Below are 99,803 nucleotides of genomic sequence, written 5' to 3'. Positions count from 1 at the left end.
CGCTCGAGTACCCCGAAGGGCCTTTCCGCTCGACTTGCATGTGTTAAGCACGCCGCCAGCGTTCGTCCTGAGCCAGGATCAAACTCTCCAAAAAAGGTTTGATACCAGGCAACATATCCGTCAAATACTTGACGAGGTGTTGCATGAAAAACTTCATGCACTGGCTTTTGACACACTGTTGAGTTCTCAAGAAACGGACGCGTACTTCCTTGACCGAGACCGTGGGTCTCAGCGCCGGAGGCGCTCGTTTCAGCTCCGCTAGCTTATCAGATCCGGACGATCCTTGTCAAACCGCCCGATCCGGTAGCTTCCGGACGCCCCTTCCGAGGCAACCCTCGTAACTTACCCGAACTTTCGCGCCGTGTCCAATCACGCTCTGACACGGCCGGTTGCCCGGAGATCCGTTGCAAGGGGTTTGGGGGCTGAACCGCCCCGCGTGGAAAACTGTAGCAGCCTCTGGACCGTGGAAGGTCCATTCTCGGTAACGAATGAACCTTCCCCTCGTCCGGCTAGCTCAAACCCAGCGCGGCGAGCTGGGACTCGAGGCGCTCGATGTCGGCGGCGGCCTGGTCGGCCCGCCCCCGCACCTTGGCCACCACGTCGGCCGGCGCCTTGGCCATGAACTGCTCGTTGCCGAGCTTGCCGGCGACCTGGGCGGCCTCCTTGCGCGCGGCGGCCAGGTCCTTCTCCAGTCGCTTGCGCTCGGCGACCACGTCGATCGCGCCCGCCGTGTCGATCTCGACGCCCACCCCGCCCACGGCGAACCTGGCCGTCGGGTTGAAGGTCTCCGACGGCTCGGTGAGCCGAAGCAGCGAACGGGCGGCCGACTCCTGCCCCTCGAGCGGGGTGCCGGCCAGCGCCAGCCGCGCGGCCACCTTCTGGCCGGGCTTGAGGCCCTGGTCGGAGCGGAACCGGCGCACCTCGGTCACCAGCTCCTGCAGCGCGACGATCTCCGCCTCCGCCTCGGGATCGGCGTAGCGCTGATCGGCCTGCGGCCAGGAGGACACCACGACGGACTCCCCGCCGGTGACCGCCCGCCACAGCTCCTCGGTGACGAACGGGACGAGCGGGTGCATGAGCCGCAGCAGCGCGTCGAGCACGTGCCCGAGCACCAGCCGGGTGTGCTCCAGCCCCTCGCCGAGCTGGATCTTGGCCAGCTCCAGGTACCAGTCGCAGACCTCGTCCCAGGCGAAGTGGTAGAGCAGGTCGGATGCCTTGGCGAACTCGAACTCCTCGAACGCCTCGTCAGCCGCCTTGATCACACTCTGCAGCCGCGACAGGATCCACCGGTCGGCCGCCGTCAGCGTGAGCCCTTCGAGGGGGCCGACGGTGGCGCCGTTCATCAGCGCGAACCGGGTGGCGTTCCAGATCTTGTTGCAGAAGTTGCGCGAGCCCGCCGCCCACTCCTCGCTGACCGCCACGTCCGCGCCGGGGTTGGCCCCGCGCAGCAGCGTGAAGCGGGTGGCGTCGGCGCCGAAGCGCTCCACCCAGTCGAGCGGGTCGACGACGTTGCCGAACGACTTCGACATCTTCTTGCCGTACTGGTCGCGGACCATGCCGTGCAGGGCCACCACGCGGAACGGCGGCTCGCCGTCCATCGCGTACAGGCCGAACATCATCATCCGCGCGACCCAGAAGAACAGGATGTCGTAGCCGGTGACGAGCACCGAGGTCGGGTAGAAGCGGGCCAGCTCGGGCGTGGCGTCGGGCCAGCCGAGCGTCGAGAACGGCCACAGGCCGGAGGAGAACCAGGTGTCGAGCACGTCCGGGTCCTGGACGTAGCCCTCCGGCGGGGTCTCGTCGGGGCCCACGCAGACGACCTCGCCGCCCGGGCCGTACCAGACCGGGATGCGGTGACCCCACCACAGCTGCCGGGAGATGCACCAGTCGTGCATGTCGTCGACCCAGTCGAAGTAGCGCTTGGCCAGCTCCGGCGGGTGGATGCGGGTGCGCCCGTCGCGCACCGCGTCGCCGGCCTCCTTGGCGAGCGGCGCCACGTTGACGAACCACTGCAGCGACAGCCGCGGCTCGACCACGGTCTTGCAGCGCGAGCAGTGGCCGACGGAGTGGACGTACGGGCGCTTCTCGGCGACGATGCGCCCCTCGGCGCGCAGGGCCGCGACGACGGCGGGCCGTGCCTCGAACCGGTCGAGCCCCTCGAACGGGCCGTGCGCGGTGATGACGCCGCGCTCGTCCATGACGGTCAGCGACGGCAGCGAGTGGCGGCGGCCGATCTCGAAGTCGTTGGGGTCGTGCGCGGGCGTCACCTTGACGGCGCCGGTGCCGAAGGCCGGGTCGACGTGCTCGTCGGCGACCACCGGGATCATGCGGCCGGTCAGCGGCACCTCGACCAGGGTGCCGACCAGGTGCGCGTAGCGTTCGTCGGACGGGTGGACGGCCACGGCGGTGTCGCCGAGCATGGTCTCGGCCCGGGTGGTGGCGACCACGATCTCGTCGGAGTAGCGGATCGAGACGAGCTCGCCCTCGTCCTCGCTGTGCTCCACCTCGATGTCGGACAGCGCGGTCAGGCAGCGCGGGCACCAGTTGATGATGCGCTCGGCGCGGTAGATCAGCCCGTCGTCGAAGAGCTTCTTGAAGATGGTCTGGACGGCCCGGGACAGGCCCTCGTCCATGGTGAAGCGCTCGCGCGACCAGTCGACGCCGTCGCCGAGCTTGCGCATCTGGCCGAGGATCTGGCCGCCGGACTCCTCCTTCCACTCCCAGACCCGCTGGACGAACGCCTCGCGGCCCAGGTCGTGGCGGGACAGGCCCTCGGCGGCGAGCTTGCGCTCGACGACGTTCTGCGTGGCGATGCCGGCGTGGTCCATGCCGGGCAGCCACAGCGTCTCGTGCCCGCGCATGCGGGCGCGGCGGCTCAGGGCGTCCTGGATGGAGTGGTCGAGCGCGTGACCGATGTGCAGCACGCCGGTGACGTTGGGCGGGGGCAGGACGATGCTGTACGGCTCCCGCGAGCTGCCCGGGTCGGCGTGGAAGTAGCCTTCGGACACCCATCGCTCGTAGCTTCGGGTCTCGACGTCGGCCGGGGTGTACTGGGTAGGCAGCTCTGGCGTTGTCACAGTGACCAATTCTAGGGAGACGGGAAAGGGAAACGCCCCATGGACCGGGTCCACGGGGCGTTGCCGCTGTCGCGGCGGCTCAGCGGCGGCTCAGGCCGACTTCTCGCGCGGAGTCCGCTGCTGCTTGGCGGCGAGCTGGTCGCGCGGGACGAGCGTCGGGATGGCGTGCTCCAGGACCGATTCGCGGGTGATGACCACGCGGGCCACATCCTGCCGGGACGGTACCTCGTACATGACCGACAGGAGCACCTCCTCCAGGATGGCGCGCAGGCCGCGGGCGCCGGTGCCGCGCAGGATCGCCTGGTCGGCGATGGCCTCGAGCGCGTCGTCGGTGAACTCCAGCTCGACCCCGTCGAGCTCGAAGAGCTTGCGGTATTGCTTGACGAGGGCGTTGCGCGGCTCGGTGAGGATCTGGATGAGCGCCTCGCGGTCGAGGTTGTGCACCGAGGTGATGACCGGCAGGCGGCCGACGAACTCGGGGATCATGCCGAACTTCAGCAGGTCCTCGGGCATCACGTCGGCGAAGATGTCGACCGAGTCGATCTCTTCCTTGGAGCGGATGACGGCGTTGAAGCCAATGCCCTTCTTGCCGATGCGCGACTCGATGATCTTCTCGAGGCCGGCGAAGGCGCCACCGCAGATGAACAGCACGTTGGTGGTGTCGATCTGGATGAACTCCTGGTGCGGGTGCTTGCGGCCGCCCTGCGGGGGCACCGAGGCGGTGGTGCCTTCGAGGATCTTCAGCAGGGCCTGCTGCACGCCTTCACCGGAGACGTCGCGGGTGATCGACGGGTTCTCGCTCTTGCGGGCGATCTTGTCGACCTCGTCGATGTAGATGATGCCCGTCTCGGCCTTCTTGACGTCGTAGTCAGCGGCCTGGATGAGCTTGAGCAGGATGTTCTCGACGTCCTCGCCCACGTAACCGGCCTCGGTGAGGGCGGTGGCGTCGGCGATGGCGAAGGGCACGTTGAGCATCTTCGCCAGCGTCTGGGCGAGCAGCGTCTTGCCCGAGCCCGTGGGGCCCAGCAGCAGGATGTTGCTCTTGGACAGCTCCAGGCCGTCGTCTCTGCCCCGGTCGCCGGACTGCACCCGCTTGTAGTGGTTGTAGACCGCCACCGAGAGCGCCTTCTTCGCCTTGTCCTGACCGATGACGTAGGCGTCGAGGAACTCGAAGATCTCCCTCGGCTTGGGCAGGTTGTCCCACTTGAGCTCGGAGGACTCGGAGAGCTCCTCCTCGATGATCTCGTTGCAGAGATCGATGCACTCATCGCAGATGTAGACGCCTGGACCGGCAATGAGCTTTTTGACTTGCTTCTGGCTCTTTCCACAGAACGAGCACTTCAGCAGGTCTCCCCCGTCGCCGATGCGTGCCACCCCAGATACTCCTTTGCGTGGGACCGCCCTGCTCATCGAGCAGTGTCGCCGGACATCCTCCGGACTAGGCCGAACCGCTCAGGTTTCGACGTTACCGTCTTCTGGGCCCTCAGTGAGCCCCCTAGCGGCGAGTCGCACCGGAACGTGCCCTATTGGGCACCGCTCCGGTGCGGGTCGTCTCGTCTAGGAAGCCACAGCCTGAGCTCGCTTCTTCCTGGACGGGATGATGTCGTCGATCAGACCATACGCCTTTGCCTCATCCGCGTTGAGAATTTTGTCGCGTTCGATGTCCTTGCGGACTTCGGCAGAGGTCTTTCCCGAGTGCTTCGCCACGATGTCCTCAAGGAGGGTCCGCATGCGAAGGATCTCGCGGGCCTGGATCTCGATGTCGCTGCCCTGGCCGCCGCCCTCGGTGGACGGCTGGTGGATCAGCACCCGGGCGTTGGGCAGCGCGAAGCGCTTGCCCGGGGTGCCGCCGGCCAGCAGCACGGCCGCCGCGGAGGCGGCCTGGCCGAGGCAGACGGTCTGGATCTCCGGCCGGACGAACTGCATCGTGTCGTAGATCGCCGTCATGGCGGTGAAGGAGCCGCCCGGCGAGTTGATGTAGATGCTGATGTCACGGTCGGGGTCGAGGGACTCCAGCGTCAGCAGCTGCGACATGACGTCGTTGGCCGACGCGTCGTCGATCTGCACGCCGAGGAAGATGATGCGGTCCTCGAACAGCTTGGTGTACGGGTCCATGGTCTTGGTCCCGTAGGACGTGCGCTCGGTGAACTGCGGGAGCACGTAGCGGCTTTCGATGTTCACAGTAGATACCCCTAGGAAACCGGGCCCTGCGAGGGCACCTGCCGAGCACTGCGCACGACATGGTCGATGAAGCCGTAGTCCTTGGCCTCGTCGGCCGTGAACCAGCGGTCGCGGTCGGAGTCGGCCTCGATCTGCTCCAGCGGCTGGCCGGTGTGGAAGGCGATCCGCTCGGCCAGCGTCTTCTTCACGTAGAGCATCTGCTCGGCCTGGATGGCGATGTCGGCCGCGGTGCCGCCGATGCCGCCCGAGGGCTGGTGCATCATGACGCGGGCGTGCGGCAGCGCGTAGCGCTTGCCCGGCGCCCCCGCCGAGAGCAGGAACTGCCCCATCGAGGCCGCCATGCCCATCACCACGGTGGAGACGTCGTTGGGCACGTACTCCATCATGTCGTAAATCGCCATGCCGGCACTCACGGAGCCGCCGGGCGAGTTGATGTAAAGACTGATGTCGCGATCCGGGTCGTCGGCGGCCAGCAGGAGCAGCTCGGCGCAGATCCGGTTGGCGATCTCGTCGTTGACCTCCTGGCCGAGCACGATGATGCGCTCGCGCAGCAGGCGCTGGTAAAGCTGGTCCTCAAGCCGGAAGGACGTGCCGTTCTCACGGCCTCGCGACTCAGGCTGATAGAAGGTCGGCGGGCTGGTCACAGCGTCACCTTCCGATGCGTCGTAATCGATGGGCTTTGCTTGTGACCCTAACGCGCGCCGCCCCCCGGTCATGCCCGGTCCACGTACTGTTCGCTGACGGCGCAGGTCGGGTCTCCGGCACGCGCGAAGCCCCCAGGCCAGGGGCGTGGGGGCTTCGCGCGCGCTGGGGCGGGGATCAGGCCTCGGCCTTCTCCTCGGACTCGTCCTCTTCCTCGACGACCTCTTCACCGTTGATCTCGGTGTAGATGGCCTTGAGGTCGACCTCGTTGCCCTCGGTGTCGACGACCTTGGCGGCGTCACCGATGACGGACTTGGCCTTGTCACGGACGATCTCGACCATGGCCAGCGTGAGCTGGTCGTTGTCGGCCAGGTGCTGGGCCAGCTGGTTGGGCTGGACGCCCATCTCCATGGCGCGGCGCACCACGAAGTTGGTCAGCTCCTGCTCGGTCACGCCGAGCTCCTCGGCCTTGACGATCTTGTCGAGCACGAAGCCGACCTTGATCGCCTTGGCGGAGCTGGTCTCGAACTCGGCGAAGCGCTCCTCCTCCGTCGTCTGGTAGAGACGGAAGAAGGCGTCACGGCTCAGACCGCTCTCGGCGATCTGATGGTCGAGGTTGTGCTTGCGGGCGTCGATCTCGGCCTTGAGCGCGCTGTCGGGGATCGGGATGTCGATCTTCTCGAGCAGCGTGTCGAGGGCCTTCTCGCGGGTCTGGACGACCTGCTCGATGAGCTTGTTGCGGCGGGCCTGCTCGCGGATGCTCGCCTTGAGCTCGTCGAGCGTGTCGAACTCGCTGGCCAGCTGGGCGAACTCGTCGTCGAGCTCGGGCAGGACCTTCTCCTTGACCGACTTGACGTTGATGATCACGTCAGCCTCCTCGCCGGCGTTGGCGCCGCCGACGAGCTCGGTCCTGAAGGTCTTCTCCTCGCCCGCGGACATGCCCTCGAGGGCGGCGTCGAGGCCCTGGAGCACCGAGCCGGCGCCGACCTCGTACGAGACCTCGCTGGCCTGCTGCTCCTCGATGTTCTGGCCGTCGATCTCGGCACGCAGGTCCATGACGACGAAGTCGCCGGTGGCAGCGGGCCGCTCGACGCCGGTCAGCGTGGCGAAACGCTGGCGCAGCGAGTCGAGCTGGGCGTCGATGTCGGCGTCGGAGACCTCGGCGGCGTCGACGGTGACCTCGGCGCCCTTGTAGTCGGGGACGTCGAAGTTGGGCCGGATGTCGACCTCGGCGGTGAACTCGATCTGCTCACCGTCCTCGATCTTCGTGACCTCGATGTCGGGCTGGCTGACCGGGAACACGTCTACCTCGTCCACGGCCTGGCCGTAGAGCTTGGGCACCGCGTCGTTGAGGGTCTCCTCCAGCACTACCGCCCGGCCGAAGCGCTGCTCGATGATGCGGGCCGGGACCTTGCCAGGACGGAACCCGGGGACGCGCACCTGCTGCGCGACCTTCTTGTACGCCGCATCCATGCTCGGGCGCAGCTCGTCGAACGGCACCTCGACAGTGAGCTTCACCCGGGTCGGGCTGAGCTCCTCGACAGCGGTCTTCACGGGGTGGTCTCCTTGATCAAGCTTCTGGTGATCGCGGGCGCGTCCATTCGGTACGGCTCGCGCGCCGCGCCCACGTATTGGCGCTGGGCATGCTCCGCCACGGCGGATCCAAACGCCGTCCGTCAGTCTAGGGCAGAGCAGGTAGCTCTCAGAACTCTTCGGCGATGACGCGCAGCAGCTCGATGGTCTCGTCAGGGGTCGTGCTGACGGCGCACAACCTCTCCATGACCTCGGTGTAGCGGTCCACGTCCTCGCGCTTGTCCAGGTAGAGGGCGCTGGCGAGCTGCTCGACGTAGATCACGTCGGGCAGGTCGCTGTCGGGGAAGCGCAGGATGCTGAACGCGCCGCCCTCCGCGCTGTGGCCGCCGAAGCTGAACGGCATGATCTGGATGGTGATGTTCGGCTGGCGCATGAGGTCGATGAGGTGCTGCAGCTGCGCCTTCATGACCTCGGCGCCGCCGATGGGCCGGCGCAGCGCCGCCTCGTCGATCACCGCCCAGAAGACCGGGCCGTCGGGCCTGTCGATCACGCGCTGGCGTTCGAGCCGCAGGTCGACCCGCCGCGCGATCTCCTCCGCGCCGACCCCGGCGGATCCCGCCGTGACGACCGCGCGCGCGTACTCCTTGGTCTGCAGCAGTCCCGGCACGAACTGGACCTCGTACGTCCTGATCCGGGCGGCGGCCTCCTCGAGGCCGACGTACGCCTGGAACCAGGTGGGGAGGATGTCGTTGAAGCGGTGCCACCAGCCGGGTTCGTTGGCGGTCGCGACCAGGTCCAGCACGGCTGCGCGGGCCCCGTCGTCGACCACTCCGTACAGGGTGAGCAGGTCGGCCACGTCACGCTCCTTGAACCCGACCCGGCCCAGCTCCATACGGCTGATCTTGGACTCGGACCCCCGGATGAGGTGGCCCGCCTCCTCGCGCGTGACGCCCCTGCTTTCCCTGAGCCTGCGCAGCTGGGAACCCAGGAGGATGCGCAGCGCCGTAGGCCCGGAACCCGGCTGGTTCTGCGTCACTTTGCCTCCTATCAAGGTCCGCACACACAGTGACATCTGTTTGCCGGGTATGACAAGGTCTCAACCTGGTGTCCGATTCGGATACGTATGCGGAAATCGCTCATGCTGCTGCACATTGCACATGCACGTGCATTTGGGTCTTGCAGCGACACGGGATCGTGACCCATGATGGCCTAGTGCATATTGGGCCAAACATGCACTAAACCGAAGGCGACTGGGAGGTATCGGCGGGATGGTGGAGGATCCTCTGGCCACTGCCGACTGCCTGCAGATCACCCGTGAGGTGGGCTTCGACCAGCTCCTCACCTCGGGCAAGCCGTACACCACCGCGTGCCCGCTGCCCTTCCAGGCCGACTCGGTCAAGACCGCCAGGGACGTCACCCGCACCACGCTGAGCGGCTGGGGCCTGTCCGAGCTGAGCGACGACGCGGCGCTCGTGGTCTCCGAGCTGGTGACGAACGCGGTCCGTTACGCCATGTACGCCCGGGGCGGGCGCGAGATCACGCTGCTGCTCATGCGCGTGGCGCCGCACGTCCTGCTGGCCGTGGCCGACCCGAGCGACGACGTGCCCACGCCCAAGGAGCCCGACTTCATCTCCGAGAACGGGCGCGGCCTCTACATCGTCGAGACGTACAGCCAGTGCTGGGGCTGGGACCCGCTGGCGCGCGGCGGCAAGGCCGTGTGGGCCCTGTTCCGCACCGACGAGTCCTGACCTTCAGCGCGTCCGCCGCTGGTAGGCCAGCGTGACGGCGGCCAGCAGCGGCGCCCACGTGACCAGCGGCAGATAGACGAACCCCACCAGCAGGTGCCCGGTGGCCGTCATGTCGCCGTGCGGCACCGCCCACCAGAACAGGAACGGCGTCCACAGCACCGCCAGCACCGCGACGCCCGTCCACGCCGCCGCGAGCACCGCACGGCGCGGGATCACCCTGCCTCCCGCATACGGGACCCAGCGCGGCACCACCTCGCCCCACGGCCGCACCAGGCCGAGCGTCAGCAGCCCCGCCCCCTCGGTCAGCACGCTCAGCGCCACCAGGTACGCCGGCCCTGCCGCTCCCGTCCCCAGCAACGCGCGCAGGCCCTCCTCCGTGTAGCCGAGCGGGAAGCCGAGCACCAGGCCGATCCGCCACAGCCCGGACGGGAGCGCCACGAGGGCGGCGGCGTGCGCGGCCACCACCGGCCAGCGGGGGACGACGACGGGGTTCGTACGCATGGGTCCATCGTCGTGATCACGCGCTGGCGCCGCCTCCCGCCCGCGGGCCACCGCGCTCCCCCGCCCGGGGGACGCCCGTGCCAGGATGGGCGGCATGTCCGACAGCACGGTTCACGGCACGGTCAAGGTCTGGCACGCCGAGGAAGGGTGGGGCGTCCTCTCCTCGCCGTCCCTTCCGGACGGGCACGACGCCTGGGCGCACTTCAGCGACATCATCGCCGACGGGTACCGGAGCCTGCGGGCGGGCGAACGCGTCACGTTCGACATCGTCCGGCGCGAGCAGGACGGCTTCCAGTACGTCGCCGAAAACGTACGGAGCCTCTGACCGCCGCCGCCCGGTCCGGCGTCCTGGAACTCGACCCGCGACCTCCCAAAAGCCACCCACTCAGTCACGCAGAAGGCCCCACCCGGGATCGGGTGGGGCCTTTGAGCTGGGTCGGGGCGACAGGATTTGAACCTGCGACTTCTTGCTCCCAAAGCAAGCGCGCTGCCAAGCTGCGCCACGCCCCGTCGGCGCCGGGTACGCACACGCTCCGGGACTCCGGTACGCTTACGCCCTGACGACCGGATGAAGTCTAGACCAGAGTTCGACCGGTTCGCGCGGACGTAGCTCAATGGTAGAGCCCTAGTCTTCCAAACTAGCTACGCGGGTTCGATTCCCGTCGTCCGCTCCACAGCCGTAAGGCCAGCTCGGCCCCCTGCCGTGTCAGGCGGGGGTGCACAGTCTGTTGAGTTCCGCGATGTCGGTCCGGATGTCTGTGAGCACCTCGTTCGGGTCGTCCATGACCATGCCGGTCAGGCGGAAGTTCAGTTCCTGGAACTCTCTGGCCAGCCTGGTGACCTTCTGCCCGACCGCTCCCTGGGCGTTCAGGGCCACGCCCATCAGCTCCGAGTACGCCTGCTGGGCCGCGCCTGCATGGCTGCTGCGGGTGTCGCCGGCGTTCCGGCTGTAGGCGTTGAGTGCGGCCGTCGCCTCGGCGCAGCCGATGGGGGGAACCGGGGGCAGCACCACGGACGTGACGGGGTCAGCACGGGTGGTTTCCGGGTCGGGGGGCGGCGGGTCCGAAGGCGGGCGGCTGGTCTCCCGGTCGGGCGACGGGGAGTACTGGGACTCGGACGGGGACGGGGACGGAGTCTTTGTCCCGGTGGATTGCCCGGGCGGGGCCAGGTACGCGATCAGCGCGACCACGGCAGCCACCGAGGTGGCGAGGGCGCTCACGGTCGCCGGCCAGTTCAGCTGACGGCCCTTGTCCCCGTCCGTCGCGGGCCGCTGCGCCGATCCGTTCTGCGTCATGGCCTCATCGTGGCCGAGTGATCGGGCCGGGTCCAGGAACGCGGGAGCACGCGCATCGGAGCCCGTAGGCTCGGACGTGATGCGTGCACGACCGATCTCGATGGAGGCGCTCGTCGAGGAGCTGGCCGAGGCGATCGCGGCGGGGCCGGGCGACGGCTGGGCGCGGGTGGTCGTCGACGGGGCTCCGGCGGCGGCGCCCGGGGAGCTGGCCGACCGGCTGGCGGCGCCGCTGCGGGTGCGCGGGCGGCAGGTGCTGCGGGTGTCGGCGGGTGACTTCCTGCGCCCGGCGTCGCTGCGGCTGGAGCACGGGCGGACCGATCCTGACGTGTTCTACGACGACTGGCTCGACGTGAAGGGGCTGCTGCGGGAGGTGCTGGAGCCGTTGGGCCCGGGCGGCTCGGGGCGGGTGCTGCCCGCGCTGTGGGACAGCCGCATCGACCGGGCCTTCCGGCTGCCGTACGAGACGCTGGCGCCGGGCGGGGTGCTGCTGCTGGACGGGACGCTGCTGCTGGGGCGGGGGCTGCCGGTCGAGCTGAGCGTGCACCTGTGGCTGTCGGCGGGTGCGCTGGAACGGCGCACGCCCGAGTCCGAACGGTGGCGGTTGCCGGCATATGACCGCTACGAGCGGGACGTGCGGCCCGCCGAGACGGCGGACGTGCTCGTACGGGCCGATCATCCGGGGCGGCTGGCCATGCGGGAAGGCGACTGGAACGGCGGCGCGCGGCGGCGCAGACTGGGTGGATGATCCCCAGCCACTGGTACAACATCGTTCCCGACCTGCCCGCTCCGCCTCCTCCGCCGCTGCATCCGGCCACCCGGGAGCCGGTGGGGCCGGACGATCTGGCGCCGCTGTTCCCGATGGAGCTGATCGGGCAGGAGGTGAGCCAGGAGCGGTTCGTGCCGGTGCCGCAGGAGGTGCTCGACGTCTACCGGCTGTGGCGGCCGACGCCGCTGGTGCGGGCGCGCCGGCTGGAGCGGGCGCTGGGCACCCCGGCCAGGATCTACTACAAGTACGAGGGTGTCTCGCCCGCCGGGTCGCACAAGCCCAACACGGCGGTCCCGCAGGCGTACTACAACGCGCGTGAGGGCGTGCGCCGGCTCACCACCGAGACCGGCGCGGGGCAGTGGGGCAGCGCGCTGGCGTTCGCGTGCGCCCAGTTCGGGGTGGAGTGCGAGGTCTGGATGGTACGGGCCTCCTACGACCAGAAGCCCTACCGGCGCTCCCTCATGGGGGTGTACGGCGCGACGGTGCACGCGAGCCCGTCACCGGTGACGATGTCCGGCAGCAAGGTGCTGGCCGGCCACCCGGACTCGCCGGGGAGCCTGGGCATCGCGATCAGCGAGGCGGTCGAGGCGGCGGCCGGGGCGGCCGACACCCGGTACGCGCTCGGGTCGGTGCTCAACCACGTGCTGATGCACCAGACGGTGATCGGAGAGGAGGCGCTGGCGCAGCTCGACGAGCGGCCCGACCTGGTCATCGGCTGCACCGGCGGCGGGTCGAACTTCGCCGGGCTGGCCTTCCCGTTCCTGCGCGGCAAGCTCGCCGGGGAGGGCGGGCCGGTGCTGCGGGCCGTCGAGCCGGCCGCCTGCCCGTCGTTCACGCGCGGCCGTTACGCCTACGACTTCGGCGACACGGCCGGGCTGACGCCGCTGCTCAAGATGCACACGCTCGGCCACGGGTTCGTGCCCGACCCGATCCACGCCGGCGGGCTGCGCTATCACGGCATGTCGCCGCTGCTGTCGCACCTGTACGAGCTCGGGCTGTTCGAGGCGGTGACCCGGTCGCAGACCGAGTGCTTCGAGGCCGGGGTGACGTTCGCCAGGACGGAGGGCATCGTGCCCGCGCCGGAGCCGACGCACGCGCTGGCCGAGACCATCGCCGAGGCGCGGCGGTGCGCGGAGAGCGGCGAGGCGAAGGTCATCCTGACGGCGCTGTGCGGGCACGGGCACTTCGACCTCGCCGCCTACGACCGCTACCTGTCGGGCGAGATGACGGACTTCACGCTGCCGCAGGAGCGGATCGACGAGGCGCTGAGCGAGCTGCCCGGGTGAGTCAGCGCGCCGTGGGGCGCTTGCCGTGGTTGGCCTTCTTCTTCTTGCGTGCCTTGCCCTTGCGTGCGCGCTTGGCCATGTCGCATCCCTCCTGGTGATGGGGCTCTCTCAATGTCTCCCGCATCGGGGCGCTGGACAAGCGTCCCGGTGACCTAACATTCCCCAACATATTCGTGTCATAATTTGGTGGAATCTGTTGGAAGGAGCGGGGGCGTGCTCGCACAGCAGCGTCAGCAGGCGATTCTCGAACGCGTCCGCAGCGCAGGCGGGGTCCGGGTGGCCGATCTCGTGCGCGAGCTCGGCGTCTCCGACATGACGATCCGCCGCGACCTGGAGGTGCTCGCCGAGCGCGGGCTGCTGGAGAAGGTCCACGGCGGCGCCACGACGCTCGGCCCCGGCTCGACCGAGGAGCCGGGTTTCACCGCCAAGTCGGCCCGCCAGCAGCAGGAGAAGGAGTCCATCGCGCGGCGCGCCGCCCAGCTCGTCCGGCCCGGCACCGCGGTCGCCCTGTCGGCCGGCACCACGACGTGGGCGCTGGCCCGTCACCTGATCGGGGTGCCGGAGCTGACCGTCATCACCAACTCGATCCCCGTGGCCGAGGTCTTCCACCGCAATCCGCGCGCCGATCGCACGGTCGTGCTCACCGGCGGCGTCCGCACCCCCTCCGACGCGCTCGTCGGCCCGGTGGCCGTGGCCGCGATCCGGCGCCTGCACGTGGACACCCTGTTCCTGGGGGTGCACGGGATGAGCGTGCGGGCCGGGTTCACCACGCCCAACCTGCTGGAGTCCGAGACCGACCGGGAGCTGGTCAGCGCCGCGCACCGGCTGGTCGTGCCCGCCGACCACACCAAGTGGAACACGGTCGGCATCAGCACGATCGCGGAGCTGCGCGAGGCCGACGTGGTCATCAGCGACCCCGGGCTGCCCCAGGAGGCACGTACGGAGCTGGCCGAACGCGCCGGCGAACTGATCATCGCGGAGGGCTCGCAGTGAAGCGCACCATCACCCATCTGGCCGACGGCCGGGAGCTGATCTACTTCGACCGGCGTGACGACGCCGACCGGAGCGCGATCGACCGGCGGCCGCTCGATCCCCGGCCGGTGGCGTCGGAGCTGCGCTACGACCCGCTGACCGAGGAGTGGATCGCGGTCGCCGGGCACCGGCAGACGCGCACGTTCCTGCCTCCGGCCGACGAGTGCCCGCTGTGCCCGTCGTCCGCAGAGCGGGCGTCGGAGATCCCGGCGGACGACTACGACGTGGTGGTGTTCGAGAACCGGTTCCCGTCGTTCTCCCGCAATCTCGGCAGTTACGCGGACGTGGGCGGGCTGAGCGAGGTCCGGCCGGGGGTGGGGCGGTGCGAGGTGATGTGCTTCACCTCCGAGCACTCCTCGTCGTTCTCGCAGCTCTCCGACGACCGGGTGGAGCTGGTCATGGAGGCGTGGGCCGACCGCACGGCCGAGCTGTCCTCGATCGAGGGCGTGGAGCAGGTGTTCTGCTTCGAGAACCGGGGCGAGGAGATCGGCATCACGCTCTTCCACCCGCACGGCCAGATTTACGCCTATCCGTACGTCACGCCGCGCACCAAGCTGCAGCTCGGCGCCGCCAGGCGCTATGCGGCGCGGCGGCCGGGGCGCAACCTGTTCGCCGACGTGCTGGCGGCCGAGCGGGAGGCGGGCACCCGGGTGGTGGCCGCCAACGAGCTGTGGACGGCGTTCGTGCCCGCCGCCGCGCGGTGGCCGTTCGAGGTGCATCTTTACCCGCATCGCCGGGTGCCGGACCTGGCGGCGCTGTCGGAGGCCGAGCGGGCGGCGTTCGCCCCGCTCTACACCTCGGTGCTGCGCGCGCTGGACGGGCTGTTCGGCGTCGCGATGCCGTACATCTCGGCCTGGCACCAGGCGCCGGTCCGGCAGGACCGTGAGCTGGGCTATCTTCATCTGGAGCTGTTCAGCATCCGGCGGGCGCCGGGCAAGCTGAAGTACCTGGCGGGATCGGAGTCGGCCATGGGAGCCTTCGTCAACGACGTGCTCCCGGAAGAGGCGGCACGCATGCTTCGATCACAGGTAGATCACTAATTGATTTCCGATTGATGTCGCATTACTCGTGATCTACCACTAATATCCCTTCAAGCACGGTCATAGCACCGTGTACGCCTAATCCCGGGCGAGTTGCCCGGGAGCCGGGGACCCATCCGCACCTGGGGTGAATCCACTTCGGTGGTAGGGAAGCGACTCCCATGCCCGAACCCGTCAGCTAACCCGGCCGGCAGAGGGAGAGGAAACCCCGCACGTGGCGTCAGCGTCCCCCACGCGACTTGCCATCGGCGTCGTCACCGCGGCAGCGATGACGTTCGCCACCTGGTCAGCACCGGCCGCGGCCGAGCCCAAGCCGTCCGAGAGCCAGCTCCGCGGCGACCTGAAGCAGCTCAACAAGAAGGTCGACCAGCTCATCGAGCGCTACAACGCCAAACGCGTCGAGCTCGCCAAGGCCCGCGAGGCCGCCGAGGCGGCCAAGAAGCGGCTCGCCGCCGCCGACCAGGCGCTCGCCGCCGCCCAGCTGAAGGTGGGCGAGCTCGCCAGACTTCGTTACCAGAGCGGCACGCTGGGCCTGCCCTACTACATGGTGCCGCCCGACGGGGCCGGCGCGGCCGTGGTCGAACAGCTCACCGCCGAGCAGCAGGCCATCGTGGCCGGCGTGGCCGCCGCCCGCGACGAGCAGAAGAAGGCCGCCGACGCGGCCGCCGCCCTGGCCCGCCGGCTCAGCGCCGACACGACCGAGGTGGCCAAGCAGCGCGACGAGGCCGAGGACGTCATCGGCGACATCGAGAAGAAGCTGGAGGACCTGATCCCGTTCAGCACCGGGCGGCGCTCCGACGGCACCTGGGCCCCGCAGCTGCCGAGCGGCACCGACAACATCACCGCCCGCACCCGGGCGATGAAGGCGCAGATCGAGAAGAGCTTCAAGCTGCCGTTCAGCGTCGGCTGCTTCCGCTCGGGGTCCAGCGGCGAGCACCCGCTGGGGCGGGCCTGCGACTTCATGATGAGCGCCGGCGGCTCCATGCCCACCGCGGCCAACAACGCCCTCGGCGACCGCATCGCCGAATGGACCGTGAAGAACCGGGACAAGCTCGGGGTCAAGTACGTGATCTGGAAGCAGCGGATCAATCACGGCTCCGGCTGGAACGCCATGTCCAACCGCGGCAGCATCACCGAGAACCACTACGACCACGTCCACATCTCGATGCACTGACGTGGCCGACCGGCTCGGCGTTGACAGAATATGTAGATCGGTCTAGTTTTTCGGCATGGGCAAGAAGGGGGCCGAGACCCGGCTGCGGATCCTGGAGGCGACCCAGGAGCTGGTCGAGGCGGGCGGCTATGCCAATGCCGGGCTCAACCAGGTGATCGCCGCCAGCGGGGCGCCGCGCGGGTCGCTGTACTTCCACTTCCCCGAGGGCAAGGACCAGCTGGTCGGCGAGTCGATCCGGCGCGCCGGGGCGGCGATCGGGTCGGCCTTCGACGACCTGGCCGTGGACGAGGTGCTGCGGCTGCTGGGCGACCGGCTGGAGGAGTCGGGCTGGCGCAAGGGCTGCCCGGTGGCCACCGTGGCGCTCGAGATGGCCGCCGCCAGCGACCCGCTCCAGCAGGCGTGTTCGGAGGTCTACACGTCGTGGGAGGCCGCCCTGCGGGCGCGGCTCGCGGGGCGGCCGGACGCCGACGATCTCGCCGTCACCGTCCTGGCGCTGATCGAGGGGGCGCTGCTGCTGGCCAAGGCGCACCGCAGCCGGGAGCCGCTGGACCGCGTCGCCGCCGTGCTCGCCGGGCTGCTGCGCTGACCCCTGGGGCCGCCTCCCCGCCACGGAGGCGGCTCTTTTTATGCCCAGAAAATATGTAGACCGATCTATTAGGGAGCTCCCTTGGATGCGATCGTCTTCGGCGCGACCGGCTTCGTCGGCCGGGCACTCGTCGCCGAGCTGCTGGGCCGCGGGCAGCGGGTGGCGGCGGCCGTGCGGACCGACACCCTCACCCCGTGGCTGGCCGAGCGGGGCGTCGCCACCGGCGGGCTGAACGTCGTCACCGCCGACCTCACCCGCCCGCTCACCGGACTCCCCCAGGCACGCGACGTCTACAACGCCGCGGCGCGCTTCGCGTTCGGCCTCGGCGTCGAGGAGGCTCGCGCCGTGAACGTGACCGGGGCGCTCCACGTGCTCGAATGGGCCGCCACGCTCCCCCGCCTGCGACGGCTCGTGCACATCAGCGGCTACCGGGTGAGCGGCGTCCGCCCCGACTACGCCCGGCTGGGCGCGTACGAGGCGTCCAAGGCCGAGGCCGACCTCGCCGTTCATGCCAGGGCGCGCGAGCTGGGCGTCCCGCTGACCGTCGCCAACCCCAGCACGGTGATCGGCCCCGGCCAGCACCTCGGCCTGGCCTCCCTCGTCGGCGACCTGTGGAACGGGCGGCTCCCGGCGCTGCCCGGCGGCCCGGACGTCTTCCTGCCGGTCGTCACGATGGACTACTTCACGCGCTTCCTGGCGGAGATCCCCGCCGCCCCGGCGGGCGAGGACCACTGGGTGCTCGACGACGACACGCCGCCGCTGCCCGAGCTGATCGGCCTGGTCGCCCGGCACCTCGGCGTGCGCGCGCCGCGCCGGACGATCCCCGTCGGCCTGGTGCGGCGGCTGCCGCGGGCGCTCACCGGCGCCGATCCGGAGACGCTGTCGTTCCTGTCGTCGGACCGCTATCCGACGGCCTCGGCCCGCGCCCTCGCCGCCCGGGCCGGCCTGGAGATGCCGCCGGTGGCCGACGCCCTGCGCGCGTGGGCGGACGACCTGGTGGCGGCCCGCTTCGGCGCGGCGACGCCGTGCCTGCGCCCGTACGGGTTCCGGGACCGTACGTGGGTGATGGGGGACGCCCGCGACCCCGGGCACGTGCTGCTGCACGGGCTGCCGGTGAACGCCGACGTGTGGGCGCGGGTGGCCGCCCTGCTGCCGGAGCCGGTTCTCGCGCCCGATCTGCCCGGGCTGGGGCGGTCCGCGCCTTCTGACCGGCCGGTGGAGGCGTGGCTGGCCGCGCTGATGGGCAGCGTGCGGACGCGGCCGACGCTGGTGGCGCACTCGCTGGCCTGCGGGCCCGCGCTGCGGTTCGCGGTCGAGCATCCCGAGCGGGTGGGCGGGCTCGTGCTCGTGGCGCCGGCGTTCCTCCAGGCTCCGGCGTCGTGGGCGGCGCGTTCGGCCGTGGCCGCGCCCCTGCTGCGCCGCATGTCCGCCGCCCGGCTGGCGGCCACGCTGGGCGTGCCGGAAGGGCCGGAGGTGGCGAGCGCCGCGCTGGACCTGCGCCGCCCGGGGGTGGCGCGGCGCGTGGTCGCGGCGCTGCGGGCGGCGTCGGCCGCGCGGGACGCCACGCGGGCGCTGCTGACACGGGTGCGGGTGCCCGTCGAGATCGTGACGGGCTCGGCCGACCCGCTGACGGCCGACCCGGGGCATCCGATGACCGAGATCGCCGGAGCCGGGCACTATCCGCAGCTCACCCACCCCGACCAGGTCGCCCGGGTGCTCAGCCGGCCGGTGGCATCCGCTCGATGAGGGACTTGGGCGCGACCTGCCGGTAGGCGTCGGCGACGATCTCGCCGATCTCCGCCCAGTCGACGTCCACGTCCAGGAAGACGCCCAGCCAGCCGCGATGGCCCACGTACGGGGGCCGGAAGAAGCGGGCCGGGTCCTCGGCCACCAGCTCCTGCTGGACGCCGGGCGGGGCCGCGCACCAGAACGCGAGGCGGTCGTCGTGGTGGTGGTCGGCGAACATGACGAACGTCTTCTTGCCCCGCACGAACCAGGTGGGCTCGCCGTGGCTGAGCCGCTCGGTCGTCTCCGGCAGCGCGAGGCACAGCCGCCGGAGCTCGTCGAGCGGGCCCGCGGTCATCCGGTGAGCCTCAGCGGGTTGATCAGGTCGGCGTAGACCAGCAGCCCGGCCATGATGATCATGACGAAGGCGAGCGCGTAGGTGAGCGGCAGCACCTTGGCGATGTCCACGTACGCGGGCTCGGGGCGGCGGCGGACCCGGGCGTAGGCCCGCTTGAGGCCCTCCCACAGGCCGCCCGCGATGTGGCCGCCGTCGAGCGGCAGCAGCGGGATCAGGTTGAACATGCCGATCGCCAGGTTGAAGCCGGCCAGCAGGTTGACGAAGATGTGGAACTTCTGGATGCCGGTCAGGTCGGAGGCGAGGATCTCGCCGCCCATCCGCCCGGCGCCGACGACGCCGACCGGGCCCTCGGGGTCGCGTTCCTCGCCGGAGAAGGCGGCGTGCCACACGCCGACCATCTTCTCCGGCAGGTTGACCAGCGACTGCGCCACCCTGCCCGTGAGCTCGGCCATGTGACCGGCGACCGCGCCGATGCTCTGCTGCTGCATGACCTCGGTGGGCATGACGCCGAGGAAGCCGACGTTCTTCTCGATCACCTTGGGGTCGTCGGGCTTGGGCCGGTCCTGGGCGATGAGCGTGACGTCGAGCGTCATCGGCTTCCCGTCGCGCACGATGCCGAGCGCCACCTCGCCCGCGCCGTGGGAGCGGATCAGCCGGGTCGCGTCGGCCCACGAGCCGATCTTCTGGCCGTCGAAGGAGACGAGCTGGTCACCGACCTTGAGCTTGGCCTTCGCCGCGGGCGTCGCCTGGTCGCCGGGCCGGCACTCGGTGCGCTGCTCGCTGACCGGGATCACGCACGTGGTGGTGTCGGGCGAGACCACCGGCACCAGCGTGGGCATGCCGATGCCGACGAACAGCAGCGTGTAGAGGACGAAGGCGAGCACGAAGTTCATCGCCGGGCCGCCGGACATGATGATGACCTTCTGCCACCACTTCTTCCGGTAGAAGACCCGCTCCTCGTCGCCCGGGCGCACCTCTTCCTGGGCGGCCTCCCTGGCGGTCTCGATGAGGCTCTGGAACGGGCCCGTCGAGCTGCCGCGCAGCTTGGTCGGGTCGTCGCCGGGCCGGGGCGGCAGCATGCCGATCATGCGGATGTAGCCGCCGAGCGGCAGCCACTTGATGCCGTACTCGGTCTCGCCACGACGCCAGGACCAGGCGGTGGAGCCGAAGCCGACCATGTACTGCGTCACGCGGACGCCGAAGAGCTTGGCGGGCACGAGATGGCCGACCTCGTGCAGCGCGATGGACGCCATCAGTCCGATGAAGAAGATGACGATGCCCGCGACGAAGAGCCAATCCATGTACGCGCGCTCCAGGGAAGACGGAAATCCCGACCTACCCAAGGGTAGTCGAACTCCGCACACCTGGACGGGGGCTGCGCATGAACCGCCGTTGACAGTCCGCAGTCGGACGATCACCCTGGGACGTGACGGAGGGAGCGATTTGATCCGGATCCTGGTCGCCGAGCATCTGGCGCTGGTGCGGCGTGGTCTGGTGGCCTCGCTGGAGGCCGAGCCGGACCTGCGGGTGGTCGCGGAGGTGGCGAGCGCCGAGGACGTGCTGCCTCGCGCGCTGGAGTGCGAGCCGGATGCGGCGGTGGTCGACGCCGACCTGCCGGGCGTGGGCGGGCTGGGCGCTGCGGAGGCGCTGCGGGAGAAGGCGCCCGGGTGCGCGGTGCTGATCCTGTCGGCCCAGCCGCATCCGGGGCAGGTGCGCGGGGCGCTGGCGGCGCACGCCCGCGGGTTCATGACGCTCGACGTGGCGCCGGAGCAGCTCGCCGAGGGGTTGCGGCGGATCGCGGCGGGCGGCCGGGCGATCGACGCCGAGCTGGCCGTGGCCGCCCTGCAGTCGCCGGTCAATCCGTTGACCAGGCGGGAGATCGACGTGCTGCGGATCGCGGCGGGCGGCGCCCGGTCGGCGGAGATCGCCGACGAGCTCTTCCTGTCGGTGGGAACCGTGCGCAACCACCTGTCGCGGATCATGTGCAAGACCGGCGCGCGCAACCGGGTCGACGCGGTGCGCATCGCCAGCGACTCGGGCTGGCTGTGAGCGGGCTGGTGGTGTGCGGGCGGGCCCCGGAGGAGCCGCGCCGTTCCCCCGGAGCCCGCGACTCTATGACGATCTCAGGATGCCGGGCCGGCGGCCAGTGACCGCGATCACGACCGCACCCGTGTGATTCGTCACTACGGGCGCCAGATGAGCACCAGCGCGCAGTCGTCGTTGTGGCCCGAGGCCATGGCGTTGACCAGAGCCCTGGCGCCGTCGCGGAACCCGGAGGGCAGCAGCCGCTCGGCCTCGCCCAGCAGCCGGTCGAGCCCGGCGTCGATGTCGCGGCCCGGCTGCTCGATGAGCCCGTCGGTGTAGAGCAGCAGCGCGTCGCCCTTGCGCAGGGTGCCGCTGTCGGGCTCGCAGTGCAGGTCGGGCACCACGCCGAGCACCACGCCCTTGGCGGAGGCGACCTGCCAGTTGCCGGTCCCGGCGTCGAACTTGACGACCGGCGGATGCCCGGCCGAGGTGATCGTGTAGTCGCCGGTGGCCAGGTCGAGCCGGACGTGCACGGCGGTGACGAAGCCCTCGTCGCCGCGCTGGCGGTGCAGGTAGGCGTTGCACGCGGGCAGGAAGTCGTCGACGGAGCCGAGCAGCCCGCCGAACGTGCCCGACAGCAGCAGTGCCCTGGTGCCGGCGTCGACGCCCTTGCCGGACACGTCGACGAGCGCGATGTCGACCCGGTCGCCGTCGCGCAGCGACACCAGGAAGTCGCCGCCGAACGAGGAGCCGCCCGCCTGCTTGAGCACCACCTTGCCGCCCCAGTCCTTGGGCAGCGGCGGCAGCTCGCCCTGGCTCCTGAGCCGGTCGCGCAGCTCCAGCAGCATCGCGTCGCCGCGCAGTCCCTGCACGCCGAGCTTGCCCCGGGTGCGGGCCATGAGCACGGCCAGCACCGTGGTGAAGCCGATCGTCACGAGCAGGCCGAGCCCGACGCTGCCCGGGCCGAGCTGCGTGGCCACGTAGCCGAGCGCGACGGCCACGGCGACGAGCAGCTTGACCAGGCTGCGCAGCCGCAGTTGCAGCCCGCCCACGAGGGTGACGAGGATGAGCAGCGACGGCGAGAACCACTCCGTGGACACCTCGGCGGCCAGCAGCCCGATCACCAGCGACACCACGGTCAGCGTGAGGAGCAGGTTGCGGTCGCGGGCCAGCGGGCGCCGCACCAGCCGTACGGCCTGCACCAGCAGCGGCACCCGCACGAGCAGGGCGCGGAGCCGTGGCGGGATCAGCGGCGCCGGACGGGAACTCATGATGCGCCTGACTGTATCGGTCTGGACCATGTTTGGGCAGCCCACTTGACCAGAGCCTTGATCATCGGGACCGGATACCCGGTGGCCGAGGCGCGGCGGCGCCTCGTACGGTGGACGGATGACGTTTCAGATCCGCCCGATAGCCGAGGCCGAGTGGCCGGCGTTCTCCGACGTGCTGGGCGAGGGGTTCGGCTGGACCCCGCATCCCCGCCAGCTGGACCGCTGGAAGAAGCAGACCGAGTTCGACCGCACGCTCGCGGCGTTCGACGGCGACACCATCGTGGGCTGCACGGGGGTGTACAGCCTGCGGATGACGGTTCCCGGCAGGGTGCTCCCGGTCGCGGGGGTGACCGCGGTCAGCGTGCTCCCCTCGCACCGCCGCCGTGGCGTGCTGTCGTCGCTGATGCGCAGGCAGCTCGCCGACGTGCGCGAGCGTGGCGAGTCGGTGGCCGCGCTCTACGCCTCCGAGGCGCCCATCTACGGCCGGTTCGGCTACGGCAGGGCGGCGGAGCTGATGTCGTTCACCATCGACAGGGCCGGCTCGGCGTTCGTGCGCGACGCGCCGCAGGACCCGTCGCTGCGGCTGCGGGTGGTCAGGCCCGCCGAGGCGCGCGGCGACTTCGAGGCGCTGTTCGCCGCCGTGTCGCCCCGGCGTCCGGGGATGTACGAGCGCCGGGCGGAGTTCTGGGACGCGGCGCTGGCCGACGAGGAGTTCGACCAGCAGGGCGCGGGCGCGCTCCGCTCGGTGATCGCCGAGGACGACCAGGGGGTGCGCGGCTACGCGACGTTCCGGATCAGGCCCGGCATGGACTCCAGCGGCGTGCCCGACGGGGAGCTGAAGCTGCACGAGCTGTTCGCCGCCGATCCGGCCGCCTGCGCGCTGCTGTGGCGCAGCGTCCTCGACCGTGACCTGGTCGCGAGGGTGGTCGTCGAGAGCCGGCCGGTGGACGACCCGCTGTTCGCGCTGATGGCCGACTCGCGCCGGCTGCGCGCCCGCTGGACGGATGAGCTGTGGGTGCGCCTGGTCGACGTGGCCGAGGCGCTGGCCTCGCGCTCCTACGCGGCGCCGGTCGACGTGGTGATCGAGGTCGAGGACGACGTGTGCCCGTGGAACGCCCGCCGCTGGCGGCTGACCGCCGACACCTCGGGGGCCGCGTGCAAGCCGGTGGACGACGAGCCGGACCTGGTGCTCAAGGTCGCGTCGCTGGGCTCCGCCTACCTGGGCGACGGCGCGCTGGCCGAGCAGCACGCGGCGGGGCTGCTGGAGGAGCGCACCCCGGGCGCGGTGCGGGCACTGACGACGGCGATGTCGTGGAGCCCGAAGCCGTGGGCGGGGCTGACGTTCTGACGTAGGGTCGGGGGCATGGCCCTGCAGAGCTTGCAGATCACCGCGATCACCGCGATGCGGGCGCGCGACGTGTCGCGCCCGTCGAAGGAGCAGCAGGAGGCCGCCGACCGGCGGCCCCTGCGTGACGAGACGCCCAGACGCGAGGCCCGGCGCCGCTCCTAGCCGCCCTCGGTGCTACTCCTGGGGCAGCGACGGGAGCTGGCCGATGGTCTCGTACGTCTCCAGCTGGGCGATGCGGCGGCTGTGGCGCTCGCTGCCGGAGAACGAGGTGGCCAGGAACGTCTCGACGAAACTGGTGGCCTCGTCGGCCGAGTGCATGCGCGCGCCCACGGCGATCACGTTGGCGTTGTTGTGCTCGCGGGCCAGGCGGGCCGTGTCGTCGCTCCAGGCGAGCGCGGCCCGGATGCCGCGCACCTTGTTGGCGGCGATCTGCTCGCCGTTGCCCGAGCCGCCGATGACCACGCCGAGGCTGCCCGGGTCGCCGGCCACGCCCTCCGCGGCCCGAAGGCAGAACGCCGGGTAGTCGTCCTCGGCGTCGTAGACGAAGGGACCGCAGTCGGTCACCTCGTGCCCGTGGTCCTTCAACCAGGACACGAGATGGTTCTTGAGCTCATAGCCGGCATGGTCGGCACCGATGTAGACACGCACGCCACCAGTCTTCCACAGCCCGGCCGACGCGGCTCCTGGCCCGCGCCCGCTCGCTAGAGTAAGGGTCAGCACCGCCCAGTAGTCCTTACGAGAGGAGCCGCCATGCGCGAGATCCGTTCGATCGGCGACCCGGTCCTGCGCACGCCCGCCGAGCCCGTCGAGGCGTTCGACCGCGAGCTGCGCAAGCTGATCGACGACATGTTCCAGGCCATGTACGCGGTCGACGGGGTGGGCCTGGCCGGTCCGCAGATCGGCGTCTCGCGGCGGCTGTTCGTCTATGACATCAGCGGGCGCAAGGGTCATCTCATCAACCCGGTGCTGACCGTGGACGACCCGGCGGAGGTCCTCGACGAGGAGGGCTGCCTGTCGGTGCCCGACCGGCGGACCGGCAGCCCGATCTACGCGCCGGTGGCCAGGGCGTCCGGGGTGACGGTCGAGGGGGTCGACCGGCTGGAGCGGCCGGTGCGGATCACCGCCAGGGGCTCGCTGGCGCGCTGCTTCCAGCACGAGACCGACCACCTCGGCGGCAAGCTGTACGTCGACCGGCTGCCGAAGAACGAGGCTCGCAAGATCATGCAAAAGGCGTAAGTTGGCCGTATGACTGTGCTTTCCGGCAAGGGCGCACTGGTGACGGGCGGCTCACGCGGCATCGGCAGAGCGGTCGTGGAGCGGCTGACGTCCGACGGGGCGAGCGTGGTGTTCAGCTATCGCCATGACAGGGAGGCGGCCGAGCGGGTCGCCAAGGAGACGGGCGCGCACGCGGTCCAGGCCGACCAGGCGGACAGGGACGACCTGCGGCGGCTGTTCGCCGAGGCGGAGGCCCGGCTGCCGGGCCTGGACATCCTGGTCAACAACGCGGCGGAGACCGGCCAGGCGCTGATCTCCGAGGTGACGGACGAGGTCTACGAGCGGGTGTTCGCGGTCAACGCCCGCGCGACGTTCCTGGCCATCCAGTGGGCGGGCCGGGTGATGCGCGACGGCGGGCGCATCGTCAACGTCTCGACGCTCAACACCGAGCTGGCCGCCCCCGGCGTGGCCGTCTACGCCGCCAGCAAGGCCGCGGTCGAGCAGTTCGCCAAGGTGGCGGCGCGCGAGCTCGGCGGGCGCGGCATCACCGCCAACACGGTGCTGCCCGGCGCGACCGACACCGACATGCTGCGCTCGTCCAACCCGCCGGAGGCCCTGGTCCAGACGGTCGCGCTGACCTCGCTGGGCCGGCTCGGCCGGCCCGAGGACGTGGCGTCGGTGATCGCGTTCCTGGCCGGGCCGGACGGCGGCTGGGTGACCGGGCAGAGCATCCGCGCCACCGGCGGGCTCTACTAGCCCTACAGCTGCATCGACTTGACCTCGAAGAACTCCTCCAAGCCGTGCTCGCCGAGCTCGCGGCCGATCCCGGAGCGCTTGTAGCCGCCGAAGGGGGCCATCGGGTTGAACCGGCCCCCGTTGACGGCCACCTGCCCGGTGCGCAGCCTGCGCGCCACGGCGACCGCGCGCTCCTCGGTGCCCGCCCACACCGCGCCGGCGAGCCCGTACGGGGTGCCGTTGGCGATCTCGACGGCCTGGTCCTCGGCGGTGTAGGGGATGATCGTCAGAACCGGGCCGAAGATCTCCTCCTGCTCGATCGTCATGCCGGGCTCGACTGCGGCGAAGACGGTCGGCTCGACGTAGAAGCCGCGGGGCAGCGGGCGCTCGGTGCCGCCGGCCACCAGCCGGGCGCCCTCCTCGTGGCCCCGGTTGATGTAGCGGACGACGCGGTCGCGCTGGGCGGCGGAGACGAGCGGGCCGATCCTGGTGGCCTCGTCGAACGGGTCGCCGACGGTGTACTTGGCGGTGGCCTCGACGGCCAGGCGGACGGCCTGGTCGTACTGGTCACGGTGGACGATCATGCGTGACCAGGCGGAGCAGGTCTGGCCGGCGTTGACGAAGCAGTTGGCGACGCCCGCCTTGACGGCGGCGGTGAGGTCGGCGTCGGGCAGGATGAGGTTGGCGGACTTGCCGCCGAGCTCCAGCGCGACGCGCTTGACGCCGTCGGCGGCCAGCGTGGCGACCCGGCGGCCGGCCGCCGTGGAGCCGGTGAAGGAGACCAGGTCGACGGCCGGGTGGGCGGCCAGGGCCTCGCCGACGACCGGGCCGCGCCCGCTGACCAGGTTGAACACGCCGGGCGGCAGGCCGACCTCGTGCAGGATGTCGGCCAGCGCGTAGGCGGCCAGCGGGGCGACCTCGCTGGGCTTGAGCACGACCGTGCAGCCGGCCGCGAGCGCCGGGGCGACCTTGGCGACGATCTGGTGCAGCGGGTAGTTCCACGGCGTGATGGCGGCGACGACGCCGACCGGCTCCTTGACGACGAGCGAGTTGCCGACGCGGGTCTCGCGCGGGTGGGTCTCGGCGAGCTGGGCGTAGGAGGCGAGGACGCCGGCGGGCATGAGCGTCTGCACCTTGAGCGCGAAGCCGAGCGGCGAGCCCATGTCGGCGGCGATGGTCCTGGCGATGTCGTCGGCGCGCTGCACGAGCAGCTCGGCCGCGGCGGCCAGCGGTTTGGCCCGGTCGGCGGGCGGCAGCGACGACCAGGCGGGGAAGGCCCGCGCGGCCGCGCGCACGGCGGCGTCGACGTCTCCGGACGCGCCCGCGGGCACCCGGTCGATGATCTCCTCGGTGGCCGGGTTGACGACCTCGACGGCTTCTCCCGAGACGGAGGCGGTCCAGGCACCGCCGATGTAAAGCTGACGCATGACGCCATCCTGGCGTGCTCCGCGTCACAATGCGAGGCGGGCACTCATCCGGGGATGAGCACTGCCACCCCCGGACGCAGCTTCTTCTACCGGCGCGGGGTGTTCAGTCGAAGCGCGGCGAGCCGTCGCGGGTGCGCTTGAGCTCGAAGAAGTTCTCGAAGCCGGTCACGAGCAGGACTCCGTCCCAGAGCCGGCCGGCGTCCTCGCCCCTGGGGATGGAGTTGATCACCGGGCCGAAGAACGCGTTGCTGCCGACGCGGATGACGGGCGTGCCGACGTCCTGGCCGACCAGGCCGATGCCCTCGTTGTGCGAGCGCCGTACGGCCTCGTCGTGGGCGTCGGAGTCCATCGCGGCGGCGAGCTCGCGGTCGAGGCCGGCGCCGGCGAGGGCGTCCTCGACGGTGGCGCGCAGGTCGTCGAGCCGGTCGATGGCGCGCTGGTTGTGCAGGCGGGTGCCGAGCTCGGTGTAGAGGGGGCCGACGACGTGGTCGCCGTACTTGGCGGCCGCCGCGGCGACGACGCGCACCGGGCCGATGGCCTTGGCGATCTGCTCCCGATAGGCCTCCGGGACGTCCTTGTCCTCGTTGAGCACGTTGAGGCTCATGATGTGCCAGCGCGCCTCGACGGGACGGACCTTCTCGACCTCTACCAGCCACCGCGACGTCGCCCAGGCGAACGGGCAGAAAGGATCGAACCAGAGATCCACAGGAGTCTTCTCAGTCATGTGTGGTCATAACCTGGGGAGGTCGGCGTCCTATTCCTGGCGTGGCAGGATACCGACAAACCCCAACGAAGTGGTGAAAAGGAGCGCAACTTGGCAGGCAACCTCACCCGGGACGAAGCGCGCGAGCGGGCCCGGCTGTTGAAGGTCGAGTCGTACGAGGTCGCACTCGACCTCACGACGGGGGACGAGCGCTTCGACAGCGTGACGACGGTCCGTTTCGGCAGCACCAGCCCCGGCGCTTCCACCTTCGTCGACCTGCACGGCGCGCGCGTGCGCAAGGTCACGCTGAACGGCGAGGAGCTCGACCCCGGCAGCTACGACGCCGACCAGGGCCGCTTCCCGCTGCCCTCGCTCGCCGCCGCCAACGAGCTGCGCGTCGAGGCCGAGTGCGCCTACATGCGCACCGGCGAGGGCCTGCACCGCTTCGTCGACCCCGTCGACCAGAACGTCTACCTGCACAGCCAGTTCGAGACGGCCGACGCGCACCGCATGTACGCCTGCTTCGACCAGCCCGACCTCAAGGCCACCTTCCAGCTCGCCGTGCGCGCTCCCGAGAGCTGGGAGGTCGTCTCCAACGCCGCCGCGGGCAGCGTCGAGCCCGCCGGCGACGGGGCCAAGCAGTGGACGTTCCCCGCCACGCCGGTCATGTCCACCTACATCACGGCGCTCGTCGCGGGCCCGTACCACAAGGTGACCTCCGAGCACGACGGCATCCCGCTGGGCGTCTACTGCCGCGCCTCGCTGGCCGAGCACCTCGACGCCGACAACATCCTGGAGGTCACCCGGCAGGGGTTCGACTTCTTCCACAAGGTGTTCGGCGTGCGCTACCCGTTCGGCAAGTACGACCAGCTCTTCGTGCCGGAGTTCAACGCCGGAGCCATGGAGAACGCCGGCTGCGTGACGTTCCTGGAGGACTACGTCTTCCGCTCCCGCGTCACCGACGCCGTCGTCGAGCGGCGCGCCGAGACCATCCTGCACGAGATGGCCCACATGTGGTTCGGCGACCTGGTCACCATGCGCTGGTGGGACGACCTGTGGCTGAACGAGTCGTTCGCCACCTACATGTCCGTGCTCGCGCAGGCCGAGGCCACCCGGTGGGGCGGCGGCGCGTGGACCACGTTCGCCAACGTGGAGAAGGCCTGGGCCTACCGCCAGGACCAGCTTCCCTCCACCCACCCGATCGCCGCCGACATCCCCGACATGCAGGCCGTCGAGGTCAACTTCGACGGCATCACCTACGCCAAGGGCGCCTCGGTGCTCAAGCAGCTCGTCGCCTACGTCGGGCTGGACAACTTCCTGGCCGGGGTGCGCGACTACTTCGCCGAGCACGCCTGGGGCAACACCGAGCTGAAGGACCTGCTCGGCGCGCTGGAGCGGACCTCCGGGCGTGACCTGCCGTCGTGGTCGAAGGAGTGGCTGGAGACCTCCTGGGTCAACACGCTGCGCCCGTCGTTCGAGGTCGCCGACGGCCGCTTCACCTCCTTCGAGGTGCTGCAGGAGGCCCCGGCCGACTACCCGACGCTGCGCTCGCACCGCGTCGCGATCGGCCTGTACGCGCTGCGCGACGGCGCGCTCACCCGCACCAAGCGGGTCGAGCTGGACGTCGTCGGCGCCCGCACCACCGTGGCCGAGCTGATCGGCGAGGAGCAGCCCGACCTGGTCCTCGTCAACGACGACGACCTCACCTACGCCAAGATCCGGCTCGACGAGCGGTCGCTGCGCACGCTCGTCGACGGCGGCATCGCGGCGTTCACCGAGTCGCTGCCGCGCGCGCTGTGCTGGTCGGCGGCCTGGGACATGACCCGCGACGGCGAGATGTCCACCCGCGACTACGTCAAGCTGGTCATCTCGGGCATCGCCACCGTCAAGGACCTCACGGTCCTCCAGGCGGTGCTGCGGCAGGCCCGGCAGGCCGTCCAGCAGTACGCCGAGCCCGCCTGGCGCGGCGAGGGCCTGGCCCTGCTGGCCGACGCGCTGCGCTCGCTCATCGGCTCCGCCGAGCCCGGCTCCGACCACCAGCTCGCCTACCTCCAGGCGTTCGCGCCGGTGGCCACCTCCGAGGCCGACCTGGCCATGCTGGCGGCCATCCTCGACGGCTCCGAGGTGCCCGACGGGCTGACCGTCGACGCCGACCTGCGCTGGACCCTGGTCAACGCGCTCGTCGTGGGCGGCAAGCTCGGCGAGGCCGACATCGAGGCCGAGCTCAAGCGCGACCCGACGGCCACCGGCGAGCGGTCGGCGGCGCAGTGCCGGGCCGCCGTGCCCACCGCCGAGGCCAAGGCCGCCGCCTGGGAGCGGATCATCGGCGGCAAGCTGGCCAACCACATCGCCCGTACGACGATCGGCGGCTTCCAGGACCCGCACCACCCCGAGCTGCTGGAGCCGTACCGGGAGAAGTACTTCGCCGAAGTGGGGCGGATCTACCGGGAGTGGACGTTCGACCAGGCGTCGACGTTCGCGGTCGGCTGCTTCCCGACGCTGATCATCGAGGAGGCGACCGTCCAGGCCGCCCGCGACTACCTGGCCGCCGAGCAGCCGCCGCAGGCGCTGCGCCGGCTCATCCTGGAGGGCGCCGACGGCGTCAGCCGCGCGCTGCGCAACCAGGCGCGGGACGCCTCCTAGTCCCCCGCACACAGACCCCGGAAGGCCGTGCGCCTTCCGGGGTTTTCTGTTGTCCCTTGACAGGCGGGCGGCCCCGGGCTCATATTCTTCACCACTAACTTTATGTCTAAAGAAAGTGGTGGCATGGCCGGAAGCGACCGCGGCGACCTCACCAGGACCGCGATCCTCGCCCTGCTCGGCACCGTCGGGCCGCTCAGCCGCAGCGAGATCGCGCGGGAGCTGGACGTCAGCCCCGCGACCGTCACGCAGCTGACCCGCGAGCTGATGGGACACGGCATGGTCGAGGAGCTCGACCTCAAGCCGTCCCGGGGCGGGCGGCCCGCCCAGCGGCTCGGCCTCGTCGGCGGCGCCGGGCGCGCCCTCGGCGTCAAGGTCACCGCCGACCACCTCGTCCTCGTCGACGTGCGGCTGGACGGCGAGGTGCTCGGGTCCTGGGTGCGGCCCTTCGATCCCGCGGCCGCCGACGCGCCCGGCGACCTCGCCGACGCCGTCTCCTCCGTCCTCACCGCCATCACCGGGGGGCCGCCGCTGCTCGGCGTCGGCGTCGGCGTGCCAGGCTCCGTCGACGACCAGGGCGTCGGCACCGTCAACGCGCCCACACTGGGGTGGCAGGCCATGCCCGTCGGCGAACGGCTGCGGCGGCGGCTCGACCTGCCCGTGCTCGTCGAGAACGACGTCAACGCGCTCGCGGCGGCCGAACGGCTGTACGGCAGGGGGCGGACGCACCGGGACTTCCTCGTGCTGACCATCGGGCGCGGCGTCGGCGCGGCCATCGTCGCCGACGGGCGCGTGTACCGGGGGGCGCGCGGTGGCGCCGGCGAGTTCGGCCACCTGTGCGTGGACCCCGCCGGGCCGCCGTGCGGGTGCGGCGCCCGGGGCTGCCTGGAGGCCTTCGTCGGCTCCACCGGCCTCCTCGCCGCCGCCCGGGCCAAGACCACCACCCCCTCGGAGGGCGCACCCCACGGTGAGGGCGCCCCCTTCGCGGAAAGCGGGCCTTTCAAGGGAGGCGACCTCCTCGGAGAGGGGGCCGGGGGGGCGTTGGGAGCGGTGGCGGCGTTGGGGCGGGCGGCCGTGCGGGGGGACGCGGTGGCGCGGGAGGTGTTCGCCGAGGCCGGGGAGATCCTGGGGCGGGCCACGGCCGGGCTGGTGAACGTGGTGGACCCGGAGGTCGTGGTGGTGCTCGGCGAGGGCACCGCCGACTGGCCGTTCTGGCAGGTGGGGTTCGATCGGGCGCTTCGGGCGCAGCTCTACCCGGGGCGGCGGGACATCGCGGTCGAGGTGGAGAGCTGGGACGAGACGAGCTGGGCGCAGGGAGCGGCGGCGCTGGTGCTGGCGACGCCGTTCGACGCGGCCGGGGCCGCCGGGGAGCAGGGCCGCCTGGTGCGCGCCCGCCTCATCGGGACCACGCCGTGAGCGCCGTCCGTGACCGCGCGGGCGTTCTCGCGCGCGGCACGCGTACCGGAGAGGGAGCGAGCTGATGACACTCACCGCGGCCCCGCCCGAGGCGGGGGCCACGCACGGGCGGAGGGCGCCGCGACGGCGGTGGCGTCACGCGGGGACCGTCGCGGTGTTCCTGCTGCCGAGCCTGGTGCCGCTGACCCTGTACACGCTGGTCCCGATGGTGGCGTCGCTGTGGACGAGCCTGCACGAGTGGGATCTGATCACGGAGATGCGCTGGGTGGGCCTGGGCAACTACGTGGAGCTGATCGGCGAGCCGGGGACGCGGGCGGCGTTCGGGCACACGCTGTACTTCATCGCCGGTTACCTGCCGCTGGTCTACCTGGGCGGGCTGGGCCTGGCGCTGCTGCTGAACCGGGCGATGGCGGGCCGGAGCCTGCTGCGCGGGATCTACTTCCTGCCGGTCATCACGAGCTGGGTCGTGGTGGCGCTGATGTGGAAGTGGCTGCTGAACCCGGCGAGCGGGATCGTGAACTGGGCGCTGGGGCTGGTCGGGGTGAGCGGGCCGGGCTGGTGGACGGATCCGGCCTGGGCGATGCCGTCGGTGATCCTCGCCTCGGCGTGGAAGGACCTGGGCTTCGTGATGATCATCCTGCTGGCGGGGCTGCAGGCGATCCCGAAGGAGTACCAGGAGGCGGCCATGGTCGACGGGGCGTCGGCGGTGCGCCGGTTCCGGCACATCACGCTGCCGCTGCTGTCGCCGTCGTCGTTCTTCGTCGTGGTGATCTCGCTGATCAACGGGTTCCAGGTGTTCGACCAGGTCAAGATCATGACCGGGGGCGGGCCGGGCGGGGCGACGCAGGTGGTGGTGTCGCAGATCTACGACCTGACGTTCCGTTACGGCCGGGCGGGGGCGGCCTCGGCGCTGTCGTGGCTGCTGTTCGCGCTCGTGCTGCTGGTGACGATCGTGCAGATCCGCGGGCAGAAGCGGTGGGTGACCTATGGGTAGGGCGCTGCGCTACCTCGCGGTGGGGCTGGGCGCGGTGGTGATGCTGTTCCCGTTCGCGTGGGCGCTCATCACCTCGATCACGCCGAGCGACGCGGTGCTGGCGGTGCCGCCGGACTTCACGCCGGAGGGCGCGAGCCTGGACGCCTACGGCAAGCTGCTGGAGACGCTGCCGTTCTGGCGGATCGTGGCCAACAGCGCGTGGATCGGCGCGGCGTCCACGCTGCTGCAGCTCGTGACCAGCGCGATGGCCGCGTACGCGTTCGCCCGGCTGCCGTTCCCGGGGCGGGGGGCGCTGTTCGCGGTCTACCTGGCGACGCTGATGATGCCGCTGCCGGTGCTGGTGGTGCCGCTGTTCATCGAGATGCGGATGTTCAACCTGGTCGACACCTATTTCGCGCTGCTGGCTCCGACGATCGCCTCGGCGTTCGGGGTGTTCCTGCTGCGGCAGGCGATCCGGCAGGTGCCCCGGGAGTTCGACGAGGCGGCCGTGCTCGACGGCGCCGGACATTTCAGGATCTTTCTGTACGTGGTCCTGCCGCTCATCCGCCCGGCCCTGGCCACCTTCGCCATCTTCGGCTTCATGGCCAGTTGGAACAGCTACCTGTGGCCGCTGATCATCATCAAGTCGCCCGAGTTCATGACGCTGCCGCTGGGCCTGGCCACGCTGCACGGCCAGTTCACCACCGAGTGGGACGTGGTCATGGCCGGCTCGGTGATCAGCGTCGTGCCGATCCTCGTTCTCTACGTCTTCGCCCAGAAACACGTCATCGCCAGCGTCGCGCAGAGCGGGCTCAAGTAAAGGAAACCCCCCATGAAGACACGTACCAAGGTGGCCGCCGCGCTCGCGGCCGCGCTGCTCGCCTCCGCCTGCTCCCAGGGTTCGGCCACGAAGGCGCCGAGCGGCGAGGGCGGCAGGACGACGCTGCGCTACTTCACGTTCTCGGCGGCGCCGGACCACGTGAAGGACCTCGACGCGATCGTGGCCGCGTTCGAGAAGCAGAACCCGTCGATCGACGTCGTGGTGGAGACCGCGCCGTTCGACGAGTACTTCACCAAGCTCCAGACCAGCATCGCGGGCGGCACCGCGCCCGACACCTTCGAGCTGAACTACGAGAACTTCGTCACCTACGCCGGCGCCGGTTCGCTGCTCGACCTGGGCGCCGTGGGCGGAGACGGCGACCTGTCGGCGTACGCGGCCGAGTCGCTGAACGCCTTCAAGCGCGACGGCAAGCAGTACGCGCTGCCCGCGTCGTTCTCGACCGTGGTGCTCTTCTACAACAAGGACCTGTTCGAGGAGGCCGGCGTCGACCTGCCCACCGCCGACTGGACGTGGGCGGACGAGCAGGCGGCGGCAGAGAAGCTGACGGACAGGAAGAAGGGCGTCTACGGCGACTTCCAGCCGGTTCAGTTCTTCGAGTTCTACAAGACGCTCAAGCAGGCAGGCGGCGAGTTCCTGTCGGCCGACGGCAAGAAGTCCGCCTTCGACAGCCCGCAGGGCGTCAAGGCGGCCGAGTGGCTGGTGTCGAAGGTCGGCAGGACGATGCCCACCGAGGCGGAGATCGGCGGCACCGCCGACTACGACACGAACCTGTTCAAGTCCGGCAAGCTCGCGATGTGGCACAACGGCATCTGGCAGTTCGCCGGGCTGAAGGACGTGCCGTTCGAGTGGGACGTCGTCGTCGAGCCCGGTGACGCGGGCAAGGCCAGCGCGGTCTTCCACAACGCGGTCGCCGTCTCGTCCACGACCAAGCTGGGCAAGGAGGCGTACGCCTGGGCCCGCTTCCTGTCGTCGTCCGACGTCGCCGCGAGCACCCGCATCGCCTCGTCGTGGGAGCTGCCGCCGGTCGCCGACCAGCAGGTGCTGGCCGGCTACCTCAAGGATCCGAAGCCCGCCAACCGGCAGGCGGTCTTCGACGCGCTGGAGTCGATCGCGCTGCCGCCGGTCATCAAGCGCCAGCAGGAGATGCAGGACGCCGTGACCAAGGAGCTGAGCGAGGCCGCCTCCGGCCGCAAGCCGGTGCCGGACGCGCTCAAGGCGGCCGCCGCCGAGGTCGACGCACTGCTCGGCTAGATCCCCGACCCTTTCAGGAGACCAGTTCCCGTGACCCTCGTGTCGCACAGCCTCGACGTGATCCAGAGGCTCCAGTCGTCCACCGGCGCCTATCCGGCCTCGCCGACCTTCTCCGCCTACCGCGGCTACTCGTGGCTGCGGGACGGCTCGTTCATCGCCGAGGGGGTGAGCAGGCACGGCGACGTGGCCGGGGCCGACGCCTTCCACGCCTGGAGCGCCCGGGTGGTCGGCGACCGCGCCGGGCAGGTGGACGCGCTCGTCGCCCGCGCCGCGCGCGGGGAGCCGGTCGCGCAGGCCGAGATGCTGCCCACCCGGTTCACGCTGGACGGCGTGGACGGCACGGACGAGTGGTGGGACTTCCAGCTCGACGGCTACGGCACCTGGCTGTGGGCGCTGCGCGAGCACACCGCCCGGCACGGGCGCGCCGTTCCGGGCGTGGAGAAGGGGGTACGGGCCACCGCCCGCTACCTGTCGGCCTTCTGGGACCGGCCCTGCTACGACTGGTGGGAGGAGCACGTCGAGCAGCGGCACGTGGCGACGCTCGGCGCGGTCCACGCCGGGCTGCGCGCGGCCCTGGAGCTGGACGTGCTGAGCGCCGCCGAGGCCGAGGCCGCCTCGGCGGCGGTGGCGGGCGTCGCGGCGCTGGTGGCCGCCGAGGGCGTCGCCCCGGGCGGGCACCTGCGCAAGTGGCTGGGCAGCGACGCCGTGGACGGCAGCCTGCTGGCGTGCGTGGAGCCGTTCGGGCTGTACGCGGCCACGCACCCGGTGGGGGCGGCGACCGTGGCGGAGGTGGAGCGGCAGCTCGCCCGCGACGGCGGCGTCTACCGCTACCTGGACGACACCTTCTACGGCGGCGGCCGGTGGGTGCTGCTGGCCGGGTTCCTCGGCTGGAACCACGCGCGGGCCGGGCGGCCCGGCCGGGCGCGGCATCACCTGGACTGGATGGCCGCGCAGGCGACGCCCGCGGGCGACCTGCCCGAGCAGGTGCCCGGCCTGCTGCTCTGGCCGGAACGCCGCCAGGAGTGGCTGGACCGGTGGGGCCCGGTGGCCACGCCGCTGCTGTGGTCGCACGGCATGTACCTGATCCTCGCCGACGAGCTGGGGGTGCGGGCATGATCCGGCATCGTCCCTTCGGGTCCGGGCACCCGTACGCGGTCACCGAGGACCAGCGCGTCCCGGCGCGCCCGCTCGCCGGTGAGGCCGTGGAGCTGCGCGTGCGCGCGTCGCCCGCGGTGGCGTCGGTGGTGTGCGAGTGGGTGACGGACGGCGGGGCTCCGCTGGAGCTCGCGCTCGCGCCGCAGGGCGGCCCCGGCGCGCGGGAGGCGGGCGCCGACGGCGGGCACCTGGCCGCCGCGCAGGCGCGGGCCGCGCGGGCCGCCGCCGGGTCGTGGGCGGTGCGGACGCCGCCGCTGGAGGCCGGGCGGCGCTACGCCTACCGGTTCCGGGCCGCCGACGGGGAGGGGCGGACCCGTGCCTCCCGGTGGTTCGAGGTGACGGCGGCGGTGTGGGGCGCGGCCGGCGGCAAGCTGGACGTGCGCGGCGGCGACCGGGTGGTGCCGGGGAGCGTGCGGTGGCTGGCCGACGGTGACGGGCCGCTGCGCGTCCGGTTCGAGCTGGAGCTGCGCGACGGCGAGCACGTGGTCGGGTTCGGCGAGCGGTTCGACGCGGTGGACCAGCGCGGCCGGGAGCTGGACGCGGTGGTGTTCGAGCAGTACAAGGCGCAGGGCGCGCACGGCAGGACGTACCTGCCGATGCCGTTCGCCCTGGTCGTCGGCGCGCGGGCGACGTGGGGCCTCCACGTGGTCACGAGCCGCCGGACCTGGTACGACGTGGGCGCGAGCGTGCCCGGCCGGCTGCGCGTCGAGGCGGAGCTCGGCCCGGACGGCGAGCTGGCCGTCGAGCTGTACGAGGGCGGGGCACCGGCGGACGTGCTGCGGCGCTTCCTGGACGACGTGGGGCGGCCGGAGGAGCTGCCGTCGTGGGTGTTCCGCCTGTGGGCCAGCGGCAACGAGTGGAACACGCAGGAGCGCGTGATGGCCGAGATGGACCGGCACCGCGAGCACCGCATCCCGGTCGGCGCGCTGGTCATCGAGGCGTGGAGCGACGAGACGACGTTCACCGCGTTCCGCGGGGCCCGCTACGAGGCGTCGGAGGAGCCGCACCGGCTGGCCGACTACGCCTTCCCGGCGGACGGGCCGTGGCCCGACCCGAAGGGCATGGTGGACGAGCTGCACGAACGCGGCGTCAAGGTGCTGCTGTGGCAGATCCCGCTGCAGAAGACGCGCCCGCACCCGCGCCACCAGGCGGCCGTGGACGCCCGGCAGCTCGTCGAGCGCGGCTACGGGGTCAAGGAGGCCGACGGCCGGCCGTACCGGAACCGGGGCTGGTGGTTCCCGCTGGCGCTCATGCCTGACCTGTCGTCGGCGCGGGTGCGCGACTGGTGGACGGCCAAGCGGGCGTACCTGGTGGACGAGGTGGGGATCGACGGGTTCAAGACCGACGGCGGCGAGCACGCCTGGGGTCACGACCTGCGTTACGCCGACGGCCGCCGGGGCGACGACGGCAACGGGCTGTACCCGGTGCACTACGCGCGGGCGTTCGGCGACCTGCTGCGGCGGCACGGCAAGGCGCCGGTGACGTTCAGCCGGGCCGGGTTCGCCGGGTCGCAGGCGCACGGCGCGTTCTGGGCGGGGGACGAGGACTCCACGTGGGAGGCGTTCCGCTCCTCGGTCAGGGCGGGGATCACGGCCTCGGCGTGCGGGATCGTCTACTGGGGCTGGGACCTGGCCGGGTTCTCCGGCCCGGTGCCGGATGCGGAGCTCTATCTGCGGGCGGCCGGGGCGGCGGCGTTCATGCCGATCATGCAGTATCACTCGGAGTTCAACCACCATCGCACGCCGATCCGGGACCGGACGCCGTGGAACGTCGCGGCGCAGACCGGGGACGAGCGGGTGATCCCGGTGTTCAGGCGGCTGGTGGAGGTGCGCGAGCGGCTGGTGCCCTACCTGGCGGAGCAGGCGCGCCGGGCGCTGGACGGGGCGCCGCTGATGCGCGGGCTGTTCTTCGACCATCCGGGCGATCCGGCGGTGTGGCGGCGTCCGTTGCAGTTCAAGCTGGGGGACGCGTTGCTGGTGGCACCGGTGACCGATCCCAACGTTTCGGAAATTTCGGTCTATCTCCCTGAGGGGGACTGGGTGGACGTCTGGACCGGCCGCCCGCTCGGCAGCGGGCGGGAGGTCGTGCTGCCCGCCCCGCTCGACCGCCCGCCGGTGCTGTGCGCGGCGGAGCGCTGGCCAGAGCTGTCGCCCGTGTTCGCCGCTTGAGGGGCGCCACGACCGGCGCGTTCTGAGCGGCGGCGAAAGGGCGTGTGCAGCCGAGCGGCGGTGTTAGCCTCGATAACGTGCTCGGTTCCGGGACCACGCTCAACGACCGCTACACGCTGACCAGCCGCCTGGGCGGTGGCGGCATGGGCGAGGTCTGGCGTGCCGACGACACGGTCCTCGGCCGCACCGTCGCCGTCAAGGTGCTGATGCCGGCCCTGAGCGAGGACGCCACGTTCCTGCGGCGCTTCCACAACGAGGCCAGGGCCATGGCCACGCTCCGCCATCCGGGCGTGGTCGACGTCTACGACTACGGCACCTGCGAGATCGGCGAGCGCCGGCTCAGCTTCCTGGTGATGGAGTTCGTCCAGGGCGAGTCCCTCGACCGGGTGCTGAGCCGCGGCCCGCTCAGCCCGGCGGCGACCATGCGGCTGATCGCCGAGGTCGGCGACGCGCTGGCCGCCGCCCACCGGCAGGGCATCGTGCACCGCGACGTCAAGCCCGCCAACCTGCTGATCAGGCCAGGCGGCTCGGTGGCGCTCACCGACTTCGGCATCGCGCATTCGGCGTCGGCAGGTCAGCTCACCGCCACCGGGGCGATGCTCTGCTCGGCCGGCTACTGCGCGCCCGAGCTGGCCACGGCCAGCGAGGTGACGCCCGCGGTCGACGTCTACGCGCTGGGCGTGGTGGGCTTCGAGTGCCTGACCGGCCGGCTCCCGTTCGAGGGCGACACGCCCGTCCAGATCATCTACAAGCACCTGCACGCGGCCACGCCCACGCTGCCGTCGGAGGTGCCGCCGGGGCCGCGCCACGTCGTGGCGAAGGCGCTGGAGAAAGCGCCCGAGCGGCGCTGGGAGTCGGCCGAGCAGATGGCCGAGGCCGCCCGCCGCGCCTTCGACGCGCCCGCCTCGTTCGCGGAGCCGCGCCGCCGCCGCCTGGCCCCGGCCGTGCTGGCCGTGGCCGCCGCCGTGATCGTCAGCGCCGCCGTCGCGGGCGGGGTGTGGCTGCGCCCGGCCCAGACCGCGGGCGGCGAGCAGGGCGTCGTCCCGGCGCTCACCCAGCAGGCGTCGGCGGGCGTCACCACCGGCGCCGCGCCGTCGCCGGGCACGAAGCTCGCCCCGCCGTCCAAGCGCTCCCCCGGCACGCGCCCCAGCCAGGCCACGCCCACCCCGACGCCCACGTCCACCGTGACGGCCGGCCCGACCGTCACGCCCACCACGACGCCCACTCCGCCGCCGGACCCCGAGCCCGAGCCCGAGCCGACGGAGCAGCCGACCACCCCGCCGTCCGAGGAGCCGACCAGCGAACCGACCGTGTCGGAGCCGCCGGGCGACATACAGTGCATCCGGGCACCCTGCCCGTGACTCTCACCATGATCGACTATATTTGCGCCTTGTCCCCCCACGCCCTGCCCTGGGAGCCCCCTGGTGAAGAGGCCCGCCAAAAGGCATTCGATCATCGTCGACCCCGTCCTGATCATCGGCACCGGCCTGTCGGTCCTCCTGGCGGTGATCTTCTACGTCCGTGAGGACGCCGCGCAGGCGCTGGGCACCGTGGCCGGGCTCATCGGCGGCGTCATCACCCTGCAGATCCAGACCCTGCTGCGGGAGAAGCGCCGGATCGACCACGAGACCCGGGTCGGCCACATGGTCTCCACCATCGAGAAGATCCCCTGGCTGCCCGACCTGATGGAGCCCATGCTCCGGGCTGCCAAGCACGTCGAGCGCGAGTACAAGGGCACCCCCGCCGAGGACGCCTGCCGCAACGCCTTCGAGGAGTGCCTGCGCACGCTCGCCGACCTGGAGCGCGGCCACTTCCGCGCCCCCTACGGCGACGCCGGGGTGTTCCTCAAGCTGATCGAGCAGTCACGCGAGTCGATGTGCGTCACCAGCGTGCCGTCGGTCGACCTGTCGTGGTGGCTCCAGCCTGTGGGCAGGCAATACTGGCAGGCGCAGGTCGAGGCGCTCAGGCGGGGCGTGGAGATCCGCCGGGTGTTCATCTACCACGAGTGGACCGACGCGCTCGACGCGCTGGCCCGCGAGCAGATCGAGGCCGGGGTCAAGGTGCGCCGCGTGCAGGTCGACCGGCTGCCCCCGGCCATGCGGGTGATCACCGGCGTGTGGGACGGGGCGTGCGGCCACGAGCTCAGCTACACCGCCGCGGGCGAGGCCGTGCACGACACGTTCACGGTGTCCCCTCCTGACCTCGAACGTCTGATGCGGCAGTTCGAGATGATCGAGCGGAGCGCGCTCGAGGTGGGCGAGCGCCGCGACCCCGACCCCGTGGCCTGAGCCCGTCGGCCGTCAGCACCGCCAGCGCCATCCACAGCAGCCCGAAGGCCAGCCAGCGGGTGGCCGGCATCGGCTCGCGGAAGACCAGCAGCCCGACGAGGAACTGCACGATCGGCTCGATGTACTGCAGCATGCCGGTCACGCTCAGCGGGATCTTCGTCGCGGCGGCGCTGAACAGCAGCATCGGCACCATCATGACGAACCCGGAGCCGATCCCGAGCAGCGTGTTGGCCCACGACACGTGCCCGAACGTGGCCTGTCCCGACGCCTGCAGCCACACCGTCCAGACCAGGGCGAACGGGAACAGCACCGCGGTCTCCACCATGAGCCCCTCGATGGAGCCCACGGCCAGCCGCTTCTTGATCAGGCCGTAGCTGCCGAACGTCACCGCCAGGCCCAGCGCGATCCAGGGCGGCCCCCCGTACTCGATCGTCAGGACGACGACCGTGACGGCGGCGAGCGCGATCGCGGCCCACTGCCACGGGCGCAGCCGCTCCCGGAAGACGATCACCCCGAAGGCGACGCTGACCAGCGGCGTGATGAAGTAGCCGAGCGAGGCGTCGACCACGTGCCCGTTCATCGTCGCCCAGATGAACAGCGCCCAGTTGACCGAGGTCAGCAGGCTGGCCAGGGTGAGCAGCGCCACGTCGCGGGGCCGCCGCAGGATCTCCAGCACCCGGCGGGCGCGGCCGAGGGCGAGCACGAGCAGGCCGATCGCGACCGGCGACCAGACCACCCGCAGCGCCAGGATCTCCATCGGCCCGGTCGGCTCGACCAGCGGCCAGTAGAGCGCCGACAACCCCCACAGGACGTACGCCGCGACACCGAACAGGACTCCACGCGACGCAACGGACACCCTGCCCAGACTACGTGGTGATCAGCTCCCGTCGCGTTCGTCGTCGAGGTGCACGTAACTTGACACAGTCCAATGCATGTCCATGGCTGACAGTCCAGCGTGCCGGTGCGCCCGCGGCCATCTCTAAGGTTTCAGGATGGTTCGCGCACCGTGAGAGGGTGATCAAGTGGAGACGACCCGTGACCTGTTCATCGCACTGGCCAGGCGCTACGCCTTCGCGGACCTCGGCGCGCTGGCGCCCGGCGAGCGCATCGCCGAGGTCTGCGAGTTCGGGCAGCGGCTGTTGTCACTCGACGCCGAGGATTTCGCCGCCGACGCCAAGGCGGTTCCCGCCGGGCTGCGGCGCCAGGCGCGCGCCTGCCACATGCCGCAGACGCCGCGCGAGCAGCCCAGGGGCGCGCTGGAGTCGCTGCGCCCCGCCTACGAGCTGCTGCTCGAGGTCATCGCCGTCCGGTGGCACCGGCGCGAGCTGAGCCCGATGATCGCCGCCGTGCACATCGCGGCCGAATACCTGCCGCTGCTCGCCTTCGAGCCGCATCTCGGCCACGCCGGCGACCCGGCGCGCTGGCCGGCCGGGCTGAGCGCGACGGGCAGCAGGTTCGGCGTGATCGGCGACCGCGACTGCGACCACACCAAGTCCGAGCAGTCCGCCACCAACCGGACCCTCCGCGTCGCCGGTGAGCCCGCCGAGGGCTGGCGCGCGTACTTCGACCGGCAGCACAGCCAGGTCGCCGGGGCGCTCGCCGTCTGCGTGGCGGGCTGCCGCAACCCCTGCACGGCCATGGACTGGATCGAGCCGGAGCCGCGCGCCGACCTGCACGTGCGGGCCCGCACCGCGCTGGCGTTCGCGGACACCCCGCTGGTACGGCTGCGCCACGCGGCCCCGGTGGGCCACGGCTTCGGGGTGCCGTCGCCGGAGGAGGTGCTGGAGGCGTGGGAGCGCAGCCGGGCCGTCCTGGACAAGAACCCGGTCGGCGCGGCGGCGGCCAAGGACGACGGCTTCCCGCTGCCGGGGCTGCCGTCGCTGTTCTCGGCCGTGGCCGCCGCGCCGCTCGGCCCGGCCACGCTGCTGGCCGGGGTCAGCCGGCACATCGTCGAGCTGCTGGAACAGCAGACCCCCTGAAACCCTCCAGGCTGACCCCGGCGGCCCCCTCGGCTAGGAAGGAGCATGAGGGCGCCGCCTTCCGCGGGGGCGCAGGTGGCGCCTTCGCCTACCGTCTGGCGGTGGCCTGTTCGGCGAGCGCGCCGATGCCGTACAGGATGCCGCCGACGAGGTCGCCGGCGCCGAAGGCGGTGGCCATGGACATGCCGGTGAGCCGGCAGGAGGCGTCCGGGAGGCGGCGGCGGGCGTTCTCGCCGGTGACGATCTCCAGGGCGCGGCCCCGTACGTCGACGAGGACGACGACCGCGTCGGGCGACTCGGCGCCGAGCGCGGCGTGCAGCTTCTCGGCGAAGTGGCGGCGGCCGCCGCGGGGCGGGCCGAGGTAGAGGCCGAAGCGCAGCCCGGTGCGCCGCTCGGCGGCGAGCAGCGCGCGCCTGACGTCGTCGGCCTGCGGGGCGGTGAGCGTGCGCATCGCGGTCACCAGCCCGCCGACGCGCCGCCGACCCGTCTGCTGGGCTCGGCCGTCTCGGCGGCCGTCGCCCAGTCGGCGCCGGGCTCGGGCAGCCAGCTCGGCGGCCGGTCGACCAGCACCAGGCCGGACGTGCTCACGCCGTGCTCGCCGCGCCCCGGCCCGCCGAACCACACCGGCGCCGCCTCCGCCCTGCGTGCCGAGCCCCGGCCCGGCACCATGACCAGCAGGCTGATCAGCAGGAACAGGGCCAGCGACATCCCGACGAGGAAGAGCAGGATCTCCAGCGCGCTGTCCACACCAAGACCGTAATCCCGGTTCGTCTGTCCGGCCAGACCCTCCCATGAGAGTCTTGACACAAGATCCCCAAGACGAGGTCAACATCACGGTGGTAGCTCCAGAGACGATCGGCCGGTATCCCGTCGAACGCCCCCTCGGCTCGGGCGCCTTCGCGACCGTCTGGCTGGCCATGGACGAGCGGCTCGACTCGTACGTGGCGATCAAGGTGCTGGCCGACAACTGGGCAGCCGAGCCGGAGGTGCGCGAGCGGTTCGTCAAGGAGGCGCGGCTGTTGCGGCAGGCCGACTCGCCGCGCATCGTGCAGGTGCACGACATCGGCGAGCTGCCCGACGGGCGGCCGTATTTCGTCATGACGTATGCCGACATGGGCTCTTTGTCCGGCCGGTTGCGTGACGGGCCGCTGCCGGTCGGCGAGGCCGTCCGCGTCATCGGCGAGGTCGCCGAGGGCGTCGAGGTGCTGCACCGGATGGGCATCGTGCACCGCGACCTCAAGCCGTCCAACGTGCTGTTCCGCTCGCTGGCCGGAGGCGGCGAGCGGCTGATGGTGGCCGACCTCGGCGTGGCCCGCTCCCTCGCCGACGCCACCAGCCACACCATCGCGGCCGGGTCGCCCGGTTACATGGCGCCCGAACAGATGCGCATGGACGGCTCCCCCGACCGGCGCGCCGACGTCCACGGGCTCGGTGCGATGGCCTACCACCTGCTTACCGGCCGGATCCCCGGCTCAGGCGCGGTCCGCCTCGCGCCCCACCGGCTGCGGCCCGACGTCCCCGAGCACGTGAGCGCGGCCGTCATGAAGGCCATCGACCCGGACCCCGAGCGCCGCTGGCCCACCGCCGCCGCCTTCGCCGCCGCGCTCGCGGCCGATCCTCTCCCTGCCGATCTTCCCCGGGCCGATCCTCCCCCGGCCGGCCACGGCGCAGCCAAGGTCCAGCCGCCCGTGGAGACGATCCCCCCGGGTGTCGCGAGCGAGCCGTCAGGCGGTCGCGGCGCCCCCACGACCCCGTCCGCCATCCACGGACTCCACGAGCCCCGCCCCGGGGACGAGCAGGCGGGGCCGGAGCACACCGTGCCGCCGTTCCGGCCCGCCGCGGGCGAGCCGCCGGAGCCCCCCGCCCCTGAAATCCTGGAGAAGCGGCCGGTCGACCGGATGCGCGTGGTCACGGTCGCCGGGGCGGCGCTGGCGCTGGCCGTGGCGGTGACCGCCGCCGTGCTGGCCCTGCGCACCCCGGGCGGCGGGACACCGCAGGGCGGCACGACGAGCACGGGCAGCACAGTGGCGGCGGGCCTGCGCACCGACGCCGGCATCCCGCCGCAGTACCGGGAGCTGATCATCGAGGCCGGCACCTGGTGCCACGACGTCGACGGGCTCTCCCCCGCGCTGATCGCCGCGATCCTCAAGGTGCAGAGCGACTTCGACCCCGACCTGAGCGACCCGGAAGGCGACGAGTACGGCATCGCCCGCTGGACGCCCTCGGTGCTGCAGCACTGGCAGCCGGGCGGCCTGGAGGACCCGATCCCGAAGCCGCCGCTGAGCCCCGAGCTGTCGATCCCGGCGATGGGCCGGTTCTTCTGCGCGCTCGGCCCGAAGGTCGCCGACGTGCCGATGGACCCGGCGGCCCGGCTGTCGGCGCTGTTCGTGACGGGCGTGGACCCGGTGCGCCGCGACATGGGCGTGCCGTCGAAGTGGAAGAAGCACGTCGAGGAGGTCCTGCGCTACCGCGACCAGTATCAGGACAAGTGACCGCCCGCCGCTGACTGCCCCGGCAGCAGCCGCAGGTCGGCGTCCCTCACCAGGTCGAAGCGGAGCGCCAGGTTGATGAGCGCGGCCCGCTGCCAGTCGGCCTTGCCGGCGTCGTCGGCCTGCTTGACGCGGAGCTTGGTCCTGGCCAGGTAGTCGATGTGGAAGTTGACGCCGCTCCTGGTCAGGCCGTGACCGGCCAGGCGTTCGATGAGCTGGGGCACGGTGGGCACGACGGTGCTGGACGGGTCGCGCAGCCGGGGCTCGCAGAGCGCGACGAGGATGAGGAAGTACTTGGCGGTCCTGTCCAGCGGGTAGACGCCCCGGGTGGCCTCGCCGGTGGCCGCGGGCGCGGCGGCCGTCCCGTACAGGTGCTCGGGCGCAAACACCAGGAAGCCGGTCGTGCCGTGCTCGCCCGGCAGGATCACCCGCGAGAACTCGAACGGCACCGGCATCGACAGGCGGCGCGGCGGCACCTTGACGAACTCGCCGCCGCCTTCGGGGTTCTCCACGACGTAGGTGCGGTCGGGGGTGAGGTTGCTGATGAGCCAGTAGTCCTCGACGGCCTGGATGCGCCCGGCGAGCCTGGACACGGCCCGGTCGGCCACCACGATGTCCACGGGGACGTCCTGGGCGCCGCGGCCGAACGTGGCGGTCTCGCCCGGCGCGAGCTCGGCGGCCACGCTGGTGTCGGTCTGGATCAGCACCGTACGCATGCGCATGGTTGTACGCCCTCCGCTGGTCGCGCGGCCACCTGTAATCTTGCAGGAGCCGGGGCGCACCTCTCTAGAGAGGAAGGTATAAGTACCCGGAAATCGGGCGTAGAACACGGTGAGCTGGGCCATAAAACTATGGACAAGGCAACACTAGGAATCGATCGAAACCTCGGGCTACGGTGAGTTGCGTGGACTCCGACCCTCAGCGTGAAGACGGTCACAACACCTCTCCCATCTGGGTGAGCGACAGACCCGAAAGCGAGCAGACCGCCGCCGCCAAACCTTCGGCGCCCACCTCCACGTTCGCGCCGGTCGAGCGCGCGTCCGTGCGCAGCCTGCTGCAGCAGCCGAGGTTCCGCCGGCTGCGCAACAGGGCGCTGGTGGCGCTCGCGGTCGGCGTCGTCGTGGGCTTCCTGGTGAGCGACTGGCGCGCGGGCGCGACCGCGGCCGTGGTCGCGGCGATCCTGGAGACGGTCTACCGGGCCCGCTCCAACTCGACGGTGCCGGCGTGGCGGCGGTCCTCCGTGGCCGAGCGCCGCACGGAGGCCCAGCTGCGCAAGCTGGAGCGCGGCGGCTACCGCACGCTCCACGCCAGGGCGATCCCGGGCAGCGAGGCGCAGATCGACCACCTCGTGGTCGGCCCCACAGGCGTCTACGCGGTCGACTCGGAGAAGTGGGACAAGCGCCTTCCCGTACGGGTCCAGATGGGCAAGAAGCTCTTCCACGGCCCGTTCGACATGAAGCCCCGCATCACCGAGGCCAAGTGGGAGGCCGCCCAGGCCAGCGAGCTGATCAGCAAGTCCTACGGCCGGGAGGTCTCGGTCACGCCGTCGCTGGCGATCTACGGCCCGCCCGTGCCCTGGAAGATCATGACGATCCGCGGCGTCGACGTCTACGAGGGCGGCCGCGCCCGCAGGTGGATCACCAAGCGGGAGCGCGCGCTGACCGACACGGAGATCGACCGGATCTACGAGATCGCCGAGCAGGTGCTGCCTCCGCGCTACGGCGAGGGCTGACACTCCACCCGTCGCTGGTGTCCGCGCTGTGGACAACCGTCTCAGCTACCGAGCGGTTGGCCGTACCATGTGTAGACGCTAGCGATGGGAGAACGCCGATGCCCGCCCTCAGGTCACGTACAGTCACCCACGGCAGGAACATGGCCGGTGCCCGGGCCCTGCTCCGGGCGACCGGCGTAGCCGGGAGCGACCTCGGGAAACCGATCATCGCGGTGGCCAACAGCTTCACCCAGTTCGTCCCCGGTCACGTGCACCTGCGCGACGTGGGTGACGTGGTGTCCGCGGCGATCCGCGAGGCGGGGGCCATCCCGCGCGAGTTCAACACGATCGCCGTCGACGACGGCATCGCGATGGGCCACGGCGGCATGCTCTACTCGCTGCCGTCGCGCGAGCTGATCGCCGACGCCGTCGAGTACATGGTCAACGCCCACTGCGCCGACGCGCTGATCTGCGTCTCCAACTGCGACAAGATCACGCCGGGCATGCTGCTGGCCGCCTTCCGGCTCAACATCCCCACGGTCTTCGTCTCCGGCGGCCCGATGGAGGCGGGCAAGACGCCCGGCCGCAAGCTCGACCTCATCGACCCGATGATCGCCGCCGCCGACGAGTCGGTGTCCGACGCCGAGCTGCTGGAGCTGGAGGAGAATGCCTGCCCCACCTGCGGCTCGTGCTCCGGCATGTTCACCGCCAACTCCATGAACTGCCTGGCCGAGGCGATGGGCCTGGCCCTGCCCGGCAACGGCACGATCCTGGCCACGCACAAGCGCCGCAAGCAGCTGTTCGAGGACGCCGGCCGCACGCTCGTGGAGATCACCCGGCGCTACTACGAGGACGACGACGAGTCGGTGCTGCCGCGCTCGATCGCCACCCGCGACGCCTTCGAGAACGCGATGGCGCTCGACGTGGCGATGGGCGGCTCCACCAACACGATCCTGCACATCCTGGCCGCCGCCCGCGAGGCCGAGGTCGACTTCGGCCTCAAGGAGATCAACGAGATCTCGCAGCGCGTGCCGTGCCTGTGCAAGGTCGCCCCGGCGACGAACAAATACCACATCGAGGACGTCCACCGGGCCGGCGGCATCCCCGCCATCCTCGGCGAGCTCGACCGCGCCGGGCTGCTCCACCGCGACGTGCCCACGGTCAACGGCGGCACCCTCGGCGAGACGCTCGCCGCCTGGGACCCGGCCTCCCCGACCGTGCTGCCCGAGGCCGTCGAGCTGTGGCACGCCGCGCCGGGCAACGTCCGCACCGTCAAGCCCTATTCGCAGGACAACCGCTGGGACGACCTCGACCTCGACCGCGCCGCCGGATGCGTGCGCGACCTGGAGCACGCCTACACCGCCGACGGCGGCCTGGCCGTCCTCTACGGCAACATCTCGCGCGACGGCGCCGTCGTGAAGACCGCCGGGGTCGACGAGTCGATCTGGAAGTTCAGCGGGCCCGCGGTCGTGTTCGAGTCGCAGGAGGACGCCGTCGACGGCATCCTCGGCGGGCGCGTCAAGGAGGGCGACGTGGTGGTCATCCGCTACGAGGGCCCCAAGGGCGGGCCCGGCATGCAGGAGATGCTCTACCCGACCTCGTTCCTCAAGGGCAAGGGCCTGGGCAAGGCGTGCGCGCTCGTCACCGACGGCCGCTTCTCCGGCGGCACCTCGGGCCTGTCCATCGGCCACGCCTCCCCCGAGGCCGCCGAGGGCGGCGCGATCGCGCTCGTCGAGGACGGCGACCTGATCGACATCGACATCCCGGCCCGCAAGCTGGAGCTGCGCGTTCCCGAGGCCGAGCTGGCCGCCCGCCGCGAACGGCTGCTCGCCGACCTCGGCGGCTACCGGCCGCGCGAGCGCCAGCGTCCGGTCAGCGCCGCCCTCCAGGCGTACGCGGCCATGACCACGTCCGCCTCCACCGGCGCGTCCCGCGACCTGTCGCAGCTCTCCCGCTGACCTCGTCAACCTGTACGGCGATGCCGTACAGGTTTTCGAAAACTGTCGGTGGCGTTACCTATTCTTGGGGTATGGCTACAGTCGTGAAGCCCCAGACCCGCCCGCTGACGACCGCCGAGATCGCCGCCCTCGCCCTGTCCCTCGCACACCTGGGATCGGGCCCCCAGGCCGTCACCGCCAGGCGCGGCCTCCAGCACGCCTTCGACCATCTGGACCTCGACGACGCCGTCATCGCGACCACGCTCGCGACCCTCACCGACCCGCTCCCCGTCGACGTCGCCTCCCGCGCCCGGCTCATCGCCGACGCCATCACCAGCCGGATGATGGTCCGCCTCCACTACCGCGACGCCTCCGGCACCGTCACCAGCCGCGACGTCGAGCCCGTCACCTGCCTGGTGCACCGCGAACACTGGTACCTCGTCGGCGTCTGCCGGATGCGCCGGGGCATCAGGGCGTTCCGCTTCGACCGCATCATCGCCGTCGAGCCCACCCTGACCCCCTCCCGCCCCCACCTCGCCGACCGCTTCCTCCCCTTCCAGCGCCGCAAGCGCCCCAGGCCCACCCAGATCCCGGCCTGACGGCCCTGTCATGGGCTGCGGCGCCCACCCAGGCGCGCCGCAGCCTTTTGAACGTGATGCCTGGCCTGGGCAGCCGTGACTGAGCCCCTTGGGATGGGCCCCTGGGACGGCCCCTTCCTCCCGGAGCCTCCCGCCGTCCGCGCCACCCGGCCTGGGGCGCGGGCCGCGAAGGCGGTGCTCTCCCAGGGGAGCGGCCCTGCCCCGGAACTGGCCCTGGCGCGCGGCCCCTCCGCGCGGCCCCCTGTACGGCCCCTCCATACGGCCTCCTCCGGAGGCGGCCGCCAGGCCGACTCCCGTAAGCGCCGCCCCGCCCGAAGCGCGCGCCTTCTCGGGCGGTCGTCTGGGCCGGGCGCTCGTGGGCCCGTCGAGGGAGGGGCCCGGTGGGGGGAAACGTGGGGGTGGCTTGACCGTTGGGGACCCCGGGGGTTGGCATCGGGGGTGGCAGGCTCGCGTGCATGCGCGCTCGGGGGATCTCGCTGATAGGCGTCCTGCTGGTCGTCGTGTCCGGTTGCGCCGAGGGGCGGGCCGGGGCGCCGCGTGCCGTCGCGCAGGGGGTGGTGGCCCAGCAGGTCCCCCGGGTGGCGGTGGCCGAGGGGGCGTTGCCGGCGCGGGAACGGGAGCGGCTGGATCGGGCGCTGGGCCGGTACGTGGCGGGCCGGCCGGGCCGGGTGGCGGTGGCGGTGTTCGACCGGACGGCGAACGTGCGGTACGCGTTCCGGGACCGGGAGCCGTTCATGCTGGCCAGCGTGGCGAAGGTGGACATCCTGCTGGCGTTGCTGCTGCGGCGGCAGCGTGAGCGTCGCGGGCTCGACGCGTACGAGCGGACGCTGGCCTCGCGCATGATCCGCTACAGCGACAACGACTGCGCGCACGAGCTGTATCTGACGATCGGCGGGCGGCGGGGCCTGGCCCGGATGCTGCACGCGCAGGGAGTGCGGCACACGACGCCGGGGGCGGGCCTGTACTGGGGGGCGACGTTGAGCCGGGCGTCGGATCAGGTGCGGGTGCTGGAGCGGCTGACCGATCCGGCGGGGCCGGTGTCGGCGGCGAACCGGCGGTACGCGCTGGGGCTGATGTCGTCGGTGGAGCCGTCGCAGGCGTGGGGGGTGAGCGCGGCGGGCAAGCGGGTGGCGTTGAAGAACGGCTGGCTGCCCGCCGACGCACACGACGGCCTGTGGACGGTCAACAGCGTGGGGCGGCTCGTGGTGCACGGGCACGAGGTGCTGGTGGCCGTGCTGTCGGAGCGCAGCCCCACGATGGAGACGGGGGTGGCGACGGTGGAGCATGTCGCCGAGCTGGCCGTGGGGGCGGTCACGGCGTCGGCGCTGTGACCGTGGGGGCTACCCGCAGCAGCCGCCTCCGCAGCAGCCGCCGCCTCCGCCGGTGGGGCGGGGGGTGGCGGCGGAGCCGGTCATGGCGACGGTGGACAGCAGCTTGACCGTGTCGGCGTGGCCGTCGGGGCAGGTGGCCGGGTCGTCGGCGGCCGACATGGGGCGGGACAGCTCGAACGTGGAGCCGCAGGCGCGGCAGCGGTAGTCGTATCGCGGCATGCCACCAGGTTAAGCCTGGAAGGTCACCTGGGCGTAGTCGGAGACGGGTTCGAAGCCGATCGAGCGGTAGATCGCGTTGCTGGTGGGGTTGGCCAGGTCGGTGAACAGGACGACCTGGTCGCAGCGTTCGGCGAGGCCGGTGCGGCTGGCGAAGGCGGTGACGGCGGCGCCGTACCCACGTCTGCGCCGGGACGGCGGGGTGTAGACGGGGCCGATGCGGCAGACGCCGCCGGCGGCGGGTGAGAGCGCGGCGAGCGAGACGGGGGCGCCGTCGTCCTCCCAGAGGAACAGCTCGCGGGCGGCGAGCCGCCGGGCGGTGTGGGTGACGAGGTCCTCGCCGGCGTTGAGGCGCACCTCGGCGAAGAACGCCTGGGTCCAGGCGATGAGGACGGGCAGGTCGGCGCCGGTGGCGAGGCGGCCGGCGCCGGGCACGCCGGGGGTGGTGAGGGCGCCGAGCCGGTAGAGGCGTTCGGCGAGCACGTCGCCGGTGCGGCCGAGGGCGCGGGCGACGGCCCGGGTGAGTTCGAGGGGGCCGACGACTTCGGGGATGTCGCCGCCGAGCGCCTCGACCAGCGGGGGGACGGCTTCGGCGGGCATGAGGCCGAGGCAGACGGGCCGGGGCGGGGTGCGGAAGGCCGCACCCCGCACCTGCCCGCCGTCGGTCCACCAGCCGAAGCGGGCGCCGTCGGCGGGCATGCCCTGCCTCAGGTCGGCGAGCACGGTGAGGAGCACCGTGTTGCCGACCGGGTCGGTCAGCAGGAACGGCTCGGCCTCGCGGGCGTAGGCCTCGACGTCGGTCGTGATGGTCCACATGCGTGCATGGTGCCAGGGCGCAAGGCAAGCCGTCAGGGCAGGCCGGTCAGTGCAGGCCGGTCAGTGCAGGCCGGTCAGTGCAGGCCGGTCAGTGCAGGCCGTCAGGGCGGGGCGAGGGCACGCCGGGGGCTCATGCCGCCGCTTCCAGGTAGGGCGCCCATTGGGGGTCGCCGACGAGCGAGGCGCCGATGAGCCTCCAGTGGGCGCCCCGTGGCACCGCCGGGGCGACGCGGAGCGTCCACCCCAGCTCCTCCAGGAACTTGTCGGCCTTGCGGTGGTTGCACTGCGAGCACGAGGCGACGCAGTTCTCCCACGAGTGGGGTCCTCCCCTGGACCTGGGGATGACGTGGTCGATGGTCTCGGCCCGCTGCCCGCAGTAGGCGCAGCGGTAGTCGTCGCGCCGCATGAGGGCGGCCCTGGTCAGCGGGATCCGGGACCGGTAGGGGATGCGGACGTATCGTCTGAGCCTGATCACCGAGGGCACGTCGAGCGTGCAGGTCGCGGAGCGCAGCACGGCGCCGCGGCCGTCGCGGTGCACGACGTCGGCCTTCTCCCGCAGCACGAGCACGATGGCGCGGTGCAGCGAGAGCGTGGTCAGGGGCTCGTAGGTGGCGTTCAGCAGCAGAACCTGGCGCATCATCGGGCCTCTCCCCGCTGCGCGCGAACCAGAGGAGACATGCCGTGGCATGTCCCGGCTATTCGCCCCTCCTGGGGCTTGGACGTTACCGTCACGTGGACCTCCGCCGGACGGTCCAGCGGATGGACACCACGGCACCGTCCTGTCAGCAGTCTGGCGTTTCCCGCGTGGTCCCCGCCACCCCTTAACCTCCAGCCGGAATGACCAGAGGGACGCACGGTACGTTTTATGCCCGCATCACCTGGGCTTTACGCCATCCCCGGAGCGTTCGCCGTTGCCGTAGGGTTCGAGCATGACGCGAGAGCCCTATCCAGCCGCCCCCCGCGAGGAGACCGTCGATCTGGTCCACGGCACGCCGGTGCCCGACCCGTACCGCTGGCTGGAGGATCCGGACAGCCCGGAGACGGAGAGATGGCTGCTCGCGCAGGCTGAGCTGTTCAAGCGGGAGGCGGAGCCGCAGCGGTTCAAGGAGCGCATCGGGGAGCTGCTGCGCTCGGGGTCGGTGGGCACGCCGGCGTGGCGGGGCGAGCGGCGCTTCTTCAGCCGCCGCACGCCGGACCAGGAGCACGCCGTCTACTACGTGGCCGACGGCGACGGCGCGGAGCGGGCGCTGGTCGACCCGATGGCGCTGGACCCGACGGGGCTGACGACGCTCGACACGGTGCAGCCCGACAAGGAGGGCCGCCTGCTGGCCTACCAGATCTCGGTGGGCGGCACCGAGGAGTCGGTCCTGTACGTGCTGGACGTGGCGACGGGCGAGCGCGTCGAGGGGCCGATCGACCGGTGCCGCTATTCGCCGGTGGCGTGGCTGCCGGGCGGCGAGGCCTACTACTACGTGCGCCGGCTGCCCGCCACGGAGGTGCCGGAGAACGAGCGGCAGTTCCACCGGCGCGTCTACCTGCACCGGGTGGGCACGTCCACCGAGGACGACGTGCTGATCTTCGGCGACGGCATGAAGATGACCAACTACTACGGCGTCTCGGTGTCGCGTGACGGCCGCTGGCTGCAGGTGTCGGCCAGCGAGGGCACGGCGCCGCGCAACGACCTGTGGGTGGCCGACCTGACGCTCTCGCCGCCGGAGCGGCCGGAGCTGCGCGTGGTCCAGGAGGGCGTCGACGCGCAGACGGGGCTGGTGTTCGGCCGCGACGGCCGGCTGTACGTGCACACCGACCGTGACGCGCCGCGTGCCCGGGTGTGCGTCGCCGACCCGGCCGAGCCGGGGTTCGAGGGCTGGCGTGACCTGATCCCGCAGGACCCGGAGGCGGTGCTGGCGGACTTCGCGATCCTCGACGACCTGGAGCGCCCGGTCATGCTGGTGAGCTGGACGCGCCACGCGATCAGCGAGATCACCGTGCACGACCTGGAGACGGGCGAGCGGCTGGGCGAGGTGCCGACGCCGGGCCTGGGCACGATCGGCGGCCTGGCCGAGCGGCCGGAGGGCGGCCACGAGGCGTGGTTCGGCTACACCGACAACACCACGCCGCCGTCGATCCAGCGCTACGACGCCCGCACGGGCGAGACGACGCTGTGGGCGGCCTCGCCGGGCGCGGTCGAGGTGCCGCCGGTGCGCACCGAGCAGGTGGTCTACCGGTCGCAGGACGGCACCGACGTGCGCATGCTGGTGATCTCACCGGTGTCCGGCTCGGGTCCGCGCCCGACCATCCTGTACGGCTACGGCGGCTTCGGGCTGTCGATGACGCCTGGTTACTCGGCTTCGATCCTGGCCTGGGTGGAGGCGGGCGGCGTCTACGCCATCGCCCAGTTGCGCGGCGGCGGCGAGGAGGGCGAGGACTGGCACCGGGCGGGCATGCTCGGCAACAAGCAGAACGTGTTCGACGACTTCCACGCGGCGGCCGAGCACCTGATCGCGACCGGGGTGACCACGGCCGACCGGCTCGGCATCTCGGGGGGCTCCAACGGCGGCCTGCTGGTGGGGGCCGCGCTGACGCAGCGTCCTGAGCTGTACGCGGCGGCCGTCTGCTCGGCGCCGCTGCTCGACATGGTGCGGTACGAGCGCTTCGGCCTCGGCGCGACGTGGAACGTGGAGTACGGGTCCGCCGAGGACCCCGAGCAGTTCCGCTGGCTGCTGGCCTACTCGCCCTACCATCACGTCGTGGAGTCGGTGAACTATCCGGCGACGCTGTTCACGGTCTTCCAGTCCGACACGCGTGTGCATCCCCTTCACGCGTGGAAGATGTGCGCGGCGTTGCAGCACGCGTCCACGGGTGACCGGCCGATCCTGCTGCGCAACGAGACCGAGGTGGGCCACGGCGCCCGCTCGATCAGCCGCAGCGTCGACCTGTCGGCCGACACGCTCACGTTCCTGGCCAAGCACCTGCGCCTGTAGCCGGGACGCCCAGGCCCGCTACCGTCCCTGACGGGCGGGCTCCCTGGGGAAGTAGTGGCGCAGCACCGGGTGCCACGGGTTGGCGGTGACTCCGTGCAGCGCCGCCACGCCCAGGCAGTACTTGCTGACGCTGACCGGCCGCACGCCCAGGCGACGCAGGATGCGGTCGGCCGCCGCGTCGCCGCCCGCCGACTTCGACTCCAGCAGCACCCGGTCGTGCCGGGTGGCCAGGGCGCGCCGCCCGTCGCCGCAGACCAGGCCGGTGTCGCAGGTGAGCCGGGCCGAGCCGGAGCGGTCGACCAGCGTCACCCGGCGGTAGTCGGTGGACAGCACCGGCCCGAGCGACTCCGGCCTGGCCAGCCGCAGCCCGCCCGCCAGCGTGTCGGCGACGTAGTCGAGCGCCTCCTGGGTGAGCGCGTCGGACGGGCCCGAGTCGTACGGGATGCGGTGCTTGTCGGTGCTGCCCGAGGCGCCCTTGAGCTTGACCTCCAGCCACCGGCCGCCGCCGTCCAGGTACGTGCGCGTACGGATCTTGTAGCGGAGACGGCGGTCCTGCCGGTGCTGGCGGTAGGTGAGCAGGTCGGGGGTGTCGAAATAGGTCGAGGTATAGCGGAACTGGCGCCGCCCGCCGATCCGCAGCACCGCGAACCGGTCGCCGAGCTCGGCCGCGAGCCGGGCCATCGTGGCGGCGCTCACCAGATACTTGCGGTCCACCCGGGACATCAGCCGGGAGGTCGCCAGGACCTCCTCCAGCGTGACCGGCGGCAGCCCCGCGGCCACCCCGGCGAGCACGATCCCCGCGTCCGTCATCGCCACGCCCCCGCCTTCGTCTCGCGCGGCTGCGGCACCTGGTAGCGCACGTCGACCACGGACACGTCCCTCACGTAGTCCACCTGGGTGACGGAGCACTGCAGCACCTGGGCGCCGAGCCGGCTCTCCAGGTCGGCGCGGAGCAGGGCCGGGTCGGAGTGCACGACGTCCAGCGTCACCACCTGGTGGCGGGTGCGGCCCAGCAGCCTGGGGTGGTCGGCCACGTACATGACGGTCAGCAGCACCACGTCCAGGAAGAGCGCGGTCAGCGGCCAGGTCGCGGCGATGGCGTTCACCAGGCCGAGCGCGATCGCCACGAAGTAGTAGGCGATCTCCTCCTGGGTGATCTCGTCCGAGCGGAGCCGGATGATCGCCAGCACGCCGAACAGGCCGAACCCGACCGCCAGGTCCACCCGCTGCACGAGCAGCAGGGACACCACGGCGAAGATGCCGACGTTCAGCGCCACGTAGGCGAACAGCAGGTCGCGCCGGTGATGCCGGCGGAAGTACAGGCCGTAGGCGAGCGTGATGATCGCCGCCAGGTCCATCGCGAACCCGAGAATCGTGGTCGCCCGCAAGGTGTGCCTCCGTCTTTCTGAGCTGTCGGTGAACAGCCTGGCGAGCGGCGGTGAAGCGTCAGTGAGGCGATGGTGAGGGTGTTCTCATGCGCGTGCCGCCGGGGGGCTGCCCCCGGCGGCACGGCGGATGTCTAGGACGCGAAGACGATCACGTTGTCGCGGTAGCTGCGGCGCTCGCGGTCGAACGCGCCGCCGCAGGTGATCAGGCGGAGCTCGGCGCCCTTGCCCGGTCCGTACACCTTCGCGTCGGGGATGCGGTTCTTCGGGTAGCGGGCCTGGACGGTGACCGTGAACGTCACCGTGGTGCCGTCGGCCCGGTCGACGTGCACGCGCGCGCCCCGCCTGAGCTCGCGCAGCCGGTAGAAGACGGCGGGGCCGGTGCGGGAGTCGACGTGGCCGGCGATCACGGCCACGCCCTTCTCCCCCGGCTCGGGCCCGGCCCGGTGCCAGCCCGCCCGGTCGAACCGCTCGGGCGCCATCAGCCGGCCCTTGGCGTCGAGCCGCAGCGGGACGACCGGGGTGGTGACGCCGATGGCCGGGATGCGTAACCGGACCGGGTTCGCCGCGTCGGCCACGGCGGCCACCGGAGCGGCCTGTGAGAGTGTCGTGCCCGCCGCACCGGCCGGCGAGGCGGCGGCCGTCACGGCGATGACGCCCGCGGCGAGTGCGGCCCGCGTCCCTCGCGCCGCCACCTCAGCTCCCGCCCAGCTTCCGGGACGCCAGGTACGCGCCGCCCAGCAGGAGGCTGATGCCGCCCAGGGCCAGCACGACGGTCATGACGTCGGAGCCGTCGGCGCTCTGCGCGGACACGGGCTGCTGGTCGATCGACCAGGTGGCGTCGCCCTCGACGGCCGCCGTGCCGCCCTGCCCGGTCTCGACCCCGCCGCGCGGCCGGTCGTCGTCATCGTCGTCGTCAGCGCCGTCGTCGTCAGCGGCGACGTACGCGGTGCTCGTGGCGAGCGCGTGGGGAGCGGCGAGCGACATGCCCGCGATGCCCAGCCCGGACACGATCGCGATGGCGAGCATCAGCCGCCGTAGTGCCAGTACCATCGGTGCCTCCTGTGGAGCCGTTCCTGTGGACGTCTCCACCTTCCGGCGCGCCGGTTGGCCCACCGTGAGCACCACATGAGAGACCTGTCACGAAGCCCGCAGCCGGTAGCCGGTGCCCCGGACGGTCTCGATCCGGTCGGCGCCGATCTTGCGCCGCAGGTAGCGCACGTACACGTCGACCACGTTCGAGCCGGGGTCGAAGTCGAACCCCCACACGTGGCTCAGCAGCTGCTCGCGCGTCAGCACCTGGTCGGGGTGGCGGCAGAACACCTCCGCGAGCGCGAACTCGCGCGTGGACAGGTCCACCGACCGCTCCCCCACGTACGCCCGCCGGGTCCGCAGGTCGAGCGCCAGGTCGGAGACGCGCAGCACGGTCACCTCGGGCGCCCGGTCGGCGCGCAGCCGCAGCCGGACCCGCGCCAGCAGCTCCTCGAACGCGAACGGCTTGGCGATGTAGTCGTCGGCCCCGCCCTCCAGCCCGGCGACGGTGTCGGTGACGCTGTCGCGGGCGGTCAGGATGATGACGGGGATGGCGACCTTGGCCTCGCGCAGCCGCCGCAGCACGGTGAACCCGTCGCTGAGCGGCAGCCCGATGTCGAGGATGAGCAGGTCGAACGCGCCGCTGCTGGCGACGTCGTAGGCCGCTACGCCGTCCTCGACGACGGCGGTGACGAAACCGTTGCCGCGCAGCCCCTTCTCCAGGAAGGAGGCGATCCTGGCCTCGTCCTCGGCGATCAGAATGCGGTTCACAGCATCTCCCGGAGCGGAATGGTCATGACGAAACACGCCCCGCCGCCGGGGGCGTCCACCACTTCGACGGTGCCTCCGTGCGCCTCGGCGATGGTGGTGACGATGGCCAGGCCGAGCCCGGCGCCGTCGTGCCCGCCGGTGCGGCCGGAGCCGCGCATGAACCGGCGGAAGATGCGCTCGCGGTCGGCCGGCGGCACGCCGGGCCCGCTGTCGCGTACCCACAGCTCCACCGAGGAGCCGCGGACGGCCGAGCCGACGGCGATGAGGTCGCCGTCGCCGGTGTGGCGGACGGCGTTGGCGACGAGCTGCATCAGGGCCTGGGTGAGCCGCTGCCGGTCGGCGGGCATGCGGGCCTCGGCCACCTCGTCGACGCGCCAGCGCCGCTCGCCGAGCGCGCGGGCCTTGGCGACGACGCTCACGGTGAGGTCGGCCAGCTCGACCTCGTCGATGTCGAGGAAGCCGGGCTGTTCGGCCTTGGCGAGCGTGAGCAGGTCGTCGACCATGCGGTTCATGCGGTCGAGCTCGTCGGTGACCAGGGCGAGCGTCTCGGCCCGGTCGGCCGGGTCGTCGCCCATGAGCTCCAGGTGGCCGCGGATGACGGTGATCGGGGTGCGCAGCTCGTGCCCGGCGTCGTCGACGAAGTGGCGCTGCACGGCGAACGCCTGCTCCAGCCGGTCGAGCATGTGGTTGAAGGTCGCGGCGAGCGCGGCCACGTCGTCGTTGCCGGGCACGTCGAGCCGCCGGGTCAGGTCGGAGGAGTCGCTGATCTGCTCGGCGGTCTGGCGCACCAGCCGGACGGGGGCGAGCACCCGGCCGGCGACGAACCAGCCGGCGGTGCCGGCCAGCGCGAGCGCGCCCAGCGCGGTCAGCGACAGCACCCGGATGGCGTCCATGGTGTCGTCGCGGTGCTGGTCGTAGAAGAGCGCGATGACGAAGTGGCCCTGGCGCGGGTCGCCGGCCACGGTGACGGGGATGACCGCGTACCAGACGGCGCCCGCGGCGCTCTCCCACCTGCCGTCGACCGGCTCCGTCGCGGTGGCCAGCTTGGCGACGAGCGCGGCGTCATTGTCGAGCGGGGCGGGCGGGGTGACGCCGCTGACCTTGTCGGGGGCGCCGTCGACGATGCTGAAGAACGTCTCCCATCGGTCGGGCGGGTTGTAGGCGAGGTAGCCGGACATCAGCTTGGCCACGTCGTCGACCGGCCGCCCGGTCTGCGGGTCGAGCGCGGTGACGGCGTAGCGGCGCAGCTTCTCGGCCTCGTTGCTGAGCTCGGACTCCATCCGGCCGTCGAGCCGGTTGAGCAGGATGGTCCAAGTGGCGAAGATGGAGACGAACAGGGCCAGGCCGACGACCGCGAGCATCCAGCCCACGATCCGGCCCCTGGCGGTCACGCGCATGCCGGAGCCTGATCAGTCGTCGTCATCGCCGCCGTCGTCATCGTCATCGTCGTCGCCCCCTGGCCTGGGTGACGGCGGTCTGACCGGTTCGGCCTTGGTCTTGCGCTTGGACGGCGAGGCCGCCGGCTCGGGCGTTCCGGCGGGGGTCCCCTCCGGCGTGGCCTCCGGGGTGGCCTCCGGCGTGGCCTTTGGCGTGCTTTCCGGCGTGGTTTCCGGGGCCGGCTCCGGCGCGGTCCGCTCCGGGGTGGCGGCGCCCTCCGAGCCGGCGCTGCGTGACACGACGACGGGACCGCCCAGCTCCGGCCCGCTGCCCGCGGCCAGCGTGAACCCGTACACCATGAACCCGGCCAGGACCACGCCGGCCACGATCATGACCAGGGGTGCTCGACGTTTCATGGCACCGAGCATGCCGTCTTCCGAGGAGACGAGTCTGAGGCTCTGATGAGAAAACTCTCATCAGCCGGGCAGCGTCTCCCCTCCGATCGGCGCCAGGATCTCGCCGGTGTAGTACGAGGAGAGCCGTTCGGCGGCGAAGAAGACGTACGAGGGCGCGATCTCGTCGGGGTCGGCCGCCCGTTTCATCGGCACCTGCTTGCCGAACTCGTCGACCTTCTCCGGCGGGAACGTGGCGGGGATGAGCGGGGTCCAGACCGGGCCGGGAGCCACGGCGTTGACCCGGATGCCGCGTTCGACCAGGTTCTGGGCCATCGAGTAGGTGAAGGCGTTGATCGCTCCCTTCGTGGCGGCGTAGTCGATGAGCGTCTTGTTGCCGCGCAGCCCGTTGATGGAGGAGGTGTTGATGATGGCGGCGCCCTCGCGCAGGTGCGGCAGGGCGGCCTTGGTCACCCGGTAGTAGCTGTGGATGTTGACGGCGAACGTGTGCTCCCACTGCTCGTCGGTCAGCTCGTCGAGCGAGTCGACCGGGGCCTGGTAGGCGACGTTGTTGACGACGATGTCCAGGCCGCCGAGCTCGGAGACGGCCCGTTCGACGGCTTGCAGGCAGTTGTCGCGGTCGGCGAGGTCGCCGGGGATCAGCACGCAGCGCCGCCCGGCCTCCTCGACGAGCTTCCTGGTGTGGTTGGCGTCCTCGTGCTCGCTCAGGTAGGCGATGGCCACGTCGGCGCCCTCCTTGGCGAAGGCGACGCAGACCGCCCGGCCGATGCCGGAGTCGCCCCCGGTCACCAGCGCGCGCTTGCCGTCGAGCAGGCCGCGGCCGGTGTAGCCGCGCATCTCGTCGCGCGGCTCGGGCGCCATCTGCCCGGTGTGTCCGGGGTAGGGCTGGTCCTGGGCCGGCGGCGTGGAATTCGGTTGTTCTGGCATGCCGTCGCCGTGCCCCCTCCGGCGGCCGGTTAACGTCAGCGGGGGAAGACGACGGTCTTGTGTCCGTCAAGAAGAACCCGCTGCTCGGCGTGCCATTTCACGGCTCTGGCCAGGGCCGTGCACTCGACGTCGCGGCCGATGGCGGCCAGGTCCTCGGGCGAGTGGCTGTGGTTGACCCTGGCCACCTCCTGCTCGATGATCGGCCCCTCGTCGAGGTCGGAGGTGACGTAGTGGGCGGTGGCGCCGATGAGCTTGACGCCGCGCCCGTGGGCCTGGTGGTAGGGCCTGGCGCCCTTGAACGACGGCAGGAACGAGTGGTGGATGTTGATCGCCCGCCCGGCGAGCTTGGCGCACAGGTCCTCCGACAGCACCTGCATGTAGCGGGCCAGCACGACCAGGTCGATCCGGTAGTGCTCGACCAGCGCCAGCACCTCGGCCTCCTGCCTGGGCTTGGTGTCGGGGGTGACGGGCAGGTGGTGGTAGTCGATGCCGTGCGACTGGGTGAGCGGGCGCAGGTCGGGGTGGTTGGAGACGACGGCGGCGATCTCGACGTCGAGGCTGCCGGAGCGCACCCGGTAGAGCAGGTCGTTGAGACAGTGGTCGAACTTGCTGACCATGATGAGCACGCGCGGCCTGGTGGCCGTGTCGCGGAGCTGGATCTGCATGCCGAACTCCGGCGCCAGCGCGGCGAACGCGGCGCGCACCTCGTCGCCGGGCAGCGTGGCGGTGAACTGCACGCGCATGAAGAAGCGCGCCTGCTCCCGGTCGCCGAACTGCTGGCTCTCGGTGATGTTGCAGCCGTGCCGCGCCAGAAGGCCGGCGACGGCGGCCACCACCCCGGGGCGGTCCGGGCAGGACAGCGTGAGGACGTATTCGGCAGCGTTCATGGTGGTCAGAGCCTACCGGCCGGGCGGGTGCGCTGATCCACCCGATCTTGGGTAGGTATTAGGACATTACGGACGTTTCTTGCCAGGGGGTGTGTGTGCCGCTCGACGCGGTGGTGCTGGTCGCGATCGCGGGCCTGTTCGCCGTCGTGACCGGGATGAACGACGGCGGGGCGCTGCTGGCCACCGGCCTCAAGCTGCCCACGGTCCGGCCCGTCACGGGCATCCTCACGCTCGTCGTGCTCGTCGCGCTCGTCCCGCTCGTCACGCACCAGGTGGCGCTGACGTTCGTGACGCGACTGGCCACCTTCGACGGCCCCGGCGGCCGGATCGCCACCATCATCGCCGTGCTCAGCGCGCTGACCGTGGTGCTCGTGCTCAGCGCCAAGGGCAGGCCGACCAGCCTCACGCTGGCCGTCGTCGGCGGCCTCGCCGGGGCCGGGCTCGGCTGGGGGCTGCCGGTCTCGGGCGGTTCCGTCGCGCTCGTGCTCGCCTTCGGCCTGGCCGCCCCCGTCGTCGGCGGGCTGCTGGCCTGGGCGACGACCGTGCTCCTGCTCAAGCTCACGACCGCGCGCGGCCTGTGGAACTGGCACCGGGCCGGCTTCCTGCTCCAGACCGTCGCGTACGCGGCCAACGACGGGCAGAAGATGCTCGCCGTCTTCATGATCGCGCTCGGCTTCTCCGGCGCGCCGCTGCCGTACACGTCGCTGGTGGCCGTCCTGTTCGGCCTCGGAGCCCTGTACGGCCTGCCCAAGGCGGGCCGCACGCTCAGCCGGGAGATCATCGCCTTCCGCCCGCTGCACGGGGTGTCGGCGGAGCTGTCGGCCGGGGCCGCGGTGCTGGGCTGCTCGGCCCTCGGCATGCCGGTGAGCATGACCCAGGCCATCGCCGGCGGGCTGATCGGCGCCGGAGTCAACCACGGCGGCGGCCGGGTCCGCTGGTATGCCGCCGTCAAGATCGTGACCGCGTGGCTGCTGACGCTGCCGGCCAGCGCGGCGCTCGCGGCACTGGCGGCGTACGCGGGGAAGGGAGTTGCGGGGTGAGGCGGCTGCGCCGGATCCGGGACCTGCTGGCCGGGCGGATGGACAGCGCGCTGTCCGAAGCGCTGCTGGGTCAGCTGGCGGCGACCAAGGAGGGCGCCTGGCTGGCCATGGCGATGATCGGCGGCGAGGTGGGCAGGACGGGCGCGCACGAGCAGATGCGCTCGATCGAGCACCTGGGCGACGAGGAGCGCCGCCGCCTGGTCGAGGAGCTCAAGTCGGCCCTGGTCACGCCCATCGACCGGGAGGACCTGTTCCGGCTGTCGCGCTCGATCGACGACGTGCTCGACTCGCTGCGCGACTTCGTCCGCGAGTCGCACCTGTACCAGGTGAAGGACCAGATCCGCTTCACGCCCCTGCTCGACCAGGTCATCGTCGGCATCGACGCGCTGGAGAACGCGGTGCGCGACCTGGTCTCCAGCCCGTCGGCCGTGGTGCAGGACGCGCTGGAGGCCAAGAAGACGGGCAGCGCGATCCGGCGCATGTACCAGTACGAGATCTCGCGCATCTTCTCCGGCGAGCTGACGGCCGAGGCGATGAAGGAGCGCGAGCTCGTCCGCCGCCTGGAGATCGTCGGCATCGCGATCAGCGAGGCCGCCGATGCCATAGCGGACGGAGCCATGAAACGCTGACCGGATGGAGCTCACCAGCGACCGCCCCGCCGCCCGGGTCGTCTGCCTCGACCGCGACGGCCGGGTGCTGCTCATGCACTGGTACGACAAGGTCAGCGGCCAGGACGTGTGGGAGCCGCCGGGCGGCGGGCTCGACCCGGGCGAGACGCCGCTGGAGGCGGCCAGGCGGGAGCTGACCGAGGAGACCGGGCTGCCGGGCTCGGCCGTGCTGGACCGGCACGTCGCGGTCGAGCGCGACTTCACCTGGCTGGGCGTGCGCTACGTCAAGACCGAGGCGTTCTTCCTGGCGCGCTTCGACGCCGCCCGGCCGCCGGTCGAGCCGCGCGATCTCACCCCGGAGGAGCGCGAGGCCTATCTCGGCCACCTGTGGGCCCGGGAGCTGCCCGAGCGGGTCGACCCGCCCACGCTGGCCGCGGTGGTCGCCGAGCTGGGTCAGGGCGTGTCGCGGTAGCCCAGCTCGGCCAGCGTCTCGGCCATCAGGGCGCGCAGCAGCGGCCCCGCTATCCGCTCGTGCTCGCCCTCGACCGGCTGCCCGTCGGCCGCCCTGGCGTGGTAGGTCTCGCGCTCGTGCGCGTCGGTGTAGGGCTGGGCGGTGAGCGCGACCACGACCGTGGCCCGGGTGCCGCCGCTGGGCAGCACGGCGACCGCGTGGGTGCGCAGGCACGTCTCGTCCGGCTCGCCGAACCAGCCGCACTTGACCCCGGCCTCCGGCGCCTCCAGCACCTCACGCGCGCCGAACGCCTGCGAGCCCTCCACCCGGCGCATCCACTCCAGCACGTCGCCGGCGACCGGGTCGCCGGCCAGCGCCGCCTGGGCGAGCGCGGCGTAGGCGGTGGCGACCTCCTCGGCGGCCACCTCGACGGAGCCGAACCGTGACGGGTCGCCGTTGTGCATCGACCAGGCGACGCCGGTGCGCTGGTAGATGTCGTCGAGGATGACCAGCGGCCCGACGGCGAGCCACAGGCTGCGGGTGTCGGCGTTGGACGAGATCACCACGGCAGGCTCGGCGTGGCGGCGCCAGCGCTCGGCGTCGGGGATGCGCCCGGCCGTCACCCAGGCGTACAGCGGCTTGAGCAGCGAGGCGCAGCGCAGCCGGTGCGGCCCCGACCTGACGGCGACGGTGCGCGCGGGCGGGCCGCCGTGGCCCCGGCTGATGCCGGCCGCCTGGGCGCCGGCTCCTCGTTGCAGATCACGTAGCAGCGCGTTGAAGCCCACCCGCCCACCGTAACCGGATTCCGGCGGCATTCAGAGTGGCGCGCGGAGCCAGATCGCCATCAGGGCGAGCGGCACCAGCGCCAGCACCCCGAGCGCGGTCAGCCGCCGCCACCGGGCGGCCAGGCCGGGCGTGGTGGCGAACCCGGCGGCGCCGCCCGCGACCGCGAACGCCGCCGCCGCGGTGGCGGCCTGCGGCCAGGAGGCGGTCCACGACGGCAGCGCCTCTCCGGCGAGCCGGAGCACCGCGAGCATCCAGGCGGCCCGCACCGCCACCCGGCGGCCGTGCGCGACCCCCACGCGGCCCAGCACCCAGGCGGCTCCCGCCAGGAACGCCGCGGTGATGAGGACGAGCGCGGCGACGCTGGGAGCCAGGCACGGCCAGTCGCCGCAGGACATCCCCCTCCGGGCGAGCCGGATCGTGGCCCACCAGAGAAGCCCGAGTGCCGCGTACACCCCTGCGGATCGCCCGGTTCGTCCTGCCATGCGGCCATGATGTCACCGGGAGGCGCGCTCGTCGTCCGCCTCGGCCTCGGCCGTGCGGCCCAGCGCCCGCAGCGCGACGGCGCGGTTGGCGTACAGGTCGGGCTGCGGCTCCAGCGTGATCGCCTGGGTCAGGTCCGCGACCGCGCCCGCGAGGTCGCCCGCCTCGTAGCGGAGCACGCCCCGGTTGCCCCACGCGGCGGCCAGCCCGGGGGCCAGGCCGATGGCCGCGTCGAGCGCCCGCCTGGCCTCCGGCAGCCGCCCGGCGGCCGTCTCGAGCTGGCCGAGCACCGTGAGCAGGTGCGGGCTGTCCGGCTTCAGCGCCAGCCCGGCCGTGACGTCGGCCCTGGCCTCGTCGTCGCGTTCGAGCGCGGCCAGCAGCCCGGCGCGGTTGACGTAGGCGTCCACGAAGGACGGGTCGAGCTCGACGACCCGGCCCAGGTCGGCCAGCGCCCCCTCCACGTCACCTGCGGCGATGCGCAGCTCCGCCCGGTTGTAGTGCGCCTCCGGCAGCGGCGGCCCCACCCGCAGCGCCGTCTCGTAGTCGGCCAGCGCCTCGGCGTCGCGGCCCAGCCTGGCCAGCAGGTTCCCGCGGTCCAGGTAGTGGTCGGGGAACATCGGGTCGATCGCGATCGCGGCGGCGTAGTCCTCCAGCGCCTCCTTGGCCCGGCCCGTCGCCGCCAGCAGCTGCGCCCGGTTGGCCAGCAGCACCATGCGGTGCACCGGATGCCGCTCCCCCAGCTCGCGGGCCAGCTCGATGGCCGACTCGACCAGCGCCAGCGCCCGGTCGGGCCGCCCCTGCCTGAACTCGATCAGCGCCAGCCCGTTACGGTCGAAGCCGAGCTTGAACGCCCGCTGCGCCGGGTCGGGCAGCAGCGTCGAGATGGCGATCGCCTCGTTGATCCAGCCCCGGGCCCGGCCCAGGTCGCGCCGCTCGGGGTCGGGGTCGCGGGCGTCCAGCATGGCCAGGCCGTACGCGCTCGCGGCGTGCACGGCGGGGTCGCGGCTGGCGCGGCGGGCCTGCTCCCACAGCTCCCGCGCCTCCCCCCGCCGCCCGAGCCCGCCGAGCGCCGTCGCGGCCCGCTGCGCGAACCGCCACCACTGCTCGCCGCCCGGCTCGCTCAGCGTCAGCCCGCGCCCGGCGAGCTCGGCCACCGCGTGCAGGAACCCTTCGTGTACGCACCGGTCCACGAGGGTCCAGAGCTCGGCGGCGTCACGGGTGTCGGGAGGCGGTTCGGGGCCGCCGGAGTAGAGGGTGATGGCCAGCGTGGCGGGCGGCACGCGGCGCATCAGCACGCCGATCAGCTCGACGTCGGTGGGGTCGGCCTGGTCGCCGTTGCAGACGGCCAGGTCGTGGCCGGGCGGCACGGCCGTACGGACGAACTCGGCGATCCCGTTGGCCAGCCGGAGCGTGCGGCGGGGGGCGGGCACCAGGATGCGCTCGTCCTCGGGCAGGTCCGCGTCGACGGTCACCCGCCGGGCGGGCACCAGGTGCCGCAGCTCGGGCGCGACGGCGCGGATCTCGATGTCGTGGCGGGCCACCAGGTCGGCGGACCGTTCCAAAACGGCCGGGACCAGGTGGGCCAGCAGCGCTGCTCCCACGGTGTAAGGACCGCGCGGCCGCCCATGCCCGTCGATCATCGGCATCAGCGGCCGCGCCTCTCGCGTGCGGGCGGACGGACCGCCCACGACCTCGAGGTGGGACCTTTCCTCGATCACCCCTTGTGAATGACGCTGGAGGTCCCACCCAACCGCGCGGTACCGGGCTTGCGGACGGCGATGCGTTTCATGGTGCACCTCTCCACTGGGGGTAATTCTATTATTCGGACACTCCACCGATTATCAAGATTAACGATGAATAAGTGAGGGCATAATAGCCAGTTGTGCTCTTAGTTTTGTGGTGATTTGTGCCTATTGGGGACGAAACCAGCCGGGCAAAGGCTGAGAAGATCCCCTTTCTTCAGATTCCGCCATCAGCTCGCACAGGCATCGGCCCAGCAAGGTCACCGATTGGCAGCAGCCGGGAGGCGAAAGATTCTTGGAACGCACGATCAAAGTCGCGCGTTCGATCAGCCGCTCCAGGCTCGGCTCACGCACGCCCTTGAGCGAATGCTCGGTCCGCGGACATTGCCCGATGCTCGCGCACGAGCGCTTGACGAGCACGGGGGCGATCTCGCCCGACAGGTTCAGCGGGTCGCCGCGCCTGACCTTGAGCTCGCCCAGCACCCGCGAGGCCCGCCGCGACACCACGAGCAGGCGGCGGCGCTCGGCGTCGGTCTCGTCGACCGCGCCGGACGACGGCACCGCGAGCAGCATCGAGACCGCCATCAGCCCGCCGCCCACCACCATGCTCCAGCCGAGCGCCTCGTCGAACCAGATCACGGCGATCGCCGCCACCCAGAACGGCTGCGACGACATCAGCACCGCACTGGGCACCGCCGGCACGTGCGCCTGGCCGTACGAGCGAGCCAGGAAGCCCAGCGCGCAGGAGATGACCGACAGGTGCGCGAGCACCGCCCAGTCGGGCACGGACGCCGGCAGCGAGACCCCGTCGCGCACCGCCAGCACGCCCGTCAGCGCCCCGATGGAGCCGAGCTGGATCACGGTCAGCGCGTAGGCGTTGAAGCCCTCGCCCTTCCTCGACAGCCGCGCCAGCATCAGCGTGTGGCCCGAGTAGAGCGCCGCGGCCGAGAGCGTCACGCCGAGCGCCAGCATCTCGACAGGGTGGTCCTCCGAGTTGCGCAGCAGCGTGAACACGGTCATCCCGGCCAGCGCGAGCCCCACCCCGATCCAGACCCGCACCGGCACCCGGACCCGGAACAGCGCCAGCGCCATCAGCGGCGTGATCACCACGTTGCAGCCGACGGCGAACCCCGACACGGACGCCGACAGACTGTCCAGCGCGACGGCCTGCGCCGCCTGCCCGACCCCGAACATGACCCCCAGGACGATCCCGTTGACCCACGTCCCCCGTGACAGCCCGCGCAGGCAGCGGGGCCGGATGAGCAGCAGCGTGACGGCCGCCAGCGAGTAGCGCTCGGCGAGCAGGTCGTCCACCGGTAACCGCTCGATGAGATCCTTCATCAGCGGGAACGCCGACCCCCATGCGGCGCTGACGAACAACAGAAGCACGGCTCCCGTAAGGGGGCGGGGAGCGGGCACGACTGCCATGCCAGGAAGCATGCCACTACGATGTGAAGCCGCCGGAGTACAGGCAGCGTCTGGTGATGTTCCTCTACCACCTGGAGTGAAGACCCTCACTCGAAGGACCGGGCAACCTTATCCTCTGGCTCAGCCGAAACGCCGATTCCCCTCCATATCGCCGCGCCCCTCCGGCACCGTCCGGAGAGGCGGGGAACAAGGCAGGTGGCGCGTCCGGGAGGGGCGGACCGGAGCTACAGCTCGACGGTCGCCGGGACGAGGCGCTTCTCACCGTAGACGACGGTGAGCGGGCCGATCTGGCGGCGGGAGGTCTCACGCCAGCCCTGACGGGCGTACAGGGCCAGAGCGGCCCCCTGGTTGAGCGTGGTGTCGCCGCGCAGGCAGCGGAAGCCGAGCTCGACGGCCCGGGCCTCCAGCGCCGACAGCATGGCGGCGCCGAAACCGCGCCGCTGGTGCGCCGGGTGGACACGGAGCCGGCACACCTCGGCCGTCTCCGTGTCGACCGGCTTGAGGCCGCCCATGGCGACCACGTGCGAGTCGGCCTCGCCGACCAGGAAGTCGCCCCCGCACGCCAGGTAGAGCTCCTGGATGCGGGGGAAGTCGTCGTCGTAGTAGACACCGTCGCCCGGCGTCAGGCCCACCTCGGCGAGGCAGATCTTGTGCAGGGTCTGGATGGTGTCGAGGTCAGACCAGCGGTAGCGGCGTATCCGAAGACTCATGCACCGCCACTCCCTTCCTTGTGGAGCTGGCGGGGCTGCCGCAGCTCCTCCCTGAAGGCCGGCAGGTCCGGATGGTTGGGGTTCTTGGCGACGATCGCCTGCTCCAGCGCCATCGCCGGCCGCATGATGAAGTCGGTGCGGTATTCGGGCCCGAGCAGCCGCAGCGCCTCCCGGCCGATCCTGATCGCGTCGTCGAGGTCGCCCTCGATGACGCGGCACTGCGCCCGGTCGAACCTGATCAGCGTCTGATCGAGGATGTGGTCCTGATACTTGTCGAGGGCCTGGTCGAGGACGACCTCGGCCTCCAGGGTCTGGCCGAGCTTGGTGAGCACGTCGCCCTGGTAGAAGTAGAGCTGCTTCTCGGTGTAGCCGAACGCCATGTCCTCCTGGTCGTCGGTCTTCATGTGGGCGAACGCGCTGCGGGCCCGGGCCAGCGCCCGCTTGGCCTGGTCGACGACCTCCTTTTTGCTGTCGGTGCCCGACAGCATGGCCAGCGCCCTGGCCTCGACGACCGGCGCCATCGCCTGGGCGACGCAGGGCGTCTGGCCGGCCAGGTCGCGGCTCTTCTTGGCCAGCGTGAGCGCTTCGCGGGCGTCGCCGTAATAGAGCGGGACGAGCGCTTCGCGGGCGGTCACCCAGGCGCGCAGGGCGCGGTCGCCGGTCTCGTCGGCGGCCGTGCGCCCGGTGCGGAAGAACGAGCGGGCGAGCCGCTGGTCACCGAGGTTTATCATGATCATGCCGCTCAGCCCGGCGAGCTGCGCGGCCATGCGGCACAGGCGCTCCTGGAGGTCGATCGGCTGCCGCCGCGACATCGCGTTGCGCACGGCGCTCAGCTCCAGCAGCACGTCGCACAGCAGCCGGAGCGGAGCCGTGGTCGTGTATTGCCGGCCGAACGCGAGCGTCGCCTCCTCCCACTGGTCGAGCATCGCCGGGGAGACGGTGGCCGACACGAGCGTGTAGTCCATCCGCCGCCGGATGCCTTCACAAGCGCCGAGCACCGGCCCGTCGAGCTTGGCCTCGCTCGGATCGCTGGACAGAAGCTGTAAAAGCGTGCGCCGGAGGATGTTCTCATCCTCCTCGCTGTCGGAGATCCGGTCCGGATGCGCCGAGGGCTTCGGCAGATCCGGCGGCACCGCCAGCGCGGCGCCGTGCCGCCCCTCCAGATCGAGGGCCACCGTGCCCGGCATCCGGTGGTTGTGGCCGCAGATGCACGGCCCGTCGAAGCCGAGCGCGGCCGGCTCCACCCGGTAGACGGTGCACAGGTAGTGCAGGTATTCGGGGCCTGGGCGTTTCAGCCCGCTCTCGTAGGCCGACAGCAGCGTCTCGCCGATGCCCGGCGCCGCCTTGTCGTCACGCTGGAACAACGCCCGGATCTGCTCGATGACGTCGGCCAGCGCGATGCCGCACGCCAGCCGCTGAGCCTTGACCCGGGTCGTGCCGTACTGGGCGCTGCACGCCTCGTAGATCTCTTCAGCGATCTGGGCAGCGGTGCGCCCGACGGCAAGGCCCTTGGCCCTGATCCGCCGTGCCTGCTCCGTTTCCCTGTGCTGTCTGCCGGACATCCCGGCCCCTCTCACGCTGAGTCCTGACCGGCTCACAGCCTAGTCACTCTGAGTAGCGTCTAGGTTGCAGTCCGCCTAACCACGACTATGGACTATTGATGACAGGAAGAAAACGCTCTTCTGAAGCTTACGGTTAAGGATCGTCCTACCGCGGACTGTTTCTTACATCCCCCGGGTGAGAAGGCAACTCCCTGTGAGCAGAGGGCCGCGTTGCGCCGCCCGCCGCCATGAGTCATCTTTGGCGCACCGGTTCCGGAATCACAGGGAGGGACGAAAGGTGGGGGACGACAACTTCGGGCATTTGGAGCGTCTGGTGTCCGAACTCGACGCCCGCGGCTTGCTCGCGCGAGTGGTCAGAACACAGAGTGGACGCGTTTTCGTCCGCGTGATCAATCCGAACGCGACGAGCCTGACCGAGAACGTCACCTGTCGGCCGGCGCAGGCCGCCGACCTGCCGGACTGGTGGTACTGCTGGTCCTGGGGGGAGCGGATGCACACCGTCGACGATCCGGCCGGCGCGGCGACCAAGGTCGCCCGCGTGCTCGCCGCCGTGGGGGAGTGACAGGGCGGTGATCCCGGTGGAGCGCAGCCACCGCGGTTCACCGTCCCCACGGCGGCTCCACGGAGCCGGCGGGGCGGCCGGTGCGGAGGGTCCCCGGTTCCGGGGGCCTCTGGCCACCCCGTCGGCTCCGACCATCACAGAGAGTAACCAGACCACGTCTCCCGGGCAGTCCCGGGAGACGTCGGGGACCCCCTCCCCGGAAACGGAACGGGACGCGCTTCCGGGTGCGCGTCCCGTCCGAGCCGTCCGTCATCGGAGCGTCAGGCACCGCCCTCCGCGGCCCAGGTGCCCGGCGACCCCGTCTTCCCCGGCGTGATGTGACGGCGGCCGGTTCGGTCGGCGGTATCTTTTGGGGCGAATCGGCCCTATGCCGCCGACCGAACCGCTTCCTAGGAGGGCCCCTCCGTGCTCGTGCTGTCCCCGCCGCCAAAGACTCCGGAATCGACCGGACTGCCCGATTTGGACAAGGTAGGCAGCCAGATGGCGGACATCTGCAACGCGGACACGTTCCTCTGCAAGGCCCTGGTCGGCTGGTTCCAGAACGCGACCTGGGCCCCGTTCGTGGCCAGCGCGATCACGATCGCGCTGATCCTGATCATCGGCTTCGTGATCCGTAACATCGCGCACCGGCTGATCACCAGGGTCGTCAACCGCGCCGCCACCCGCAGCTCGCTGGCCAGCCGCTTCCGGCGCGGCCCCGCGCCCGAGGGCATCGACGCCCTGCTGCACGAGCGCCGCAGGCAGCGCGCCGAGACGATGGGCTCGGTGCTCAAGCACGTCGCCACCATCGTGATCCTCGGCACCACGGTGCTGACCGTGCTCGACCGGCTGACGATCCCCATCGCGCCGCTGCTCACCAGCGTCGGCATCCTCGGCGTGGCCATCGGCTTCGGCGCCCAGGAGCTGGTCAAGGACTTCATCGCCGGCATGTTCATGCTGCTGGAGGACCAGTACGGGGTCGGCGACGTGATCGACGCGGGCGCCGCGGTGGGCACGGTCGAGGCGGTCACCCTGCGCGTGACCCGGCTGCGCGACGCCGACGGCCGGGTCTGGTACGTGCGCAACGGCACCATCACCCGCGTCGGCAACGAGTCGCAGGGCTGGTCGCGCGCCTACATGGACGTCCCGGTCGGCTATGACAGCGACATCACCACCGTCCGGCTGATCCTGGAGCAGGTGGCCGAGGAGATCTGGGCCGACTCCGAGTTCCGCGAGTCGAAGATCGTGGAGCCGCCGGAGGTGTTCGGCGTGGAGCAGCTCTCCGACAGCATGCTGGTCTTCCGCCTGGCGGCCAAGACGCTGCCCGCGCAGCAGGCTCCGGTGGCGCGTGAGCTGAGGGTGCGGGTGAAGGCGGCGCTCGACTCCGCGGGCATCGCCATGGTCCCCAACGCATAGGCTGGAGACGTGACTGAGATCTCCTTCTATGAGGCCGTCGGGGGTGAGGAGACGTTCCGGCGTCTCGTCCACCGTTTCTACGAAGGGGTGGCCGACGACCCGCTGCTGCGCCCGCTCTACCCGGAGGAAGACCTCACGGGCGCCGAAGACCGGCTGCGCGGCTTCCTGATCCAGTACTGGGGCGGCCCCAACACCTACAGCCAGCAGCGCGGCCACCCCCGGCTGCGGATGCGGCACGTGCCGTTCGTGATCGGCGAGGCCGAGCGTGACGCGTGGCTCAAGCACATGCGCGACGCCGTCGACTCGCTGGAGCTGCCCGAGGACCAGGACAAGCGCCTGTGGGACTACCTCGTGTACGCGGCGCAGAGCTTGGTGAACTCCCCTGCATAACGGGCATGACACGCCACATGGACATCCCCTGGTGGCGCGACGCCGTCGTCTATGAGATCTACGTTCGCAGCTTCGCCGACGCCTCGGGAGACGGCGTCGGCGATCTGGCCGGCGCGCGCGAGCGCCTGACCCATCTGAAGGAGCTGGGCGTCGACGCCGTCTGGCTCAGCCCCTTCTACACCTCCCCCATGGCCGACGGCGGCTACGACGTGGCCGACTACCGCGACGTCGATCCGCTGTTCGGCTCGCTGGCCGACTTCGACGCGCTGGTGGCCGACGCGCACGCGCTCGGGCTGCGGGTGCTGGTCGACATCGTGCCCAACCACAGCTCCGAGGCGCACCCGTGGTTCCAGGCGGCGCTGCGCGGCGAGGGCCGCGACCGCTACATCTTCCGCGACCGGCCCAACAACTGGCAGTCGACCTTCAGCGGCCCGGCGTGGACGCGGTTGCCGGACGGGAGCTGGTACCTGCACCTGTTCGCCCCGGGACAGCCCGACTTCAACTGGCGCAACCCCGAGGTGCGCGCGGAGTTCCTGGACATCCTGCGGTTCTGGCTGGACCGGGGCGTCGACGGGTTCCGCATCGACGTGGCGATGGGGCTGTTCAAGGCCGAGGGGCTGCCGGACGTCGAGGACCAGTCGTTCATGTCGGACTCGCCGGTGTGGGGGCAGCCGGAGGTGCACGGCGTCTACCGGGAGTGGCGCGAGCTGCTCGACAGCTACCCGGGCGAGCGGATGGCCGTGGGCGAGGTGTGGACCGACACCCTGGAGGATCTGGCGCTGTACGTGCGGCCGGACGAGCTGCAGCAGAGCTTCAACTTCGCCTGGCTCCAGGCGCCCTGGTCGGCGACGGCGTTCCGGAAGGTCATCGACGAGACGCTGGCGACGGTGCCGTTCGCCACCTGGGTGCTGTCCAACCATGACGTCGTGCGGCACGTCACCCGGTACGAGACCGCCGACCCCGGGACCGGACTTTCCCGGGCGAAAGCCGCATTGCTCGCCATGCTTGCGCTGCCCGGGTCGGCATATCTCTACCAGGGGGAGGAACTGGGCCTCCCCCAGGTACAGGACATTCCACCGGAGGCGCGGCAGGACCCGGTGTTCATCCAGTCGGAGGGCAAGCTGCCGGGCCGGGACGGCTGCCGGGTGCCGATGCCCTGGTCCCCCGGCGGCGACTCCTTCGGGTTCTCGCCCGAGGGCGTGACGCCGTGGCTGCCGCAGCCCGGCTCGTTCGCGGCGCTCAGCGTGGCGAGCCAGACCGGCGACCCGGGCTCGACGCTGGAGTTCTACCGGCGCGCCCTGGCCTGCCGCCGCGAGCTGGTCCGCACGATTCCGTACGAGCTGGAGTGGCTCGCCTCGGACGAGGACGCGCTGGTGTTCGCGCGCGGGCCGCTGGTGTGCGCGCTCAACTGCGGCACCCGTCCGGTACGGCTGCCGCCCCACGAGAACGTGCTGCTGGCCACCGGCCCGGTCGAGGGCGGCCTGCTGCCTCCGGATCACGCGGTGTGGCTGCAGCGCCAGGTCAGCTAGTTTCCCTCTTCTCGTCGCGTACCGGGATGACCGGGATGGAGAGCAGCGCGCACGCGAGGCCGGCCGCGAAGGCCGCCCAGTAGCCGGAGCTGGTGATCAGCAGTCCGGCCAGCGGCGCCACGGCCAGCAGGACCACGTTCTGGACGGTGTTGTGCAGGCCCAGCACGCGGCCGGCCGCCGCGGGCCCGGCGAGCTCGCCCGCCTTGAGGTAGGCGAGCCCGTTGCCCGCGACGGTGATCACCGCGCCCGCGGCCAGCGCGGCCGAGCCCAGCCAGGACCCGGTGAGCGTGGCCGGGACCAGCAGGGCCAGCACGGCGACCGTGGCGTAGGTGAGCAGCCGCAGCGGGGCCATGCGCAGCCCGCTCACGTCGGACCAGCGGCCGGCGGCGACCCTGGTGATCGCGCCGCCGATGGCCGCGAAGCCGAACAGCCACCCGGCGTCCACCCCGCCCCACCCGTACAGGTTGACCAGGCAGGCCACTCCGTAGGTGCCGACGATCACCTGGGGCACCGCGTGCAGCGCGCTGGTGGCGTGCACGCGCCAGAGCGCGGGCCGGCTGTACGGGGAGCCGGGGGGCGCGGCGACGACCCGGGTGCGGGCGTGCGGCGGCTCGGCCAGGAAGAGCGCGGCCAGGACGGCGGCCAGCAGGCACACGCCCGCGCAGACCATGAGGACGCCGGAGATCCCGTGGGCCCGCGCCACGGGCGGCAGCAGGAACGCGGCGACGGCCATGCCGAGCGTGTAGGACACCTGGCGCACGCCCATGGCGACGCCGCGTTCGGGCGGCTCGAACCAGCCCAGCACGATCCGCCCGCCGCCGACCAGGGCGGCGCAGCCCGCGGCGCCGGCCAGCGCGAGCAGCACGACCACGGCCCAGGTCCGCTCGGCGAGTGAGACGGCGGCGAACAGCAGCCCGGCCAGCCCGACGCCGACGCCCAGGACCAGCCGCTCGCCGTGCCGGTCGGCCAGCCAGCCCCAGGCCACCAGCGCGAACAGCACGCCGATGCCCGGCGCGTTGCCGATGATGCCGGCGACCGGCAGGGAGACGCCGAAGTGGCGTTGGATGTCCGGGATGACCAGGGGCAGCCCGGACAGGCCCAGGGTGACGCCGGCGTGCGCGTTGACCCCCAGGGCCAGCATCAGCCAGCGCCGCGGGGTCGGCTCGCTCAAGCGAAGCGCTTGAGGTAGGCCAGCTCGTCGGCGGTGAGCCGGCGCGGGGCCTCGCGCTCCACGTCGTAGGCGACGAGCACCGAGCTCGCGGTCACGTACAGGTCGTCGTCGTCGCGGATCTCGTAGCTGAGCGTGAAGCGGACCGGCCGGATCTCGGTGACCCAGGTCTCGACGCGGACGGGCTCGGCGCGGTAGCCGAGCGGGCGGCGGTAGTCGATCTCGTGGCGGGACACGACCAGGCCCTTGAACGGCACCTCGCCCGCCTTGAACGGGTCGACGTGCAACATCCCCCAGCGGGCGTCCTCCAGGTAGTCGAGGAAGCGGACATTGTTCACATGTCCTTGGGAGTCGATGTCCGCGAATCTCACCATGCGAAGGAAGACGTGCCGCTGTGCGAGGGAGTGTTGAACCACGGGACAAACGCTACCGGGTCGGTGCGTGAGGTCCGTCGTGGCCTGGGCCTACCATTTCTAGATTTGGTTACTAGAATTTTGTTCGCATCGTCTGCGAAGGAGCGAGGAGACACATGAGCGGGATCGTCGACGGCCGCGTGGTGATCGTCACGGGCGCGGCCAGGGGCATCGGGCGCGGCCACGCGCTGGAGTTCGCCAGGCAGGGGGCCAAGGTGGTGGTCAACGACCTGGGCGCCGAGGTGGACGGGACCGGCTCGTCCGGCGCCGCCGCCGAGGTCGTCGCCGAGATCGAGGCCCTGGGCGGGGAGGCGATCGTCAACGGCGAGGACGTCTCGGACTTCGACGGCGCCGAACGGCTGGTCCGGGCCGCGATCGAGCGCTTCGGCGACCTGCACGTGCTGGTCAACAACGCCGGCATCCTGCGCGACCGGATGCTGGTCAACATGTCGGCCGAGGAGTGGGACGCGGTCATCCGGGTCCACCTGCGCGGCACGTTCGCGCCGCTGCGGCACGCGGCCGCCTACTGGCGGGGCAAGGCCAAGGCGGGCGAGGCGGTCGACGCCCGGATCATCAACACCACCTCGTCCTCCGGCATCTACGGCAACCCCGGCCAGGGCAACTACGGCGCGGCCAAGGCGGGCATCGCCGGGCTGACCGTGATCGCCGCCAGGGAACTGGAGCGCTACGGCGTCACGGTGAACGCGATCGCGCCCGCCGCGCTGACCCGCATGACCGAGGGCCTCATCCCGAGCGGCGCGAACGCCGACGCCGACGACATCGCGCCGCTGGTCGTGTGGCTGTCGAGCGCGGAGGCGCGCGGCATCACCGGCCGGGTGTTCAACGTGCGCGCCGGGGTGATCAGCGTGGCCGAGGGCTGGCACGCCGGCCCGGCCGTGGACAAGGGCGGCCGCTGGGACCCGGCCGAGCTCGGCGCGGTCATCCCGGCGCTGGTCGACAAGGCGGCGCCGAACGCGCTGACCAACGGCCAGATCCCCGGACGGGAGGCCTGACATGCCGCTCGACCACTCCGTCGTCGGCGTCGAGGGCGCGCCCTGCGAGCGGAGGTGGACCGCCAAGGACACCATGCTGTACGCGCTCGGCGTCGGCGCGGGCACCGGCGAGCCGGCCTTCGCCACCGAGAAGGGCCAGCGGGTGCTGCCCACGTTCGCGGTGCTCGCGGCCCAGGCGCCAGGGCGGCGGCTCGGCGACTACGACCCGGCCATGCTCGTCCACGCCGAGCAGTCCTTCGAGCTGCACCGCGAGCTCCCGGCGGCGGGCGCGGTGCGGACGACGTCGAAGGTCACCGGCATCTACGACAAGGGGTCGGGCGCGCTGGTCACCACCGAGGCGCTGGCCGTCGACCCCGGCAGCGGCGAGCCGGTCGTCACCAGCCGCAGCGCCGTCTTCATCAGGGGCGAGGGCGGCTTCGGCGGCGAGCGCGGGCCCCGCGAGGAGTGGGCGGCGCCGGACCGGGCGCCCGACCACAAGGTGACCTACCCGACGCGGCCCGACCAGGCGCTGCTCTACCGGCTGTCGGGCGACTACAACCCGCTGCACTCCGACCCGGAGTTCGCCGCGCGGGCCGGGTTCGACCGGCCGATCCTGCACGGGCTGTGCACGTACGGGATCACCGGGCGGGCGCTGCTGCACGCGGTGGCGGGCTCGGACCCGGCGCGGTTCCGCGCCATGTCGGGGCGGTTCAGCAGCCCGGTCCTGCCCGGGGAGTCGCTGACGGTGTCGATCTGGGTGGACGGGCCCGCCGTGCTGTTCCGCACGGCGAAGGACGACGGGACCGTGGTGATCGACCGGGGCCGTGCAGTGATCAGCCCGTGATCAGCCCCGTGATCAGGCCCGGGGTCAGCTCAGGGGCTTGAGCGGGTCGAGGCGGCGGATGAGGGCCATCGCCGCCTCGGCCACCTCGCGCGCCTCCTCCTCGGTGTCGCTGGTGGCGACCTCGCGGGCGGCCTCGCCGATGATGCTGGTCAGCACCGCGACCGTGAACCTGTCGAGCGGGTCGCCGCCGGCGCCGAGCAGCACGGCGTTCTGCCGCACCCACTCGCGGCCCCGGGTGCGGCGGATCAGCTCGAAGCCGGGCGGGCCGTCGCCGTCGATGAAGAGCCTGACCAGGTCGCGGCGCTCCCAGGCGCCGTCGAGGTAGGCGCGGGCGCCGGCGATGAGCAGCTCGACCGGGTCGGAGACGCCCGACTGCTTGGCCCGCGACACGCTGGTGGCCGACGCCTGCTCGTGGGCGGCCTGGTGGTCCTCGTAGAGGGCCAGGAACAGCTCGGTCTTGCCGCCGAAGTGGTGGTAGAGGCTGCCGACGCTGGATCCGGCGCGGGCCACCACCTCCGAGACGCTGGCCTCGGCGAAGCCGTGCTCGCCGAACACCTCGCGCGCCGCCTGCAGCATGCTCTTGCGCGTCTGGGCGGTGCGGCTCCACTCCCAGGAGGACTTGCGTGCCATGGAGGACATCGTACTCCGTCGAATTCTAGAATCATGTTCTTGACACGTCGCGGACCGGCGTTGGAACCTCTTCCTAGAGGACGGTTCTAGAAATGTGGAGGCGGCGTGGACTTCTCGCTCAGCACCGAGGAACGGCAGATCAGGGACACCGTGCGGGCGTTCGTCGAAAAGGAGGTCATGCCGCTGGAGCCGGAGGTGCTGCGCAACGAACGCGCCGGCCTGCCGGGAGTCCCCGCCGACGTGCTGCGCGAGCTGCGGCTCAAGGCCAAGCGGATGGGCTTCTGGGGCATCAACACGCCCGAGGAGTACGGCGGGGCCGCGCTCGGGCCGATCATGTCCGCCATCATCGCGATGGAGCTCGGCCGGACGTTCGTGCCGTTCAGCTTCGGCGGCAGCGCCGACAACATCCTCTACGCGGGCAACGAGGAGCAGAAACGGCGCTACCTCATCCCCACCATCGAGGGCGAGCGGCGCTCCTGCTTCGCCATCACCGAACCCGGCGCCGGCTCCGACGCCCGCAACATCCGCACCCGCGCCGTGCGCGACGGCTCCGAATGGCTGATCAGCGGCGAGAAGACGTTCATCACCGGCGGCAGCGAGGCCGACTTCGTCATGGTCTTCGCCGTGGCCGAGCCGTACGGGGTGACGTGCTTCCTGGTCGACCGCGACATGGGCTGGAAGTCCGAGCCGATCCCGACCATGGGCGAATGGGGTCCCGCCTCCCTGGTGTTCGAGGACGTACGGGTGCCGGAGGAGAACGTCCTGGGCGAGCTCGGCAAGGGGTTCGAGCTGGCCATGCAGTGGATCGGGCAGGGCCGGTACATGATCCCGGCGCGGGCCATCGGCTCGGCCGAGCGCATGCTGGGCATGGCCGTGGACTACGCCAAGATCCGCAAGTCGATGGGGCAGGCGATCTCCGAGTATCAGGCGATCCAGTGGATGATCGCCGACTCGCAGGTGGAGATCGAGGCGGCCAAGTGGCTCACGCTGTACGCCGCCTGGCGGGTGCAGGAGGGCATGGACGCCCGGCACGCCTCCTCGATCGCCAAGCTCAACGGGGCCGTGATGGCCAACCAGGTCGTCGACCGGGTGCTGCAGATCCACGGCGGCATGGGCTACACCAAGGAGCTGCCGATCGAGCGGTGGTACCGGGAGCTGCGGCTGCTGCGCATCTTCGAGGGCACCGACGAGATCCAGCGCCGCACCATCGCCCGCAACCTGCTCAAGGGCCACGCCCGGCTCGGCGCCATCGGCGAGTGACGGCGCCGAGCCCCGGCCTCAGGGCATCTGGTACGCGGCGGCGGGGCCGCAGTAGCTGATCCCGATCGGCGTGTTGCTGAAGCGGCACACGCGCACCACCACCTCGTCGATCCCGGCGACCCCGGCCGGGTCGGCCAGCTCGAAGGTGAACGACACCTCGCCGTCGTCGGCCTTCACCGACTCGGTGTCGACCACGGCGGCGCCGTCGTAGGCGGTGAACGTGGCCCGGGAGTACAGGCCGTCCGCGGTGCACCACGACAGCGGCCCGCTGTCGGACAGGGTGCCCTCGACGCGCACGGTCGGCTTGACCACCGGGCCCTCCAGCCAGTCCAGCACGCCTCCGGTGACCCCGTGCGGGCAGGAGTCACCGGAGTCGGCGTGGAACCTCACCTCCGCCTGCGCCGCCGCCGGGGTGGTCACGGGCAGGGCCATCAGGAGGGCGGCGACCAGCACCGCCCACGCGCGTGCACGCATGGCATCGACCTTCCGTGTGATGGGGGATCCGCGCCCCCATCGTGAACGAAAGATCGATGCCCGGCCAGCGGATCAGGGCAAGCGGTTGGCCAGCACCAGCGTCGCCGCCGAGGCGAACATGCCGCCGTTGCCCAGCACCACGCTCACCTCCACGCCCGGCACCTGCGCCGCCGCCTCGCCGCGCAACTGCCTGACCGCCTCCTGGATGGCGAACATCCCGTACATCCCGGTATGGGTGTACGACAGGCCGCCGCCGTTCGTGTTGAGCGGGAGCCTCCCGCCCGGCGAGGTGTGCCCCTCCGCGATGAACGCGCCCGCCTCGCCCCGCTTGACGAACCCGAGATCCTCCAGTCCGTAGATCGGCACGTGCGCGAAGGCGTCGTACACCATCAGATGGTCCACGTCGTCGTGCGAGATGCCCGCCTCGGCGAACGCCGCCTCGCCCGACAGCCGGAACCCCTTCGACGTGGTGAAGTCCTCCATCTGGGAGATCATCGGCGCGTCCATCGCCTCACCGGCGCCCAGCAGGTGCACCGGGTCACGCCGCGACCGCTCCCGCGAAGTGACGACCAGCGCCCCACCCCCGTCGGTCACCAGGCAGCACTCCAGCAGGTGGAACGGGTAGGCGACCAGCCGCGAGGCCAGCACGTCGTCCACGGTGATCAGGTCCCGGTACATCGCCCGCGGGTTCAGGTGCGCCCAGCGCCGCTGCGCCACCGCCACCTCGGCGAGCTGCTCGTGGGTGAGCCCGGTCTCCTTCATGTAGCGCAACGCCGTCAACGTGAACGTCGACGGCGGCCCCACCACCCCGTACGGCAGCTCGAACTGGCCCATCAGCGAGTCCGCGCCCAGCCCGAACCTGCCCGCCCCGACCCGCGACCTGCCGGACTCGCCGTGCGTGATCAGCACCGTGGTGCACAGGCCCGCCCGGATGGCCGCCGCCGCGTGCCGTACGTGGAACAGGAACGACGAGCCGCCCACGCCCGTGCCGTCCAGCCACGACGGCGTGATCCCGAGCGCGTGCGCCACCTGGATCGGGCCGGGCGTGCCGACGGTGGCGATGCCGTCGATGTCGTCCTTGGTCATGCCCGCGTCGGCCAGCGCGTTGCGGGCCGCCTCCAGGTGCAGGGACAGCGTGGAGTGCTGCGGCAGCCGCCCGACCTCGTCGGTCTCGGCGGCGCCGGCGATGACGATGCCCTCGGTGCTCACGCGGCGCCTCCGGCGGGCTCGAACAGCGGCACGTGCACGTCGCCGCGCCGCTCGAAGACGACTTTCAGGGCCAGGTCGAGCGGCAGGTTCTCGGGGGTGATCTCGGTGTTGACGATGTTGGTCATCATCCGCACCCCCTCCTCCAGCTCCACCACCGCGATCGCGTACGGGCCGCCCTCCTCGAAGCCGGGGGCCGGGCGGTGGTTGATCACGTAGGAGTAGAGGCTGGCCCGGCCGCTGGCCCGCACCCACTCGACGGCGCCCGAGCCGCAGTGGGGGCAGCTCGGGCGGGGGTAGAAGTAGTGCCGTTCGCAGGTCCGGCAGCGCTGGATCCTGAGCTCCCCGGCCGCCGTGCCGTCCCAGAACGGCTGGGTGTCCGGAGTCGGCTTCGGTACCGCCTTCATGGGGTCCCCAATCTCGTCGGATTTAGAACTCCATTCTAGATTTTAGTTCTACTCAGACTCAAGAGCCTGGCACCCGCCCAGCGCACGCTCAAGGGCTGGGGATGCCGTTGCCGTTCCTGCCGTTGCCGGCCAGCACCTCCTCCAGCGACGGCCGGGGCTCGCCCGGCTCGCGCGGTCCCGGCTGGGCGAGCTGGATGAGCACCCCGTGCGCCTCCTTCGGATGCAGGAACACCTCCCGCCAGCGGGGGTCGGACACGTTCAGGCCGTGCAGCCGGTAGCCCCGCTCGGTCAGCCGGGCCACCGCCGCGTCGAGGTCGCTGACGTGGAAGTTCAGGTGGTGCACGCCGCCCCGGCCTCGGGTGAGCTCGAAGAAGCTGTCGAAGAACGTGGACCCGGCCAGCGGCTCCATCAGCTCGACCTTGCTGCCGTTGGCGTAGGTCAGCTGGAAGGTGCGGTAACCGGCCACCCGGTTGTCGCCTCCGCCGCCCAGATGCCGGCCGCCCAGCAGGTCGCGGTAGATGGGCAGCAGATCCCTGATGCGGGGGGCGGCCACTGCCGTGTGGTCGAACGCGATCTCGATACCGTCGAGCTCCAGCTCCATGCGGACTCCCTTCGGGCCAATCCTAGAACTGCATTCTAGTCATGCCCCGGTGATCCGGCACGAACCGGTCTGCCGTCCTGCCGACCGGCCCACCCCTGGCCGAACGCGAAAACGCCGCACGGCAGGCCCTTTACGAACCTGCCGTGCGGCGCAATGCCAGCCGTCAGCCGATCAGTCGCGGTGCAGCTTCCGATACGTCACCCGATGCGGACGGGCCGCGTCGGCGCCGAGGCGCTCGATCTTGTTCTTCTCGTAGTCGGCGAAGTTGCCCTCGAACCAGAACCAGTTGGACCCCTCTTCCCACGCCAGGATGTGGGTCGCGATCCGGTCGAGGAACCACCGGTCGTGAGAGGTGATGACCGCGCAGCCCGGGAACTCCAGCAGCGCGTTCTCCAGCGACGACAGCGTCTCCGTGTCGAGGTCGTTGGTGGGCTCGTCCAGCAGCAGCACGTTGCCGCCCTGCTTGAGGGTCAGCGCCAGGTTGAGCCGGTTGCGCTCGCCGCCCGACAGGACGCCGGCCTTCTTCTGCTGGTCAGGCCCCTTGAAGCCGAACGCGGCGATGTAGGCGCGCGACGGCATCTCGACGTTGCCGACCTTGATGTGGTCGAGCCCGTCGGAGACGACCTCCCACACGTTCTTGGCCGGGTCGATGCCGCCCCGGCTCTGGTCCGCGTACGAGATCTTGACGGTGTCGCCGACGACGATCGACCCGCTGTCAGGCGTCTCGCTGCCCGTGATCATGCGGAACAGCGTCGTCTTGCCGACGCCGTTGGGGCCGATGATGCCGACGATGCCATTACGCGGCAGGTCGAACGTCAGGCCCTCCATGAGCAGCCGGTCGCCGAAGCCCTTGGTGAGATCGTCCGACTTGATCACCGTGGTGCCCAGACGCGGGCCCGGCGGGATCTGGATCTCCTCGAAGTCCAGCTTGCGGTGCTTGTCCGCCTCGGCCGCCATCTCCTCGTAGCGCTGGAGACGGGCCTTGCTCTTCGTCTGGCGGGCCTTCGGGTTCGAACGAACCCACTCCAGCTCGTCCTCCAGGCGCTTCTTGCGCTTGACGTCCTTCTGACCCTCGACCTTGAGCCGCTGGGCCTTGGCCTCCAGGTAGGTGGAGTAGTTGCCCTCGTAGGCGTAGGCGCGGCCCCGGTCGAGCTCCAGGATCCAGGTGGCGACGTTGTCGAGGAAGTAGCGGTCGTGGGTGACGGCCAGCACGGTGCCCGCGTACTTCTCCAGGTGCGACTCCAGCCACTGGACGCTCTCCGCGTCGAGGTGGTTGGTGGGCTCGTCGAGCAGCAGCAGGTCAGGCGCCTCCAGCAGCAGCTTGCACAGCGCGACCCGGCGGCGCTCACCACCCGACAGCTTCGTCACCTCGGCGTCCGGCGGCGGACAGCGCAGCGCGTCCATCGCCTGCTCAAGCTGGCTGTCGAGATCCCACGCGTTACGGTGCTCAAGCTGCTCCTGCAGCTTGCCCATCTCCTCCAGCAACTCGTCGCTGTAGTCGGTGGCCATCTGCTCCGCGATGTCGTTGTAGCGCTGGAGCATCGCCACCGTCTCCGCGACGCCTTCCTGCACGTTGCCGAGGACGGTCTTCTCCTCGTTCAGCGGCGGCTCCTGCTGGAGCATCCCCACCGTGAACCCAGGCATCAGCTTGGCCTCACCGTTGGACGGCTGCTCCAGGCCGGCCATCATCCGGAGCAGCGTCGACTTCCCGGTGCCGTTCGGCCCCAGGACACCGATCTTGGCTCCAGGCAGGAACGACAGCGTGACGTCGTCAAGGACAACCTTGTCGCCATGCGCCTTGCGCACGCGCTGCAGCGTGTAGATGTACTCCGGCATGCCACCTAGCTTAGGGGCTCCCGCCCCACACTTCCGCCGCCCAGCACCCCCATCCCCCACCCACACCCCAGCAGCACCCCGGTCACCCCCACTCGGTCGGCACACCCCACGGTCGCCCCCCTCTCCGGGCGGCACACCCCGTTCGCACCCTCCCCGGTCGGCGCGCCCCCATCGCACCCCTCCCCGCCGGCACACCCCCGGTCGGGCCCCCGGTCGGCACACCCCCGGCCGCGCCCCTCCCCATCGGCGCACGCCGGTCGCGCCTCCGGTCGCCCCATGCCGGTCAGCACCCTCCCGGTCGCACCCTTTGGTCGGTACACCCCGGTCGCACCCTGCCGGTCGGCGCTCCCCAGTCGGCGCTCCCCAGGCAGCACCCTGTCGGTGGACACCCCCTGGCCTGCGCAGCCGGGTCGACACCAACCCCGTGCTCACCGTCCGCAGCCACCGCCCAGCTCCCGCCACCTCGCGCTCGCCACCGCAGCCCCAGCGGCAGCGCCAGCGCCAGGGTCACTGCAGCCGCAGAACGCAGCCACCATCCTCAGCGCCAGCAGCCGTTCACCCCAGCGCCACGGCCGAACCGCCGAGCCTCGGCCACGACCCGGCCCGCACCACACTCAGGCTGGCCGACTCTCTCACCCGTACGCCCGCTGGCCGTCAGGCCGACGTCTCTCCCGGTAGGCGGGGGCGTGGGGGCGCGGCCGGGATGCAGACGCGGTTCCGGCCCAATTCCTTGGCGCGGTAGAGGGCGAGGTCGGCGGCGGCCAGCAGGTCTATGAGGTCGTCACCGTGCACGTTCATGAGCGCCACCCCCACTGAGATGGTCACCGTGATGAGGGCTTCGTCCACCGGAACGGACATGCGGCCGATACGGGTGCGGAGGCGTTCGGCGACCTGCCGGGCTTCCAACAGGTCGGCACGCGGCAGCAGGACGACGAACTCCTCGCCGCCGAAACGCCCCACCACGTCGTAATCGCGCAGCTGGCTGCGCAACATGCCCGCCACACCGATCAGCACCTGGTCGCCGACCAGGTGCCCATGAGCGTCGTTGACCCGTTTGAAGTGGTCGATGTCGACGATGAGCAACGCCAGCGTCTCACCCGTGCGCCGGGCCCGGACGATCTCGGTGTCGGCCTCCCGCTGCCAGGCGGCGGCGTTGAGCAGCCCCGTCTTCGGGTCGGTACGCGCGGCCGCCTGGAGCTGGGCGTGCAACAGGCTGCGTTGGAGCAGGACGACAGGCGGCAGCGCCAGCACAAGCAGGGCGAGGTTGAGCGCGCACGCGATGGCGACGATGACGCCGAGGCACAGCTCCACGACGTCGAGCAGCGCGCTCTCCCGATCCCACAACACCTCACGCCAGCGTGAGTCGGGATTGGCGGTGTGCGCGGCCACGGCCACCAGCCCGGTGTTGAGCAGCGCGAACACGAGCGCCGCCGCCACCGCCAGCATGATCGCGCTCCCGCTCCCCTGGGCCAGCAGCAGCGGATCGGGCACGAGCCGGTGGTACGTCAGGGACGCGGCGCCTCCGGCCAGCCCGATCGCCGCCGAGCTCAGCACCCGCCGGTGCAGCACGGTCGCCCGAACCCGGAACTGGAGCAACGCCTGCAAAACGATCGGCGCCAGCAGCGCGTAGAGCGGCGGCAGCAGCAGCGCTACCGGCAGCCACCAGGCCGACAGCAGGTCACGCGAGACTCCGGCCGGCATGCCAAGCCGCCGGGTCGCCTCGATGCAGACCGCCCCGCAGCTCATCAGCGCGGCGAACGTCAGCACGTCGGGCCAGCGAATCGCGGTGGAGGCGGCGAAGAACACGATCGCCGCGAGGTCGAGCAGGACGATGGCGCTGACGTAGGCGACGAGCAGCCGCCCCTGGCCCAGCAGCGGCCATCGGCCGACCAGACTCGACACACCGCCGCGAGGCTTCGTCGAGGTGTGACTGGTCGCCGCCATCTCGTCTCCTCCCTGACTAACGATGTGTAACACAATAATTGCGGAGTGTGCGATGTGCGAAGGGAAACGATACGTTGGGCGGAGCGACCACATACGTGATGTGGTTAGTTACGGGACATTGCTCAATCCGCGAGCAACCGTTCGGAAAGGAGCACTCATCGTGCGGGGCGTAACCTGGACCTGATAGATGCCCTGGCCAGCTTTCGGGCAGCACCCATCGGCCGCTCCCCCGGTGCCTGAGCACCGTCGGCCGATCCCCCCTCCGCCCGACCACCCCTTTCAGGCCCAGCACCGCTCAGCCCCGCACGCCGCCCCACCCAGCCTCGTCCATGTCGGTCACTGATCACGTACGGCCAGTGGGCTGTCAGAACTGGCGCCGCGTACGATCCGCCGAGCTCCGCAACAGACGCCGACCCCGGCCGACAGGTGAGCGTGACCCTGTACGTGACGGCCACCATCCCGTACGCGACGGCCACCAACCCGTCACCATCACGGACATGACCGCCACCGGCCCGTCTCGATCATGGGTATGACGGCCACCAGCCCATCTCGATCACGGACGTGACGGCCACAGCGCGTTCCCATCCCGGACGTGACAGCCACCGACCCGTTCCCATCCCGGACATGGCGGCGTCGTCCCGCGTCGGCCTCAGCGTGTGGGCCCACGCCGAACCCCTCGCACGCCGTACCGACTTCACCTCCCTTACGCCGTGCGCGAGTTCCCCGAGAGCTGGGCAGCAACGAGGGAACGGGCAACTGGAAGGCGCGACGGCCCAGCCCAGCGAAGCGCCGAGCCGTCGCCCTCGACGCCCAGGCGGAAACCCGAAGCCCGGGCCGGGGTCAGGCTGCGGCGCGCTCCTCAACCGGCCACTCGGCGTCCTCGCTCTCGGTCTCGTTGTCGTCCGCGCCGAGGATGCGCACGGTGGCGCCCTCCGGTGGCTGGAAGTCGGCGGCCGGGTCGGGGATCGAGTCCAAAGCGCCCCGGCGGGAGCCCGTGCGGGTGGCGCCCATCGCCCAGTCCTGGATCTCCTCGTCGAGCCGCTCGCGCACCTCGGGGCTCACCGACGACGCGGCGCCGCCCCGCTCCGGCTTGACGAAGCTGCCGGTGCCCCAGCGCAGGTCGTGACCCACAGCGCTGGCCTCCACCTCCGGCATGAACCGGCGATCCCCCTCGGGCCCGAACTCCCGGATGCGCAGCTTGCCGGAGACCACCACGGGCTGCCCGACGCGGACCGAACGCGCGACGTTGTCGGCCAGCGTCCGCCAGCAGCGGATCGCGAAGCAGACCCTCTCCCCGTCCATCCACTGGCCCGTCTTCCGGTCGAAGTAGCGGTGAGAGGTGAGCACCCGCAGCGAGGTCACCTTGACGCCGTCGTCGAAGGTGTGCTGCCTGGGCTCTGCCGCGACGTTGCCGGTTAGCGTGATGTAGATGTCGTTCATTCCGTGCCTCCCATGCAGCGGGCCGGACGCCCGCGACCTGGGAACACAGTGCCGCGCCGGGGACCTCCGGCAGGCGGGCGAACCGCGTTCTGTGGATGACGCCGCCGGAGCGCGACCCGCCCTGTGGACGACCGGCACAGACGTGCGACACGGGCCAACAGCGCAGAGGAGCGACGCGGGCGAACAACGTGGGAGGACGGGCGGCAACAGGCGGGCTACCACGGACGGGCGGCCGCGGACGGGCGGGCACAGGGCGAGCGGGCACGGACGGGCAAGCACGCACAAAGCAGGCACACGGCGGAACGAGCCGCGACGAGCGGCCGGGGCCGCGTCGTCCGCGCGGAGTGGGCGTCAGCCTGCCAGGCCGCGCATCGCCTGGTAGAACGCGTGGTGCCGGCCCAGCTCACGCTCCACCGGCTCGACCACCGCCTTCTCGGCGATCGCCGCCACCCGACGGCGCATCTCCCGCTCCAGCCGCTCCCGCTCACGGGACGCGCCGAGCTCCACGAAGTTGCGTGACGCGATGCCGGACAGAATGCCCAGCCCCAGCACCGAGGCCATCATCAGCGCCACCCACGGCAGCGCCGACGTGTCGCCCAGCAGTTGCAGCGACGCCGGCAGCCGCCCGGGCAGCAGCAGCCCGAACCCGAGCCACACCAGCCCGACGCCGAACGCCGCCACCAGGGCGTACTGCCACACCTTGAGCGCCCGCCACCATCCCGGCACCCTGTCGAGCCGGGGCGCGACCTGGGTGAGGTCCTCGGTGAGCGTGCGCGGCAGCATGCCGAGCTGCGAGCGGGCCGCCCGGTGCACGGCGCTGCGCCACACCGGGTGCATCCCGACCGTCAGGCCGTCGGCCAGCGCCTGCACGGCGTTGGCCACCTCGGCCGACTGCGCGCTGACCGAGCCCGTGGTGATGCCGCGGATCTCGTCGCCCACATCCTGCAGCCGCAGGCGCTTGACCGGGTCGGGGCGGAAGCGGTCCAGCCAGCGCGGGTACGGCCAGCCGACCCAGCGGCCGGAGCGTTCGGCGTACACGTTCTCCATGGCCTCGCCCACGGCGGGAACGCCGACGGCGTCGCAGAGCGCGTCGGTGAGGCCCATGCGGCGGGCCTCGTCGACGGACGCCGGCACGTTCAGGGCCTCGCCCACCGGCATGCTGCGAGTGAGCCGCTGCTCCAGCCGGTGCAGGTCGGCCTCCAGCTTCTGGATGGCGGCCCGGCGGCGGGACACGGCTCCGGCGATGACGCTCTTGAGGCTCTCGATGCCGCGCCCGCTGACCGCCGAGGTGGGCACCACGCTCGGATGCTCGACGCCCTCCCGGCGGAGCAGGTCGTTGAGGTCGATGACCAGCTCGGCCAGCTCCTCGGCGGACAGCCGGTCGGCCTGGTTGAGCGCGAACACGGTGACCGCGTCGTGCCCGGCCAGCTCGGTGACGTAGCGGCGGTGGGTGGAGGCGTCGGCGTACTTCTGCGGGTCGAGGACCCACACCACCAGGTCGGCCAGGCCGATGAGCCGGTCGGCCTCGGTGTCGGTGAGCGCCCGGATCGAGTCGTGGTCGGGCAGGTCGAGCAGGATCAGGCCGTGCAGCTGGCTCTCGCCCTTGTCGAGCGCGCTCGCCCTGGCGAACCGGTGCCGCCACTCGATCTGCAGCCAGTCGAGCAGCGGCGCCGCCCCCTCCAGCCCCCACACGCAGGCGTGGGTGTGGGCGGTGGTGGGCCGGCGCACGCCGGTGGGCGACAGCTCCAGCCCGGACACGGCGTTGAACAGCGACGACTTGCCGCTGCCGGTGCCGCCCGCGAGGGCGACCACGGTGTGCTCCGACGACAGCTTGAGCCGGTCGCCGGCCCGCAGCAGCAGGTTCTGGGCCTCGGACACCAGCTTGTCGTCCAGCCGGCCGGGGCCGAGCTCGACGACCTTGGTGAGGGCGGACAGCCGCGGCGCGAGCCCCGGCCTGGTCGTGACGGTGGTCATCGTGCGACCTCGAGGTTGTACGTCGCCTGGTAGAGGTGGGTGGCGGCGGACTCGTCGGGGATCCCCGCCGAGTCGAGCGCCTGCACGTAACGCATGGACTCCTCGTCGAACAGCATGCCGATCCTGGCTCTCAGATCGCTGAGCGCCTTGGCGCCGATGCCGCGCAGCGACTCGGCCCCGAGCAGCGCCTTGACCAGCCGGTGCGGCACCCCTTCGGTGCGTCCGCCGCTGAACATCGCCACCATGAAGATCAGCGACAGCGAGTCGGCGTCGAACGACACCAGCTTGGACACCGACCGCTTGGCCACGCCCTCGGTGCGGACCAGCTCGATCACATGCTCCTGCCAGGACGCGACGGCCCGGCCCGCATGCCGTACGAGCTCGTCGGACGGCCGCTCCAGCCCCTCGGCCAGCGTGGCGCCCACCTCGGCGCGGTGCCGCCAGCGGCCCGCGACCTCCTCGGCCGCGCGGCCGGCCGCGGCCACGATCACCGACTCCAGCCCCGCCTTCAACGCCCCACGGAACGCGGTGATCCGCTCCGGCGCCTGCGAGGAACGGGGGCGCTTACGCAACTGGAGCGAGCGCATCAGGTCGCCCGAACCGGCGAAGTCCTGCCAGCGGGCCAGCACCTCACCCTGAATGATCATGCCGCTGCGGAACGCCTTGTCGATCTCCGTCAGGGCGCTCATGTAGGCCGCCTCGACGTCGCCGCGCAGCTCGCTGCGGAACGCCACCTGCAGCTCAAGCTGCTTGGCCAGCGCCGGAACCCGGGTGCGGAAGCTGTCGAGCACCCCGTTGAGCGTCTTGCGCACGGCCTGCGCGCGGCGCTTGTCGTCGACGGACAGCTCGGCGAGCCAGAGCCGCAGATCGGTCATCTCACTGTCGGGCAGCCTGCCGTCGGTGACCGCCGACTCCTCGATGACGAACCGGTCGATCTCCCCCAGGCCGTATTCGGTGAGCATCCGGACGAAATGCTTGAGCACCACCTCGCGCGCCCTCGGCTGCACCCTGGACAGCACGATCGCCAGCCGGGCGCCGCGCTCCTTGGCCAGGCGCAGCAGGTTCCACGCGGGGGCGTCGGCGTAGCGGGCGGCGGTGGTGACGAAGATCCACAGGTCGGCCGCGTCGAGCATGCGGTGCGCGATCTCGTGGTGCTCCTCGACCACCGAGTCGATGTCCGGCGTGTCGAGCAGCGCGACGCCCTGCGGCAGCTTCTCCGTGGCGACCACGACGACGCTGCGCATGCCCGCGCCGGGCTCCGGCTTGTCGATCCGCCGCAGCCCGCCCAGCAGCTCGCCCTCGGTGAACCACTTGCGGTCGTCCGGGTGGCACACGAGGACCGGCACGCCGGTGGTCGGCCGCCGTACCCCGGTGCGGGAGACGTTCTTCTCCGCCAGGGAGTTGACCAGCGTGGACTTGCCCGCGCCGGTCGAGCCCGCGATCACGATCAGCGCCGGCGCCGTCCGGGTGCGCACCCTCGGCAGCACGTAGTCCTCGAGCTGCGCCTGCAGGTCGGCCCGCGCCTGCCGCGCCTCCTCGGCACCCGGCAGGTCGAGCCCGAACCGCAGCCCGGCCACGCTCTCTCGCAGCGCCCCGAGCGCCGCCGTCAGCGCCTCGACGGTCTCGGGCGGCAGGTCCTCTTCGGCTTCACCGGGTACGTCCTCCGCCCCGGCGTCATCGTCAGCCGTGGCGGAAGCGGTCTCGTCCTCGTCGGAGGCGTCCTCGGCGACGTCGGAAGCGCCGTCGTCGGCGTCGGCGTCGGCGGCCCCGGCGAGGTCACCGGCCACGTCCGCCTCATCGGAGGGGGCATCGTCCTCGTCGGACGGGGCCTCGTCGGACGGGGCCTCGTCGGACGGCGCGTCGTCGGACGGGGTTTCGTCGGACGGGGTTTCGTCGGACGGGGCCTCGTCGGACGGCGCGTCGTCAAGCGGGGTTTCGTCGGAAGGGACGGCGTCGCTCTCGTCGTCGCCCCACAGCCACGCGCTGTCGGCGTCCTCGTCGGAGTCGTCCTCTTCGGCGAGGGCAGCCGTGGCGTCCTCAGGGGCGTGGTCGCTCTCAGCGGGAGCGTCCGCGCTGTCGGGAAGGTCCTCGTCGTCGGAGGAGGCGGCGGCGGTCTCCGTGAAGAGATCCTCGTCCCTCTCAGGGGAGGCGGGCGGGGCGGCAGGGGCCGGGCGGGACGGGCGTTCCCATACGGAGGTCGGCGCGGCGGGCGGGCGGCGTACGGGGACGTCCCACACCGACGTGGGCGCCTCGTCCTGGTCGCCTGTGTCGGCCTCCGCCGCAGGTGGAGGGGACGGCCGTGTGGGGCCGGGGGCGTCGGGGACCGCCGGGGCGGTGTCGGACGGGGGCACGTCAGTGATGGCGCGGAAGGTCAGGGTCTGCTCCCCCGGCGACTCCTCGCGCCCGTCATCCATGCGCCCGTCATCCATGGCCGTGTTCACGGCAAGCGCTCCGCTCGAACCATCTCGACCTCCTGGCCGACCTTTACGACGTCGCCGACGACGACGATCGCCGGTGGCCGTATCCCAGCCGCGGACACGCGGTCGGCCACGGTGGAAAGCGAGGCGCTTACCGCCCGCTGGGTCGGAAGGGTACCGTCCTGCACCACCATTACGGGAGTCTCCGGCGGACGTCCGTCTCGCACGAGCGTTTCGGCCACCTTGGCGAGCCGTTCGACGGCCATCATGAGCACCAGGGTGCCACGGGAGCGCGCCAGGCCGGGCCAGTCGACGGTGGATCGGGGGTCGTCCGGGGCGACGTGCACCGATATGACGTGGAACTCCTGGCTCACGCCTCGGTGGGTCACCGGGACGCCCGCGGCGGCGGGGACGGCGACGGGGCTGGTGATGCCGGGCACGACCATCACCGGGATGCCGGCCCGGGCGCAGGCGATCATCTCCTCGCCGCCGCGCCCGAACACGAACGGGTCGCCGCCCTTGAGCCTGACCACGAACTTGCCCGCCCTGGCCCGGTCGACGAGCAGCTCGTTGATCGAGTCCTGGGACAGGGAGCGGCCATAGGGGACCTTGGCGGCGTCGACGAGCTCGACGTCGGGGGCCAGCTCGTCGAGCAGCGCGCGGGGCGCGAGCCGGTCGGCGATCACGACGTCGGCCTGCGCCAGGAGCTGGCGGCCGCGCACGGTGATGAGGCCGGGATCGCCGGGGCCGCCGCCGACCAGGGCGACGCCGACGGGTTTGGTGCGGTTGCGGCGGGCGTCGACGGTGCCGTCGCGCAGGGCGTTCACGACGGCGTCGCGGATGCCGGCCGCCCGGCGCGGGTCGCCGCCGGCGGTGATGGCCACGCTGACCTCGTCGACCCGGCCGGAAGCGGGGGTCCAGGCGGCGGAGGCGTCCTTGTCGTCGGCGCGCACGCACCAGATCCGCTTGGCCTCGGCCTCGGCGGCCACGGCCGTGTTGGCCGACCGGTCGTCGGTGCAGGCCTGCACGAGCCAGGCGCCGTCGCAGTCGCCCACCTCGTACGGGCGGGCGTGCCAGGTGATGCGGCCGGCGGCGATGAGATCGTCGAGAGCGGGGGTGACGCTCGGCGAGACCACGGTCACCTCCGCACCCGCCGCGAGCAGCGCCGGCACCCGCCGCTGAGCCACGCGCCCGCCGCCCACGACGAGGACCCGGCGGCCGGAAAGCCGCAGGCCGAGGAGGTAGGGACCCATTGTCGGGAATCTCCCGTTCGCGAAGGTTGGTGTGCTAGGACGTAAACCTACCGGGTCTCATCGCGTCATTCGTTTCGCATGGGTCAACGCCCGTCGAGAAGGGGTTGCCGAGGGTCCCAGCGCGGCCCGCCTTCGTCGTCCTTACGGCGTCTGGCCATCGCGGAGAGCGCCTCAAGGATAACCCTGTTCCCGAGGAACGCGGTCACGTCGGCGTGATCGTACGGCGGGGCGACCTCCACCACCTCCATCCCTGCCACGGGCAGCTCGTAACAGATCCGGCGGACGGCGTCGAGCAGCTCCCTGGCGGTCAGCCCGCCCGGCTCGGGGGTGCCGGTGCCGGGCGCGTGCCCGGGGTCGCACACGTCGATGTCGACCGAGAGGAAGATCCGGTCGCACTCGTCGAGCGCGATGCCGAACGCCTCCGTCAGGCACGTCTCCAGGCCGCGCGCCACGATCTCGGTCATCTCGTACGAGCGCATGTTCTGCTCGGCCATCCAGCTCAGGGTCTCCGGATCGGGCCAGTAGCCGCGCAGGCCGATCTGGAGGAACCGGTCACCGCGGATCGCCCCGGACTCGATGAGGCGGCGCATCGGCTGCCCGTGACCGTACAGGTGGCCGAACGAGATGTTGCCCGTGTCGGCGTGCGCGTCGAAGTGGATCATCGAGGTGCGGCCGGGGGCGTGGGCCCGCGCGGTGCCGCGCGCGTCCGGCAGCGCCACCGTGTGGTCGCCGCCCAGCACCAGCGGGATCGCGCCCGAGGACGCCACCCGGTGCACCGCGTCCTCGATCGCGGCCAGCGAGCCCTCCACGTCCCCCGAATAGCACTCCACGTCCCCGGCGTCGAGCACGCGCAGGTCGCGCAGCGCGTCGACGCGCAGGGCCAGGCTCGGGCGGGAGCCGTCGTGCGGCAGGTAGCAGGCCTGGCGCAGCGCCATCGGGCCGAACCTGGCGCCCGGGCGGTTGGAGGTGCCGCCGTCGAACGGCGCTCCGATGATCACCACGTCGGCGTCCGCGTACGTGGCGGGATCGCCGACGTCGCACCGCTCAACGCCGAGGAACGTGATGTCGGGACCGAACATCGGGCCGTATCGGGACACTGGTCACCTCACGTGGTCGTTGCCGTGTCCCCATCATCACACGGGCTTTTCGGTCACTCCCGCCGCGTCGAAGGTCGCCACGTCGTGCATCACCCGTACGGCGGCGCACACCAGCGGGTGGGCCAGCAGCCCGCCGGTGCCCTCGCCCAGGCGGAGCTCCAGGTCCACCAGGGGGCGCAGGCCCAGGTGGTCGAGGGCGGCCGAGTGGCCGGGCTCGGCCGAGCGGTGGCCCGCCACGCAGTGGTCGGTCGCGGCGGGGTCGAGCGCGGCGGCGGCCAGGGCGGCGGCGCCGGCGATCACGCCGTCGAGGATCACCGGAACCCGCAGGGCCGCGCCGCCCAGGATGAACCCGGCGATCGCGGCATGCTCGAACCCGCCGACGGCGGCGAGCACCCGCAACGCCTCGACCGCCTCCATGCCCTCCCCGGGAAGCCGCGCACCCTCCGCGCCTTCCTCTCCAGGAAGCCGCGCACCCGGGGCGGGGATGGCGTTGGCGTGGAGGGCCCGGCGGACGGTGCGGACCTTGAGGGCGTGGGTCTCGTCGGTGATGCCGGTGCCGCGCCCCGTGACGTCGGCCGGGTCGCGGCCGGTGAAGGCGGAGATGAGGGCGGCCGAGGCCGTGGTGTTGGCGATCCCCATGTCGCCGGTGATGAGGCAGCGGGCGCCCTGGGCGACGAGGTCGCGGGCGACGGCGATGCCGGTCTCCAGCGCCTGGACGGCCTGGTCGACGGTCATCGCGGGCCCCTGCGACAGGTCGGCCGTGCCGTACGCGACCTTGCGCCTGACCAGGCGGGGATCGTCCGGGAGGTCGGCGGCGACGCCGACGTCCACGACGGTGACGGTGGCGCCGGCCTGGGCGGCGAAGGCGTTGGCGACGGCGCCGCCGGCCAGGAAGTTGGCCACCATCTGGACCGTGACCTCCTGCGGCCACGGGCTGACACCCTGGGCGTGGACGCCGTGGTCGGCGGCGAAGATGGCCAGGGCGGCGGGCTCGGGCATGGGCGGCGGGGTGACGCCTGCCGCGCCGGCGAGGCGTACGGCGACGTCCTCCAGGGCGCCGAGCGAGCCGCGGGGCTTGGTGAGGCGGTCCTGGTGGGCGCGGGCGTCGGCGAGGACGGCGGGGTCGGCGGGGCGGATGGCGGCGAGGACCCCGGGTAGGGGCGACTGGCCGGGCTCGGTGTCGGCGGGCACTGCACTACCTCCGGTCACGGGACGAGCTGGAGTGCTTCCTCGTAGCGGTCGATGACGACGTCGGCGAGGGTCTCGCAGTCGCCGATCACCTCGGCGCAGCGGATGTCGAGCTCGGGGTGCCCGGCTCCGTAGGCGAGGGCCTGCGCCCAGACGCGCTCCAGCGTGGCCCCGGCGAACAGCAGGTAGGGCACGACGATGACGCGCTTGGCGCCGAGGCGGCGGCAGCGCTCCAGGCCGCCGGGGACGCCGGGCGGGGTGAGCGACACGAACGCGGTCTCGACGGTCATGAAGTCGTAGGCGTGCGTCTCCCAGAACAGCCGCGACACCCGGTGGACCTCGGCGTTGGCGACGGGGTCGGTGGCGCCTTCGCCGACCAGGACGACGGCGGTCTCGCCGGGCTCGACGTGCGTCTGGAGGCCGTCGGCGGGGGGCGTGTCGACGGCGCGGAGGCGGGGCCGGGCGCCGACGAGCTCCAGCGGGCGCAGCCGGGGGATGTCGGTGGCGGCGTCGTTGAGCCGTTCGGCCAGCAGGGAGAGCACGCGAGGGTCGGGGCCGAGCGGCCTGCCGTAGTCGTACATGAGCGTGGGGTGGCGGCGCTGCTCCTGCTCCAGAGCGGCGGGCAGCTCCTCGCTCAGCCGGTTGAGGCTGAGCGGCATGGCGACGAGCCGGTGGTGGCCGCGGGCGACGAGGGAGGCGACGGACTCGCTGAGGCGGGGCGTGGCACGCTCCAGGTAGCCGCCCGAGACGTCGGCGGCCGTCTGGTCGAGCCGGCAACGGAGCCGGTGGACGAACCGGCCGAACTCCGCGGAGTCGGCGTCGTCGTTCGATCCCTGCCCGATGAGCAGGAGCGGGGGCTTCATGGGAAGGTGCTCCGGTGCGTAGAGGAAGACACGCGAGGATAACCGATGGGCGCCGGTGGGCGACAGGTCACGCTGTGTGCGCGGGTGTCGCGTGCACGACGAAGACGGGGTCGGCGGCGGCCAGACTGTGGGAGCCGTCGGGTTCGAGGGCGATCCTGGCGGCCAGGATCTGGCTGCCTTCGGCGCGGTAGCCCTGCTCGCGCAGCAGGCCGAGCACGGTGGGGACGCGTTCGACGGAGTTGAGCGCGCACACGAGCGAGCGGGGGCGGCGCGCGGCGCAGGCGGCGACCACGTCGGGGCCGCCACCGCCGACGAACACGGCGTCGGGGTCGGGCAGCGGTTCGAGGGCGGGCGGGGCCTGTCCCCTGGTCAGCGCGACCTTGACGCCGTAGTGGAGGACGTTGGCGCGCAGCCGGTCGCAGGAGGCGGCGTCGCGTTCGACGGCGACGACGGCCGCGCCGAGCCTGGCGCACTCGACGGCGATCTCGCCGCCGCCCGCGCCCACGTCCCAGACGAGGTCGCCGAGCCGGGGGCCGAGCTTGGCCAGCACGTACGCCCTGACCTCCGCGGGCAGCCTGGACTCCAGCGGCAGCGCCCATTCGGCGGGGCCGGGGCGGGCGCCCGCCACCCAGCTCGGCTCCTTGGGCCGGTGCAGCGGGTCGAGGACGAGCACCACGTCGGGGTCCTTCCAGGGGCGCGTGGTGGCCTCGCCCATGCGGCTGTGGGTGACGCGCTCGCCGGGGCCGCCGAGGTCCTCGCAGACGATGAGGGAGCGCGGCGTGGTCGGGGCGAGCTCGCGGGCGACGTCGCCGGGGCCGACGCCGGGCGCGACGACGAGGGCGACCTTGGGGTGCGCGCGGCAGGCGTTGACGACGCGGTTGAGCTGATGCGCCCCGGCGGGGGCGACGACGAGGGCGTCCTCCCAGTTGAGGCCGGCGCGGGCGAAGGCCCGGCTGACGAGGGAGGTGGCGGGCAGCACGTCCGGCTTGAGCCCGTGGCCGCGCAGGGCGCGGACGGCGCCGAAGAAGCCGGGGTCGCCGGCGGCGAGCACGACGGCGGGGCCGGAGCCCTGTTCGAGGTGGAGGTCGAGGGTGTCGAGGAGGGCGTCGTCGGGGGCGGTCACGGCGGTCAGTGTGAGCCTGCCGAGCAGCGCCGCGGGCCCGACGACGAGGGTCGCCTCGCGCAGCCGGTCGACCGCCTGGGCCGACAGTTCGGATCCGTCCCACCCGACCACTGTGATCATGCGCCTCACCGTCCCCTCGTACCCAGAGTGACGGTTCTCCCGGCTTTTCACCACAGGGAGGCGGGGCGCTTCAGGGCAGGTCGGCCGGGATGAGGCTGAACACCACCAGGTCCTGGCCGCCCAGCGCGGCACGTTCGACGCCTTCGCGGACGAACCCGGCCTTCTCCGCGACGCGGAGGGAGGCGGTGTTGGCGGGGGCGGCGCGCAGGCGGAGCCGCTGGAAGCCCCGCTCGGCGAAGAGCCAGCGGGCGACGGCGGCGACGGCCTCGCCGGTGTAGCCGTGGCCGCGGGCCCACGGCGCGGCCATGTAGCCGACCTCGCAGGTCCGGTTGATCCAGTCGACGTCCCTGACGTCCAGGCTGAGCAGGAGCCGGCCGGTCGTCCGGTCCGTCGCCGCCCAGGCGGCGCCGTGGCCGCGCAGCCTCATCCGTTCGGAGGCGGCGACCCACTCGCGGGCGTCGTCCTCGGTGTAGCCGCGCGGGACGCCGGTGCCGGCCTGGGTGAGCGGGTCCGCGCCGGTCGCGGCCAGATCCGGTATGTCCTGCTCGGCGAGCGGCCTGAGCAGGAGGCGTACGGTGCTCAGTTCGGCGCGGGGCAGGGTGTCCGAGGGAAGCCGGGAGTCGCCGCGCAGCAGCCCGAACATGACCAGGTCGTGCGGCCCGTCGTCCTCCAGCACGGCGGCGCGGAGCACGCCTTCCCAGGTGAAGCCCGCTTTCTGGGCGACGCGCAGCGAGGCCAGGTTGTCCAGGTTGGCGGTCAGGTCGATGCGGCGCAGCGCGGTGGTGTCGAACACCCAGCCGGTCAGGCCGCGCAGCGCCTCGGTGGCGTAGCCCCGGCGCCGGTGCAGGGGGTGGACGCCGTAGCCGACCTCGGTGGTGCCCGCGCCCCAGGAGGTCTTGAACAGGCTGATCGCGCCCACGATGCGGCCTTCGGCGTCGGTCATGGCCAGGTGCCTGCCCTGGCCGGAGCGGTGCAGCTCGTGCACGCCGTGGGTGAGCCACTGCCGCACGCCCGACAGGTGGCCGGGGGCGCCGGGCGGCAGGAAGGGGACCCGCGCCTCGACGATCGAGCGGATCCGGCGCTCGTCGTGGGGGCCGAACGACCGGAGCACCAGCCGTTCGGTGGCGATGTCGGCGTCAGCGTCGAACACGCTCGGCAGCGTACACACTGGTGATGTTTGTCCACCAAAGCGGGGGTAGGGGCGCTTTGGGGAGGAGTGACATCTATGGAACGCGGAAGCTCGAAGCACGGTCCTCGCATCGATGAGCATCAGAAGCAGGAGACCGAGGGCCTGGTCCGAGGTGGGGGCACCTCGCACGCCGAGGAGTGGAAGGAGCCCGAGCCCATGCCCGCGCCCGGCGAGGAGGAGTCCGTCCGCAGCTACGCGCCCGGACGCGAGCCGGGAACGGCGGAAGGCATCACCGCCGAAGGGGTGGATGTCCGCAGCGATCTGGCCAAATGGCTCAGTGACACCGATTTCCCGGCGAAGAAGGGCGATCTGCTGCGGCACGCCCGTGAGATGGACGCCCCCGACAAGGTGACGGAGATGCTGCACGCCCTGCCGGAACGCCGCTTCGCCAACATCGCGGAGGTGGCGCGGGCGCTCGGGCTCGGCGTGGAGAAGCGGAGGTGGTGACCGGTGCGGCTCGACTTCATCCGTCCCCTCTATGAGCGCAGCGGGCCGTACGCGTCCGTGTACGTGGGCGCGATCACCGAGCGGGACAGGTCGACGCAGTGGACGAGCCTGCGCGACAAGCTGGAGCAGGCCGGGGTGAACCCGCCCGCGGCGCTGGAGGACGAGGTGCTGCGCCCGGCGCCCGGGCGGGCCGTGTTCTGCGCCGGGGGTGAGGTGGTGCTGGCCGAGACGTTCAGCGGGCAGCCGGTGCCGCTCGCGCACGTCTCGCCGCTGCCGCTGGTCACGCCCATGCTCATGCGGCGCGGCGAGAGCGTGCCGCACCTGCGCGTGATCATCGACCACGCGGGCGCCGAGGTGAGCGTGTACGCCAACGGCTCGCCGCGCACCGCGACCATCGAGGCCGAGTCCTGGCCGTTGCAGAAGACCGCGCAGGGCGGCTGGTCGCAGAAACGCTACGAGCGGGCCGTCGACGAGACCTGGGAGAAGAACGCCACGGCCGTCGCCCACGAGATCGACGAGCAGGTGCGGCGGATCGGCGCGGAGCTGGTCCTGGTCGCGGGCGAGCCGAAGTCGCGCTCGCTGCTCGGCGACCACCTCGGCACCAAGTCGGCCGACCGGATGCTCATGGTCGAGCACGGCCACCGCGGCGACCACGGCGGCTTCGAGCGCGACGTGCAGAGCGCGCTCGACAGCTGGCTGGACCGCAGGCGGGCCGAGCTGCTCAACCGCCACCGCGAGCAGAACGGGCCCACCGGGCTCGCCAGGGTCGCCCAGGCCCTGCGCGACGGCCGGGTGCACGCCCTGCTCCTGCCGGGCGAGCTGCCCGGCCGCGTCTGGACGGGCGAGAGCGCCACGCAGATCTCCACCGACGCCGGCGAGGTGCGCGCCTGGGGCGTGGCCGAGCCGGTCGAGGAGCGCGCCGACTCGGCGCTGGCCAGGGCGGCGGCCATGACGGACGCCGAGCTCTGGTTCTGCGACGAC

At 71.9% G+C, this 99,803-nt stretch carries 97 protein-coding genes, 2 tRNA genes, 1 rRNA gene and 1 riboswitch (1 of these 101 cut by a window edge); of the genes, 43 read left to right on the top strand and 57 right to left on the bottom strand.

The annotated features are described in order from the left end of the window. The 7 genes from ACBI99_RS36260 to ACBI99_RS36230 form a co-directional block, all read right to left on the bottom strand. Positions 1–94, bottom strand: a 16S ribosomal RNA gene (locus ACBI99_RS36260); the annotation flags it as partial. A gap of 415 nt (positions 95–509) precedes the next feature. After that, positions 510–3,086: a valine--tRNA ligase gene (locus tag ACBI99_RS36255; RefSeq protein ID WP_375074518.1), complete on the bottom strand. Its 2,577-nt coding sequence runs from the start codon at positions 3,084–3,086 to the stop codon at positions 510–512. A gap of 81 nt (positions 3,087–3,167) precedes the next feature. Continuing rightward, on the bottom strand, positions 3,168–4,451 hold the full coding sequence (gene clpX, locus ACBI99_RS36250) for an ATP-dependent Clp protease ATP-binding subunit ClpX (RefSeq protein ID WP_049576077.1): 1,284 nt from the start codon (positions 4,449–4,451) through the stop codon (positions 3,168–3,170). Between the two features lie 183 nt (positions 4,452–4,634). Beyond that, positions 4,635–5,258 (bottom strand): ATP-dependent Clp protease proteolytic subunit, encoded by a 624-nt coding sequence (locus tag ACBI99_RS36245; RefSeq protein ID WP_219516066.1) that lies wholly within the window; start codon positions 5,256–5,258, stop codon positions 4,635–4,637. Between the two features lie 11 nt (positions 5,259–5,269). Further along, positions 5,270–5,902 (bottom strand): ATP-dependent Clp protease proteolytic subunit, encoded by a 633-nt coding sequence (locus tag ACBI99_RS36240; RefSeq protein ID WP_219516065.1) that lies wholly within the window; start codon positions 5,900–5,902, stop codon positions 5,270–5,272. 175 nt (positions 5,903–6,077) lie between these two features. Further along, positions 6,078–7,454 carry a trigger factor gene (tig, locus tag ACBI99_RS36235; protein WP_219516063.1) on the bottom strand — a complete coding sequence of 459 codons (1,377 nt, stop codon included), beginning with the start codon at positions 7,452–7,454 and terminating at the stop codon, positions 6,078–6,080. A 148-nt stretch (positions 7,455–7,602) separates the two neighbouring features. Next, a complete protein-coding gene (locus ACBI99_RS36230) occupies positions 7,603–8,469 on the bottom strand; it encodes a helix-turn-helix transcriptional regulator (RefSeq protein ID WP_219516053.1) in 867 nt (288 codons plus the stop codon). Positions 8,470–8,701: 232 nt separating this feature from the next. Between ACBI99_RS36230 and ACBI99_RS36225 the strand changes: the two genes are divergently transcribed. Beyond that, complete coding sequence (locus ACBI99_RS36225; RefSeq protein ID WP_219516045.1) at positions 8,702–9,181, top strand: ATP-binding protein; 480 nt, start codon at positions 8,702–8,704, stop codon at positions 9,179–9,181. 3 nt (positions 9,182–9,184) lie between these two features. Here ACBI99_RS36225 and ACBI99_RS36220 read toward each other — a convergent pair whose 3' ends face one another. Then, positions 9,185–9,682, bottom strand: a complete 498-nt coding sequence (locus tag ACBI99_RS36220; protein WP_375074517.1) for a hypothetical protein — start codon at positions 9,680–9,682, stop codon at positions 9,185–9,187. A 94-nt stretch (positions 9,683–9,776) separates the two neighbouring features. On the opposite strand from ACBI99_RS36220, the gene ACBI99_RS36215 reads away from it, so the two are divergent. Beyond that, positions 9,777–10,007: a cold-shock protein gene (locus ACBI99_RS36215; protein WP_375074516.1), complete on the top strand. Its 231-nt coding sequence runs from the start codon at positions 9,777–9,779 to the stop codon at positions 10,005–10,007. Between the two features lie 111 nt (positions 10,008–10,118). Here the strand turns inward: ACBI99_RS36215 and ACBI99_RS36210 are convergent. Continuing rightward, a tRNA-Pro gene (locus tag ACBI99_RS36210) sits at positions 10,119–10,192 on the bottom strand. A 90-nt stretch (positions 10,193–10,282) separates the two neighbouring features. On the opposite strand from ACBI99_RS36210, the gene ACBI99_RS36205 reads away from it, so the two are divergent. Beyond that, positions 10,283–10,356 (top strand) — tRNA-Gly (locus ACBI99_RS36205). 32 nt (positions 10,357–10,388) lie between these two features. Here the strand turns inward: ACBI99_RS36205 and ACBI99_RS36200 are convergent. Beyond that, positions 10,389–10,976: a hypothetical protein gene (locus ACBI99_RS36200; protein ID WP_375074515.1), complete on the bottom strand. Its 588-nt coding sequence runs from the start codon at positions 10,974–10,976 to the stop codon at positions 10,389–10,391. 79 nt (positions 10,977–11,055) lie between these two features. Between ACBI99_RS36200 and ACBI99_RS36195 the strand changes: the two genes are divergently transcribed. Together ACBI99_RS36195 and ACBI99_RS36190 are read left to right on the top strand one after the other, a co-directional pair. Then, complete coding sequence (locus tag ACBI99_RS36195; RefSeq protein WP_357590197.1) at positions 11,056–11,721, top strand: uridine kinase; 666 nt, start codon at positions 11,056–11,058, stop codon at positions 11,719–11,721. Then, on the top strand, positions 11,718–13,028 hold the full coding sequence (locus ACBI99_RS36190) for a TrpB-like pyridoxal phosphate-dependent enzyme (RefSeq protein WP_357590195.1): 1,311 nt from the start codon (positions 11,718–11,720) through the stop codon (positions 13,026–13,028). The genes ACBI99_RS36195 and ACBI99_RS36190 overlap by 4 nt, the downstream gene beginning before the upstream one ends. Position 13,029: 1 nt before the next feature. Here ACBI99_RS36190 and ACBI99_RS36185 read toward each other — a convergent pair whose 3' ends face one another. Beyond that, a complete protein-coding gene (locus ACBI99_RS36185; protein ID WP_371825749.1) occupies positions 13,030–13,107 on the bottom strand; it encodes a 50S ribosomal protein bL37 in 78 nt (25 codons plus the stop codon). Between the two features lie 134 nt (positions 13,108–13,241). Here ACBI99_RS36185 and ACBI99_RS36180 point away from each other — a divergent pair, with 134 nt between their 5' ends. From ACBI99_RS36180 to ACBI99_RS36160, 5 genes are all read left to right on the top strand, one after another. Next, on the top strand, positions 13,242–14,021 hold the full coding sequence (locus ACBI99_RS36180; protein WP_357590193.1) for a DeoR/GlpR family DNA-binding transcription regulator: 780 nt from the start codon (positions 13,242–13,244) through the stop codon (positions 14,019–14,021). Then, the gene (gene galT / locus ACBI99_RS36175) at positions 14,018–15,100 is read left to right on the top strand and encodes a galactose-1-phosphate uridylyltransferase (protein WP_375074514.1); all 1,083 of its coding nucleotides are present in this window, start codon (positions 14,018–14,020) and stop codon (positions 15,098–15,100) included. Before ACBI99_RS36180 ends, galT begins: the two co-directional genes overlap by 4 nt. 65 nt (positions 15,101–15,165) lie before the next feature. Further along, a riboswitch (cyclic di-AMP (ydaO/yuaA leader) is annotated at positions 15,166–15,307 on the top strand. 7 nt (positions 15,308–15,314) lie between these two features. Continuing rightward, positions 15,315–16,274, top strand: coding sequence for a hypothetical protein (locus tag ACBI99_RS36170; protein WP_219515998.1), 960 nt, complete (start codon positions 15,315–15,317; stop codon positions 16,272–16,274). 55 nt (positions 16,275–16,329) lie between these two features. After that, positions 16,330–16,860 (top strand): TetR/AcrR family transcriptional regulator, encoded by a 531-nt coding sequence (locus ACBI99_RS36165; protein ID WP_219515997.1) that lies wholly within the window; start codon positions 16,330–16,332, stop codon positions 16,858–16,860. Between the two features lie 81 nt (positions 16,861–16,941). Then, positions 16,942–18,606, top strand: a complete 1,665-nt coding sequence (locus tag ACBI99_RS36160) for an alpha/beta fold hydrolase (RefSeq protein WP_375074513.1) — start codon at positions 16,942–16,944, stop codon at positions 18,604–18,606. Here the strand turns inward: ACBI99_RS36160 and ACBI99_RS36155 are convergent. Together ACBI99_RS36155 and ACBI99_RS36150 are read right to left on the bottom strand one after the other, a co-directional pair. After that, positions 18,578–18,943 (bottom strand): MmcQ/YjbR family DNA-binding protein, encoded by a 366-nt coding sequence (locus tag ACBI99_RS36155; RefSeq protein ID WP_357590185.1) that lies wholly within the window; start codon positions 18,941–18,943, stop codon positions 18,578–18,580. The genes ACBI99_RS36160 and ACBI99_RS36155 overlap by 29 nt on opposite strands. Then, positions 18,940–20,244, bottom strand: coding sequence for an RIP metalloprotease (locus tag ACBI99_RS36150; RefSeq protein WP_219515970.1), 1,305 nt, complete (start codon positions 20,242–20,244; stop codon positions 18,940–18,942). Before ACBI99_RS36150 ends, ACBI99_RS36155 begins: the two co-directional genes overlap by 4 nt. Positions 20,245–20,386: 142 nt before the next feature. Between ACBI99_RS36150 and ACBI99_RS36145 the strand changes: the two genes are divergently transcribed. After that, entirely contained in the window at positions 20,387–20,992 is a 606-nt protein-coding gene (locus ACBI99_RS36145) for a response regulator transcription factor (RefSeq protein WP_219515962.1), read from the top strand. Positions 20,993–21,126: 134 nt separating this feature from the next. Here ACBI99_RS36145 and ACBI99_RS36140 read toward each other — a convergent pair whose 3' ends face one another. Next, on the bottom strand, positions 21,127–22,239 hold the full coding sequence (locus ACBI99_RS36140; RefSeq protein ID WP_219515955.1) for a PP2C family protein-serine/threonine phosphatase: 1,113 nt from the start codon (positions 22,237–22,239) through the stop codon (positions 21,127–21,129). A 118-nt stretch (positions 22,240–22,357) separates the two neighbouring features. On the opposite strand from ACBI99_RS36140, the gene ACBI99_RS36135 reads away from it, so the two are divergent. Both ACBI99_RS36135 and ACBI99_RS36130 read left to right on the top strand, forming a co-directional pair. Beyond that, positions 22,358–23,587, top strand: a complete 1,230-nt coding sequence (locus ACBI99_RS36135; RefSeq protein ID WP_375074512.1) for a GNAT family N-acetyltransferase — start codon at positions 22,358–22,360, stop codon at positions 23,585–23,587. A 15-nt stretch (positions 23,588–23,602) separates the two neighbouring features. Further along, a complete protein-coding gene (locus tag ACBI99_RS36130; protein WP_219515938.1) occupies positions 23,603–23,749 on the top strand; it encodes a hypothetical protein in 147 nt (48 codons plus the stop codon). A gap of 12 nt (positions 23,750–23,761) precedes the next feature. Here the strand turns inward: ACBI99_RS36130 and ACBI99_RS36125 are convergent, their stop codons facing one another. Further along, the gene (locus tag ACBI99_RS36125) at positions 23,762–24,235 is read right to left on the bottom strand and encodes a ribose-5-phosphate isomerase (RefSeq protein WP_219515936.1); all 474 of its coding nucleotides are present in this window, start codon (positions 24,233–24,235) and stop codon (positions 23,762–23,764) included. A gap of 102 nt (positions 24,236–24,337) precedes the next feature. On the opposite strand from ACBI99_RS36125, the gene def reads away from it, so the two are divergent. Both def and ACBI99_RS36115 read left to right on the top strand, forming a co-directional pair. Then, complete coding sequence (gene def, locus ACBI99_RS36120) at positions 24,338–24,823, top strand: peptide deformylase (protein WP_375074511.1); 486 nt, start codon at positions 24,338–24,340, stop codon at positions 24,821–24,823. Between the two features lie 9 nt (positions 24,824–24,832). Next, on the top strand, positions 24,833–25,558 hold the full coding sequence (locus tag ACBI99_RS36115; protein ID WP_375074510.1) for an SDR family oxidoreductase: 726 nt from the start codon (positions 24,833–24,835) through the stop codon (positions 25,556–25,558). Between the two features lie 2 nt (positions 25,559–25,560). On the opposite strand, the gene ACBI99_RS36110 is transcribed toward ACBI99_RS36115, so the two are convergent. Next, positions 25,561–26,964 carry an aldehyde dehydrogenase family protein gene (locus ACBI99_RS36110; protein WP_375074509.1) on the bottom strand — a complete coding sequence of 468 codons (1,404 nt, stop codon included), beginning with the start codon at positions 26,962–26,964 and terminating at the stop codon, positions 25,561–25,563. Between the two features lie 103 nt (positions 26,965–27,067). After that, the gene (locus ACBI99_RS36105; protein WP_219520008.1) at positions 27,068–27,688 is read right to left on the bottom strand and encodes a DsbA family protein; all 621 of its coding nucleotides are present in this window, start codon (positions 27,686–27,688) and stop codon (positions 27,068–27,070) included. 90 nt (positions 27,689–27,778) lie between these two features. On the opposite strand from ACBI99_RS36105, the gene pepN reads away from it, so the two are divergent. The 9 genes from pepN (at position 27,779) to ACBI99_RS36060 (ending at position 40,399) form a co-directional block, all read left to right on the top strand. Continuing rightward, a complete protein-coding gene (gene pepN / locus ACBI99_RS36100; RefSeq protein WP_375074508.1) occupies positions 27,779–30,310 on the top strand; it encodes an aminopeptidase N in 2,532 nt (843 codons plus the stop codon). Between the two features lie 123 nt (positions 30,311–30,433). Beyond that, positions 30,434–31,723 carry an ROK family protein gene (locus ACBI99_RS36095; RefSeq protein ID WP_375074507.1) on the top strand — a complete coding sequence of 430 codons (1,290 nt, stop codon included), beginning with the start codon at positions 30,434–30,436 and terminating at the stop codon, positions 31,721–31,723. Positions 31,724–31,787: 64 nt separating this feature from the next. Beyond that, positions 31,788–32,717: a carbohydrate ABC transporter permease gene (locus tag ACBI99_RS36090; protein ID WP_375074506.1), complete on the top strand. Its 930-nt coding sequence runs from the start codon at positions 31,788–31,790 to the stop codon at positions 32,715–32,717. Beyond that, positions 32,710–33,516 (top strand): carbohydrate ABC transporter permease, encoded by an 807-nt coding sequence (locus tag ACBI99_RS36085; RefSeq protein ID WP_219519792.1) that lies wholly within the window; start codon positions 32,710–32,712, stop codon positions 33,514–33,516. The genes ACBI99_RS36090 and ACBI99_RS36085 overlap by 8 nt, the downstream gene beginning before the upstream one ends. Positions 33,517–33,528: 12 nt before the next feature. After that, a complete protein-coding gene (locus ACBI99_RS36080; protein ID WP_375074505.1) occupies positions 33,529–34,788 on the top strand; it encodes an ABC transporter substrate-binding protein in 1,260 nt (419 codons plus the stop codon). A gap of 30 nt (positions 34,789–34,818) precedes the next feature. Next, positions 34,819–35,904 (top strand): glycoside hydrolase family 15 protein, encoded by a 1,086-nt coding sequence (locus ACBI99_RS36075; RefSeq protein ID WP_219519798.1) that lies wholly within the window; start codon positions 34,819–34,821, stop codon positions 35,902–35,904. Then, positions 35,901–38,111, top strand: coding sequence for a TIM-barrel domain-containing protein (locus ACBI99_RS36070; protein WP_375074504.1), 2,211 nt, complete (start codon positions 35,901–35,903; stop codon positions 38,109–38,111). Before ACBI99_RS36075 ends, ACBI99_RS36070 begins: the two co-directional genes overlap by 4 nt. 77 nt (positions 38,112–38,188) lie before the next feature. Then, positions 38,189–39,472: a serine/threonine-protein kinase gene (locus ACBI99_RS36065; protein WP_219518721.1), complete on the top strand. Its 1,284-nt coding sequence runs from the start codon at positions 38,189–38,191 to the stop codon at positions 39,470–39,472. Between the two features lie 63 nt (positions 39,473–39,535). Continuing rightward, positions 39,536–40,399: a hypothetical protein gene (locus tag ACBI99_RS36060; RefSeq protein WP_219518718.1), complete on the top strand. Its 864-nt coding sequence runs from the start codon at positions 39,536–39,538 to the stop codon at positions 40,397–40,399. Here the strand turns inward: ACBI99_RS36060 and rarD are convergent. Next, on the bottom strand, positions 40,293–41,255 hold the full coding sequence (rarD, locus tag ACBI99_RS36055; protein ID WP_375074503.1) for an EamA family transporter RarD: 963 nt from the start codon (positions 41,253–41,255) through the stop codon (positions 40,293–40,295). The two genes, ACBI99_RS36060 and rarD, sit on opposite strands and share 107 nt — an antisense overlap. Positions 41,256–41,421: 166 nt before the next feature. On the opposite strand from rarD, the gene ACBI99_RS36050 reads away from it, so the two are divergent. Then, a complete protein-coding gene (locus ACBI99_RS36050) occupies positions 41,422–42,378 on the top strand; it encodes a hypothetical protein (RefSeq protein ID WP_219518708.1) in 957 nt (318 codons plus the stop codon). A gap of 88 nt (positions 42,379–42,466) precedes the next feature. On the opposite strand, the gene ACBI99_RS36045 is transcribed toward ACBI99_RS36050, so the two are convergent. Beyond that, the gene (locus ACBI99_RS36045) at positions 42,467–42,829 is read right to left on the bottom strand and encodes a TPM domain-containing protein (RefSeq protein WP_357590165.1); all 363 of its coding nucleotides are present in this window, start codon (positions 42,827–42,829) and stop codon (positions 42,467–42,469) included. A 5-nt stretch (positions 42,830–42,834) separates the two neighbouring features. After that, positions 42,835–43,125, bottom strand: a complete 291-nt coding sequence (locus tag ACBI99_RS36040) for a hypothetical protein (RefSeq protein WP_219518701.1) — start codon at positions 43,123–43,125, stop codon at positions 42,835–42,837. A gap of 53 nt (positions 43,126–43,178) precedes the next feature. Between ACBI99_RS36040 and ACBI99_RS36035 the strand changes: the two genes are divergently transcribed. Continuing rightward, complete coding sequence (locus tag ACBI99_RS36035; protein ID WP_375074502.1) at positions 43,179–44,870, top strand: serine/threonine-protein kinase; 1,692 nt, start codon at positions 43,179–43,181, stop codon at positions 44,868–44,870. Here ACBI99_RS36035 and ACBI99_RS36030 read toward each other — a convergent pair. Then, the gene (locus tag ACBI99_RS36030) at positions 44,858–45,583 is read right to left on the bottom strand and encodes a winged helix-turn-helix domain-containing protein (protein ID WP_375074501.1); all 726 of its coding nucleotides are present in this window, start codon (positions 45,581–45,583) and stop codon (positions 44,858–44,860) included. The genes ACBI99_RS36035 and ACBI99_RS36030 overlap by 13 nt on opposite strands. A 239-nt stretch (positions 45,584–45,822) precedes the next feature. Here ACBI99_RS36030 and ACBI99_RS36025 point away from each other — a divergent pair, with 239 nt between their 5' ends. The 4 genes from ACBI99_RS36025 (at position 45,823) to ACBI99_RS36010 (ending at position 50,445) form a co-directional block, all read left to right on the top strand. Continuing rightward, complete coding sequence (locus tag ACBI99_RS36025; RefSeq protein ID WP_308126235.1) at positions 45,823–46,599, top strand: nuclease-related domain-containing protein; 777 nt, start codon at positions 45,823–45,825, stop codon at positions 46,597–46,599. Positions 46,600–46,697: 98 nt separating this feature from the next. Beyond that, positions 46,698–48,536, top strand: coding sequence for a dihydroxy-acid dehydratase (gene ilvD / locus ACBI99_RS36020; RefSeq protein WP_364178725.1), 1,839 nt, complete (start codon positions 46,698–46,700; stop codon positions 48,534–48,536). 71 nt (positions 48,537–48,607) lie between these two features. Beyond that, complete coding sequence (locus ACBI99_RS36015; protein ID WP_357590159.1) at positions 48,608–49,114, top strand: WYL domain-containing protein; 507 nt, start codon at positions 48,608–48,610, stop codon at positions 49,112–49,114. A 455-nt stretch (positions 49,115–49,569) separates the two neighbouring features. After that, on the top strand, positions 49,570–50,445 hold the full coding sequence (locus tag ACBI99_RS36010) for a serine hydrolase (protein WP_375074500.1): 876 nt from the start codon (positions 49,570–49,572) through the stop codon (positions 50,443–50,445). Positions 50,446–50,454: 9 nt separating this feature from the next. Here ACBI99_RS36010 and ACBI99_RS36005 read toward each other — a convergent pair whose 3' ends face one another. The 3 genes from ACBI99_RS36005 to ACBI99_RS35995 form a co-directional block, all read right to left on the bottom strand. Next, entirely contained in the window at positions 50,455–50,664 is a 210-nt protein-coding gene (locus ACBI99_RS36005; protein WP_219504038.1) for a zinc ribbon domain-containing protein, read from the bottom strand. Between the two features lie 9 nt (positions 50,665–50,673). Further along, complete coding sequence (locus ACBI99_RS36000) at positions 50,674–51,477, bottom strand: GNAT family N-acetyltransferase (RefSeq protein ID WP_357590153.1); 804 nt, start codon at positions 51,475–51,477, stop codon at positions 50,674–50,676. A gap of 130 nt (positions 51,478–51,607) precedes the next feature. After that, entirely contained in the window at positions 51,608–52,114 is a 507-nt protein-coding gene (locus tag ACBI99_RS35995; RefSeq protein ID WP_219504114.1) for an HNH endonuclease, read from the bottom strand. Positions 52,115–52,406: 292 nt separating this feature from the next. On the opposite strand from ACBI99_RS35995, the gene ACBI99_RS35990 reads away from it, so the two are divergent. Continuing rightward, positions 52,407–54,461: a prolyl oligopeptidase family serine peptidase gene (locus ACBI99_RS35990; RefSeq protein WP_357590151.1), complete on the top strand. Its 2,055-nt coding sequence runs from the start codon at positions 52,407–52,409 to the stop codon at positions 54,459–54,461. Between the two features lie 18 nt (positions 54,462–54,479). Here the strand turns inward: ACBI99_RS35990 and ACBI99_RS35985 are convergent, their stop codons facing one another. From ACBI99_RS35985 to purU, 9 genes are all read right to left on the bottom strand, one after another. Then, complete coding sequence (locus ACBI99_RS35985; RefSeq protein WP_375074519.1) at positions 54,480–55,271, bottom strand: polyphosphate polymerase domain-containing protein; 792 nt, start codon at positions 55,269–55,271, stop codon at positions 54,480–54,482. Beyond that, the gene (locus ACBI99_RS35980) at positions 55,268–55,819 is read right to left on the bottom strand and encodes a DUF4956 domain-containing protein (RefSeq protein ID WP_219504108.1); all 552 of its coding nucleotides are present in this window, start codon (positions 55,817–55,819) and stop codon (positions 55,268–55,270) included. Before ACBI99_RS35980 ends, ACBI99_RS35985 begins: the two co-directional genes overlap by 4 nt. 161 nt (positions 55,820–55,980) lie before the next feature. Further along, the gene (locus tag ACBI99_RS35975; protein ID WP_375074499.1) at positions 55,981–56,541 is read right to left on the bottom strand and encodes a class F sortase; all 561 of its coding nucleotides are present in this window, start codon (positions 56,539–56,541) and stop codon (positions 55,981–55,983) included. Position 56,542: 1 nt separating this feature from the next. Further along, positions 56,543–56,899, bottom strand: coding sequence for a hypothetical protein (locus ACBI99_RS35970; protein WP_375074498.1), 357 nt, complete (start codon positions 56,897–56,899; stop codon positions 56,543–56,545). An 87-nt stretch (positions 56,900–56,986) separates the two neighbouring features. Next, complete coding sequence (locus tag ACBI99_RS35965; protein WP_219504024.1) at positions 56,987–57,649, bottom strand: response regulator transcription factor; 663 nt, start codon at positions 57,647–57,649, stop codon at positions 56,987–56,989. Then, positions 57,646–59,046, bottom strand: a complete 1,401-nt coding sequence (locus ACBI99_RS35960) for a HAMP domain-containing sensor histidine kinase (protein WP_219504021.1) — start codon at positions 59,044–59,046, stop codon at positions 57,646–57,648. Before ACBI99_RS35960 ends, ACBI99_RS35965 begins: the two co-directional genes overlap by 4 nt. 12 nt (positions 59,047–59,058) lie before the next feature. Next, positions 59,059–59,442: a hypothetical protein gene (locus ACBI99_RS35955; protein WP_357590146.1), complete on the bottom strand. Its 384-nt coding sequence runs from the start codon at positions 59,440–59,442 to the stop codon at positions 59,059–59,061. Positions 59,443–59,502: 60 nt separating this feature from the next. Beyond that, entirely contained in the window at positions 59,503–60,366 is an 864-nt protein-coding gene (locus ACBI99_RS35950) for an SDR family oxidoreductase (RefSeq protein WP_219504016.1), read from the bottom strand. A 35-nt stretch (positions 60,367–60,401) separates the two neighbouring features. Beyond that, a complete protein-coding gene (gene purU, locus ACBI99_RS35945) occupies positions 60,402–61,253 on the bottom strand; it encodes a formyltetrahydrofolate deformylase (protein WP_357590144.1) in 852 nt (283 codons plus the stop codon). Between the two features lie 95 nt (positions 61,254–61,348). Between purU and ACBI99_RS35940 the strand changes: the two genes are divergently transcribed. From ACBI99_RS35940 to ACBI99_RS35930, 3 genes are read left to right on the top strand one after another with little or no spacing between them, the layout of a single operon-like run. Further along, a complete protein-coding gene (locus tag ACBI99_RS35940) occupies positions 61,349–62,293 on the top strand; it encodes an inorganic phosphate transporter (protein WP_375074497.1) in 945 nt (314 codons plus the stop codon). Further along, positions 62,290–62,922: a DUF47 domain-containing protein gene (locus ACBI99_RS35935; protein WP_219504010.1), complete on the top strand. Its 633-nt coding sequence runs from the start codon at positions 62,290–62,292 to the stop codon at positions 62,920–62,922. The genes ACBI99_RS35940 and ACBI99_RS35935 overlap by 4 nt, the downstream gene beginning before the upstream one ends. Before the next feature lie 4 nt (positions 62,923–62,926). Next, positions 62,927–63,373 (top strand): NUDIX domain-containing protein, encoded by a 447-nt coding sequence (locus tag ACBI99_RS35930; RefSeq protein WP_357590142.1) that lies wholly within the window; start codon positions 62,927–62,929, stop codon positions 63,371–63,373. Here ACBI99_RS35930 and ACBI99_RS35925 read toward each other — a convergent pair. The 6 genes from ACBI99_RS35925 to ACBI99_RS35900 all read right to left on the bottom strand — a co-directional run bounded on the left by ACBI99_RS35925 (position 63,355) and on the right by ACBI99_RS35900 (position 70,060). Beyond that, positions 63,355–64,137 carry a hypothetical protein gene (locus tag ACBI99_RS35925; protein ID WP_219504003.1) on the bottom strand — a complete coding sequence of 261 codons (783 nt, stop codon included), beginning with the start codon at positions 64,135–64,137 and terminating at the stop codon, positions 63,355–63,357. The genes ACBI99_RS35930 and ACBI99_RS35925 overlap by 19 nt on opposite strands. Positions 64,138–64,167: 30 nt before the next feature. Beyond that, positions 64,168–64,620, bottom strand: coding sequence for a hypothetical protein (locus tag ACBI99_RS35920; RefSeq protein ID WP_219504000.1), 453 nt, complete (start codon positions 64,618–64,620; stop codon positions 64,168–64,170). A 12-nt stretch (positions 64,621–64,632) separates the two neighbouring features. Further along, positions 64,633–66,219 carry a tetratricopeptide repeat protein gene (locus tag ACBI99_RS35915; RefSeq protein ID WP_375074496.1) on the bottom strand — a complete coding sequence of 529 codons (1,587 nt, stop codon included), beginning with the start codon at positions 66,217–66,219 and terminating at the stop codon, positions 64,633–64,635. A 309-nt stretch (positions 66,220–66,528) separates the two neighbouring features. After that, on the bottom strand, positions 66,529–67,749 hold the full coding sequence (locus ACBI99_RS35910; protein WP_219503997.1) for a DMT family transporter: 1,221 nt from the start codon (positions 67,747–67,749) through the stop codon (positions 66,529–66,531). Between the two features lie 263 nt (positions 67,750–68,012). Next, complete coding sequence (locus tag ACBI99_RS35905) at positions 68,013–68,498, bottom strand: GNAT family N-acetyltransferase (RefSeq protein ID WP_357590138.1); 486 nt, start codon at positions 68,496–68,498, stop codon at positions 68,013–68,015. Beyond that, positions 68,495–70,060, bottom strand: a complete 1,566-nt coding sequence (locus ACBI99_RS35900; protein WP_219503991.1) for an XRE family transcriptional regulator — start codon at positions 70,058–70,060, stop codon at positions 68,495–68,497. The genes ACBI99_RS35905 and ACBI99_RS35900 overlap by 4 nt, the downstream gene beginning before the upstream one ends. Positions 70,061–70,373: 313 nt before the next feature. Here ACBI99_RS35900 and ACBI99_RS35895 point away from each other — a divergent pair, with 313 nt between their 5' ends. From ACBI99_RS35895 to ACBI99_RS35880, 4 genes are all read left to right on the top strand, one after another. Beyond that, positions 70,374–70,622, top strand: a complete 249-nt coding sequence (locus ACBI99_RS35895; RefSeq protein WP_308125713.1) for a hypothetical protein — start codon at positions 70,374–70,376, stop codon at positions 70,620–70,622. A 480-nt stretch (positions 70,623–71,102) separates the two neighbouring features. Then, on the top strand, positions 71,103–72,017 hold the full coding sequence (locus tag ACBI99_RS35890) for a mechanosensitive ion channel family protein (RefSeq protein ID WP_219503983.1): 915 nt from the start codon (positions 71,103–71,105) through the stop codon (positions 72,015–72,017). 9 nt (positions 72,018–72,026) lie between these two features. After that, entirely contained in the window at positions 72,027–72,407 is a 381-nt protein-coding gene (locus ACBI99_RS35885) for a globin (protein ID WP_308125712.1), read from the top strand. A 5-nt stretch (positions 72,408–72,412) separates the two neighbouring features. Further along, entirely contained in the window at positions 72,413–73,936 is a 1,524-nt protein-coding gene (locus ACBI99_RS35880; protein WP_375074495.1) for an alpha-amylase family glycosyl hydrolase, read from the top strand. Here ACBI99_RS35880 and ACBI99_RS35875 read toward each other — a convergent pair. Further along, positions 73,929–75,107: an MFS transporter gene (locus ACBI99_RS35875; protein ID WP_219503981.1), complete on the bottom strand. Its 1,179-nt coding sequence runs from the start codon at positions 75,105–75,107 to the stop codon at positions 73,929–73,931. The genes ACBI99_RS35880 and ACBI99_RS35875 overlap by 8 nt on opposite strands. Further along, on the bottom strand, positions 75,104–75,478 hold the full coding sequence (locus ACBI99_RS35870; protein ID WP_219503980.1) for a thioesterase family protein: 375 nt from the start codon (positions 75,476–75,478) through the stop codon (positions 75,104–75,106). The genes ACBI99_RS35875 and ACBI99_RS35870 overlap by 4 nt, the downstream gene beginning before the upstream one ends. A 155-nt stretch (positions 75,479–75,633) precedes the next feature. Here ACBI99_RS35870 and ACBI99_RS35865 point away from each other — a divergent pair, with 155 nt between their 5' ends. Further along, on the top strand, positions 75,634–76,530 hold the full coding sequence (locus ACBI99_RS35865) for an SDR family oxidoreductase (protein ID WP_219503968.1): 897 nt from the start codon (positions 75,634–75,636) through the stop codon (positions 76,528–76,530). A 1-nt stretch (position 76,531) separates the two neighbouring features. Next, entirely contained in the window at positions 76,532–77,353 is an 822-nt protein-coding gene (locus tag ACBI99_RS35860; RefSeq protein WP_375074494.1) for a MaoC/PaaZ C-terminal domain-containing protein, read from the top strand. A gap of 24 nt (positions 77,354–77,377) precedes the next feature. Here the strand turns inward: ACBI99_RS35860 and ACBI99_RS35855 are convergent, their stop codons facing one another. Then, positions 77,378–77,983 carry a TetR/AcrR family transcriptional regulator gene (locus tag ACBI99_RS35855; RefSeq protein WP_219503963.1) on the bottom strand — a complete coding sequence of 202 codons (606 nt, stop codon included), beginning with the start codon at positions 77,981–77,983 and terminating at the stop codon, positions 77,378–77,380. Positions 77,984–78,088: 105 nt separating this feature from the next. Between ACBI99_RS35855 and ACBI99_RS35850 the strand changes: the two genes are divergently transcribed. Beyond that, entirely contained in the window at positions 78,089–79,243 is a 1,155-nt protein-coding gene (locus tag ACBI99_RS35850; protein ID WP_219503961.1) for an acyl-CoA dehydrogenase family protein, read from the top strand. 18 nt (positions 79,244–79,261) lie between these two features. Here ACBI99_RS35850 and ACBI99_RS35845 read toward each other — a convergent pair whose 3' ends face one another. The 15 genes from ACBI99_RS35845 to ACBI99_RS35775 form a co-directional block, all read right to left on the bottom strand. Beyond that, positions 79,262–79,717 carry a hypothetical protein gene (locus ACBI99_RS35845; RefSeq protein ID WP_219503959.1) on the bottom strand — a complete coding sequence of 152 codons (456 nt, stop codon included), beginning with the start codon at positions 79,715–79,717 and terminating at the stop codon, positions 79,262–79,264. Positions 79,718–79,789: 72 nt separating this feature from the next. Then, entirely contained in the window at positions 79,790–80,926 is a 1,137-nt protein-coding gene (locus ACBI99_RS35840) for a thiolase (protein WP_308125711.1), read from the bottom strand. Beyond that, the gene (locus ACBI99_RS35835) at positions 80,923–81,330 is read right to left on the bottom strand and encodes a Zn-ribbon domain-containing OB-fold protein (RefSeq protein WP_357590128.1); all 408 of its coding nucleotides are present in this window, start codon (positions 81,328–81,330) and stop codon (positions 80,923–80,925) included. The genes ACBI99_RS35840 and ACBI99_RS35835 overlap by 4 nt, the downstream gene beginning before the upstream one ends. Before the next feature lie 88 nt (positions 81,331–81,418). Further along, positions 81,419–81,931: a VOC family protein gene (locus tag ACBI99_RS35830; protein WP_219503955.1), complete on the bottom strand. Its 513-nt coding sequence runs from the start codon at positions 81,929–81,931 to the stop codon at positions 81,419–81,421. A gap of 171 nt (positions 81,932–82,102) precedes the next feature. Next, positions 82,103–83,767: an energy-dependent translational throttle protein EttA gene (gene ettA / locus ACBI99_RS35825; protein ID WP_219503938.1), complete on the bottom strand. Its 1,665-nt coding sequence runs from the start codon at positions 83,765–83,767 to the stop codon at positions 82,103–82,105. Between the two features lie 654 nt (positions 83,768–84,421). After that, a complete protein-coding gene (locus ACBI99_RS35820; RefSeq protein ID WP_219503935.1) occupies positions 84,422–85,711 on the bottom strand; it encodes a GGDEF domain-containing protein in 1,290 nt (429 codons plus the stop codon). Between the two features lie 840 nt (positions 85,712–86,551). Then, a complete protein-coding gene (locus ACBI99_RS35815) occupies positions 86,552–87,151 on the bottom strand; it encodes a single-stranded DNA-binding protein (protein ID WP_375074493.1) in 600 nt (199 codons plus the stop codon). Between the two features lie 351 nt (positions 87,152–87,502). Then, the gene (locus ACBI99_RS35810) at positions 87,503–89,125 is read right to left on the bottom strand and encodes a GTP-binding protein (RefSeq protein WP_219503927.1); all 1,623 of its coding nucleotides are present in this window, start codon (positions 89,123–89,125) and stop codon (positions 87,503–87,505) included. Continuing rightward, positions 89,122–91,539: a dynamin family protein gene (locus ACBI99_RS35805; protein WP_375074492.1), complete on the bottom strand. Its 2,418-nt coding sequence runs from the start codon at positions 91,537–91,539 to the stop codon at positions 89,122–89,124. The genes ACBI99_RS35810 and ACBI99_RS35805 overlap by 4 nt, the downstream gene beginning before the upstream one ends. Positions 91,540–91,562: 23 nt before the next feature. Then, positions 91,563–92,795 carry a uroporphyrinogen-III C-methyltransferase gene (gene cobA, locus ACBI99_RS35800; RefSeq protein WP_375074491.1) on the bottom strand — a complete coding sequence of 411 codons (1,233 nt, stop codon included), beginning with the start codon at positions 92,793–92,795 and terminating at the stop codon, positions 91,563–91,565. A gap of 83 nt (positions 92,796–92,878) precedes the next feature. Then, the gene (gene speB / locus ACBI99_RS35795) at positions 92,879–93,892 is read right to left on the bottom strand and encodes an agmatinase (RefSeq protein ID WP_308125710.1); all 1,014 of its coding nucleotides are present in this window, start codon (positions 93,890–93,892) and stop codon (positions 92,879–92,881) included. Between the two features lie 36 nt (positions 93,893–93,928). Further along, positions 93,929–95,083 carry a nicotinate-nucleotide--dimethylbenzimidazole phosphoribosyltransferase gene (locus ACBI99_RS35790; protein ID WP_308125709.1) on the bottom strand — a complete coding sequence of 385 codons (1,155 nt, stop codon included), beginning with the start codon at positions 95,081–95,083 and terminating at the stop codon, positions 93,929–93,931. Between the two features lie 14 nt (positions 95,084–95,097). Beyond that, complete coding sequence (locus tag ACBI99_RS35785; protein WP_219503903.1) at positions 95,098–95,943, bottom strand: sirohydrochlorin chelatase; 846 nt, start codon at positions 95,941–95,943, stop codon at positions 95,098–95,100. Between the two features lie 67 nt (positions 95,944–96,010). Further along, entirely contained in the window at positions 96,011–97,186 is a 1,176-nt protein-coding gene (locus tag ACBI99_RS35780; RefSeq protein WP_219503901.1) for a bifunctional cobalt-precorrin-7 (C(5))-methyltransferase CbiE/decarboxylating cobalt-precorrin-6B (C(15))-methyltransferase CbiT, read from the bottom strand. A gap of 70 nt (positions 97,187–97,256) precedes the next feature. Beyond that, on the bottom strand, positions 97,257–98,336 hold the full coding sequence (locus ACBI99_RS35775; protein WP_375074490.1) for a GNAT family N-acetyltransferase: 1,080 nt from the start codon (positions 98,334–98,336) through the stop codon (positions 97,257–97,259). Positions 98,337–98,411: 75 nt separating this feature from the next. Here ACBI99_RS35775 and ACBI99_RS35770 point away from each other — a divergent pair, with 75 nt between their 5' ends. Together ACBI99_RS35770 and ACBI99_RS35765 are read left to right on the top strand one after the other, a co-directional pair. Further along, positions 98,412–98,822 carry a DUF2795 domain-containing protein gene (locus ACBI99_RS35770; RefSeq protein WP_219503895.1) on the top strand — a complete coding sequence of 137 codons (411 nt, stop codon included), beginning with the start codon at positions 98,412–98,414 and terminating at the stop codon, positions 98,820–98,822. A gap of 3 nt (positions 98,823–98,825) precedes the next feature. After that, on the top strand, positions 98,826–99,803 hold the 5' portion of the coding sequence (locus ACBI99_RS35765; RefSeq protein ID WP_219503893.1) for a Vms1/Ankzf1 family peptidyl-tRNA hydrolase. Its footprint extends 33 nt past the window's final position; 978 of the gene's 1,011 nt are visible here — the first part of the coding sequence; its start codon is at positions 98,826–98,828; its stop codon lies off the right edge, out of view.

It is taken from the genome of Nonomuraea sp. ATR24, from assembly GCF_041950485.1.
Classification (GTDB): domain Bacteria; phylum Actinomycetota; class Actinomycetes; order Streptosporangiales; family Streptosporangiaceae; genus Nonomuraea; species Nonomuraea ceibae.
The sequence above is the reverse complement of the archived record's forward strand: the minus strand, read 5'-3'. Positions and strand labels throughout refer to the sequence as shown.

What these genes read in the sequence shown, in the direction of transcription:
- ACBI99_RS36225 (WP_219516045.1), top strand. Translation starts at nt 8,702, where the DNA reads ATGGTGGAGGATCCTCTGGCCACTGCCGACTGCCTGCAGATCACCCGT.
- ACBI99_RS36220 (WP_375074517.1), bottom strand. Translation starts at nt 9,682, where the DNA reads ATGCGTACGAACCCCGTCGTCGTCCCCCGCTGGCCGGTGGTGGCCGCG.
- ACBI99_RS36215 (WP_375074516.1), top strand. Translation starts at nt 9,777, where the DNA reads ATGTCCGACAGCACGGTTCACGGCACGGTCAAGGTCTGGCACGCCGAG.
- ACBI99_RS36200 (WP_375074515.1), bottom strand. Translation starts at nt 10,976, where the DNA reads ATGACGCAGAACGGATCGGCGCAGCGGCCCGCGACGGACGGGGACAAG.
- ACBI99_RS36195 (WP_357590197.1), top strand. Translation starts at nt 11,056, where the DNA reads ATGCGTGCACGACCGATCTCGATGGAGGCGCTCGTCGAGGAGCTGGCC.
- ACBI99_RS36190 (WP_357590195.1), top strand. Translation starts at nt 11,718, where the DNA reads ATGATCCCCAGCCACTGGTACAACATCGTTCCCGACCTGCCCGCTCCG.
- ACBI99_RS36185 (WP_371825749.1), bottom strand. Translation starts at nt 13,107, where the DNA reads ATGGCCAAGCGCGCACGCAAGGGCAAGGCACGCAAGAAGAAGAAGGCC.
- ACBI99_RS36165 (WP_219515997.1), top strand. Translation starts at nt 16,330, where the DNA reads ATGGGCAAGAAGGGGGCCGAGACCCGGCTGCGGATCCTGGAGGCGACC.
- ACBI99_RS36155 (WP_357590185.1), bottom strand. Translation starts at nt 18,943, where the DNA reads ATGACCGCGGGCCCGCTCGACGAGCTCCGGCGGCTGTGCCTCGCGCTG.
- ACBI99_RS36150 (WP_219515970.1), bottom strand. Translation starts at nt 20,244, where the DNA reads ATGGATTGGCTCTTCGTCGCGGGCATCGTCATCTTCTTCATCGGACTG.
- ACBI99_RS36140 (WP_219515955.1), bottom strand. Translation starts at nt 22,239, where the DNA reads ATGAGTTCCCGTCCGGCGCCGCTGATCCCGCCACGGCTCCGCGCCCTG.
- ACBI99_RS36135 (WP_375074512.1), top strand. Translation starts at nt 22,358, where the DNA reads ATGACGTTTCAGATCCGCCCGATAGCCGAGGCCGAGTGGCCGGCGTTC.
- ACBI99_RS36130 (WP_219515938.1), top strand. Translation starts at nt 23,603, where the DNA reads ATGGCCCTGCAGAGCTTGCAGATCACCGCGATCACCGCGATGCGGGCG.
- def (WP_375074511.1), top strand. Translation starts at nt 24,338, where the DNA reads ATGCGCGAGATCCGTTCGATCGGCGACCCGGTCCTGCGCACGCCCGCC.
- ACBI99_RS36115 (WP_375074510.1), top strand. Translation starts at nt 24,833, where the DNA reads ATGACTGTGCTTTCCGGCAAGGGCGCACTGGTGACGGGCGGCTCACGC.
- ACBI99_RS36110 (WP_375074509.1), bottom strand. Translation starts at nt 26,964, where the DNA reads ATGCGTCAGCTTTACATCGGCGGTGCCTGGACCGCCTCCGTCTCGGGA.
- ACBI99_RS36105 (WP_219520008.1), bottom strand. Translation starts at nt 27,688, where the DNA reads ATGACTGAGAAGACTCCTGTGGATCTCTGGTTCGATCCTTTCTGCCCG.
- ACBI99_RS36095 (WP_375074507.1), top strand. Translation starts at nt 30,434, where the DNA reads ATGGCCGGAAGCGACCGCGGCGACCTCACCAGGACCGCGATCCTCGCC.
- ACBI99_RS36090 (WP_375074506.1), top strand. Translation starts at nt 31,788, where the DNA reads ATGACACTCACCGCGGCCCCGCCCGAGGCGGGGGCCACGCACGGGCGG.
- ACBI99_RS36085 (WP_219519792.1), top strand. Translation starts at nt 32,710, where the DNA reads ATGGGTAGGGCGCTGCGCTACCTCGCGGTGGGGCTGGGCGCGGTGGTG.
- ACBI99_RS36080 (WP_375074505.1), top strand. Translation starts at nt 33,529, where the DNA reads ATGAAGACACGTACCAAGGTGGCCGCCGCGCTCGCGGCCGCGCTGCTC.
- ACBI99_RS36070 (WP_375074504.1), top strand. Translation starts at nt 35,901, where the DNA reads ATGATCCGGCATCGTCCCTTCGGGTCCGGGCACCCGTACGCGGTCACC.
- ACBI99_RS36045 (WP_357590165.1), bottom strand. Translation starts at nt 42,829, where the DNA reads ATGCGCACGCTCACCGCCCCGCAGGCCGACGACGTCAGGCGCGCGCTG.
- ACBI99_RS36030 (WP_375074501.1), bottom strand. Translation starts at nt 45,583, where the DNA reads ATGCGTACGGTGCTGATCCAGACCGACACCAGCGTGGCCGCCGAGCTC.
- ilvD (WP_364178725.1), top strand. Translation starts at nt 46,698, where the DNA reads ATGCCCGCCCTCAGGTCACGTACAGTCACCCACGGCAGGAACATGGCC.
- ACBI99_RS36015 (WP_357590159.1), top strand. Translation starts at nt 48,608, where the DNA reads ATGGCTACAGTCGTGAAGCCCCAGACCCGCCCGCTGACGACCGCCGAG.
- ACBI99_RS36010 (WP_375074500.1), top strand. Translation starts at nt 49,570, where the DNA reads ATGCGCGCTCGGGGGATCTCGCTGATAGGCGTCCTGCTGGTCGTCGTG.
- ACBI99_RS36005 (WP_219504038.1), bottom strand. Translation starts at nt 50,664, where the DNA reads ATGCCGCGATACGACTACCGCTGCCGCGCCTGCGGCTCCACGTTCGAG.
- ACBI99_RS36000 (WP_357590153.1), bottom strand. Translation starts at nt 51,477, where the DNA reads ATGTGGACCATCACGACCGACGTCGAGGCCTACGCCCGCGAGGCCGAG.
- ACBI99_RS35995 (WP_219504114.1), bottom strand. Translation starts at nt 52,114, where the DNA reads ATGCGCCAGGTTCTGCTGCTGAACGCCACCTACGAGCCCCTGACCACG.
- ACBI99_RS35990 (WP_357590151.1), top strand. Translation starts at nt 52,407, where the DNA reads ATGACGCGAGAGCCCTATCCAGCCGCCCCCCGCGAGGAGACCGTCGAT.
- ACBI99_RS35985 (WP_375074519.1), bottom strand. Translation starts at nt 55,271, where the DNA reads ATGACGGACGCGGGGATCGTGCTCGCCGGGGTGGCCGCGGGGCTGCCG.
- ACBI99_RS35980 (WP_219504108.1), bottom strand. Translation starts at nt 55,819, where the DNA reads ATGGACCTGGCGGCGATCATCACGCTCGCCTACGGCCTGTACTTCCGC.
- ACBI99_RS35970 (WP_375074498.1), bottom strand. Translation starts at nt 56,899, where the DNA reads ATGGTACTGGCACTACGGCGGCTGATGCTCGCCATCGCGATCGTGTCC.
- ACBI99_RS35960 (WP_219504021.1), bottom strand. Translation starts at nt 59,046, where the DNA reads ATGCGCGTGACCGCCAGGGGCCGGATCGTGGGCTGGATGCTCGCGGTC.
- ACBI99_RS35955 (WP_357590146.1), bottom strand. Translation starts at nt 59,442, where the DNA reads ATGAAACGTCGAGCACCCCTGGTCATGATCGTGGCCGGCGTGGTCCTG.
- ACBI99_RS35950 (WP_219504016.1), bottom strand. Translation starts at nt 60,366, where the DNA reads ATGCCAGAACAACCGAATTCCACGCCGCCGGCCCAGGACCAGCCCTAC.
- purU (WP_357590144.1), bottom strand. Translation starts at nt 61,253, where the DNA reads ATGAACGCTGCCGAATACGTCCTCACGCTGTCCTGCCCGGACCGCCCC.
- ACBI99_RS35930 (WP_357590142.1), top strand. Translation starts at nt 62,927, where the DNA reads ATGGAGCTCACCAGCGACCGCCCCGCCGCCCGGGTCGTCTGCCTCGAC.
- ACBI99_RS35920 (WP_219504000.1), bottom strand. Translation starts at nt 64,620, where the DNA reads ATGGCAGGACGAACCGGGCGATCCGCAGGGGTGTACGCGGCACTCGGG.
- ACBI99_RS35905 (WP_357590138.1), bottom strand. Translation starts at nt 68,498, where the DNA reads ATGAGTCTTCGGATACGCCGCTACCGCTGGTCTGACCTCGACACCATC.
- ACBI99_RS35900 (WP_219503991.1), bottom strand. Translation starts at nt 70,060, where the DNA reads ATGTCCGGCAGACAGCACAGGGAAACGGAGCAGGCACGGCGGATCAGG.
- ACBI99_RS35890 (WP_219503983.1), top strand. Translation starts at nt 71,103, where the DNA reads ATGGCGGACATCTGCAACGCGGACACGTTCCTCTGCAAGGCCCTGGTC.
- ACBI99_RS35880 (WP_375074495.1), top strand. Translation starts at nt 72,413, where the DNA reads ATGACACGCCACATGGACATCCCCTGGTGGCGCGACGCCGTCGTCTAT.
- ACBI99_RS35870 (WP_219503980.1), bottom strand. Translation starts at nt 75,478, where the DNA reads ATGGTGAGATTCGCGGACATCGACTCCCAAGGACATGTGAACAATGTC.
- ACBI99_RS35865 (WP_219503968.1), top strand. Translation starts at nt 75,634, where the DNA reads ATGAGCGGGATCGTCGACGGCCGCGTGGTGATCGTCACGGGCGCGGCC.
- ACBI99_RS35860 (WP_375074494.1), top strand. Translation starts at nt 76,532, where the DNA reads ATGCCGCTCGACCACTCCGTCGTCGGCGTCGAGGGCGCGCCCTGCGAG.
- ACBI99_RS35855 (WP_219503963.1), bottom strand. Translation starts at nt 77,983, where the DNA reads ATGGCACGCAAGTCCTCCTGGGAGTGGAGCCGCACCGCCCAGACGCGC.
- ACBI99_RS35845 (WP_219503959.1), bottom strand. Translation starts at nt 79,717, where the DNA reads ATGCGTGCACGCGCGTGGGCGGTGCTGGTCGCCGCCCTCCTGATGGCC.
- ACBI99_RS35835 (WP_357590128.1), bottom strand. Translation starts at nt 81,330, where the DNA reads ATGAAGGCGGTACCGAAGCCGACTCCGGACACCCAGCCGTTCTGGGAC.
- ACBI99_RS35830 (WP_219503955.1), bottom strand. Translation starts at nt 81,931, where the DNA reads ATGGAGCTGGAGCTCGACGGTATCGAGATCGCGTTCGACCACACGGCA.
- ettA (WP_219503938.1), bottom strand. Translation starts at nt 83,767, where the DNA reads ATGCCGGAGTACATCTACACGCTGCAGCGCGTGCGCAAGGCGCATGGC.
- ACBI99_RS35820 (WP_219503935.1), bottom strand. Translation starts at nt 85,711, where the DNA reads ATGGCGGCGACCAGTCACACCTCGACGAAGCCTCGCGGCGGTGTGTCG.
- ACBI99_RS35815 (WP_375074493.1), bottom strand. Translation starts at nt 87,151, where the DNA reads ATGAACGACATCTACATCACGCTAACCGGCAACGTCGCGGCAGAGCCC.
- ACBI99_RS35810 (WP_219503927.1), bottom strand. Translation starts at nt 89,125, where the DNA reads ATGACCACCGTCACGACCAGGCCGGGGCTCGCGCCGCGGCTGTCCGCC.
- ACBI99_RS35805 (WP_375074492.1), bottom strand. Translation starts at nt 91,539, where the DNA reads ATGGATGACGGGCGCGAGGAGTCGCCGGGGGAGCAGACCCTGACCTTC.
- cobA (WP_375074491.1), bottom strand. Translation starts at nt 92,795, where the DNA reads ATGGGTCCCTACCTCCTCGGCCTGCGGCTTTCCGGCCGCCGGGTCCTC.
- ACBI99_RS35785 (WP_219503903.1), bottom strand. Translation starts at nt 95,943, where the DNA reads ATGAAGCCCCCGCTCCTGCTCATCGGGCAGGGATCGAACGACGACGCC.
- ACBI99_RS35780 (WP_219503901.1), bottom strand. Translation starts at nt 97,186, where the DNA reads ATGATCACAGTGGTCGGGTGGGACGGATCCGAACTGTCGGCCCAGGCG.
- ACBI99_RS35770 (WP_219503895.1), top strand. Translation starts at nt 98,412, where the DNA reads ATGGAACGCGGAAGCTCGAAGCACGGTCCTCGCATCGATGAGCATCAG.